Below are 114,257 nucleotides of genomic sequence, written 5' to 3' on the forward strand. Positions count from 1 at the left end.
CATCACTGGCGCAGCATAAGCCTGTTGCATGACCGGATAGCCAGCGTTCGCAGGTGAACGGCTGATACGAACTGACTCTTCGCCTTCAGAGATTTCCAGCTCGGAGATGCCAGACTCTTCAACCAGTTCGATCAGTTTCTTAATTTTACGAATATCCATGAGTGTGGTTCCGTACTCTGTTTAATTGGAATGTGACAGGCGTTTTACTGCCGTTTGTAAAGCCCATGAGTATCCATCAGCGCCCAGTCCACAAATGACGCCAGCAGATACATCAGAAAGATAGGAGTGATGTCGGAACGGCTCACGTGCATGCACGTTCGAGAGATGCACCTCAATAAAAGGGATGCTAACCGCCAACAGGGCATCACGCAGTGCAACGCTGGTATGCGTGAATGCAGCCGGGTTGATGATGATGTAATCCACATTGCCACGGGCCTCGTGAATACGATCAATCAACTGAAACTCTGCATTCGATTGCAAATGACTCAATTTCACATGATGCTGATCGGCCTGCTGGGTCAAATCGCTGACAATTTCTGCCAACGTGATGTGCCCATACTTCTCAGGCTCGCGCGTTCCCAACAAATTCAGGTTGGGGCCGTTTAAAAGCAGTATGTGAAATTCGTGCGCCATCTTGCTGCTATCTCCTGCAATCAGTAAGGCATCGCGTAAAATACCGCGACATCTGTCGTTTGTCACTCCTGAGAGTGAAAAAGACGACTTCGCTTGCAATAAAGCCGGGCATTATATCCGTTTCGTCGCAATTCGCAGCAAAATACTGGTCTTATCTGCGAAGTTGATCGGATGCGGCCCGAAGGCCACACCTTTTATCAGATTTCACAGCAGGAAGACAACCATGCGGGGATTATCGATGCAGAAGTTTACGCAACTTATTGTAACGCCAACCTAACAGCACTAAAGCCACCAGCGCATAAATCCAGGGCTGCGGGGAGAAGACTTTCACCGACCAAAGATAGTGGATAGGTGCGAGGATCGCGACAAGATAGATGCCGTTGTGCAGGGTTTGCCAGCGACGGCCAAGCTTACGTTGGGCACGTTGAAATGAGGTGATGGCGAGGGCAAACAGCACCAGCCAGCAGATCATACCCAGTAACAGATAAGGACGTGAAACGATCTCACTACCCAGCAGTTGCAGGTGGTTATAACCCAGTTCCAGCAGGTAATAGCTGGTCAAATGCAAACATGCCCAGGCAAAACACCACACGCCGAGCAGGCGGCGGGTGCGAATCAGCAGAGGCTGTTTCAGGTAACGCGTGAGTGGGCTCACCAGCAGCGTCGCCAGAAGCAACTTTAACGCCATTCTGCCGGTAAAATGCTGGATATCTTTCGCCGGATCGGCACTTAACCAGCCCTGGCTGGCTGCCATAAACAGATACACAAACGGCAGGAAAGCCGCGAGATGCAGCACCACTTTTAACAGGGTGATATGGCGTAACGTCAGTCGCACTCAGTAATTCTCCCGTAAATCGAGCCCGCGATACAGTGAAGCCACCTCTTTAGCGTAGCCGTTAAACAGCAGGGTTGGCTGGCGTTCGACATTCAGAATGCCGCCGGAACCAATAAAACGCTCGGTGGCCTGCGACCAGCGCGGGTGATTCACATGGGGGTTAACGTTGGCATAAAATCCATATTCGTTATTGGCGATTTGGTTCCATGTGGTAGGAGGCTGGTCGCGCGTCAGGGTGATTTTAACGATGGATTTGATGCCCTTGAAACCGTATTTCCACGGCACCGTCAGGCGAATCGGGGCGCCATTCTGTGGCGGCAGCGCTTTACCGTACACGCCGGTGCTTAATAGTGTGAGAGGGTGCATCGCTTCATCAAGACGCAACCCTTCCACATACGGATAATCCAGCCCACCGCCAATAAAGCGATCTTTCTGACCTGGCATCTGGTCCGGAGCATATAACGTCTGAAAGGCGACAAAGCGGGCATTGCTGGTGGGTTCAGCCAGTTTGAGTAATTTATTCAGCTCAAAGCCCACCCAGGGGATCACCATCGACCACGCTTCAACACAGCGCATGCGATAAATACGCTGCTCCATGGCAAAACGTTTAAAGATGTCGTCCATATCCAGCGTGATCGGTTTCGCCACTTCACCTTCAATGCGCAACTGCCAGGGCTCAGTTTTCAGCGTGCCGGCGTTGGCAGCTGGATCGGCCTTATCCAGACCAAACTCATAAAAGTTGTTATAGCCAGAAACCTTGTCAAACGGTGTCATCGGCAGATCGGCCTGATACTGCGCGGGTTTGGTAAATTGCAGATCGCGACCTGCGGGGGCAGGTGGACGGTCATTGCCTTTAAACCAGCTCAGCACATCTGCCTGCGCCGCGCCGGGTAAACTTGCCGCAGCGGCGCCTAATCCCAGCGCTTTCAACACCTGACGGCGGCGCATATTAAAGATGCTCTCGGGCGTCACGTCGGATTCGGTAAGGTATTGCTTCAGCTTCATGGCATTCTCCGGCGAAAAAGGTGGTGTTGTACTCAGCATGATCAACTCGCGCTGGACACGCCACTTTGCCCGGAAAAATATGAAATTTCCTGGCAAGCGGGCTCTGTTGAGAATAGGACGAAAAAGTCCGTGTGAAACGCAAGCCATCACACTTTGCGGCTATACTCGCGCCGCAGGTCCGATTAGCATGGCGCACCGCCTAATTTGATGCGCGTCTGGCGCTGATTCAGACGATGTTTTGTGCTATTTTGCTCAGGTTTACGCCAATGAGCAGGTTGGCGCCGTCGGATGGCGACCGTTTAGAACCGCAGTGATACAGGCACAGGGATGCGATTAACAACTAAGTTTTCTGCGTTTATTACATTATTAAGCTTACTGGCAATGTTATTGATGCTGGTCGGCTGCGCTTTTAGTTTTATCTGGCTATCGCAACAGCGCGTTGAAACACGCGTCAATACGCTAGCGACCGAAGTCGATAAAGCGCTGACAACGCAATCGCCACAAGAACTGACGCAGTGGTTGACGCGCATCATGCCGGTGATCAATGCGGAACAGATTGAGATGCATAACGGCAATACCGTGGTGTTTCAACTCGCTCGCCATGAAAATCCTATGCTCGAAGATGAGCCGAATCGTTTTATTCAGTTCGATCTTCCGTTAGTGCACTCTCCCGGCCTTGAGCTGCGTGTAGTGGTACTCGATCCTGCGAAAACCTGGTTCCGTTCCTTTACCGGTGCCTATACGCTGATTGTCCTGCTCAGCGTGGTGGCGATTATGTCGGCTTTACTGGTGATGACGCATCGCTGGATCAATCGTCGCTGGCAGCACATGGAGCGTTTAGAAGCTCGCTCCGAGCGTATTCTGGCGGGTGAGCGCGTGCCCTACGTCGGCCATTATGCCGAATGGCCGCCAAAAGCCAGTCGCGCCATTGACACTTTGCTTAACGATCTTCAGGAAGCGGGCGAGCAGCGCTTGCGCATTGATACGCTTATCCGTACGTTTGCCGCACAGGATTCACGCACCGGCCTGAATAACCGCCTGTTCTTCGATAACCAGTTAGCCACGCTGCTGGAAGATCAGGAAGATGTGGGCACGCATGGCGTGGTGATGATGGTGCGCCTGCCCGATCTCGACACGCTGCATGAAACGCTGGGCCAAACGCTGGTGGATGAATACCTGTTTGACCTGATTAATATGCTGTCGACATTTGTTCTGCGATATCCAGGCGCTTTACTGGCACGCTACTTCCGCAGCGATTTTGCCGTGTTATTGCCGCACCGCACGCTCAAAGAGGCCAACAGTATCGCCGATCAGTTGATCAACGCGGTCGACTCATTGCCGCCGATGCGTATGGTCGATCGCGATGATTTAATCCACATTGGCATCAGCGCCTGGCGCAGCGGAGAAACCGTGCCGCAGGTGATGGAAAATGTCGAGATGGCGACCCGTCGTGCCGCCTTGCAGGGCGGTAACAGTTGGTCAGTCGGTGAAGGCAATACCTTAGACATGGGACGTGGTAGTGTGCGCTGGCGAACGCTGCTGGAAAACACGCTTAATCGCGGCGGCCCACGTCTTTACCAAAAACCGGCTGTGTTGCTGGATGGCAAAGTGCACCACCGTGAAATGCTGGCGCGCGTGTTCGATGGCGACAAAGAAGTGGTGTCGGCCGAGTTTATGCCACTGGTGCTGCAACTGGGTTTGACCGACAGTTGGGATCGCCAACTGGTGACGCGAATTGCGGCCCTCTCTGAAGTGTGGCCTGATGAAACGCTGGCTTTACCCGTCAATATTGACTCCTTATTACAGCGTCCATTCCAGCGCTGGCTGCAAAAGCTTTTGCTGCAATGTACAAAATCGCAAAGAAAACGTTTTTTATTTGAACTTGCTGAGGCTGATGTTTGTCAACACATCAATCGCTTAGTGCCGGTTTTCCAAATGTTGACCGCGTTTGGTTGCCGTGTGGCGGTGGATCAGGCGGGCATGACCGTGGTGAGCAGTGCTTATATCAAGCAGTTCCCAATCGAAGTGATCAAACTCGATCCGGGGCTGGTACGTAATATTGAACGTCGTACTGAAAACCAGTTATTTGTGCAAAGTTTACTGGAAGTGTGCAAATCCACCTCGACACAAGTTTTTGCTGCAGGCGTGCGCACGCGCGCGGAGTGGCAAACGCTGGCGAATCTGGGCGTGGCAGGTGGGCAGGGCGACTTCTTTGCCCCATCATTGCCGGTGAACAGTAACGTGAAAAAACATTCACAACGTTATCGAATTTAGGTCTTCAGCCAGTAAAGTGGCGCTGAGGGGCCTTTTTCTGCCCTTTAGTGGATTACGTCCGCGCTTATGATGGCTGGAAATGTTAGATTTTATGTCGAAATTCGCCCGGTGATTGAGGGGGAATTTACGTTTAATAGGGCGGCTTAGCGCTATTTAACGGCGGCCAGGGATAAGCGAATCGGCCCAAAAAATTATTCAGCGTATTTTTTCACCGAAGCAGAACGTTTTTGCGCCTTGTAGCGGCTTCGCGTGGTTGGTAAAGTAGGCGGATTTTATTTTCCGCCCCCAGCTTGCAGGATTATCCCTTAGTATGTTTAAAAAATTTCGTGGCATGTTTTCCAATGACTTGTCCATTGACCTGGGTACCGCGAATACCCTGATTTACGTAAAAGGACAAGGCATCGTGCTGAACGAGCCTTCCGTGGTTGCCATTCGTCAGGATCGTGCCGGTTCGCCAAAGAGCGTTGCGGCCGTAGGTCATGACGCCAAGCAGATGCTGGGTCGTACTCCAGGCAACATCGCGGCCATCCGTCCTATGAAAGATGGCGTGATCGCCGATTTCTTCGTGACTGAAAAAATGCTCCAGCACTTCATTAAGCAAGTGCACAGCAACAGCTTTATGCGTCCAAGCCCACGTGTGCTGGTCTGTGTACCGGTTGGCGCCACTCAGGTTGAGCGCCGTGCTATCCGTGAATCTGCACAAGGTGCAGGCGCGCGCGAAGTGTTTCTGATTGAAGAGCCGATGGCTGCCGCAATTGGTGCAGGCCTGCCGGTATCTGAAGCAACCGGTTCGATGGTGGTGGATATCGGTGGTGGTACCACTGAAGTGGCCGTTATCTCCCTGAACGGCGTGGTCTACTCTTCTTCTGTACGTATCGGTGGTGATCGCTTCGATGAAGCTATCATTAACTATGTGCGCCGCAACTACGGTTCACTGATTGGTGAAGCCACTGCGGAACGTATCAAGCACGGCATTGGTTCTGCCTATCCGGGTGATGAAGTACACGAAATTGAAGTACGTGGTCGTAACCTGGCTGAAGGTGTACCGCGTGGCTTTACCCTGAACTCCAATGAAATCCTCGAAGCGCTGCAAGAGCCGTTGACCGGTATCGTGAGTGCAGTGATGGTCGCGCTGGAACAGTGCCCACCAGAACTGGCTTCTGATATCTCCGAGCGCGGCATGGTGCTGACCGGTGGTGGCGCATTGCTGCGCAATCTGGATCGTCTGCTGATGGAAGAAACCGGTATTCCGGTTGTCGTTGCAGAGGACCCGCTGACCTGCGTCGCGCGCGGCGGTGGTAAAGCGTTGGAAATGATCGACATGCACGGCGGCGATTTGTTCAGCGAGGAGTAAATCCTCATCGGCTGAGACCGTGGTCAAATTGCGCAGGGAGTCGCGCCTATCGACGCTGCGCACGACGGCGAGATGCGTCCAGCCCTGGAGGCGTTAGTCATAAGACTGGCGCTTCTTCCCTGATGTCGAGGAACACGCAGAATTTATGAAGCCGATTTTTAGCAGGGGGCCTTCCCTGCAGTTGCGTCTCTTTCTGGCAGTCATTGTGGCTATCGCGATTATTATCGCAGACAGCCGCGTGAGCTCCTTCTCCCAGATCCGCAACTACCTGGACACGTCGGTAAGTCCATTTTATTTTCTGGCCAATGGGCCGCGACAGCTTCTTGACGGCGTCTCAGAAACGCTGGCTTCACGCCAGCAGCTCGAGCTGGAAAACAAAGCGCTGCGCCGTGAGCTCTTCCTGAAAAACAGTGACCTGCTGATGCTGGGGCAATACAAGCAGGAAAACGCACGTCTGCGTGAGCTGCTCGGCTCGCCGCTGCGTCAGGATGAGCACAAGATGGTGACCCAGGTGATTTCAACCGGCACCGATCCGTATACCGATCAGGTGGTTATCGATAAAGGCAGCGTAAACGGTGTTTACGAAGGCCAGCCGGTGATCAGTGATAAAGGTGTAGTGGGTCAGGTGGTGGCTGTGGGTCAGGTGACCAGCCGTGTACTGCTGATTTGTGATGCTTCGCATGCGTTGCCGATTCAGGTGTTACGTAATGATATTCGCGTGATTGCGGCGGGTAACGGCTGCAGTGAAGATTTGCAGCTGGAACATCTGCCGGGCAACACCGACATTCGTGTCGGCGATGTGCTGGTGACGTCAGGCCTCGGCGGGCGTTTCCCTGAAGGCTACCCGGTTGGCGTGGTCTCTTCCGTGAAAGTCGATACCCAACGTGCCTACACCGTGATTCAGGCGCATCCGACGGCAGGCCTGCAACGTCTGCGTTACCTGCTGCTGTTGTGGGGCGCGGATAAGAATGGCGACATGCCAATGGCACCAGATGAAGTTCACCGCGTGGCGAATGAGCGTCTGATGCAGATGATGCCGCAGGTCTTGCCGCCAGCAGGCGAAATGGGCCCACCGGCACCGGATATGATGCAGCCTACGCAGCAAATGGGGCCGCCGGCACCCGCTAACAGCAGTCGTTCGCAAGGGATCCCAGCGAACACACGCGGAGGCCAGCCTTGAGTCGATATCGCAGCCAGGGCCGATGGGTTATCTGGCTGTCCTTTCTGATTGCCCTCATTCTGCAAATCATGCCCTGGCCGGAACAAATCTACATGTTCCGGCCTTCATGGCTTTTGTTGATCCTGGTTTACTGGGTTCTGGCATTACCGCACCGGGTTAATGTTGGTACAGGCTTCTTTTTAGGGGCCGTGATGGACCTGGTGGCCGGTTCGACGCTGGGGGTGCGCGCGCTGGCGTTCAGCATCATCGCGTATCTGGTGGCCTTCAAATTTCAGCTATTCCGAAATCTGGCGTTGTGGCAGCAGGCATTAATGGTTATGGTGCTGTCGCTCGCGGTGGATGTCATTGTTTTCTGGGCTGAATTCCTGGTCATCAACGTCTCATTCCGCCCGGAAATCTTCTGGAGCAGTGTGGTCGACGGCATTCTATGGCCCTGGCTATTCTTATTAATGAGAAAGATTCGCCGTCAGTTCGCTGTTCAGTAAGGAAGACTATGATAAGCCTGTATCTCGCATCCGGTTCACCGCGTCGACGTGAACTGCTCACGCAATTGGGTCTGCAGTTTGAACGTCTGATTACCGACGTTGAAGAGCAGCGCCAGCCAGAAGAAGCGGCGGAAGTGTATGTTCGCCGTCTGGCTTTGGACAAAGCGCGAGCTGGCGTGGCGGTCGCGCCGCAGGATTTACCGGTGCTGGGTGCAGATACCATCGTGGTACTCAACAATGACGTGCTGGAAAAGCCGCGCGATGCTGCACACGCAGCGCAGATGTTGAGTCAACTCTCCGGGCAAACGCATCAGGTGATGACCGCCGTCGCGCTGGCTGACAGTGCACGCGAGCTGGATTGCCTTGTCACCACTGACGTGACATTCCGCAATATCACGGCAGAAGAAATCTCGCACTATATTGCCAGCGGCGAGCCGATGGACAAAGCCGGCGCGTACGGAATACAGGGTCTGGGCGGCAATTTTGTCCGCAAGATTAATGGAAGCTATCACGCCGTAGTGGGATTACCGCTGGTTGAAACCAATGAGTTGCTGAGCCACTTTCAGTCACTGCGTGCGTTAAGGGGACAAGATGACGGCTGAGCTGCTGGTTAACGTTACACCTTCTGAAACCCGTGTTGCCTATATTGATGGCGGCATTCTGCAGGAAATTCACATTGAGCGCGAAGCACGGCGCGGTATCGTAGGGAATATCTATAAAGGTCGCATTAGCCGCGTGTTGCCCGGCATGCAGGCCGCGTTTGTTGATATTGGCATGGATAAAGCCGCCTTTCTGCATGCTTCTGACATCATGCCGCACACTGAATGCGTGGCGGGTGATGAGAAGAAAAACTTCGTCGTACGCGATATTAGCGAGTTGGTGCGCCCCGGCCAGGATTTAGTGGTGCAGGTGGTGAAAGATCCGCTCGGCACCAAAGGCGCGCGCCTTACCACCGATATTACGCTGCCTTCACGTTATCTGGTGTTTATGCCAGGCGCATCGCATGTGGGTGTTTCCCAGCGTATTGAAAGCGAAGCGGAGCGTGATCGCCTGAAAGCGGTCGTTTCCGCCTACTGCGACGACCTCGGCGGCTTCATTATTCGTACTGCTGCCGAAGGCATCTGTGAGGAAGATCTGGCGCAGGATGCCGCCTTCCTCAAGCGTCTGTGGACCAAAGTCAGCGAGCGCAAAAAACGTAATCAGACGCGCTGTCTGCTGTACGGTGAATTAGCGCTGGCACAGCGCGTGTTGCGCGACTTTGCCGGCGCAGCGCTGGATCGTATTCGCGTTGATTCACGTCTGACCTGCGATCTGCTGGTGGAATTTACCGGCGAATATATCCCGGAAATGGCCAGCAAGCTGGAGCTGTACAGCGGCAAACAGCCAATCTTCGATCTGTTTGATGTTGAGAATGAAATCCAGCGCTCTCTGGAGCGCAAGGTTGAACTCAAGTCGGGCGGCTATCTGATCATCGATCAAACCGAAGCCATGACCACCGTCGATATCAATACCGGTGCATTTGTTGGGCATCGTAATCTCGACGAAACCATCTTCAACACCAACATTGAAGCCACACAGGCGATTGCTCGCCAACTGCGTCTGCGCAATTTGGGCGGCATTATCATCATCGATTTTATCGACATGAGTAATGACGACCATCGTCGCCGCGTACTGCATTCGCTGGAAAGTGCGCTGAGCAAAGATCGAGTGAAAACCGGTATCAACGGCTTCTCGGCGCTCGGTCTGGTGGAAATGACGCGCAAGCGTACGCGTGAAAGTATTGAACATGTGCTCTGTGCCGATTGCCCGGTATGCAAAGGGCGCGGCACGCTGAAAACGGTCGAAACGGTCTGCTACGAAATCATGCGCGAAATCGTGCGTGTACATCATGCTTATGATTCGGATCGCTTCCTCGTTTACGTTTCCCCGGCGGTGGGTGAAGCATTAAAAAGCGAAGAGTCACATGCGCTGGCTGAAGTGGAAATCTTTGTCGGTAAGCAGGTTAAAGTCCATGTTGAGCCGCTCTATACTCAGGAGCAGTTTGACGTCGTCATGATGTAAGTCGTGAGGTTGAACGCCGTTATTCAACGGGTAGCAAGGAGAGGTGTGTGAGGCGGTTGCCGAGGATTTTGTTACTGCTGCTCGCCGCAATCATCGTTATTGTGGCGCTGCTGGTCAGCGGGTTGCGCCTCGTTATGCCGCATCTCAACAGCTATCGCAGCGACATACTGCAGACGATTTCACGCGTCAGCGGAGTGACGGTGGATGCCAGCGAGCTGCAGGGTAAATGGGAGAACTTCGGCCCAACCCTGCAGGTGCGTAATCTCAACGTTGTGATGCCGGAAGATGGCAAACTCACCATTGGCCGCGTAAATCTGGCGCTTAACGTCTGGCAATCGCTGCTGCACTGGCGCTGGCAGTTCCGTGATCTTACCTTCTGGCAACTGCGTCTCGAAACCAATCATCCACTGCTCACCAGCGATCAACAAAAAAACAGCTTTAAGCCGGCGCAAATCAACGATCTGTTTCTGCGCCAGTTTGACCACTTTGATCTGCGTGATAGCAGCATCCGTTTTCTCACGCCCTCTGGCCAGCACGCTGAGCTGGCGATTCCGCGCCTGACCTGGCTCAACGAAAGCACGCGTCACCGTGCGGAAGGGGAAGTCAATCTCTCCAGCTTTACCGGTCAGCATGGTGTAGTGCAGGTGCGACTCGATCTCAACGATACCAACGGATTACTCAACGATGGCCGCATCTGGATGCAAGCGGATGACGTCGATGTGCGTCCGTGGATCGGTCCGTGGCTGCGCGACAACACCAGCCTCGAAAGTGCCCGTTTCAGCCTGGCGGCATGGGTGAATCTGCGTGATGGCGATGTCTACGCCGGTGACCTGTTGCTCAGTAAAGGCGGTGCACGCTGGCGCGGCGAACAGGGCGATCACCAACTGCAGGTTGATGGCTTAACCGCGCATCTGGCGCGTTTCCAAAATGGCTGGAGTTTGTCCGTCCCGCAAACCCGACTCAGCACCGATGGCATCGCCTGGGCACCGGGACACTTCTCATTGCTGTGGAAGCCGGAAGACCAGCAGATGCTGGGCGCCAACAGTGGTGCGGAGGTGCGTGTGCGTGCCACGCAACTGGATCTGGAGCGTCTGGCACCGTTGGTGCCGCTGTTCAAACCCTTATCCCCTGCGTTACTGGATAACTGGCGTGCATTGCAGCCGCGCGGCAACATCGATGCGCTGGCGCTGGATATTCCGCTCAATCAGCCCGAACAAACCCGCCTGCAAGCCAAATGGCGCAACCTGGCGTGGCAGCATTGGGAGCTGTTGCCAGGGATCAGCAATCTAAACGGTACCGCCAGCGGCAGCGTGAGTAACGGTCGGTTGGATGTGGCGATGGGACAAGCGGAAGTGCCTTATGGCGACATGTTCCAGGCGCCACTGCAAATTCAACAGATCACTGGCAAACTGAACTGGCAGCGCGATGCCAGCGGCCTGACGCTGGACGGTCAGAATCTTGATGTTCAGGCACGTTCCCTGTGGGCGCGCGGTGATTTCCGCTATCAGCAGAATATCGGCAAAGCGCCACAGCTGAATATTCTGGCGGGCATTCGCGTCACCGATGCGGGTGATGCCTGGCGCTACTTCCCGGAACCGCTAATGGGCCATGATCTGACCCATTTCCTCAGCGAGTCGATCAAAGGCGGGAAGGTGGACAATGCCACGCTGTTGTTCGCCGGTAATCCCAGCCTGTTCCCGTTTAAGCACAATGACGGCATGTTTGAAGTATGGGTGCCGCTGCGTCAATCCACCTTCCAGTTCCAGCCCGGTTGGCCCGCGCTGGAAAACCTCGATATCGACCTCGATTTTGTTAACGACGGCCTGTGGATGAAAGCCGAGAAAACCAAATTGGGAGAAGTGGATGCGCGTAACGTCAGCGCGGTGATCCCCGACTATCTCAAAGAGAAGTTGATTATTAATGGCGATCTTAGCGGTCAGGGCAAGCAGATTGCCGATTACTTCGAACAGACGCCTCTGAAATCGACGTTGGGCGCGGCACTGCAGCAGTTGCAAATCGGTGGCAATGTGCGCGGTTCATTGAATCTCGATATTCCGCTGGATGGTGAATTGGTACATGCCAGCGGTAATGTGGTGATGAACAATAACAGCCTGCACATTAAGCCGTTAAACACCACGCTGGAAAACCTCACCGGACGTTTCCGTTACAACAACGGCAATCTCGAAAGTGAAGAGATGCAGGCCAACTGGTTTGGTCAGCCCACTGGCGTCAGTTTTACCACTACCGAAAACCCTGACAACTTCGGTGTCAATGTGAAGCTGCTGGGCGACTGGCAGCCGTCGAAACTGAAAGTGTTGCCGACCAGCGTTAGCAGTCAATTGAGCGGCAGTCTGCCGTGGCAGGGCAATGTCGACATCACGCTGCCACACAAAGGGGGCGCGACCTATAAAGTCGATTTGCAGGGCGATGCAAAAACAGTAAGTAGTCACTTACCTTCGCCACTGGATAAGCAGGCGGGCGAAGCGATGCCGATCGCCATTAACGCCACCGGTGACCTGAAAGGATTTACGCTAAGCGGCAGCGTGCGCGAGCATAACCGTTTTAACAGCCGCTGGATTCTCGAACCTCAGCTGCGCGTGGATCGCGGCATCTGGCTCAACGATGCGAAAAGCACGCCGAAGCTGCCAGAAAAACGCGGGATGGAACTCAATTTACCGCCGCTGGATGGTGAAGCCTGGATGGGGCTATTGGCGGGAAGCAGTGGTTCGCGTAATGCTCAGGGCGAAACGGAAGTCGGCGGCGCGCTGTTACCAGGCGATGTAACTCTGCGGACACCGGCACTTATGCTCGGTGGCCAGCAGTGGCATGACGTTAATGCCACCGTCACGCAAGGGCCGACCGGCAACACACAACTCCAGCTGGAAAGCCGCGAAGCGCTAGGCAGTTTGCAAACCGCACAGCATGCGCCATGGCAAATCGACCTTAGCTATCTTTACTACAATCCAGAATGGGCGAACAGCAGCGACAACAACGCCTCGCCGTTGGGTGACAACAGCAGCACAGTAGACTTCAGTAACTGGCCAGCGATGCAGCTAAACTGTGATGAGTGCTGGCTGCGCGGGCAGAAGTTTGGACATATGCAGGCCAGATTACAGCCGCAGGGAGATACGTTAGCACTTACTAACGGTAGCGTGGATTCCGGCAGTGCGAAGCTGAAGATCAACGGAGAATGGGTCAATAAGCCGGGCAATCAGCGTACCTCATTAAAAGGAAGTCTGAGCGGTAAAAACATCAATGATGCCGTTAACTGGTTTGGGATGAATACCCCACTTCGTGACGCCCCGTTTAACGTGGATTATGACCTGCACTGGCGTTCCGCACCGTGGCAGCCTTCAGCGGAAACGTTGAGCGGCACGCTGAAAACCCATTTTGGCAAAGGCCAGATTGCGGATGTGAACACCGGGCGTGCGGGGCAGTTGTTACGCCTGATGAGTTTTGACGCCTTGCTGCGCAAGCTGCGCTTCGATTTCAGTGACACCTTCAGTGAAGGCTTCTATTTCGATTCAATTAACGGCACGGCGTGGATCGAGAACGGTGTGATGCACACGGATAACCTGCTGGTCGATGGCCTTGAAGCGGATATCGCCATGCAGGGGCAGATCGACCTGGCAAAACGCCAGATTGATATGGAAGCGGTCGTTGCCCCTGAGATCTCCGCTTCGGTGGGGGTGGCGACGGCCTTTGTGGTCAACCCGGTGATCGGGGCCGCCGTATTTGCCGCCAGTAAAGTATTGGGCCCGCTGTGGAATAAGATCTCGCTACTGCGTTATCACATTAGCGGACCGTTGGATAAACCGGAAATCAATGAAGTGCTGCGCAAACCGCGCGAAGACGACAAGAAGTGAATTTGACGCCGTCGGGGAATTGCCGCAGGCTATGACTATCCGAGCACATAATGAGTGAGAAACGATGACTCTGAATCTGGTAAGTGAGCAGTTACTAGCTGCGAACAGCATTAATCAGCAGGACCTTTTTTCCCTGTTAGGGCAGCTTTCAGAACGTCGTCTGGATTATGCCGACCTCTACTTCCAGTCCAGTTTCCATGAATCCTGGGTGCTGGAAGACAAAATCATTAAAGATGGTTCTTACCACATCGACCAGGGTGTCGGTGTGCGTGCTATCAGTGGTGAGAAAACCGGTTTCGCTTACGCAGACCAAATCACCCTGAACGCCCTGCGCCAGTCTTCTGAAGCCGCGCGCAGTATTGTGCGTGAGCAGGGCAATGGCAAAGCGCATACACTTTCAGCTGTGATCAACCGTTCGCTATATGCGCCGGTGAATCCGCTGGACAGCCTGACGCGCGAAGACAAAATTGCACTGCTGCATCGTGTTGATACCGTGGCACGTGCGGCCGATCCGCGCGTGCAGGAAGTCAATGCCAGCCTGACTGGCGTGTACGAGCAGGTGCTGGTGGCGGCGACCGATGGTACGCTGGCTGCGGATATCCGCCCACTGGTGCGTCTGTCGATCAGCGTGCAGGTGGAAGATCAGGGTAAACGTGAACGCGGCTCCAGCGGCGGCGGCGCGCGTACCGGTTATGAGTTCTTCTATGCCGATGAAAACGGTGATGTGCGTGCCGATGCATGGGCGCGTGAAGCGGTGCGTCTGGCGCTGGTGAACCTGTCTGCCGTGGCCGCGCCTGCGGGCACCTTGCCGGTGGTATTGGGCGCTGGCTGGCCGGGCGTGCTGCTGCATGAAGCAGTCGGTCATGGTCTGGAAGGCGATTTCAATCGTCGTGAAACTTCGGTCTTCAGCGGAAAAATGGGGCAACTGGTGGCCTCTGAACTCTGCACCGTGGTTGACGATGGCACCATCGAAGGGCTGCGCGGCTCACTGGCAGTGGATGACGAAGGCGTGCCAGGCCAGTATAACGTCCTGATCGAAAACGGCGTGCTCAAAGGCTACATGCAGGACAAGCTTAACGCGCGTCTGATGGGCGTACCGCCAACCGGTAACGGGCGTCGTGAATCCTATGCGCATCTGCCGATGCCGCGTATGACCAACACCTATATGCTGGCAGGTAAATCCACGCCGCAGGACATCATTTCCAGCGTTGAGTACGGGATTTATGCACCAAACTTTGGTGGCGGTCAGGTAGATATCACCTCCGGCAAGTTTGTGTTCTCAACCTCAGAAGCCTATCTGATTGAAAACGGCAAAGTCACCACGCCGGTGAAAGGTGCCACGCTGATTGGTTCGGGTATTGAAGCAATGCAGCAGATCTCAATGGTTGGTAACGATCTGGCGCTGGATAAAGGCGTTGGCGTGTGCGGTAAAGAGGGGCAGAGTGTGCCGGTCGGCGTCGGCCAGCCAACCCTGAAGCTGGATAAAATCACCGTCGGCGGAACTGCATAATCATTGCTGGTGCGCATCAATGCGCACCTTCCGAATGACAGTAAAGTCTGATGTCCCCATGACGCACCATTTCGAATGGCCGTGGAGTCTGATGATTCCACGGCGGCCTCTACGAATGACCGTAAGTCGATGTTCGCATGGCGGACTCTACAGATTATCGAACCGTCTGAGTTTCCCTATGGCGCACCTTACAAATAGTCGTTTCGCGCATCGTAGGGACACCCTGTATGGCGCCCAGACCGTTAACTCTTACGATGCTGCTGATACTGTTGCGCCACCTGCTTAAAGTACTCGGTCAGATAATCGATACATACCTGCACCTTCAACGGCATCTTGTCTTTCTCGGTATAGAGCGCATACACCGGACGCGGTTCTGAGTGATATTGCGGGAACAGAATATCGATCTCCCCGGCGTTAATCTCATCAATCACCCACATCAGGGGGACATAGGCGATGCCGCAACCGGCTTTCAGCCAGCGAATCAGCGTCTGTGAATCATTAGTCACGAAGCGCCCTTGTGGCGTCAGCCGCGTCACCAACCCTTCCGGCGCGACCAGTTCAAAGGTGTTATCCGGGCGTACGCTGTACTCCAGCCATGAAAAATTATCGATTTCACCCGGTTTGTCTGGCGTACCATGCTGTGCCAGATAACTTTTTGCGGCACAGACCACCATCGGCATCGCGCCCAGTCGGCGTGAGAACAGGTTTGAATCTTGCAACGCGCCTACGCGGACTACGAGATCCAAGCCGTTAGCGATCAAATCTGGCGCGGGAATGCCGGTAACCAGATTGACGCTCAGGCCAGGATATTCGCGCAGCATATCGCTGGTCATTGCAGACAACACGTTTTGCGCCATGGTGGAAGAGCAGCCGATACGCAGAATACCGATCGGCGTATTATTAAAGGCATAAAGCTGTTCGTGCACCTGAGACGCTTCAGCCAGCATGCGGCGGCAGCCCTGATAGTAGATCTTACCTGCTTCGGTCAGACCAATACTGCGGGTGCTGCGATTTAACAATTTGACCTGCAACTCATCTTCCAGTTTGGCGACAATTTGGCTGATTGACGAAACGCTAAGATGAAGCTGACGTGCCGCGGCGGTAAAAGAACCTAATTCAACCACTTTGGCGAAAATGGACATGCCTTTAAGTCGTTCCATTGTTTACTCTGGCTAAAAAGTGATTTAGCTCACAATATGTAGAAAACGTATAGTTATGCGCGTTACTATACGCACGCTGGGTCTGTTCACCGCACCTTAACACGGCTGTGTTTACACGATGATACGCTATCATTAGCTCAACGCGGCCTGAATGTTGCCATCAGTCTCCCAATCATCCCCTGATTCTCAACCCGACGTGCCATGCGGCATGAGGGCAGGTATCGGTGCAATCCGGCAAGGTCGAACTAAGGAACCGTAATGAGTGTGCTTCCGGTATTTGTCGTATTCGGGCTGAGTTTTCCGCCCATCTTCATTGAACTACTGGTTTCTCTGGCGCTGTTCTGGCTGGTGAAACGCGTGCTGACGCCCAGCGGAATTTATGACCTGGTGTGGCATCCGGCACTTTTTAACACAGCGTTGTATTGCTGCGTGTTTTACCTTGTATCCCGTCTATTCGTCTGAGGTTTTTAAGTGAAAGCGCTCATAAGAAAAATCGCGCGTTACGCGATTACTATCCTGCTGGTTATCATCGCAATCGTGATCATCTTCCGCGCCTGGGTGTTCTACACCGAATCGCCCTGGACGCGTGACGCCAAATTCTCCGCTGATGTGGTGGCGATCTCGCCGGACGTGACCGGCCTTATCACTGACGTGCCGGTGCACGACAACCAGCTGGTGAAACAGGGGGATACGCTGTTTGTCGTGGATCGCCCGCGCTACCAGAAAGCGCTGGATGAAGCCCAGGCGGATGTCGAATATTATCAGGCATTAGTCAATGAAAAGCGTCGTGAAGCGGCGCGCCGTAATCAACTCGGCACCAGTGCCATGTCGCGTGAAGCCATCGACCAGGCTAATAACGATCTGCAAACCAGCGAACATCAGCTGGCAAAATCGGTGGCAACGCGCGATCTGGCGGTGATCGACCTGGATCGCACCACCATCAAAGCGCCTTCAGATGGCTGGGTCACTAACCTGAACGTTTATCAGGGCGAGTTCATCACCCGTGGTTCCGTTGCCGTGGCATTGGTACAGCAGCACTCATTCTATGTGCTGGCTTATATGGAAGAGACCAAGCTGGATGGCGTGCGTCCGGGCTTCCGCGCTGAAATCACCCCGCTGGGCAGTAATACCGTTTTGCGCGGCACGGTGGACAGCATCGCGGCGGGCGTGACCAACAGCAGCAGCAGCGTGGACAGCAAAGGTATGGCGACCATCGATTCCAACCTCGAATGGGTACGACTGGCACAGCGCGTACCGGTGCGTATTCGTCTTGACGATCAACCGGGCAACCGCTTCCCGGCGGGCACTACCGCCACGGTGGTGATCACTGGTGATAAAGATCGCCAGACCAAAGTCTCGCCGTTGACGCAGTTCTTTAACCGCCTGCGCGAGTTTGGTTAAGCGAGGGCGTTATGATTGAGTTTTTGCGTTTCCCGGTGAAGCTGACATTTGCGCTGGTTGCGGCGCTGATGATTGGCTTTCACTTTAATCTGGAAACGCCGCGTTGGGCGGTGATGACCGCCGGCATTGTTGCCGGCGGTACCGCCTTTGCTGCGGGGGGCGATCCCTATTCTGGCGCACTGCGCTATCGCGGCATTCTGCGCATCATTGGTACATTTATTGGCTGTATTGCCGCCCTCACTATCATGATCGCCACGGTGCGTGCACCGGTGGTGATGCTGCTGCTGTGCTGTTTATGGGCGGGGATGTGCGTCTGGCTCTCTTCGCTGATTAAGGTCGAGAACTCTTACGCATTGGGACTGGCGGGTTACACTGCACTGATTATCGTGATTACTGCCGATGCCAGTGGCGGTTTAACGCTGGCACCGCAGTTTGCCGTTGAACGTTGCAGTGAAATCGTCATTGGGATTCTGTGTGCGATTCTTGCGGATATGCTGTTTTCGCCGCGCTCGATCAAAAAAGTGATTGATGCTGAAGTCGATTCGCTGCTGGTGGCGCATTACAAACTGCTGCAACTGTGTGTCGCCCACGCGGATAAAGATGAGGTGGATCGCACCTGGAGCGCGCTGGTACGTCGCACCACGGCACTCAACGGCATGCGCAGCCAATTGCTGATGGAATCTTCGCGCTGGAAAAATACCAGCCGCCGGTTACAGATGCTGAATACGCTGTCGCTGACGTTAATTACGCAAGCCGCTGAAACCTTCCTGATTCAAAACGCTCGTCCGGATTATATTCCGACGCAGTATCGCCTGCTGATTGAGAAAGACGTCCATAACGTCGATGACGTGCATAAGCGTATGAAGGTGATGCGTCGTTTGATCAGCGTCAGCAACAAAAATGTGCCGATGACGGTGGCAAGTTGGGTCGGCGCAGCAACAGAGTATTTGCTGCTGATTAATGGTGTGCGCAGCAACAGCCGTATCACTACGCTGGAAGAGAGCATCCTGCAGCGCGAAGTGGTGATTCAGGCACGTTCGGCGGAAACCCATCATGCGATGATCAACGGCGTGCGTACCTTTGTGGCGACCGCGCTCGGCTCCCTGTTTTGGCTCTATACCGGCTGGACTTCGGGCAGTGGCTGTATGGTGATGCTGGCCGTCATCACCGCGCTGGCGATGCGTATGCCGAATCCGTTGATGATGGCGAAAGACTTCTTCTACGGTATGGCCTTCGCCGTACCACTCGGCATGCTCTACTTCATCTATATCCTGCCAGCTACCCAGCAAAGCGCGTTGTTGTTGTGTATCGCGATTGGCGCACTCGGGTTTATCGGCGGTATCTTCGTGCAACGACGCCAGATTGGTACGTTAGGTGCGTTGATTGGCACCATCAACGTGCTGGTGCTGGATAATCCGATGAAGTTTGAGTTCAACGTCTTCCTCGATAATGCGTTGGGCCAGTGGATCGGCAGCTTTGTGGCGATGATGGTGATTCTGCTGATTCGCGATAAATCCAAAGCACGTACCGGCCGTAAATTGTTGAATCGCTTTATGTATGCGGCTGTGGCGGCCTTGACCACCAATCAGGCGCGCCGTCGCGAGAATCATCTGCCCGCGCTCTATCAGCAGCTGTTCCTGCTGCTCAATCTGTTCCCCGGCGATATCGACAAATACCGCATCGCGCTGACGCTGATTATCGGTCATCAGCGACTGCGTAATGCTGAAGTCCCGGTTAACGCGGAGCTTTCGGCTTATCACCGTCAGTTGCGATACACCGCCGATCGCGTGATTTCAGCCACTAGCGATGACAAGCGGCGCTACTACTTTGAGCGTTTGTTGAAGGAACTGGAGATTTATCAGGAAAAGCTCCATCACTATTCGGCACCGGAGAGCGTTACCGAACCGGTGAAACGGCTCTCGTTGATGCTGGATAAATACCAAAACACCCTCATCCAAATCTGAAATCGGCCGCTGCACGTTGCAGCGGCCTTTTTGATCCCACGCTGACACAAAACCCGATGATATTGGCATCTATACTTTCCTGACAGGATGCAAACTAGCAGGAGAAGAATAATGTCCACCTCTCTACAACAACACGCGCTGTTCAAAACCGGCTATTTCGCTGCGGGCCAGTGGCACAACGCCAGTGCCACCTTTGACGTCACTAATCCGGCAACCGGCGAAGTGCTGGCAAAAGTCGCACGCGCGGGTAAGGCGGAAACCGAGCAGGCCATCGCTGCCGCTCAGCAGGCTTTTCCGGCATGGCGTGATAGGACCGCGAAACAGCGCGCGGAGATTCTTAATCGCTGGTATCAACTGATCATTGAGAACAAAAGTTGGCTCGGGCAACTGATGACGGCCGAGCAGGGCAAACCCCTGAAAGAAGCCGAAGGCGAAGTCGAGTACGCCGCCAGCTTTATTCAATGGTTTGCCGAGCAAGCTAAACGTGCCAACGGCGAAATCATCCCGCCAGCGAAACCCGGATCACGCATTTTGGCAACACGTGAACCGATTGGTGTGGTGGCGGCTATCACGCCGTGGAATTTCCCGATGGCGATGCTGACACGCAAGCTTGGCCCGGCGCTGGCAGCAGGCTGCACCGGCATCATCAAACCGGCGAACAACACCCCGCTGTGTGCCTTTGCGTTAGTCGCGCTGGCGCAGGAAGCGGGCGTACCCGACGGCGTATTGAATGCGGTGGCGGGCGATACCCATGCCATCAGCGACGCCATTATGGCCAGCCAGGCGGTGCGTAAAATCTCGTTTACCGGGTCGACCGCCGTGGGCAAAACGCTGATGCGCAACGCCGCGGACACCATGAAGAAAGTCTCGATGGAGCTGGGTGGCAATGCGCCTTATATCGTGTTTGAGGATGCGGATATTGAGGCGGCGGTACAGGGCGCAATAGCCAACAAATTCCGCAATGCGGGCCAGGTCTGTGTCAGCGTGAATCGTTTCTATGTACACAACGCGGTCTACGATCGTTTCGTCAATCAACTGGCCGTTGCCGTGGGCAAGCTGAAAGTGGGTAATGGCGTAGAGGAAGGCGTGATAGTCGGCCCGCTGATCGAGCAGTCGGCGCTGGAAAAAGTAGAAGAGCACGTTAAGGATGCGCTGAGCAAAGGCGGTAAGTTGCTGATTGGCGGCGAGCGTCATCCGCTGGGAGGCAACTTCTGGCAGCCGACGGTGATTGCCGAGGCGCATGAGGGGATGAAGCTGGCCCAGGAAGAGACCTTTGGTCCGGTCGCCGCCTGCTTCCGCTTTGATGATGAAGCCGATGTCATTCAGCGCGCCAATAACACGGAATACGGATTAGCCGCCTATTTCTATACGCAAAATCTGCAACGGGTGTTCCGCGTCTCGGCGGCGCTGGAGGCCGGGATGATTGGCATTAATGAGTGCGCCGTCTCCACTGAACTGGCACCGTTTGGCGGTGTAAAAGAGTCCGGTTTGGGACGTGAAGGATCGGTGCTGGGAATGGAAGATTACCTGGAAGTGAAAGCGCTGCATATTGGTGGGCTTGCCTGACGGGCGGCCCTGCCTGCAAGAGGGAATCACGATGAGAACCGAGCGTTTTGATTTTGACGAAATCGTCGATCAAGCCCATTTCTATCGCCAGTTCAGCGATCGTTTTGCGCTGGCGGATCTCGCCATCAGCGATCTTGACGATCTCTGGGATGCGATCCTGGGAGAGCAGTTGCCGCTTCCGCTGGAAATTGAGTTTGTGAATCTGGGGACAGGGCAGAAACGCCGGTATGGCGCATTAATCCTGCTGTTTGATGAAGCAGAAGAGGAGCTGGAAGGCCAGCTCCGCTTTAATGTGAAGTGACAAGCCGAAAAAGGGCCCCGGCGAGCGGGGCCAAAGGGTTCGTCAGAATTGACGAGGAATTATTTATACAGCTCGGCGGTCACGTGATAGCTATCGCCGGTTTTCGCTTCAATCACTTTATAAGCACTGGCACCTTGTGCATCGGCTTTCTGAGAAAGCTCAGAACGGTAATCCATTGGCGAACCGCCGGTACCGCTGATGGTGATAGTGCTGCCGGTAGGTTGCAGATTTTGCGCCTGCTCATCCGTTACCAGTTGGGCTGCTGATGCACCAAAGGCAAACAAGGAAAGAAGGCTGGCGGCTGCGATGGTTGCTTTGATTTTCATGATTTTTTCTCCTCGTTGTAATCAACAACCTGCGGCAAAAGGTGGGTGAGGCGGGTCGTCGATCAATTGTCTGGCGCCGTTCAGGCGCCCGACGTTCGATGTAGTCTTATTTGTACAGTTCTGCAGTCACGTGGAAGGTGTCGCCACGATTATTCTCAATGATGCGGTAATGGCTGGCACCCTGAGCATCGGCTTTCTGCGACAGTTCCTGACGGACGTTGGTCTGATCACCGTCAACACCGCTTACGCTGATGGTTTGATTCAACGGTTGCAGTTGCTCGGCTTGTTCGTTAGAAACCAGGCTGGCAGCACTGGCACCGAAAGACAACACGGAAGCCAGACCTACGATGGCGATAGCTAATTTGGTTTTCATGATTCACTCTCCTGAAATGGGGTTTGGCAACCTGAGAGGCAAATGCGTCTCAAACGGGTCGCCGTTCACACTGCGTCTTGTTCAGTCAACTTATTTATAAAGCTCAGCGGTGGCGTGATAGCTGTCGCCGGTATTCGCTTCGATCACACGGTAGGCTTTAGCACCTTCCTGATCGGCTTTCGCATTCAGCTGCTCATGGATATCCATCGGAGAACCGCCCACGCCGCTCACACTGATGGTGCCGGCAGGTTGCAGATTCGCTGCTTGTTGGGCATTGATAGAATCTGCTGCAAAAGCACCAAATGACAGGACAGATAGAACACTCAGGGTTGCGATAGTAGTTTTAACGTTCATGGTATTTTTCCTCGTCTTCTGTTTTTATCTTTTTCTTTCGTGTGATTTGCATCACGAAAACAAGTATAGATCTAATCACCCATGAAATTAATATCTGGCTAATAATGTTTGGTTGTTATTCTTTATCCTTATGGCACCTTTTTAGAACTGGAAGTTATTAAAACCGGTTAATTCTTAACCATTGGCTGTTATTTATTCGTAAAAACAATGATCTGCATCAAATTATCTTTTCGTGCGAAAGATCATGGTCGATCCCGCTGGCTGATACGCCATAAGAAGCTATAACCACTGAGCACAATATGTGAAGCAGTGTAAAATAGCGCGAATGGTTAAGAAGGGGAAAAGGTCGTACCAATATTTCGTCGGATGCAGAACCGGCAGCTATATCGATAACTTATTATTAAAAAAGGATTTTGTAACAAGCGTGGCGGGTAACGGATCGTCAGGAAGGATGTTACCGGCAGATGATCTGCCGGTTAAGACCAGGGTTTTATAGTTCCTGTTCGAATAAAACCAGCACGGCATCGTGCAGCTGTTTTACGGAGAAACTACGCGCAGGGGTAATAAAGATGGTGTCATCCCCCGCGATAGTACCGAGAATGCCTTCCGCTTTACCGAGTGAATCCAGCAGGCGTGCAATCAGCTGCGCAGCACCCGGGCTGGTGTGAATCACCACTAAGGCATCGTTGTAATCGATATCCAGCACCAGATTCTTCAATGGGCTGGTGGTGGTCGGCACGCCAAGTTCGGCTGGCAAACAATAAACCATTTCCATTTTGGCATTACGGGTGCGCACGGCACCAAACTTTGTCAGCATACGAGAAACTTTTGACTGGTTGATGTTCTCGAAGCCGTCTTCCTGCAGCGCCTGTACGATTTCGCCCTGAGAGCTGAATTTTTCTTCTTTTAATAACGCTTTGAACGCTTTGATCAAGTCGTCTTGTTTTGATGGGTTTCGCATAAGCTACCAATAAAAGAGGGGTGCAGCAGGCAACAGGCCAGCAGCAGATAAATTATTATGCATTTAGATGAATTTTTATGCAATAAGCGTAGTGAGCGAATCGCGCTAATCAACTGCGGACAGGCATCATAGCAGAGTTTTGTGTTGCGCCAAAATCGCGGGCTGACGCGCAAAGCGAAGGTTGCAATGTTGTTATAGTATTGAAGTGGTAACAACTATATCGATGATCATTGCCGTCCATTGTCTTCTGGCTGCGATTGTATCATTCAGGCGACTTCTGAAGTGGAGATGTCTCGGGAGCCGATTGCGGCGTCATGTTATTGCGCGACAGGTTTGTCGCTATCGCCTGAGAAGTTGATTAAACTCGTAACCTGATGGATTTTCGGCATATCTCTGCCCCACCTTCATAAGGAGTTCAGGATGAAAGTTGCCGTTCTCGGTGCAGCCGGTGGTATTGGCCAGGCGCTCGCACTGCTGCTCAAAACTCAATTACCCGCAGGTTCCGCTCTCTCACTTTATGATATCGCCCCGGTCACGCCCGGGGTGGCGGTTGATCTCAGCCATATTCCTACCTCTGTGAAGGTGGAAGGGTTTAGTGGCGAAGACGCGACACCTGCGCTGCAGGGAGCCGATATTGTGCTGATTTCTGCGGGTGTGGCACGTAAACCCGGCATGGATCGCGCCGACCTGTTTAACGTTAACGCGGGCATTGTACGTAACCTAATCGAGCAGGTTGCCAGCACCGCGCCGAAAGCGCTGATTGGCGTGATCACTAATCCGGTTAACACCACGGTGGCCATTGCGGCTGAAGTGTTGAAGAAAGCCGGCGTGTATGACAAGAACCGTCTGTTTGGTGTCTCAACCCTCGACATTATCCGCGCCAACACCTTTGTTGCAGCGTTGAAAGGCAAGCAGCCCACCGAGATCGAGGTCCCGGTGGTGGGGGGGCACTCAGGCGTGACAATTTTGCCGCTGCTGTCGCAGGTTAAAGGCATCAGCTTCAGCGAACAAGAAGTGGCTGACCTCACTAAGCGTATTCAAAACGCCGGCACCGAAGTGGTGGAAGCGAAAGCCGGTGGTGGATCGGCGACCTTGTCAATGGGGCAGGCTGCTGCGCGCTTTGGTCTCTCACTGGTGCGTGCGCTACAGGGCGAAGCCAATGTAGTCGAATGCGCTTATGTTGAGGGAGATGGCGAATATGCGCGCTTCTTCTCACAACCGCTGCTGATCGGCAAGAACGGTATCGTGGAACGTCGCCCATTGGGTCCTTTGAGTGCGTTTGAACAGCAAGCGCTCAGCGGCATGCTGGATACGCTGAAGAAAGATATCGCGCAGGGCGAAGAGTTTGTGAAGTAACGCTCAGCAGAAAAAACAGCGCCCGGTGATTGCCGGGCGTTGTCATTTATAAGCCGCCAGATTTAAAGGTCTGGCTGGACGGTGAGCCATTGCTGGCCGGCGTTTTACGTCCCAGCGTTTCCATACGCACCTGGAACGGTGGGAACGGCATCTCAATACCGTGCTCTTCAAAGCCACGCAGAATCAACTGATGCAGCTCATGACGCAGTGGCATGCGGTGACCCATCTCGGCAGCGTGCACACGCAGTTCAAACAGCTGAATACCTTGCTGCAAGTCTACCAGGAACACATCCGGTGCGGGCATATCCAGCACGTAGGTACAGCGCTCGGCCGCCTGCTTGAGAATGTTGGTGACTTCATCACTGTTGACGTGTGCCGGAGCCGGGATGGTCAGCACCACGCGCGTGACAGAATCCGACAACGACCAGTTAACGAACTGCTCAGTGATAAAGGCCTTGTTAGGCACGATGATCTCTTTACGGTCCCAATCGGTAATCGTGGTGGCGCGGGTATTGATGCGGGTAATGCTGCCGGTCAGATCGCGAATGGTGACGGTATCGCCGATACGAATTGGCTTTTCGAACAAGATAATCAGACCAGAAATAAAGTTGGCGAAGATCTCCTGCATACCAAAGCCCAACCCCAGACCTAACGCCGCCACCAGCCACTGCAGTTTTGCCCACTCAACGCCAATGATCGAGAAGCCGACTAATCCGCCAATTAGCATCAGCACGTATTTGGTCAGGGTAGTAATGGCATAACCGGTGCCAGGTGACAGGCTGATGTGTTGCAGCAACGCCAGTTCCAGCAGGGCAGGCATGTTACGCACCAGCTGAGTGGTGATAATGAACACCAGGATGGCAATCAGCACCGCGCCCAGCGTAATCGGCTGCACGCTCTCCACGCCCTGCACCGTGGTGCTGGCATCCCACAGTGGGATGTTGTCGAGGAAACTAAAGGCCGAGTGAATTTCTGACCACAGTACAATCACCGATACCAGCGCAATCAACGTGAGAATAGAGCGCACCAGACGCAACGACTGCGCACTGATCTCATCCAGATCCAGGCTCGGTTCATCGATCTCAATCGTATCGGCGTTGGCGGGAGTCTGTTGCTCTTTCTCTTCTTCACTGCGCGCGCGGTTCGCCAGCATATCGGCACGGCGTTGGCGGGCGCGATCAAAGGCGATGCGACGGCGTTGGATCAGCATCCAGCGGCGGATAATGTGGTAAATAACCAGCAGGAAGAACCAAATGCCTACCGAAGTTTCCAGGCGCGCCAGCAGCGCCTGCGCGGTCGCCAGATAGCCGATGCAGGAAGCCAACGCTGCTACCAGCGGGATGGCAATCATCAGGTTCCACAGAATACGGTTAACGAAGTTGTCGCCGTTGCCCTCTTTATCCAGATACAGCGGAATGCCTGCACGTTTGAGGCTGACGGTGACAATACTTAACGCACCGCAAATCAAAATGAAGCACAGGCGACCGAGCGTGCCGGAGAACTGTGGATCGTCGAGATTGGCAAAGGCAATCAGCAGCATGATCAGCGGCACAATCAGGCCAACCGTCAGCGAGTAGTAACGCATAGCACGCGCTACCCGCGCCTGCGGCCAGCGGAAGTGCACCACAAATAGCCCATCATGACGCGCAAAAGCAGCACTGATCATAAAGGCCCACAGCAGCGGCAGCGTGGCAGTGATGCCATCTCCAATCGCAACGGCAAACGGATAAGGCCAGGCATGCTGCAAACCAAAGCCCAGCGCGGCCCACAATACCGGCAGCGGCACGGCGACCAGAATCGACCAGAACACGGTGCGCAACGTCAGGCTAAAGCGGTCCTGAGTCACTTTGCCCACTTTGCTGGCGGAACGCGCCATAAAGGCATTGTAATGACGGCGCGAGCTGATGCTAAAGCCCACCAACAGCACTGCGCAGATGATTGGCATCACGGTTTCTTTGCTGGTAAACATCATCGCCAGCGCTTTGCCGAGTTGCCCTAAGGTATCCAGCGACAGCAGGCGGGTTAAGTCACGCGCCACGTCAATCGGATACTTCAGGTCGATGGCGCTGACATCTGCCGTCCAGAACAGATAACGGTGGGTGGCTTCCTTCACTTCACCCAGGGCGTCCTGCAACTGCGTGTTCGACACCTTCAGCTTGGTGATTTCCAGAATCAGTGTATCGCAGCCGGAGATCAGTGAATTGAGCAGCTCGCGCTGGGTTTTCAACTGGGCATCAAGAATACGGGTTTGCTCGCTGGTGAACGGCGTGCCGTCATCCTGCTTCTCTTTGCGCAGATCCTTTTGCCGCTCCAGCAAATCTTCATAATGCAGCCGTTGCACGCGCAGTTGGCCCATCTCATTGTCTATCTGCTGCGACTTCGGCATATCCGGCAATCGGGCGACTTGCGCACGTAAGGCTTCACCCAGCAGATTCGAGGCGCCCAGCCATTGTGATTGTTCGCGCAGCGTGCTGAGCGCCTGACGTACCTGTAGCGTTTGGTTGGTGGCCAGACGTTGCTGCGAAGCGACCAAATCCATACGTTGGGCTTGCGCATTCAGGTCGGCTGATAGTTCACGGTTGACGCGGAATTGATCGCTGATCGAAGCCGGTAAATCGCCACTGTTTTCCGCCAGCTGTTCAGTGCGTTCGAGCGCCAGTTCCGCTTCTCGCTGACGCTGATTATTCAGCTGATTGCGCAACGATTGCAGATAGTTATCCAGCTGCGTCACTTTACGCTGATGCACTTCCGCCCGCATGCGCGCCAGCTCCTGGCGATTATTGGCGGAGAGCTGTGCCAGTTCTAACTCATCCACACGCGCTTTATTGGCGGCATTCTCGGCCAGGCGGGCATAAATCTGCGCCTGAGCCAGCGGCGTAGCGGCCGCAGAAAAGCCCTGAGCACGGCGATCGCTTTCGGTCATCGCCCGGCGTGCGTCAGTCTGCTGCTGCGGTAACTGTGACAGTGAGTCACTGATTTCACGTGCGCGGTCCTGCTCTTGCTGCGCCTGGCGGCCTTCTTCCAGCAGCTGGCTGCTGATTTGCAGGATTTCCTGATCCAGCTCGGCGCTGCTCATGTTGGTGCGCACCGTTTTACTGCTGTCGGTCAGCGTAGCAATCTGCTGACGCAGTTCACGTGCCAGCCGTGGGAAATCATCAATCACCTGCTGATACTGTTTGGCACGCTCCAGCGATTCATCGCGCTCAGTGAGGAAATTGATGGCCGCTTCAATCGCCTGAACTTGCTCGGCTTGAGCGGGAGAGGCTTTGGCGGATTTGGCCGCATCCAGTTCCTGCTTCAACTGACTCGCGGGGGGAACGGTGGCTGCCAATACAGAACTGCTGAGCACCAGGCTCAGCAGTAGAGAGAGAAGAACGCGCACGGGAGAGGTTCCGGTTATTCAGCGAGCGGGGCGCTGACGCCGGGCTGCGGCAGGGCAATCGCCAGCGGTTGGCCAAGGCGGGTTTTGCTCTCAGCTTCGAGACTTTCCGCCAGCTTGACGCGGCCCGGTGCGAACAGGTTAATCACCGTCGAACCGAGTTTGAAACGTCCCATTTCCTGGCCTTTCAGCAGCACAACGGCACCGTCGTGATCCGCTGAAGGATATCGCCAGCGTTTAATCACGCCTTCACGTGGTGGCGTAATGGTGCCCGCCCACACGGTTTCGATGCTGCCCACAATGGTCGCACCCACCAGAATCTGTACCATCGGGCCATGATCGGTATCGAAGACGCAGATCACACGCTCATTGCGTGCAAACAGGTTCGGGATGTTACGTGCTGTCAGTGGGTTCACAGAATAGAGATCGCCCGGCACATAAATCATTTCGCGCAGAATACCGTTACACGGCATGTGCACACGGTGGTAATCGCGCGGGGCAAGATAGGTAGTGATGAACTCACCATCGACGAACTTCTCTGCCAGATCGTCGTTACCGGCCAGCAGGGCCTGCAGCGAATAGTAATGGCCTTTCGCCTGGAAGATCTGATCGCCTTCGATGCGGCCTAACTGGCTCACCGCGCCATCAGCCGGCAGCGCCAGCAGGGTGGCGTCAGGGTCAATCGGGCGCGCGCCCTCTTTTAATGGACGCACGAAGAAGTCATTGAAGGTGCGATAGCTACCAGTATGGGGTTTGCTGGCTTCGGCCATATCCACTTTGTAGTACCAGACAAACATGTCGATGACCGCTTTGGTCAGCCAGCCACCGCGACGACTGGCGCCCCAGCCGGCAAGTTCGGTCAGCCCTTTTTTAGGCAGAATATGATTCAGGCCGAGTTTAAAACGATCAAACACCGTTGCCTCCTGGCTTAATTACGCTTGGTTTACACAAAAGGGGGCGGATTGTAGCAGCGCCCCGGTCAGTTGGCGAATGTGCCGTTGTACCCGTTAATCTTCGCTGGCGGAAAAGTTTTTACGCGTTTTTACCTGCGCCATACTCTCCAGAATCCGGTGGTAGTTATCGAAGCGCGAGATGTTGATTGTTCCTTCTTCTACCGCTTCGCGAATGGCGCAGCCGGGATCGGTATCATGCTTGCAGTCGCGGAAACGGCAACCGCCGATAAACTCACGAAATTCGACAAATCCACGGGTGATTTGTTCCGGCTCCAGATGCCATAAACCGAATTCACGTACGCCTGGAGAATCTATCACGTCGCCGCCGTGCGGGAAGTGATACAGGCGTGAGGCGGTGGTGGTGTGCTGGCCCAGACCGGAGTTATCAGACACATCGTTGGTCAGAATCTCATCGCCCGCCAATTCCAGTCCCAGCAAATTGTTTAGCAAACTGGATTTACCCACACCAGATTGACCCGCAAAAATACTCACGCGATCGGTTAAGGCCTGTTCCAGCTCCGCCAGGCCATCTTTGGCACGGCTGGATACCATCAACACGCGATAGCCAATTTTGCGATAGATATCCATCTGCTCATCCACAAACGCGCGGGCTTCCGCGTCGAGCAGATCGGTTTTGTTCAGGACCAGCAGTGGCTCAACGCCCAGGGTTTCACTGGCCACCAGATAACGATCGATGATATTGAGCGACAGCTCCGGCAGGATCGCCGACACAATGATGATCTGATCGATGTTGGCCGCGATCGGTTTGACGCCATCATAGAAATCCGGACGCGTCAGCACCGTTTTACGTTCGTGAACTGCTTCTACGATGCCTTTGCCGCCGCCAATCGCCGCACGCCACAGCACACGGTCACCGGTGACCAGTGAGCGAATGGTGCGACGGATATTGCAGCGATGCACTTCGCCCACGCCATCTTCCACATCTGCGTGCATGCCGAAACGGCTGATCACCACGCCTTCGCTCGCTTCTCCAAACAGGTTGTCATCCGGTTCCGGCTTTTCATTCCGTTGCTGCAGACGACGCTGATGGTTAGCGCTTACGCGACGTTGTTGACCCTTCGACAGTTTATTTTTGCTCACGCATCCTCTCACGGCTTTCGCCAGGCTTCGCCCCGCTGGGCAAAACGTCTATGATACACCTGAAACGAGTGTAATGACGACTTTGGCAACAGGCGGGAAACGCATGACAGCTGGAAATGAAAATAATCTGATTTGGATCGACCTGGAAATGACCGGATTGGATCCGGAGCAGGATCGCATTATTGAGATCGCCACGATCGTCACCGATGCCAACCTGAATATCCTGGCAGAAGGCCCGGTGTTTGCGGTGCATCAGTCTGATGAGCAATTGGCATTGATGGATGAGTGGAATGTGCGTACGCACACCAACAGTGGCCTGGTAGAACGTGTGAAAGCCAGCCAATACGACGACCGTGCTGCAGAGCTGGCGACCATCGAATTTCTCAAGCAGTGGGTTCCGGCTAACACTTCTCCGATTTGCGGCAACAGCATTGGCCAGGATCGTCGCTTCCTGTTCAAATACATGCCGGAGCTGGAAGCCTACTTCCACTACCGTTATCTGGATGTCAGCACGCTGAAAGAACTGGCGCGTCGCTGGAAACCCGATATCCTGCCGGGCTTCAAAAAAGCGGGCAGCCACCAGGCGCTGGATGATATCCGCGAGTCCGTTGCCGAGTTGGCGTACTACCGCGAACACTTCTTGCAACTTTAATCGCCTAAGGGTGCGCAGGAAATCATCAGGTTGCTGATTAAATCAGCAAACGCACTGAAAGCGCAAAATTTTGCTTTTAGACTCTTGCGACTGAAAGGATTTCTCGTATAATGCGCACCCCGTACCGGTGAAGAATTTATTACGGTGCGCAGCAGTAACACGAAGTTCCAGAATCAAGTATTTCGGTTTGCGGCAAGGCAGCAACTGAACGAATCACAGAGAGCTTACGTCAGTAAGTGACCTGTGTGAGTGAAGGAAGCTAACGCGGCAGCAAATTGAAAGACGAAGATTATGCGGGAATAGCTCAGTTGGTAGAGCACGACCTTGCCAAGGTCGGGGTCGCGAGTTCGAGTCTCGTTTCCCGCTCCAAACTTCGTTAGCAGTAACCTCTTTGCGGGAATAGCTCAGTTGGTAGAGCACGACCTTGCCAAGGTCGGGGTCGCGAGTTCGAGTCTCGTTTCCCGCTCCAAAATCTGTTTTAGTTAGTAGTAACCTCTTTGCGGGAATAGCTCAGTTGGTAGAGCACGACCTTGCCAAGGTCGGGGTCGCGAGTTCGAGTCTCGTTTCCCGCTCCAGATTTTCATATTCACTAATGTTATTTGCTCTCGGGCGTAATCAGACTTAAAACTGCTGCAGTCTTTATCGATCTTATGCGGCCTGGTTTTCTTTCTGGAAATTTTACGTACCGCATTAGCACCAACGATGCCTGTAGTCTGTTGCAGTTATCTTACAGGTTATCCACAATGCGCCTGCAACGTACCGACGGCGTTTTACTCTATCTGCAAAACTGTTTTGAACAGAGTTATCCACAAGCTCTGGACAAGCCCCTGCGCGCAATATTCTACTTAAATGTTTACAGTAATCATTTAACTCATTGATTATTAATGAATTAAAGGTATTTCAGTCTGTGAATAGTCTTGGTAGACGATATAATGATCCTCGTCACTATTCGGCTCTATAATTTTATTCACAGCATGTGGAAAAGGATTTTATCCTGCGCGATTGCTCAATCACGCATCACGGGCCAGGCCTTTCTCGACGGCACGTACCAGGCGCTGTTTCTTCGCGGGCTGAACATCCACGCTCTGTGCCGCACGTCTCTGTAATTGCTGCGCGATGGCCCAGTCAATATGCTCATCCAGCATGGCGTTTTCACCGCTACGCATTTGCAACGCCGCCAGATTTTCTTCTGCCCAGGGCGCATTGCCCAATGCCACTGCGATATTCCTCAGCCAGCGTAAGTGGCCGATGCGGCGAATCGCAGAGCCTTCAGTGACTCGCAAGAATTTCGCTTCATCCCACTTGAAGAGATCCACCAACGGCGGCGCGTGCAGCACCGCGCGCGGCGAGAAATCATCTTCATCGGTCAACTGACCATAACGATTCCACGGACAGATAAGCTGGCAATCGTCACATCCATAGATGCGATTACCAATCAGCGGACGGAATTCTTCCGGTATCGCACCTTCCAGCTCAATAGTGAGATAGGAAATACAGCGCCGCGCGTCAACCACATAAGGCTCAACGATAGCGGAAGTCGGGCAAATAGTGATGCAGGCGACGCAGCGACCGCACTGTTCTTCCTGTGGCTGATCGACGGGCAACGGCAAATCAATCAGCAACTCGCCGAGAAAGAACCAGGAACCGGCTTCGCGATTGAGAATGAGCGAGTGTTTACCGGTCCAGCCCAGGCCTGCTTTGGCGGCAATCGGCCGTTCAAGGATGGGGGCGGAGTCAACAAACGGGCGGAAATTGAGTTCGCCACAATGCGCCTGAATCATTTCTCCAAGCTTTTTCAGGCGATTGCGCAATACTTTGTGATAATCGCGGCCCAGCGCATAGCGGCTGACATAGCCCAGCTGAGGATTTTTTAAGGTGCTGGCAAACGCCGCTTTGGCCGGAAGGTAGTTCATGCGCACGCTGATCACGCGCAGTGTGCCGGGCAGGAGTTCATGCGGACGCGCGCGCATCATGCCGTGGCGCGCCATCCAGTCCATCTCTCCGTGATACTGCTTCTCCAGCCAATCCTGTAATTTGGGCTCTTCAGCGCTAAGATCGGTATCGCAAATACCAACCTGCTGAAAGCCGAGTTCGCGCCCCCACTGTTTAATTTGGTGGGCAAGCTGTTGAAGATCGAGAGGGTATGACATGAGAAACCAGGCAATTGAAGCAAACCCGCGCAGTTTACCACACTCTGTCTGGCCTGCGCAGGCGATAGGGCAACTGGAGCGCGATGCGGCGGATAGCCTGGGTTTAACCTTGTACGAATTAATGTTGCGCGCCGGGCAGGCGAGCTATGAGCGAGTGCGGGCACAGTGGCCGCAGGCGCAGCACTGGCTGATTCTGTGCGGACAGGGTAATAACGGGGGCGATGGCTATGTGGTGGCGCGACTGGCGCAGGCGGCAGGATTGCGCGTCACATTGCTGGCGTGCAGCGGTAATAAACCCTTGCCGGAAGAAGCGCAGCAGGCGCAAGAAGCCTGGCTGGCGGCGGGCGGGGTGATACATGCCCCGGATGCGTCATGGCCGCAAAACATTGATGTGATCATCGATGCATTGCTCGGCACCGGCATCAATCGTGCGCCAGCCGCGCCTTACGCTGAATTGATTGATCTGGCCAATGCACATGCCGCGCCCATCTTCGCGATAGATATCCCATCGGGATTGAATGCTGCCACTGGCACCACGCCTGGCAATGCTATCAACGCGGATGTCACCCTGAGTATGATTGTGCTGAAACCGGGATTGTTGACTGGCAAAGCTCGCGATCACGTGGGTCGTTTACATTGTGATGCGCTTGGCCTGAACGCATTCCTCGCGGGCGAGACGGCCCCCATTCAACGCTACGATGCAGCTGATCTGGCCCACTGGCTGAAACCACGCAAAGCCACATCACACAAAGGTGACCATGGACGTTTGTTGGTGGTGGGAGGGGATACTGGCACCGCCGGGGCAGTTCGAATGACGGCGGAAGCGGCGCTGCGCAGTGGTGCTGGGCTTGTGCGCGTGCTCACTCATGAAGATAATATCGGCCCGATTCTGACCGCGCGGCCGGAGCTCATGGTCGATGTGCTACGTGAAGAAACGCTGGAACAGGCCCTGCAATGGGCAGACGTGATCGCTATCGGGCCCGGACTGGGACAACGTGAGTGGGCTCAGAAGGCACTGAAAAAAGTCGCGTCTAGTGAAAAGCCGATGCTTTGGGACGCTGATGCGCTTAACCTGCTGGCAATCAAGCCGGATTACCGTCAGAATCGCATCATTACTCCGCATCCTGGCGAGGCCGCACGGCTGTTAGGCGTGAAGACCAGTGAGGTCGAGCGCGACCGCTTACAGGCGGCGCAAACGCTCGCTAAACGTTACGGCGGTGTGGTGGTGCTGAAAGGCGCAGGCACGATCGTGGCCAGCGCGGCAGGTGACATCGCGATTGCGGATGTAGGCAATGCGGGGATGGCATCCGGCGGCATGGGCGATGTCCTGAGCGGTATCATTGCGGCCATGCTGGGCCAGAAACTGACTTTACTTGAGGCAGCCTGCGCGGGCTGTGTCGCACACGGTGCAGCGGCAGATGCGGTTGCCCGGCAGCGCGGTACGCGCGGCATGTTAGCCACTGATTTGTTCGAACTGCTGTGGCAGTTTGTTAATCCAGAGATGATCCAACAATAAAGCATGAAAACCTGTGTTATCCCTTTGCCCGATGAGGCGGCAACCCTAAATCTGGGTGCGCAACTTGCCCGCGTTTGCAGCAGCGCGTTGGTGATCTATCTTTATGGCGATCTCGGCGCCGGTAAAACCACGTTTAGCCGCGGCTTTTTGCAGGCGCTTGGCCATCAGGGTAATGTCAAAAGCCCAACCTATACGCTGGTGGAGCCCTACGAACTCGGCTCACGCACGCTGTATCACTTCGATCTCTATCGCCTGGCCGATCCTGAAGAGCTGGAGTTTATGGGTATCCGCGATTACTTCAGCGGGGATGCATTGTGCCTGGTCGAATGGCCGCAGCAGGGCGCTGGCGTATTACCCGAGCCCGATCTGGCATTGACGCTGCGCTACGTGGACGCGGCGCGAGAAGCGGAGATCAGCGCGGTATCTGCGGTGGGTGAAACGTTGCTGGCCCAGTTCCAGCAAGGCAGGGAGTCGGCATGACTTCATGGATGAAAGGGATTCTGCTGGCTGCGCTCTGCATCGTTTCTGCTTCGGCGTTATCTGCCACCTTGTCAGATATCAAAGTCGAAAACGGCGACAGTCAGGCAACCGTCACGCTGAGTTTTAATGGTCAACCCGTGTATGGTTTCTTCCCGCTGCATAACCCCAATCGTGTGGTGCTGGATATTCGGCAAAGTGGCGCGATTAAGGGCTTGCCGCTGAACTTTAGCGGCGAAAACATCGTACAACGCATTCGCAATAGCCAGCCGAAAGATAAACAGAGTATTCGTTTGGTGTTCGAACTGACCCAGGCGGCACACACGCGTGCCAGCACCCAACGTGACGGCAATCAGTATCGCGTGGTGTTTACCATTCGCGGTACGCAACCGGCAAAACGCAGCACTGCTGCCGCACCGGTGACCACCGCTCGCCAGAGCGAGAGTGCGGCGAATCCCTTTAATGCCAATCCGGTGACCACCGTCACCAGCAGCAACACCACGGTACGTCCGGGTGGCGCCGTTTCACGCAATGACACGGTGATTGTGGCGATTGACGCCGGCCACGGTGGTCAGGATCCCGGCGCATCGGGCCAGCATGGCCTGCACGAGAAGAACGTCACCATTGCCATTGCGCGTAAACTGAAAGCGCTGATGGATCAGGACCCGATGTTTAAGCCGGTGCTGACGCGAAACGGCGATTACTTTATCTCGGTGATGGGTCGTTCCGAGGTAGCGCGAAAAGAGAATGCCAATTTACTGGTATCGATTCACGCCGACGCCGCGCCCAACCATTCGGCGACCGGCGCATCCGTTTGGGTGTTATCAAACCGCCGCGCCAATAACGAAATGGCGAACTGGCTGGAACAGAAAGAGAAGCAGTCCGAATTGCTGGGCGGTGCCGGTGATTTACTGGCAAACAGCCAGGCTGATCCTTACTTAAGCCAGGCGGTACTGGATCTGCAATTCGGGCATTCACAGCGCGTTGGCTATGATGTCGCGGTGAAAGTGCTGCAGCAACTGCGCGGAGTGACGCCGTTGCACAAACGTTTACCGGAGCATGCCAGCTTAGGCGTGTTGCGTTCCCCGGATATCCCTTCTTTACTGGTTGAGACTGGCTTTATCAGTAACGCGGCGGAGGAGCGGCTGCTTGGCAGCAGCGCGTATCAGGAGAAAATTGCTCAGTCGATCTATAAAGGACTGCGTAACTATTTCCTCGCGCATCCGCTGCAATCCATCCCAAAGGAGGAAAACCGGCCGCTGGACAGCGCACCAGCGGTTAGCGTTGCCAGCAACCCGGCAACCGGAACTGTGCAATACACTGGCGCGACGCAGCGCCATACGGTGACGCGTGGTGAGACGTTGTCAGGAATTGCCGCCAAATACGGTGTCAGCATGGCTACTCTGCGTGACCTCAATAGCCTGAAACGCGATGTGGTGTGGGTCGGGCAACGTTTGAAAGTCCCGGCAAAATCGGGCGTGAGCGTGACCGCTGCGAGTCGTCCTACCCGACACAAAGTGGTACGCGGTGATTCACTCACTGGGATCGCCGCTCATTATGGTGTCAGCCCCAAAGCCATCATGCAGGCGAATAATATGAAGTCGAGCAACGTGATGCTGGGGCAAAACTTAAAGATTCCACAATCCTGATTGCTGGCGCTGCGGCGCCAGTCTGCTTAAAGGATCACCACCATGCCAATACAGATTTTACCGCCGCAGCTGGCGAACCAGATTGCCGCCGGCGAAGTGGTTGAGCGCCCGGCATCGGTCGTAAAAGAGCTGGTGGAAAACAGTCTTGATGCCGGCGCGACGCGCATTGACGTTGATATCGAAAAAGGCGGCGCGAAGTTGATTCGCATCCGCGATAACGGTTGTGGCATCGCCAAAGCCGAACTGGCGATGGCATTGGCTCGCCATGCCACCAGTAAAATTGCTTCGCTGGATGATCTTGAGGCGATTATGAGCCTCGGTTTTCGCGGCGAAGCCCTCGCCAGTATCAGTTCGGTTTCACGCCTCACGCTAACCTCTCGCACCGCGGATCAACACGAAGCCTGGCAAGCCTATGCGGAAGGACGTGATATGGATGTCACGGTGAAACCTGCAGCACATCCTGTCGGGACGTCGCTGGAAGTGCTCGATCTGTTTTACAACACCCCGGCGCGGCGCAAGTTCATGCGCACTGAGAAGACCGAATTTACCCATATTGATGAAGTGATTCGCCGTATCGCGCTGGCGCGCTTTGACGTGGCAATTTCGCTGACCCACAACGGCAAGATGATTCGCCAGTATCGTGCGGTGGATCAGGAAGCGCAGCGTGAACGCCGTCTTGGCGCTATCTGTGGCACCCCCTTTATGCAACATGCTCTGCGCATTGACTGGCAGCATGACGATTTGGCGTTGCGTGGATGGGTGGCCGATCCCGCCGGGTCACGTCAGGTGACGGATCTGCAATATTGTTACGTCAATGGCCGCATGATGCGTGACAAGCTGATCAACCATGCGATTCGGCAGGCGTATCAGACGCAGTTGGGGGAAGATCAACAGCCCGCTTATGTGCTGTATCTGGAGATCGATCCCCATCAGGTGGATGTCAATGTTCATCCCGCCAAGCATGAAGTCCGTTTTCACCAGTCACGGCTGGTGCATGATTTCATCTGGCAGGGCGTCATGAGTGCGTTGCAGGCGAGCCGTGCCGCAGAGTTGCCCATCACGCATGCGGAAGAGCCCGCGCCAAAGTGGCAGCCAGAGAACCGACAGGCCGCGGGCGCGAATCACTTTGCGCAACCCGCGAGCCCATCACGCAATAGCACCAGCTCCAGCAGCAGCGGTGCGGCAGCGGGAACGCACACGGGTTGGCAGAATAAAGAGCCGGTGTATCGTGCACGTGAAGGTGCCGCCTACCAGCAGTTAATGAAAACGCCTGTGGCCGAAACCCCTCGCGCCGCCGCGCCGCAACCGGCTCCCGTGCGTCAGCCTGAAGCACGCGAAGCGCCGTTGGCTGCACATGCGCAAAGTTTTGGTCGTGTGCTGAGCGTGATGAATGAGCAATATGCGCTGCTGGAACGGGGTCATCAATTACAGTTGTTGTCACTGAATGTGGCCTCACGCTGGTTGAAACAGGCCCAGTTACAACCGGGAGAAGAAGGCTTGAAACCTCAACCTTTACTGATCCCGGTCCGGCTGAAAATTGCCAAAGAAGAGTTGAATGTGATCGATGTTCAGGGCGCGTTATTGAGGCTGATGGGCATTGATTTACAACGAGAAGGTCAGCACGTCACCTTACGCGCCGTCCCTTTACCGTTACGCACACAAAATTTACAAATCTTGATTCCAGAACTGTTAGGCTACTTGGCCCGGCAGCAAGAGGTTTCTGCATCTGCGTTGGCCCAATGGCTGGCACGTCGTGATGATGCAGAACACGCTCACTGGAATCACTCGCAGGCGATTGCACTGCTGGCAGAGCTGGAAAGGCTATGCCCGCATCTGCTCAAGTCGCCGCCTTCAGGTCTGTTACAGACCATTGAGATTGAGAGCGCGATTAACGCGTTGAAGCATGAGTGAACTAAACCAGGCTAGCCGGCCAAAGGCAATTTTTTTGATGGGGCCTACCGCCTCCGGTAAGACGGCATTAGCGATTTCGCTGCGTCAGCAACTTCCGGTGGAACTTATCAGCGTTGACTCTGCCTTAATCTATCGCGGGATGGATATTGGCACGGCGAAACCGTCGGCAGAAGAGTTAGCACTGGCGCCCCATCGTTTGCTGGACATTCGCGATCCGGCGGAAGCGTATTCCGCCGCTGAGTTTCGTCGCGATGCGCTGGCAGAAATGGCGGAGATTACCCAAAAGGGTAAGATTCCGTTGCTTGTTGGTGGAACCATGCTCTACTTCAAGGCGTTGCTTGAAGGATTGTCGCCGTTGCCCTCGGCCGATCCCGAGGTGCGTCAGCGGATAGAGCAAATGGCGGCGGAGAAAGGGTGGGAAGCCCTGCACCGCCAGCTGTGTGAAATCGATCCGGTCGCCGGTAGTCGTATTCATCCGAATGATCCGCAGAGACTTTCGCGAGCACTGGAAGTTTTTTTTATTTCGGGTAAAACTTTAACGGAACTGACAAAAACGTCCGGCGAAGCGTTACCCTACGACGTGTACCAGTTTGCTATCGCTCCGGCGAGTCGTGAACTGATACATCAACGCATTGCGTTGCGTTACGACCAGATGCTAGCGTCAGGATTTGAAGCGGAGGCTCGTGAACTGTTTGCACGAGGTGATTTGCATACGGATATGCCTTCCATTCGTTGTGTAGGTTATCGCCAGATGTGGTCTTATCTCTCTGGTGAAATCGATTACGACGAAATGGTTTATCGGGGAATTTGCGCCACCCGGCAGCTCGCTAAACGCCAGATGACCTGGTTACGTGGCTGGCCAAACGTCCATTGGTTAGACAGTGACGAGCCAGAATTAGCCCGTAATGCGGTGCTTCAGGTAGTTAGTGCGTAGCAGGGATGATTGTGTACAATTGGTCCGTTATCGTGCGCAAATTTTTACGCAGTTTTTCTGAACCACGGTTCTTAAAGTAACAAACAACAAGCATATAAGGAAAAGATAGAATGGCTAAGGGGCAATCATTACAAGACCCGTTTTTGAACGCATTGCGTCGTGAACGTGTACCGGTTTCGATCTATTTGGTGAATGGTATTAAGCTGCAAGGACAAATTGAATCCTTTGATCAGTTCGTCATTCTGTTGAAAAACACGGTTAGCCAGATGGTGTACAAGCACGCCATCTCTACAGTGGTTCCTTCTCGTCCGGTTTCGCACCATAGCAACAACCCGGGCGGTAGCGGTGGCAGCAGCAATTACCACCATAGCGGAAGCAACCAGGGCGCTCAGTCGCAGCCACAACAAGACGGCGATAACGCAGAATAATTTTGCGCTGCCGTAAAGCCAGGGCTGGGGAGCGAAAGCGTTTTCCCGTCCTGGTTATTTTATTTTAGCGAGGTTATAGCTTGTTTGACCGTTATGATGCCGGTGAGCAGGCCGTACTGGTACACATCTGGTTCTCCCAAGACAAAGAGCTGGAAGATTTGCAGGAGTTCGAAACTCTTGTCTCTTCTGCGGGCGTCGAAGCGCTGCATGTGATTACTGGCAGCCGTAAAGCGCCACATCCCAAATATTTTGTCGGTGAAGGAAAGGCAGTTGAAATTGCCGATGCGGTGAAAGCGAGTGGAGCATCGGTCGTATTATTCGATCATGCCTTATCGCCTGCCCAGGAACGTAATCTCGAGCGAGTGTGTGAATGTCGCGTTGTCGACCGCACTGGCTTAATTCTCGATATTTTTGCTCAGCGCGCCCGTACCCATGAGGGTAAATTACAGGTCGAGCTTGCACAGTTACGCCACATGGCAACCCGTTTGGTGCGTGGATGGACGCACCTTGAGCGCCAAAAAGGCGGTATTGGTTTACGTGGTCCCGGTGAAACGCAGCTGGAAACGGACCGCCGCTTACTGCGTAATCGCATTAGTCTCATCCTTTCTCGCCTTGAGCGTGTGGAGAAGCAGCGCGAACAGGGCCGACAAGCACGCGCCAAAGCCGATGTGCCGACCGTTTCGCTGGTGGGATACACCAACGCCGGCAAATCTACCCTGTTCAATGCGGTGACGTCAGCCAATGTATATGCGGCCGATCAGCTGTTTGCGACCCTCGATCCGACACTGCGTCGCCTGAATGTGGCAGACGTGGGTGAGGTGGTTTTAGCGGATACCGTTGGGTTTATTCGCCACTTACCGCATGACTTAGTGGCGGCCTTTAAAGCCACACTGCAGGAAACACGTCAGGCGACGCTCTTGCTGCACGTGATTGACGCTGCCGATTTGCGCGTCAACGACAACATCGACGCCGTTAATGAAGTATTGGCAGAAATCGAATCGGATGAAATTCCCACGCTGTTGATTATGAATAAAATCGACATGCTGGACGGTTTTGTGCCGCGTATTGATCGTGATGAAGAGAATAAGCCGACACGCGTCTGGCTTTCTGCTCAGAGCGGTGAAGGTCTACCCTTACTTTGGCAGGCGCTGTCTGAACGCTTAGCCGGTGAAATTGCGCAGTATGATTTACGTCTGCCGCCAGAAGCGGGCCGTTTGCGCAGCCGCTTCTACCAACTGCAGGCGATTGAGAAAGAATGGAATGAAGATGATGGTTCTGTAGGTATGCATGTGCGAATGCCAATCGTTGACTGGCGTCGTTTGTGCAAACAGGAACCGTCATTAGCCAGTTATATTGTTTGATATTGCCCTAACGCCTTTACCTAACTTGTTGAAAATTGCTGCAATTATTTCTCTGGGCCGCAATTCGAAAGAGGAAGGGTAAAAAACGTAAATACAATAAATGGAGTAGAAACATGGCGTGGAATCAGCCCGGAAATAACGGACAGGACCGCGACCCGTGGGGAAGCAGCAATAATCAAGGCGGCAACTCTGGGGGAAATAAGGGAGGGCGCGATCAGGGGCCTCCTGATCTGGATGATATCTTCCGTAAGCTGAGTAAAAAACTCGGCGGACTGGGCGGTGGCAAACAGAGTGACAACAATGGCCAGCGCGGCGGCGGTAGCGGTGGCAAACTGGTTGGCATCGTTGCCGTAGCCGCAGTGGTCATCTGGGCTGCCAGCGGTTTCTACACCATCAAAGAAGCAGAACGTGGCGTTGTGACCCGTTTTGGTAAGTTCAGCCATCTGGTTGAGCCGGGCCTGAACTGGAAGCCAACCTTTATCGATCAGGTGCGTGCCGTTAACGTTGAAGCCGTGCGTGAACTGGCCGCCTCTGGCGTGATGCTGACTTCGGACGAAAACGTGGTGCGCGTTGAAATGAACGTGCAGTACCGCGTGACCAATCCTGAGCAATATTTGTATGCGGTCACCAGCGCTGACGACAGTCTGCGTCAGGCCACCGACAGTGCACTGCGCGGGGTGATTGGTCGTTCTACCATGGATCGTATCCTCACTGAAGGTCGTACCGTGGTGCGCAGCGAGACGCAACGTGAGCTGGATGAAACCATCCGTCCTTACAACATGGGTATTACCCTGCTTGACGTCAACTTCCAGGCGGCACGTCCACCGGAAGAAGTGAAGGCCTCGTTTGACGATGCCATCGCCGCACGCGAAAACCGTGAGCAGTACGTGCGTGAAGCAGAAGCCTATTCAAATGAAGTGCAGCCGCGTGCGAACGGTCAGGCGCAGCGTATTCTGGAAGAAGCCCGCGCTTACAAAGAGCGTACGGTGTTAGAAGCTCAGGGTGAAGTGGCACGCTTTGCTTTACTGCTGCCGGAATACAAAGCCGCACCGCAAATCACCAAAGAGCGTCTGTATATCGAAAGCATGGAACGCGTGCTGAGCCATACGCGTAAAGTCCTGGTTAATGACCGTGGTAACAGCCTGATGGTGCTGCCGCTGGATCAACTGATGCGTGGTGGTCAGATTTCTGGCAGCCAGGCAGGCCAGAAAAACACTAATTTGATGAAGCTGCCTTCGTCTGGCAGCAGTGCCAGCAATGATGACTCTTCGTCTTATAGTCCGAGCAGCATCATGGACCAGCGTCGCGCCAATGCGTTACGCAACGATACCCAGCGCGCAGGGAGGGAGTAATCGATGCGTAAGCCAATTATTGCCGTAATTATTGTCGTCCTGGTGGCGCTGTACGCATCGCTGTTTGTGGTGCAAGAAGGTGAGCGCGGTATCGTGCTGCGCTTCGGTAAAGTTCTGCGCGATAGCGAGAACAAGCCGCAGGTTTATGAGCCGGGTCTGCATTTCAAGATCCCATTCATTGAAACTGTGAAGTCGCTGGATGCACGTATCCAGACCATGGACAACCAGGCCGATCGCTTTGTTACCAAAGAGAAGAAAGACCTGATCGTTGATTCCTACATCAAGTGGCGTATCAGTGATTTTAGCCGCTACTACCTGGCAACTGGCGGTGGTGATGTTTCTCAGGCTGAAGTGTTGCTGAAACGTAAGTTTAGTGACCGTCTGCGCTCTGAGATGGGTCGCCTGGATGTGAAAGACATCGTGACGGATTCACGTGGTCGTTTGACCACCGACGTGCGTGATGCGTTGAACACCGGTACCGCAGGCAGTGATGACGAAGTGCAGACGCCAGCCGCAGATGATGCGATTGCCAGCGCGGCAGCCCGCGTAGAGCGTGAAACCAACAGCAGCGAGCCAGCACCGAACCCGAACAGTATGGCTGCCCTGGGTATTCAGGTGGTTGACGTACGCATTAAGCAGATCAACCTGCCAGCTGAAGTGTCTGATGCTATCTACAACCGTATGCGCGCTGAGCGTGAAGCGGTTGCCCGTAGCCAGCGTTCACAAGGTCAGGAAGAGGCTGAAAAACTGCGTGCTCAGGCGGATTACCAGGTCACACGTACTTTGGCTGAAGCCCAGCGTCAGGCATTGATTTCACGTGGTGAAGGTGATGCGCAGGCAGCAAAACTGTTTGCAGATGCTTTCGGTCAGGATCCTGATTTCTATGCCTTTATCCGCAGCCTGCGTGCTTACGAGAACAGCTTCTCTGATAACCAGGATGTGATGGTGTTGAGCCCGGATAGCGATTTCTTCCGCTTTATGAAGGCACCGACTAACACCGCGCGTTAAGAACTGATATAACCTTGAGGCCGACAATGTTGTCGGCCTTTTTTTTGGGAAAAATAGAATGAACACAACCATCTGGATGGCGCTGGCATTAGTTCTGGTGCTGGAAGGGCTGGGTCCGATGTTTCTGCCGCGTATCTGGCGCCGCATGATTCTGTCTATGGCGCAGTTGCCCGATCGCATCCTGCATCGTTTTGGTGGTGGATTAGTGGTAGCGGGCGTGGTGATTTATTACATGCTGAGCGTGCACGCGAGCGCATAGCGTTAAATTTGAGCGATAACGCACGGCTAAATTGTGTCTTGCAGTCGATGTTTCCCCCAACATGTTGTATTGATCAAAACGCGGGCAAAAAACCGCGCAATCGTATGCTAAAAGTGCTGAAAGTGAGCAAAACCGATGGTAGAATCCATTTTTAAGCAATCGGTGATTTTGAAAAAATGGGTAAGAACGTCGTCGTACTGGGCACCCAATGGGGTGACGAAGGTAAAGGTAAGATCGTAGACCTTCTGACTGAACGCGCGAATTTCGTTGTGCGTTACCAGGGTGGCCACAATGCAGGCCATACACTTGTCATCAACGGTGAAAAAACCGTCCTCCACTTAATTCCATCTGGCATCCTGCGTGATAACGTAACCAGCATCATTGGTAATGGTGTTGTATTGTCGCCTGAAGCGCTGATGAAAGAGATGAAAGGTCTGGAAGAGCGCGGTGTGCCGGTACGTGAACGTCTGCTGATCTCTGAAGCATGTCCACTGATTCTGCAATATCACGTCGCGATGGACGTGGCGCGCGAAAAAGCGCGTGGCGCCAAAGCGATTGGTACCACCGGTCGTGGTATCGGTCCAGCTTACGAAGATAAAGTTGCACGTCGCGGTCTGCGCGTGAGCGACCTCTTCAACAAAGAAACCTTCGCCGTTAAGCTGAAAGAAATCGTCGATTTCTACAACTTCCAGCTGGTTAACTACTACAAAACTGATGCGGTTGACTACGAAAAAGTGCTGAGCGATACGTTGGCTGTGGCTGACATTCTGACCAGCATGGTGGTTGACGTTTCTGACCTGTTGGACGGTGCGCGCAAGCGTGGCGATCTGATCATGTTCGAAGGCGCACAGGGTACGCTGCTGGATATCGACCACGGTACTTATCCGTATGTGACCTCGTCTAACACCACCGCAGGTGGCGTGGCAACGGGCTCCGGTATTGGCCCACGTTATGTTGATTACGTGCTGGGTATCGTTAAAGCTTACTCAACGCGTGTTGGTGCGGGTCCATTCCCTACCGAACTGTTTGACGAAACTGGCGAGTTCCTGTGTGCACAGGGCCACGAATTTGGCGCGACCACCGGTCGTCGTCGTCGTACCGGCTGGCTGGATGCGGTTGCCGTTCGTCGCGCAGTACAGATCAACTCCCTGTCAGGTTTCTGCATGACCAAACTGGACGTGCTGGATGGCCTGAAAGAAGTGAAAATCTGTGTGGCTTATCGCATGCCGGATGGCCGCGAGATGACCACCACGCCACTGGCAGCGGAAGGTTGGGAAGGTATTGAGCCAATCTACGAAACCATGCCAGGCTGGAGCGAAACCACCTTTGGTGTGAAAACGCTGGAAGGTCTGCCACAGGCCGCGCGTGACTACATCAAGCGTGTAGAAGAAGTGACCGGTGTGCCGATTGATATTATTTCAACTGGCCCGGACCGTAGTGAGACCATGATTTTGCGCGACCCGTTCGACGCATAATCTGACATGGCCGGACACTGTCCGGCCTTTGTTTATCCGCTCTTTGACTCCGCTCACTCTCTTTTTTCTTGCAATTATCGATACTTGCTTAAGAAAAAACGCACCGGCTTCCACGCTCTGGTTTATCATCATACTTAAATACCACGCCGACCGGCGCATAACCCTAACGCCCGATGATTCACCGAGGTATATGTGCAGCTAACGAGTTTCACCGATTATGGTCTGCGTGCGCTGATTTACATGGCGACGTTGCCGGAAGGTAAGCAGACCAACATTACCGAAGTCACCGATACCTACGGGGTGTCGCGTAACCATATGGTTAAAATCATCAACCAACTCAGCCGGGCTGGCTTTGTCGCCGCGACACGCGGTAAAAACGGCGGAATTCGTTTAGGCATGGACCCGGAAAAAATCGTGATTGGTCAGGTTGTGAGAAAAATGGAGCCTTTGCAGCTGGTGAACTGTGAAGAGTGCGCCATCACACCGGCCTGTCGTCTGCGCAAGGCGCTGCACGATGCGGTCCAGTTATTCCTCAAAGAGCTGGATAACTATACGTTGGCCGATCTGGTCAAAGATAACGATTCACTGTACCAAATTTTATTGTCCGAACCGCCGGTGGCAATCCAAATTAAATGACATCGGAGGAACCGTAATGTCAAAAGATCCTTACCAGGATAGAGAAGCAGAAAAGTACGACAACCCCATTCCAAGCCGCGAATTTATTCTGGCGCTGTTAGAAAAGCGTGAGAAACCCATCAATCGCGATGAAATTGCCCAGGAATTGAATATCACCAGCGAAGAGCAGCTCGAAGCGCTGCGCCGTCGTCTGCGCGCCATGGAGCGTGACGGTCAGCTGGTGTTTACCCGTCGTCAATGTTACGCCCTGCCAGAACGCCTCGACTTACTGCGCGGCAAAGTGATTGGCCATCGTGATGGCTATGGCTTCCTGCGCGTCGAAGGCCAGAAAGATGATTTCTATCTCTCTGCTGAGCAGATGAAATTTTGCCTGCACGGTGATGTGATTCTGGCACAGCCAGGCAGCGCGGATCGAAAAGGTCGTCGCGAGGCACGCGTGGTGCGCGTGCTGGAACCCCGTAACAGCCAGATCGTTGGCCGTTACTTTACCGATGCCGGTACTGGATTTGTGGTGCCGGATGACAGCCGCCTGAGCTTCGACATTCTGATCCCGCAGGAAGAAACCCAGGGCGCGCGTATGGGCTCGGTGGTGGTTGTAGAGATCGTCCAGCGCTCAACCCGTCGCACCAAAGCCATCGGTAAGGTCACCGAGATTCTCGGCGATAACATGGGCACCGGTCTTGCGGTCGATATGGCGCTGCGCACCCACGAGATCCCACACACCTGGCCAGAAGAAGTTGAGAAAGAGATTTCGAAACTGCAAGAGCAGGTGCCTGAAGCCGCTAAAAAAGGTCGCGTCGATCTGCGTGAGTTACCGCTCGTCACCATCGATGGTGAAGATGCGCGTGACTTCGATGATGCCGTTTACTGCGAGAAAAAACGCGGTGGCGGCTGGCGTCTATGGGTGGCGATTGCTGACGTCAGTTATTACGTGCGCCCAGGCACAGCGTTAGATAACGAAGCGCATCAACGCGGCACCTCGGTCTACTTCCCATCGCAAGTGGTGCCGATGCTGCCGGAGATCCTCTCCAACGGACTGTGCTCGCTGAACCCGCAGGTTGATCGCCTCTGCATGGTATGCGAGATGACCATCTCTTCCAGCGGCAAGCTCACCGGCTATAAGCACTACGAGGCGGTGATGAACTCCCATGCGCGTCTGACCTACACCAAGGTGTGGAACATTCTGCAGGGCGATACCGAGCTGCGTGAGCAGTATGCCGCGCAGGTGAAACACCTTGAAGAGCTGCATCACATGTATCAGGAGCTGGAAACCGCACGTGAGCAGCGTGGCGGCATCTCCTTCGAAACTGAAGAGGCCAAATTTATCTTCAATGCGGAGCGTCGTATTGATCGCGTTGAACGTACCGTGCGTAACGATGCGCACAAGCTGATCGAAGAGTGCATGATTCTCGCCAACATCGCCTCGGCGCGTTATGTTGAGAAGCATCAGGAACCGTCACTGTTCCGCGATCACGATCGTCCAACCGAAGATAGTATCAAAAGCTTCCGCACCGTATTGAACGAGCTGGGCTTGAGCCTGCCAGGTGGCGCGAAACCGCAGCCTGTCGACTATGCCGAATTGCTCAAGCAAGTAGCCGATCGCCCCGATGCAGAAATGCTGCAAACCATGTTGCTGCGCTCAATGAAGCAAGCGGTGTACGATCCTGAAAACCGTGGTCACTTTGGCCTGGCGTTGCAGTCCTATGCGCACTTCACCTCACCGATTCGCCGTTACCCTGATCTGCTGCTACACCGCGCGATCAAATACCTGCTGGCGAAAGAGCAGGGCACGCTGAAAGGTAACACCACGCCAAACGGCGGCTATCACTACGATATGCAGCAAATGTTGCAGCTCGGTCAGCACTGTTCGATGACCGAACGCCGTGCTGATGAAGCCACGCGAGATGTCGCGGACTGGCTGAAATGTGACTTCATGCAGGATCAGGTTGGCAACGTGTTTAGCGGCGTGATCTCCAGCGTGACCGGTTTTGGCTTCTTTGTGCGTCTCAACGATCTGTTTATCGATGGCCTGGTGCACGTCTCTTCGCTGGACAACGATTACTACCGTTTCGATCCAATTGGTCAGCGTCTGATTGGCGAATCTGGTGGCCGTACTTATCGTTTAGGCGATACGGTGGAAGTGCGTGTGGAAGCGGTGCACATGGATGAGCGCAAAATCGACTTTGCGCTCATCTCCAGCAAGCGCGTACCGCGCGGCGAGGGTAAAACCGAGCGCGAACGTGAGAAGCGTGGCGGCAAGCCGCCCGCAAGACGTCGTCGTGATGCGGGTAAAAAGGGCACCTTCGAGCCAGATTCAGCGTTCCGCAGCGAGAAGAAGCAGCATGCGCCTGCTGAAAAATCGGCAAAAACTGAGAAAAAAGGCAAAAAAATCTCTGAGAAAACCCGTAAAATCGCCGCCGCCACCAAGGCCAAGCGCGGGTCGAAGAAGAAACCTAACGAAGCCTGAGGGTTGGCTCGCGAAGCCTGAAGACCTGATCGCACTTTGAAGCTGGGGTCGCCTTAAACGGCGCCCCAAAGTTAGGCCAGCGTGCTGTGATGGCGCCCGCGCGACAGATCATGGATAAGTGCGTAGTGATGGCGACGTTAAGTTAGTTCAGCGTGTTTGACGACGAGCGTACGTTAAATCAGCGCGTTTTGTAGGGTGCGCAGTTATGTGCACCGAAATTAATACTCAAATTTTCAAATCGATACATCCAACCTTGAGCAAACAAATGAGTGAAATAATTTTTGGTATTCATGCCGTGCAGGCGCTGCTGGAACGTGATCCTCAGCGTTTCCAGGAAGTCTTTATTCTCAAAGGCCGTGACGATCGTCGCCTGCAGCCGCTGATTGCCGCACTGGAAGCTCAGGGAATTGTGGTTCAGGTGGCTAACCGCCAATGGCTCGACAGCCAGGTGGAAGGCGGTGTGCATCAAGGTATCGTGGCACGCGTCAAACAGGGTAAAAACTATCAGGAAGGCGATCTGCCGGATCTGCTGCAAAGCCTGGAAAAACCGTTTCTGCTGGTACTGGATGGCGTTACCGATCCGCATAATCTCGGTGCCTGCCTGCGTAGCGCCGATGCTGCGGGCGTGCATGCCGTCATCGTGCCGAAAGATCGTGCCGCCCCGCTGAATGCCACCGCGAAAAAAGTCGCCAGTGGTGCAGCTGAGAACGTGCCACTGATCCGTGTCACCAACCTGGCGCGTACTCTGCGTTTACTGCAGGAGTACAACATCTGGGTAGTTGGCACCGCAGGTGAAGCCGATCACACCGTGTACCAGAGCAAAATGACCGGCCCGATGGCGCTGGTGATGGGCGCGGAAGGTGAAGGTATGCGTCGTCTGACCCGTGAGCACTGCGATGAGCTGATCAGCATCCCAATGGCGGGCAGCGTCTCTTCACTGAACGTCTCTGTCGCCACCGGCGTCTGCCTGTTCGAAGCGGTACGTCAGCGTTTGGCGTGATCCCCACCGCAAAAGTGTTTCTGAGCCAGGCATAACTGCACATCCCCCTCATACTTGAACCATGCGTTTTATGAGGGAGATGCCACATTATGACCTGGACGACCCACAGCGTTTTCAATCAGCCCCATCCTCTCAGTAACAGCAATTTATTCACCCGCGATATCGCTTTGTGCGAGGCCGTGGCACGTGAGGGTGCTGGCTGGGACCGCGAATGGCTGGCCTCTGTCGGATTGCAACTGGGCAGCGCCGAATCACTGGAGTTAGGCCGGCTGGCGAATACCCAACCGCCGGAACTGCAGTGCTACGACGCACGCGGTGAGCGGCTGGACGAGGTGCGCTTTCACCCGGCCTGGCATCTGTTAATGCAGGGGTTGTGTGCCAGCCGTTTGCATAATCTCAGCTGGCAGCCCGATGTGCAGCCCAATGCGATGGTGGCGCGTGCAGCGCGATTTATGCTGCATGCTCAGGTCGAAGCGGGTTCGCTCTGTCCGGTGACCATGACCCACGCCGCCATTCCGCTACTGCAAAACCATCTGCCGGAAGCCTACGCGGATTGGCGCGAGGCGCTGCTGAGCGATCGCTACGATGCGCATCACCAGCCGGGCAACAAAAAGCGCGGCCTGTTGATTGGCATGGGTATGACCGAGAAGCAGGGCGGAACCGATGTGCTCAGCAACAGCACGCGCGCGGAGCCGATTGGTGTGCACGGCACAGGCGAGCCTTATCGCATCACCGGTCACAAATGGTTTTTCTCTGTGCCGCAAAGCGATGCGCATCTCATTCTGGCGCAGACTTCGCAAGGGCTGAGCTGTTTCTTTCTGCCGCGTCTACTGCCTGATGGCACGCGCAACGCGATTCGCATCGAGCGCCTGAAGGACAAGCTCGGCAACCGCTCTAATGCCAGCGCCGAAGTGGAATTTCAGGATGCGATTGGCTGGTTGATGGGCGAAGAGGGCGATGGCGTGCGGCTGATCCTGAAAATGGGCGGCATGACGCGCTTTGATTGCGCATTGGGCAGCCATGGCTTAATGCGCCGCGCCTTATCGATTGCCCTGCATCATGCGCAGCAGCGTCAGGTGATGGGCAAAAACCTTAGCGATCAGCCATTAATGCGCACCGTGCTGGCGCAGCAGGCCTTGCAGCTGGAAGGGCAAACCGCGCTACTGATGCGATTATCACGCGCATGGTCCACGCCCGCCAGCGAGCACGAGCGTTTGTACGCACGACTGTTCACCCCCGCCGCCAAGTTTGGCATCTGCAAAGCGGGCATGCCGTTTGTGGCAGAATCGATGGAAGTGTTGGGCGGCATCGGCTACTGCGAAGAGAGTGAACTGCCGCGTCTGTACCGTGAGATGCCGGTTAATAGCATCTGGGAGGGTTCTGGCAACGTGATGTGCCTCGACGTGCTGCGCGTGCTGGGTCGCCAGGCGGACGTCATGACCATGCTCAACGATGAATTTGAAGCGGTAAAAGGCAGCAATCGCCACTTTGATCGTCGCTGGCGCCAGTTAAGGCTGCAGCTCAACCATGTGCGGGAAGGTATGGCACGTGAGGTGACGCAGGAACTGTTACAACTGGCGAGCGCGGCGATTCTGTTAAAAGTGGCAGAACCGCCGTTGGCTGATGGCTGGTGCGATCAACACCTGGATATGCGGGGGCGGCGTTCGTTGAGTGACGACCTCTGCACGCGCTTACTGTTGCGCGCCAGCGCTGGCTGAAGGCGCACCATAGAGAATCGCAGTACCGTACCAAAAACCGGGCAGCGTGGTTTCATCCAGCATCAGGATTTGGTAGTAAACCGCGCCCGCCTGATTCGCGCGTGCGACCAGTGCGCGCTGGGCATCATCCGGTGAACCACGGGTAGAGACCGTAATATTGCCCAGCTTGCGCAAGCCATAGCTTTGCGCGCGGCTGATTTCCTGCGCGTGGCTGGTGGGCGGCGGTGGGGCTTCCGGCGTGGTTTTAAACGCAGCACATCCGGTTAGTAATAGGCTCAACACCAGTAAAAAGCGACGCATAACACGCTCCTGGAAAGGAAGATGGCTCCAGTTTAGGCCATCTTCCTTCTTCACATCAGTCTTTAAGATGAAAAACACTCACCAGCTGCGTCAAATGATGACCTTGCTGGCTTAGCGTCTGCGCGGTGGTTTCCGATTGGGTGATCATATCGCTGCTTTGGTGCGTCGCCTGGCCAATATGATTCATCGCCAGATTAACCTGACCAATGCCCGCTGCCTGCTCTTGTGCGGCGATATTGATCTCGCCCATCAGCGTTTTCACCTGCTCAATATGGCTGACGATATGCTGCATTGCATCGCGCGTTTGCTCGGACAGCGCATGGCCAGCCGCTACTTTATCTATGGAGGTGGCGATCAAGTTATCGATCTCTTTAGCCGCATTGGCACTGCGTTGCGCCAGCGCACGGACTTCCGCTGCGACCACGGCAAAGCCTTTGCCATGCTCACCGGCACGCGCCGCTTCCACCGCCGCGTTCAGCGCCAGAATATTGGTCTGGAAAGCAATGGATTCAATCACATGGGTGATATCAGCAATGCTTTGTGAAGCCACTCGGATCTCCGCCATAGTTTCGACCGAGCGTGCCACCGTACTGCCGCCTTGATCAACGGTGTTGGCCGCTTCACCGACCAGCGCCATCGCCTGACGCACGTTGGCCGCGGTTTGTGCCACGGTGGCACCAAACTGCTCCATGCTGGCAGAGGTCTCTTCCACGCTACTCGCCTGGCGGCTGATCTGTTCACTGATGCTGGAGCTACTGGCAGCGATGGTGTCAGTGCCACGGCTGATATCGCGTGCCGCATAGCGAACCTGACTCACCACTTTTTCCAGCCCATCGCCGATGCCGTTAATCGCCGCTACCAGTTGACCAATTTCATCACGGCGGGTGGAATCAAGATGCGCCTGCAAATTACCGGCCGCATACTGCTCCGCCAGATGAATCACCTGCTGCAACGGGCGCGTAATGGCGCGTCGGCTATACCAGATAAAGCCCACGGCGAAAGCGATCACCAGGGCAAGCCCAATCACGATAAACAGGTTACGGCTCTGGGTTATCGGGGCCAGCAGGCTGGCACGACTCACTTCTCCGGCAATAATCCAGTTCCAGCCCGGCAGTTGCTGCCACGCCAATAACTTAGTCTCGCCATCGAGCTCAATACTCATTAACCCTTTTGGCTGGGTTAACAGTTGCTGCTGGACGGTCTGATCCCAACGCGGCAATTTGCCTTCTGATTGACGATCAAACAGATACTGTCCCTGCGTGCTGCCGGCGGCACCGTTCAACACAAAGAAATTGCCACTGTCGCCGAGATGGCGCGCCAGCACTTTGTCGCGCATCAGGGCGTATTGCGTATCGATCTGTACGCCAACGAACAGAATAGCGATCACCGCGCCGCTCTCATCCTGCACCGGCTGATACTGGGTGATATAACGATGGCCAAATAGCGTGGCCAGTCCGCGATAAACTTCGCCCTGATTGACGCTGCGCCATGCCGCGCTGCTGCGATCCAGTTTGGTGCCGATGGCGCGGTTACCGTCCTGTTTTTTCAGCGAGGTAGCAATACGGACATAGTCTTCACCGTCACGCACAAAGATGGTCGACACCGCACCGGTGCGATCGAGAAAATCATCCACCGCGATTTGATCGAGGTTGAGGGTTTTCAGCCCGGCGCGCAGCGTAGGCGTGCTGAATTCGCCGACCTGAATGCGATCGTTCTCATCACGACTAAAGCGCTTGGGCAGGAAGCTCTGGAAAAGTTTGGTGTAGTTCGCCACTTCTTCAGACAACGTGGCGTTAAACATGGTGGCCATTTCATTGATGCCCAACACCTGATTTTGCATATCGTCAGTCGCCAGCTGCTCCAGTTGACGGGCCGCGTTATGACTCAGGGTTAGGGTCAGGGTAAACAGCACAATCGCCACGCTTAAAGACGTCAATACAGACAGTTTAATGCCGAGACCCATGGCGCTGAGAGAGAGACGCTTCATAAAGTACCTATTTCAAGACTATTGGAGGGGTACAAGATCAACGGCAAATGCGGCAAAAGGTTTAGTACAGAAATTATTCTGATTAAATGTGAAGTCGCTCGCGTTTTGTCGCTCAGCGCTTACACTGTGACGGGTGATAATCATTCTCAACGGAGGCGGTATGATTGAGTTGGCAACGGAGAACCTGGCAGGTATTGAGTGTATTCATGCGGCTCCTGCCGGGCAGCGGCAGGCACGGTTACCCACCATCCTGTTTTATCACGGCTTTACCTCATCCAAAGAAGTGTACAGCTACTTCGCGGTGGCGCTGGCGCAGGCTGGGTTTCGCGTCGTGATGCCGGATGCCGACATGCACGGCGCGCGCTACAACGGCGATACCGAAGCGCGTATGACGCACTTCTGGGAGATCCTCAAACAGAACATCGACGAAGTACCACAGTTAGAAGCGGCGCTGCGTGAGAAAGATTTGATTGCCGATGAGCGCTTTGCAGTGGCTGGTGCTTCGATGGGCGGCATGACCGCGTTGGGCGCGATGGTGCGCTATCCGCAGATTCATAGCGTCGCTTGTATGATGGGCTCCGGTTACTTTATGCAGCTCAGCCATACGCTGTTCCCACCGCTGGTGGCGCGCACGCCAGAACAGAAAGAGGCCTTCGCTGCTCGCCTCGCGCCGCTGGCACCTTACGATCCCAGCCAGCAACTGGATAAGCTGGCCAATCGCCCGCTGCTGTTGTGGCACGGTGAAGCCGATGAAGTGGTGCCGTTCGCTGAAACCGTCCGGCTGGAGAAAGCGCTGCGTGAAGCCGCGTTGAATGAAAAAATGACTTACCTGTCGGAAAAGCACATCGGCCACAAAATCACGCCTTCAGCCCTGACTGCACTGGTGAGTTTTTTCAAACATCAGCTGTAGAAACAACTCGGGCTGGCAAAGTGAGCCAGCCCGTTACGTCATCCGATTTACAGTTGTGAAGACAGACGATCTGCTGCACTGGTATTCGCACTGACTGGGTTACTGCCAGGCGCATCCAGCCGGTTGACATAGACATAGCCTGAAGCCGCATTGCTGCTGTTACTTCTCATCTGCTGCGCGTAGTCAGCGGAGCTGGCGAAAGCGGGTGGAGACAGGAAGAGACCCAGTAAAGTGGCGAAAATGATGGTTTTCATATTCGACTCCTCACTCCAGGGATTACACTCTCAGACGCCGCGAATAAGCCAAACCGTTGCGCCTGTAAATAGTTTAGTTCTTCGCCACATTGATGCCAGATCGCCCTGTTGAACGCCTCCATCAGCAATTTTGAATAAACCCTCGCTAACCTGCTGAATCTTAATCCTTAGCACAAAAGGTGCGCTTAACTGGCACGACCCACGCGATTTGATGAATTGTGCGCTTGAGTTTCCAGGGGGACGCCAGTATGATTACGCGTCAATTTTTCAGCTGCATTCAGAGGTGTGTTTCATTTAAATGATTCACAACCTATAACGTTCCTTGCTTCCATGGGCCGCAGCTGACCCCGACAGGAGGCTGAATAATCCGTAAGGAGCTATCGATGCGTCATTACGAAATCGTATTTATGGTCCATCCTGACCAGAGCGAACAGGTTCCAGGTATGATCGAGCGTTACACTGGTGCTATCACCGGTGCACAGGGCACGATTCACCGTCTGGAAGACTGGGGCCGCCGTCAGCTGGCTTACCCAATCAACAAACTGCACAAAGCTCACTATGTTCTGCTGAACGTAGAAGCACCGCAGGAAGTGATTGACGAGCTGGAAACTAACTTCCGCTTCAACGACGCCGTTATCCGCAGCATGGTTATGCGCGTTAAGCACGCGGTAACTGAAGCATCTCCGATGGTTAAAGCGAAAGATGAGCGTCGTGATCGTCGCGAAGACTTCGCTAACGAATCATCAGATGACTCAGATGCTGGGGATTCTGAAGAGTAATCCGACATGACGGCAAATCGACTGCGCCTGTCAGGCACTGTGTGCAAGACGCCAGTTCGAAAAGTCAGTCCGTCAGGGATTCCTCACTGCCAGTTCGTGCTTGAGCACCGTTCTGTGCAGGAGGAAGCCGGTTTTCACCGGCAAGCCTGGTGTCAGATGCCGGTGATTATCAGCGGCAGCACCCATCAGGTGATTACTCAACATATAACGGTCGGTACGCAACTCGTTCTCGAAGGTTTCATTAGCTGCCATCAGGCACGCAATGGTCAGAGCAGAATGGTGTTACATGCCGAGCAGATTGAATTGATAGATTCTGGAGACTAGCCAAATGGCACGTTATTTCCGTCGTCGCAAATTCTGCCGTTTCACCGCGGAAGGCGTTGTAGAGATTGATTACAAAGACATCGCTACACTGAAAAACTACATTACCGAAAGCGGTAAAATTGTCCCGAGCCGTATCACCGGTACTCGTGCAAAATACCAGCGTCAGCTCGCTCGTTGCATCAAGCGCGCTCGCTACCTGTCCCTGCTGCCATACACTGATCGTCATCAGTAATTGGTAGTTGTCCATTAACGACTTTAAGAGGATAAGGTAATGCAAGTTATTCTGCTTGATAAAGTAGCAAACCTGGGCAGCCTGGGTGATCAGGTTAACGTTAAAGCGGGCTACGCTCGTAACTTCCTGGTTCCACAGGGCAAAGCTGTTCCTGCTACCAAGAAAAACGTTGAGTTCTTCGAAGCGCGTCGCGCTGAACTGGAAGCCAAACTGGCTGACGTTCTGGCTGCTGCTAACGCACGTGCAGAGAAAATCAATGCACTGGGCACCGTTACCATCGCGTCTAAATCAGGCGACGAAGGTAAACTGTTCGGTTCAATCGGTACTCGCGACATCGCTGATGCAGTGACTGCAGCTGGCGTTGAAGTGGCTAAGAGCGAAGTGCGTCTGCCAAACGGCGTTCTGCGTTCTACCGGTGAGCACGAAGTTGACTTCCAGGTTCATAGCGAAGTATTCGCTAAACTGGTTGTGAATGTAGTGGCTGAGTAATTTTTTACTCGGTAACGCGAAAACGCCGGCCATGTGCCGGCGTTTTTGTATCGGCGATTTACTGAGCGCGGATAAAGCTGCCGTCTGGCTGGCGAGTAAATAACACCGGGCCGTTGCTGCCATCCACCGTTAATCCTGTCACCACGCCTTGCGCGTTCTGACGAACCTTCACCTGCTGGCCATTCTTCAATGCGCTAAGCGGCTGATCTTCACCCTCGACGCGTGCCATCGCGAACACATCATTCACCGGCAGATTATTGTCGCGGAACAACTGTGCCAGCGTCTGACCTGATGCCACCGTGTAGTTGTGCCACTCACCCTGAGAATCGGTTTTCGGTTGGGTGTTCTGCGGCTGCTTGTTGTCGTAAATCTCCGCCTGCAACGGCACCTCTTTGCTGCTGTTATCTGCCGGGCGCTCAATCGGATATTGCGGCGTACTGCTTGGCCAGAGAAACGCTAATAGCAGAACCAGCAAGGCAATCACAATGCCACGACGATGGAAGGCCGGCAGTGGGTTCATCCAGCGCACATCATCCAGCAGATGCCAGACGCGCAGCAGCACGGCGGGAACGCGGGAAGGGGTATCAGAAGCCATTCGTGAATCCTCCTCGCTGGCGGCCTTGCGCGGAAATTGCGGCAGCCAACGTTGCAACCTCGATAAAGTAAAAGCACGCGGTGCGCGCGTCCTGCGGCGTCGTGGGGCAATCTGGCCCATGTATTCTCTCTTTCTTAGCGCTGTACGACGAAAACGTTGCCACAGCTATAGTATGGGCAATGCGGGCACGAAGTGCCTGCCAGCATTGAAAAATTTGACCTGTGTATTGTTTCTCTTTCGCTGAGAAATGTCATCTGCGGCGCTGCAGATTTTACGCGAGCCGCCTGCGCTGTTATGCTGCCGTTTCTATTTTCTCCGGGATTAAGGAATCAAGATGACCACCCCTTCATTCGACAGCGTCGAATCACAAGCAAGTTACGGTATCGGTTTACAGGTCGGCCAGCAGCTGCAGGAATCTGGACTGCAGGGTCTGCAGCCGGAAGCACTGCTCGCAGGTCTGCGCGATGCGCTGGAAGGGAACTCACCGGCTGTGCCTGTTGATGTGGTACATCGCGCGCTGCGTGAAGTGCACGAACGTGCAGAAGGCGTTCGCCGTGAGCGTGTGGAAGCCATGGCGGCTGAAGGCCATAAATTCCTGGAGCAGAATGCGCAGCGTGAAGGCGTGAGCAGCACTGAATCTGGTCTGCAGTTCAGCGTAATCGCTCAAGGCGATGGCCCAATCCCATCGCGTCAGGATCGTGTTCGTGTGCACTACACTGGCAAGCTGATCGACGGTACAGTGTTTGATAGCTCAGTGGCACGTGGCGAACCGGCTGAATTCCCGGTAAGCGGCGTGATCGCGGGCTGGATTGAAGCCCTGACCCTGATGCCAGTGGGTTCTAAGTGGGAATTAGTGATTCCACAAAACCTCGCTTACGGCGAGCGCGGTGCTGGCGCATCCATCCCGCCATTCAGCACCCTGGTGTTCGAAGTCGAGCTGCTGGAAATTCTGTAAGCATTCAGCAATTCATTAAAACCGGCGTAAATGCCGGTTTTTTGTTTGTAAATCTGACTGATCTTTACCCAATTGGCTAATACAATGAGCGAATCGAACGATTTAAGCGGAAGGTGCGAAATGTATTTACTCTCTGCCAACGAAGCTAAAACCCAATTTGGGGATATGCTTCTCAAAGCTCAGCGTGAACCGGTACAAATCAGTCGGAACGGAAAACCTGTCGCTGTTGTCATATCTGCTGAAGAGTTTCAGGCAATTGAACTCATGAAGCAGCAGTTTTTGCAGGAAAAAATTGCCCGAGCCAGGGAAGACGTTGCCAACGGACGACTGACCGACGGTGAAACATTTTTCAATCAACTACTGGATTAAATGGCCAAATTTCAGCTCACGGATGAAGCGCGGCAGGATCTTGTCGATATTCGTCAGTTCACCTTGCAGCACTGGGGCGAAGCGCAGTCTCATCAATACTTGAGACGTTTGCAGCGCACATTGCACACGCTGTCTGAACTACCGACGATGGGGATCAGCAGAGCGTCCGATCTCGCCGAAGGTGTACTCAGTTTTCCCTTTGTGAGTCATATGATTTATTACCAGGCAATCCAACAGGGAATTATTGTGCTCGCGGTGATGCATCAAAGCCGGGTGCCCTCCCTTCATTTGGCAGCCCGGCTATAGCCTGTTACTGCTTCTGCAAATCCACCCGCCAAATCGCAAAGCCGATCTCGTCACTGCCCACGGCTTTCATCGGATAATCAGCGTACTTCTCAATAAACTGCGTGGCTTTCTCGCCCGGTGCCGTTTCAAAGCGAATATCCAGCGGCGTATCACTGTGAATCGGCGCTAGACGCCAGTTATGATCGGCCTGCGGTTTCACGTCGCCGTGTACTTTGGTTTCGCTGCTGATATAAGCCGCGACCACTGAACGGTTCTCATCTGGTGAAGCAAACGCCACGTATTTATCGCCGGTGCCGGCAAACTTCCCGCCGTAAGCACGATAGTTGTTAGTGGCGACGAGGAATACCGCATTAGGGTCGATGGGCTTACCCTGCCATGTCAGATCCTTAATGCGTGAAGCGTCTTTATTAATCAACGTACATTCGCCGTCATAGCGTGCAGGCTGCGTGACATCGATTTGGTAATCGACGCCATCAATCACGTCGAAGTTGTAGGTGCGGAAATCCCAGTTAATCAGCGCTTGCGGTTTACTGCTGTGCGGATCGATCTGATTAAACTGCGCGGCTGAGCATTCCAGCCACTCTCTCACCTGTGCACCTGTGACTTTCATCACCACCAGGGTATTCGGATAAAGATACAGGTCGGCGGCATTGCGGAAGGTCAGTTCACCTTTCTCTACTTCGGTGTAGCTGGCGGGATCGTTTTTACGGCCACCGGCTTTAAACGGTGCGGCAGCGGAAAGCACTGGCAGGCGACCAAGATCGGGATCGCCCTGAATAAAGTGCTCAACATAGGCGCGCTGCGCATTATTGACGATCTGCACAGTGGGATCGTCCTGCACCAACGACAGATAGCTGTACATCACATCGGCGGATTTACCGATCGGCTTAGCAACGAACTCACGCGTGGCGCGATGATCCTGCTCCAGCACTTTCACCAGATTAGTGTCTTCTGCCGCCAGTGACTTTTTGGCGACGGGATCATAGATAGGCCGTGCTTCAGCTTTACCCTGGGTGACCTGCCATTTCCCGCCTTCGTTATTCAGCACCAAATCGACCACGCCGAGATGATCGCCCCACATGCCGGGCATCACTGCCGGAACACCGTTCAGCGTGCCTTGAGCAATGTCAGCGCCTTTAATGGCTGCGAACTCTTTGCTGGGGAACACCGCATGCGCGTGACCAAACATAATGGCGTTAATCCCTGGCACCTGGCTGAGGTAGTAGACGGAATTCTCTGCCATGGCGTGATAAGGCTCACTGCTTAAACCTGAGTGCGGGATGGCGATGATTATTTCAGCACCTTTTGCGCGCATTTCCGGCACATAGCGCTTCGCTGTTTCCGTGATGTCATCAACGCGCACTTTGCCCTGCAGATTGTTGCGATCCCACACCATAATCTGCGGTGGAACGAAGCCGATGTAGCCAATTTTTAAGCGATGCGGGTTACCGCTGCGGTCGGTAACGGTGGTTTCTTTGATGAGATAGGGGTTAAACAGCGGGTTTCCGCTCTTTTCATCGATAATGTTGGCATTCACATAGGGAAAGCGTGCCCCGGCAATCGCTTTTTGCAGATAGGGTAAGCCGTAATTGAATTCGTGATTGCCTAAGTTGCCCACGGCGTAATCCAGCGTATTCATCGCTTTATATACTGGGTGCACATCGCCTTTTTTCAGCCCCTTAGCGGCCATGTAATCGCCTAACGGACTGCCCTGAATGATGTCGCCGTTATCGACCAGCACACTGTTTTTTGCTTCTGCGCGTGCCTGTTGAATCAGCGTGGCGGTGCGCACCAGGCCAAATTTCTCAGTTGGTGTGTCTTTGTAGTAATCGAAATCCATCATATTACTGTGCAGATCGGTGGTTTCCAGAATGCGCAGATCCACTGTAGCGGCTTGCACCGTGGCCGCCGTCACACACAGCGCCAGTAACGACATGCTCGCTTTGAACATAATTTGCTCCTTGTCTGATCTAATGGGCCTCTCAAAATAATGTAAAACAATGACGAATTATCATTTCAATTTGTGATGAAGCTCGGACTTTTAAGCCTTGATTGCCACAGTCGCGTGGTGAAAAGGGAATCAGCATCGCGCCATAGCCGTCATCTATGAACTATGGTATTGATAATCATATAGATTGCCGTTTCAGACAGCTCAGCCGCAGAGCATCGGAACACAACTGCTAAAATGTGTAGAGGTGAGCTGTTGATGTCTGACAGGCAGAATCAGCGGAAAAGAGGTGAAGAATGTTAGATAAAATTAGCCAACTGGCGCGTGAAGCAGGTGATGCCATTATGCATGTCTATGCGGGTGAGCAGCCGATGGATGTGACGCGCAAGTCAGATGACTCCCCGGTCACGGCTGCCGATCTCGCGGCGCACAAAGTCATCGTGGAAGGGTTGGCCGTGCTCTCCCCAGAAGTGCCGGTATTATCAGAGGAAGATCCGCCGAGCTGGGCTGTGCGCCAGAACTGGAAAAAATATTGGCTGGTGGATCCGCTGGATGGCACCAAAGAGTTCATCAAGCGCAACGGTGAATTCACCGTCAATATTGCCCTGATTGAAAACGGCAAACCGGTGTTAGGTGTGGTCTATGCGCCCGCGTTGGGTGTGATGTATTCGGCCGCTGAAGGCAAAGCCTGGAAAGAAGAGGGCGGCCATAAAACGCAGATTCAGGTGCGCGAGGCGCGTCCACTGCTGGTGGTTGTCAGCCGTTCGCATGCGGATAAAGATGAAGAGCTGAAAGAGTATCTGACGCAGTTAGGCGAACATCAAACCACGGCAATTGGCTCTTCACTGAAATTCTGTCTGGTGGCGGAAGGTAAAGCGCAGCTCTATCCACGTTTCGGGCCAACCAACATTTGGGATACCGGAGCAGGTCACGCGGTGGCGATTGCGGCGGGAGCCCACGTGCATGACTGGCAAGGCAAAACTCTCGACTACACGCCGCGCGAATCCTTCCTGAATCCGGGTTTCCGCGTCTCGCTTTTTTAGTTCCTGACGCGCACCTTGCGAAAGCAGCCTGTGTTTTCGTTGCTCATTCCGGGATGAACAGAGAAATTCGCAGCCTGTGTTTTCGTTATTCATTCCGGAATGAACACAGAAAACAAGCCGGGCAACACAGGGTCGCCATTGATGGCGACCTCCGTTTTTACTGCAACAACTCACGAATCAACGTCATCGCCTGCTGCACTTCATCCTGCGTGAGTGCCCCTTCTTTGGCATATCGCACATGCCCGGTCTTATCCAGCACCACAATTGCCGAACCCCTTTTCTCCAACTGCCAGACCTTACGCACGTTGCCGTTACTGTCGACGATAAACTGCGACCACGGATATTGCTGCTTGTTGCTCTCAATACTGCTGCGCACAAACATCCCCGTACCGGGAATCGCATCGTCGGTGTTCACAATGGTGGTAGTCTGGTAACGGTCATGCGGGAATTTCGCCGCTTTGATCGCCTCAATCAGCGCGGCATTCTGTTCTTTGGCCGAAGAACGCCCGGCAATATGTAAGATGACACGCACTTTTCCACTCAGCTGCGCGCTATTCCACGGTTGGTAGCTAAACTTATCTTGTTGATAAAGCAGTTCGCCTCTGTCGCTCACGCCCACTGGCGGAACACGATCGCCGATCTTAAAAGCATGGGCTGAGACAAGGCTGGGAACCAGCAGTGCCAGGGCTAACACAGAGTGTGCCAAACGCATGGTGATACTCCTTAGTGATCCGACCAGTTATTCATGTTTTTGCAATATTAGGTGTGGATGATGCGCCTGTCGCGATGAGTTAACAGCTTTGCAACCCACGCCACAATTCCTTAATGAGTGAAGGTTTATACTGGGTTTTGTGAACGGCATAACAGAGTGTTCTGTAATAATGTGTCAATTCAGTAAAAAATTCACCTTTTCGGAACATACGTAACGATTGGTGTTCTATAGTTATGCCTCATTTGCGCTTCATGGGTTCGTACCGGATTTGGCAACGACGAAGCGTAGTACATCTGTTCAGGAGTTAGACAGTATGAAAATCTTCCAGCGCTATAATCCGCTGCAAATTGCGAAATACGTAAAAACGCTTTTTAAAGGAAGGTTGTATATCAAGGATGTTGGCGCGTTTGAGTTCGATAAAGGCAAAGTGATGTTGCCCCGCGTCAAAGATAAACAGCACCTTAGCGTGATGTCCGAGATCAACCGGCAGGTCCTGCGTTTGCAAGCCGAGTACAACTAAGCAGTAAAAAGAAAGGGCGCCATGCAATCAGGCGCCCTCAGTAGCGGCGCGAGAAATCGCGCCTTGTTTTTTTCTGCCGCCCGGTACTATGGCGACTCCAGCTCATCAGTGGCGCTCTTCGTCACACTCAGCACCGGCGGACGATCGTCAATACGCGTCACCAGCAGCTGATCGATGCGATAACTGTCGATATCTACCACTTCAAACTTGTAACCTGAGAACTTGACGAAATCAGTGCGTTTCGGGATTTTGCGCAGCATGTACATCATGAAACCGCCAATGGTTTCATAGTTGCCGGACTGTGGGAAATCATCGATATCCAGCACGCGCATCACGTCATCAATCGGTGTGCCGCCTTCAACCAGCCATGAGTTCTCATCACGCGCCACTATCTGCTCTTCCTGACCCTGGCCGACCAAATCACCCATCAGCGTGGTCATCACGTCGTTGAGGGTAATGATCCCCACCACCAGCGCGTATTCATTCATGATTACCGCGAAGTCTTCGCCAGCAGTTTTAAAGCTTTCCAGCGCTTCAGAGAGCGTTAACGTGTCCGGCACAATCAGCGCAGAGCGAATCTGCACGCCGCTGCTCAGGGTCAGGCTCTGATTGCCCAGCACGCGCAGCAGCAGCTCTTTGGAATCGACATAACCGACGATATGATCGATGTCGCCATCACATACCAGGAATTTAGAGTGCGGATGCTGGGCGATTTTGGTTTTGAGGCTGTTTTCATCTTCGTGCAGATCAAACCACACTACGTTCTCGCGTGACGTCATCGAAGACGGCACGGTACGCGATTCCAGTTCAAACACATTTTCGATCAGTTCGTGTTCCTGTTTACGCAGCACCCCAGCCAGTGCACCGGCTTCCACCACCGCGTAAATATCGTCGGAGGTGATGTCGTCTTTACGCACCATCGGCAGCTTGAAGATGCGGAAAAACACGTTGGCCAGCCCGTTAAACAGCCACACCAGCGGACGCATCACCAGCAAGCAGAAGCGCATCGGGTTGATGATGCGCAGCGCCACCGCTTCCGGCGCGATCATCCCCACACGCTTCGGCGTTAAATCGGCAAACAAAATAAACAGGCTGGTGACCACGGTAAAGGAACAGATAAAGCTGAGCTGATCGGCCAGTTCAGGGGCCATAAAGCGGCTAAATAAACTGCTGAAGGCGGGGGAAAACGCGGCATCGCCGACAATACCACCGAGGATGGCCACGGCATTGAGGCCAATCTGCACCACGGTGAAGAACATGCCAGGCTGTTCCTGCATTTTCAGCACGCGCTGCGCATTAATGTTGCCTTCATCGGCCAGCAGTTTAAGTTTGATCTTACGGGCAGCCGCCAGCGAGATCTCAGAAAGAGAAAAGAATGAACTGATCACAATCAGTAAAAGAATGACAAGTAAGCTATCGAGCATAAAAGATCCGTTGGGTTAATCACTTGTCATTTTTGGCCTGGGCAGCGCAGGAGAACATCCAGTATTCGCCTGTCATACAGGGCTATCCGTGCCAAAAATGTCTGCGCCATTTCGACAAGGAACGTTAACGTCGGGGCAGAAAGGAAAGCAGGTCATGCCTGCTGGGTGCTGATTATAGCAGCAGCGCTTATGCCGCCGCCAGAGGCGCGCACAAGGAGGTCAGAATAATCCGAGTGCGCTCCCCTCAGTCGCAGAAGTGCGGCTTCGGTGTTGTATCGCCACCCCCATTTACCGACAATAGGAAATGATTTGGCTTAGTGACCATTTTTCCTCAGCCATCCGCCGAAAAGAGCGGCTATGCTGATGGGTAAGCGAGTGGTGGTGATAGCCTCCGATGAGAAATAACGCCCCTGCGGAATAAGGGGCAGGCATTATTAACAGGAGTACGCGTGCCGCGATTGCATATTTATTGTTTGGCCAGCCTGTTGCTTGCTGCACCTGCCGTTGAGGCAGCGAAAGTGCGCTTGCAGCTGGAAGGGCTAACCGGGGATTTACAGAAGAACGTCAGGGCGCGCCTGTCCACCATTGGAAGTGACGAAGTGTCGAGTGATGGGCGCTTCCAGGCGCGTGTCTCGCAGGCGATTAAAGAAGGCTTGCGGGCACTCGGTTATTACGAACCCGAAATCGATTTCGAATCACGTCCCGCTCCGCCGCAGGGCGGTCGACCGGTGCTGATCGCCCACGTTAAGCCGGGCGAACCGGTGAAAATCGGTGGCAGCCACATCGTGGTCGAAGGTGCCGCGAAGAACGATGATGATTATAAAGCCTGGGTGAAGCAGGGCACGCCGAAAGTCGGCACCCAACTCAATCACGGCGAATACGACAAATTTAAAAATGGCTTCTCCAGCCTGGCACTGCGTAATGGTTACTTCGACGGTGACTTTAAGCAAAGCCAGCTTGGCGTTTCGGTCGAAAGACGCGAAGCATTCTGGGATATCGATTACGACAGTGGCCCGCGCTACCGTTTTGGCGATGTCAGCTTCCAGGGCTCGCAAATCAACGAAGCCTACCTGCGGAATCTGGTGCCGTTCAAAAAGGGCGACCCTTACAGCTCGCGCGATCTGGCGGAATTAAACCGCCGCTTGTCAGCCACGGGCTGGTTTAACTCGGTGGTCGTTGCCCCGGAATTCGACAAAGGTCGTCAGACCAAAGTGCTGCCGCTGAATGCCGCCGTTTCGCCACGCGTTGAAAACACCATCGAAGCCGGTGTCGGCTATTCCACCGATGTCGGCCCGCGCCTGAAAGGCACGTGGAAAAAGCCGTGGATCAACAGCAGCGGTCATAGCCTCACCGCCAGCTCCTATATTTCCGCACCTGAACAACAGCTCGATCTCAGCTATAAAGTGCCGCTGCTGAAGAGCCCGCTGGAGCAGTATTACACCTTCTCGGGTGGTTTGAAGCGTACCGATCTCAACGACACCAAAGCCGACACCACCACGTTGGGCGTGTCGCGTAACTGGGACAGCAGTTCCGGCTGGCAGCGTGCGGTAAACCTGAAATGGAGTCTGGATCACTTTACCCAGGGTAGCGTCACCAACACCACTATGCTGCTCTATCCGGGCGTGAGCCTGAGCCGCACCCGTTCACGTGGCGGTTTAATGCCGACCTGGGGTGACTCGCAGCGCTACTCGGTGGATGTCTCTGATACCACCTGGGGATCGGATGTCGACTTCCTGATCCTGCAGGCGCAAAACGTCTGGATCCGTATGCTGGGCGACAAAAATCGCTTTGTGGTACGCGGTAACCTGGGCTGGATCGAGACCAACGACTTCGACAAAGTTCCGCCGGATCTGCGCTTCTTCGCCGGGGGCGACCGTAGTATTCGCGGCTATAAATACAAAGATGTCTCGCCGCGCGACAGTGACGGCAAGCTGACCGGTGCCTCCAAAATGGCCACCGGCTCGCTGGAGTATCAATACAACGTAACCGGTAAGTGGTGGGGCGCGGTGTTTATCGATTCCGGTGAAGCAGTGAACGACATCAAACAGAGTGATTTTAAAACCGGTGCCGGTGTCGGGGTGCGCTGGGCTTCTCCGGTGGGGCCGATTAAGTTTGATATCGCGCGGCCGATTGGCGATGACAAGGAACATGGTTTGCAATTCTATGTAGGACTGGGGCCTGAACTATGAAGCTGTGGAAAAAGGTCCTGATTGGATTCGGTATTTTTCTGGTGGTGCTGTTTGGCAGCGTGGCGTTTCTGATTGGCACCACACCCGGATTGCATCTGGTGCTGAAAGGTGCCGATCGCTGGGTGCCCGGTTTATCGATAAACAAAGTCGAAGGTGGCTGGCGTGATCTGACGCTGAGTGGGGTGAAGTATGAGATGCCGGGCGTCAGCGTGGATGCTGGACGCTTCCATTTGGCGCTCAACCTGAACTGCCTGCTGCACTCGTCGGTGTGCGTGAATGACATCGGCTTGCAGGATGTCAGCGTGGTGGTCGACAGCAAGAAAATGGCCCCGGCCGCTGCACCACCGCCGCAGGAAGAGAGCGGTAGCACCAACCTGACCACGCCGTATCCGATAACGCTCAGCAAGGTCGGGCTGCACAACATCAACGTCAAAGTGGATGACACATCCATCTCGCTGCTGGACTTCACCACCGGCCTCAACTGGCAGGGGCGCGCGCTGACGTTAACCCCAACGCATATTCAAAGCCTGCTGATAGCGCTGCCGAAGGCGGCGAAAGTGGTTGATGAGCAAGTGGTGCAGCCGAAAGTGCAACAGCCGCAGCCGGATGAGAAACCCTTGGGTGAAACGCTGCAAGAGATGTTTGCCAAACCGCTGTTACCCGAACTGCCTGACTTCCAGCTGCCGCTGGATATTACCGTTCAGGAGCTGCTCGGCGAACAGCTGCGCCTGACCGGCGATACCGATGTGTCGATTACCCGTCTGTTGCTGAAAGCTAAAACCGCTGACCGCCATCTTCAGTTAGAAACCTTTGACATCGATTCACCGCAAGGGCAGGTGAATGCCAGCGGTGATGCGCAATTGGCGGATAACTGGCCAGTGAATTTCGCGCTCAGCGGATCGTTAAATCTCGATCCCATCAAGGGCGAGAAGATCAAAATGAACCTCAGCGGTGCGATGCGTGAAGAGCTTAAGCTGGGGCTGAATCTCTCTGGCCCGGTCCGCGCACAGCTGGATGCCGCTGCGCAACCGGCGGTGGCGGGTCTGCCACTGTCACTGAAACTCACCAGCCCGGAGTTGCGCTGGCCGCTTGCCGGCCCGGTGCAGTATCAGGCGGATAACCTCGATTATCAGTTCAAAGGCAAAGCCACTGATTATGTGATGTCACTGCGCACCGCTGTGAAAGGCGAAGCCGTGCCGCCGGCGACCATTGCGCTTGATGGCAAAGGCAACGTGCAGCAGTTCAGTCTGGACAAGCTGCGCGTGGCGGCACTGCAGGGTAACGTTGATTTAACCGCGCTGGTGGACTGGAGCAAAGCCATCAGCTGGCGCAGCGAACTGACGCTCTCCGGTATCAACACCGCCAAACAGTACCCGGATTGGCCTGCCAAACTCGACGGCAAAATCGCCACGCGTGGCAGCCTGTACGGCGGAAGCTGGCAGCTCAGCGTGCCGCAGCTGGAGCTGAAAGGGAACGTGAAGCAGAACGCCGTCAGCGCCAATGGCTCACTCACCGGCAACAGCTATAACCAGTGGAAAATCCCGGGCATTAATATCGCGCTGGGCCGCAACCATCTGGACGTGAAAGGTGAACTGGGCGACACGCTCAACCTGGATGCCAATATCGATGCACCGCACCTGGATAACGCACTGCCGGGACTCGGCGGCGTGGCGAAAGGCACGGTAAAAGCACGCGGCACCTTGCAGGCACCGCAGCTGCTGGCCGATCTCACTGCAACCGGCTTGCGCTGGCAGCAACTGCAGATTCGTCGTGTGGCGCTGGAAGGTGATGTGAAATCCAGCGATCAGATCGCCGGTAAGCTGCAACTGCGCGTTGAGCAACTGCAACAGGACGCGCTGAAGATTAACCTGCTGACGCTGAATGCGGACGGCAACGAGAAGCAGCATCAGCTCAAGCTGAACGTCGAGGGCGAACCGGTCTCTGGCCAGTTGGCGCTCAACGGCAGCTTTGATCGCAAAACCGAACGCTGGCAGGGCAATCTCAACAACACGCACTTTGATACCCCGGTCGGCGAATGGCGTCTGACGCGTGCGATGGCGATTGATTACCTCAACAGCAAGCAGACCGCCACTATCGGGCCACACTGCTGGCAGAACCCGAACGCGCAGCTGTGTGTACCGGAGCCGATTGAAGCCGGGGCCAGCGGTCATGCTCATGTGGTGCTGAACCGTTTTGATCTGGCGATGATCAAACCTTTCCTCACGGATGCCACCAAGCTTAATGGCGTATTCAGTGGGGATGCGCGTGTGAACTGGACCGCCGACGGCGCGCTGCCAACCGGTACGGTCTCGCTGAAAGGTAACGGCGTGAAAGTCGAACAAGACGTGCAGGGCAACACGCTGCCGATCGCCTTTGACACGCTTAACCTGAATGCCGCGATGCGCAACGGTCGTGCCCAACTCGATTGGCTGATTCACATCGTCAACAACGGCCAGCTGAGCGGTAATGTGCAGATTGCCGATCCGCAAACCCGTCGCCAGCTGTCAGGTAATATTGGTATCAGCAATCTGTCGCTGGCGATGTTCAATCCGGCGTTGATGCAGGGTGAAAAGATTAAAGGCAACCTCAACAGCAACTTGCGTCTGGGCGGCACACTGCAACAGCCGCAGGTGTTTGGCCAGTTGGGGTTGAGCGATGTCAACGTGCAGGCCAGCTTTATGCCGGTCACACTCACCTCCGCCAATCTGAACATGGTGTTCAATGGCATGAGTTCGACGCTTAACGGCCTGTTACAGACGACGCAGGGCAACCTCAATCTGGGCGGCAATGCCGACTGGAGTCAACTGGATAACTGGCGTGCGCGCATCACCGCGCAGGGCAACAGGATTCGTGTCACCGTGCCACCGATGGTGCGTATGGATGTCTCGCCAGACCTGGTGTTTGAAGCCACGCCAGCCGCGTTTAATCTGGATGGTAAGGTCGATATTCCGTGGGCGCGTATTACGGTGCAGGAAGTGCCAGAAAGCGCCACTGGCGTTTCCTCGGATGAGGTGATGCTGGATAAAGATCTCAAGCCGATTCAACCGAAGACCGCCGCCATTCCGATCAACAGCAACCTGGTGATCCATGTCGGTAACGATGTGCGGCTGTCAGCCTTTGGTCTGAAAGCCAAGCTGAATGGCGATCTTAAACTGGTGCAGGATAAAACCGGTCTGGGCTTAAACGGACAGATCAATATTCCTGATGGCCGCTTCCACGCTTACGGGCAGGATCTGATTGTGCGTAAAGGCGAGTTGCAGTTTGCCGGGCCACCGGATCAGCCGTACGTTAACCTTGAAGCGATACGTAACCCGGAAGCCACCGAAGATGATGTCACCGCCGGTATTCGCGTCACCGGCCTGGCCGATGAGCCGAAAGTCGAGGTGTTCTCTGACCCCGCCATGTCGCAGCAGGAAGCGCTTTCTTACTTATTACGCGGTCAGGGACTCAGCAGTGATGGCGACAGTAATGCATTAACTTCAGCACTTGTGGGGTTAGGGGTTGCACAAAGTGGTCAGGTTATGGGTAAAATCGGCGAGACATTCGGCGTCAGTAACCTCGCGCTTGATACCACCGGTGTGGGCGACAGCCAGCAGGTGCAGGTGAGCGGTTATGTACTGCCGGGTCTACAAGTAAAATACGGTGTTGGCATATTTGATTCACTGGCGACGTTAACCTTGCGTTACCGCCTGATGCCCAAACTCTATTTGGAAGCCGTGTCCGGTCTCGATCAGGCACTGGATTTGCTCTATCAGTTTGAGTTTTAGCAATGCGAATAATTGTCTACGGCAGTTTACGGCGCAAACAGGGAAACAGTCACTGGATGACGAATGCGCAATGGCTCGGCGACCATCAGATTGAAGGGTTTGCGCTCTACAATCTGGGTCACTACCCGGGCGTCGTTGAAGATGAGGGAACCGTCTTCTGCGAAGTGTATCGCATCGATGCCAGCACGCTTGGCGAACTCGATGCCTTGCGCACCAAGAATGGCGAGTACAAACGCCAACTCATCCAGACGCCTTACGGCAGTGCCTGGCTGTATGTCTATCAGCGTTCGATTGCGGGTCGCACCCGCATTGCGAGCGGTGACTGGCTAAAGCGCGACGACGCACCCGAGGCATAAATAAAAACACCGTCCATTGGACGGTGTTTTTTTATGCTTGCGAGGCAGAGAAGATTATTTCTTCTGTGCGCGCTCGTAAGAAGAGATGATTTCAGTTTTGGCCGCTTCAGCGTTGTCCCAGCCGTCAACTTTTACCCATTTGCCTTTTTCCAGATCTTTGTAGTGCTCGAAGAAGTGGGTGATCTGCGCTTTCAGCAGTTCTGGCAGGTCGTTCACATCTTTGATGTGATCGTATTCTTTGCTCAGTTTGGTGTGCGGAACCGCAACCAGTTTGGCATCTTCGCCAGACTCGTCGGTCATTTTCAGCACGCCAACTGGACGGCAGCGAATCACTGAGCCCGGCACCAGCGGATACGGGGTTGGTACCAGCACGTCAACCGGATCACCATCCAGAGACAGGGTGTGGTTGATGTAACCGTAGTTGCACGGATAGAACATGGCGGTAGACATGAAACGGTCTACAAACAGGGCGCCAGACTCTTTGTCCACTTCATATTTGATCGGATCGGCATTCGCTGGGATCTCGATAACGACATAGATATCTTCTGGCAGTTCTTTACCTGCAGGCACCTGGTTCAAACTCATCTGGCTTTCCTTCATTGGTCGTATGTTGAGTGACGGCTATTATAGCCAACTGACTCTGAAAGTATGCCCCCTTTTTGGCGTTTCGGAATGCTCCAACGGCCTACTTCGCGGTGACAAACAGCGAGACAATCCCTGCAGCAATCAGTGGTCCGACCGGCACACCACGGAAAAACGCCACGCCAATCACGGTGCCGATTAACAATCCACCAATCACTGATGGCTGCACGCTCATAAAACTGACGCCGCGCCCGCCCAGCCAGGCAACAAACACCCCGACAATGATCGCCACGATCGATTGCCAGTTAGCAAATGACTTCAGCAAGGATGAAGCGGGCAACGTCCCACTTGCCAGTGGCGCCATCACTGCGACAGTTAGAATAATAATGCCGATCTGAATGCCCTGTTTTTCCACATACGGGAAGAACTGAGACAGCGGTGTCAGCTTGATGGCGAGCAGGATCAGAATGGAAATGGTAACGGCACTGTTATGAACGAAATAGCTCAGGACGGCGAGGCAGACCAGAATGATGGTAGAGGCATAAGCAGCCATGTTTTCTCCCTGAAGATGGATGGATGCGCAGGTCAGTGCCTGCGCTGACGTTTTTTTAACGCCACCATTTATCAACAATCATCGGGATTGGCGCAACTGCCTTTGTTCATTGATTGCAACATTAAAGCCTGATTCCGCACCAGATTAACGCCCTGAGCCCCGATGGAAAGGGCTGCCATGCTGCCCTGGCGACTCACAAAATAGCTGCGGCTGGCCTCGATCCAGCTATCGCGATAGGCCAGCCACGCGCGTTGGGCAGCACGTAATTTGTCTTTAGGTTCGCCAGTTAATTTTTTCATTATCTGGTTGTACTGCGTATTCATCTCTTTATCCCAGGCCTTATTGGCGCTGCCGTAACACTGAGACATGCCCGCGGTGCTGGATTCCTTGTCCAGACACTGCTGCAGCTGCTGGTCGAGCGGATGCGTCTGCGCCATAGCCATACTACTGGCGAACAGACAGGCAATCGGGAGCCACTTTTTCATCATTTCATTCCTTCATTTTTGCGCAGCGGACTTCAGAAAAGCTGAAGGGTAAGCGAACGTCGGCAGATTGACCATCAACATTGGATAAAGTTTCTGCGACCAGCTGCCGATAATCTCTCCGTTTTAGGGCCAGTGGAGTTCTGCCTTTTCATACACACGGGAATGATCATGATCAGACAACTATCAATACGTACCGCTTTACTTGCGTTGTTGGCCATCATGACGGTGATGCTGTTAGCCGTCAGCGCCATGGGCATCTATGCCATTAATGCTGGAAATCAATCTCTGGATGCGCTGAACCGCATTCAGGGGATTGAACTCAATAAGCTCTACCAAAGCCGTTCAGATTTAATGCGCGCCCGCGCCAATGCGGCGCTGGCCGTTCGTAAGATCGAAATTGGTCTGTTGGATGACGGCGCCAAAGTCACGCAGCAGGCGCAAGCCGCAGTGGACAGTTCTCACCAGTTCCTCAAAGCATTTGTCGATGCAGGCACCGTAACAGCGCATGGTAAAACTCTGGCCGATGCGATTGTGGCGACCTACAACGTCTACGATAAAGAAGGCATCACGCCCATGATGGATGCCTTAAAAAAACAGTATACCGATGAGTACTATCAGGTGCTGGAAGGCAAACAATCACAGCTGGCAGCAAACTATTCGAAGGCGGTGAATGATTTTAGTATTTACGCCGATGAAGTCTCTGCGGCACGCCTCAAGCAGGCGGCTGACAACGAAGTCCGGATGAAAGTGATGATTGGCGTGGTGATGGTACTGACACTGCTGCTGATCGTACTGGCCTGGCAGTTGTTGCGTCGCTCGCTGCTGCGTCCTCTGGACAACGCAATCCTACATCTGGAACAGATTGCGGCGGGCGATCTCTCGCAGCCTTTACCTGCCGCAGGAAAAAATGAAATTGGTCGCCTGAATCAGGCCCTTTCCGATATGCAGTTGGCGCTGCGTGATTCGGTGAGCCAGGTGCGTGAAGCCAGCATGCAGATTGATGTGGGCAGCCGTGAACTGGCGGCGGGCACTGTGCATCTGTCGCAGCGCACCGAAGAGTCTGCCGCCTCGCTGGAGCAAACGGCCGCCAGCATGGAGCAGCTGACCGCCACCGTCCGTCTTAACGCCAGTAACGCTCAGCAGGCCAATCAACTGGCCAGCAATGTGTCGACCAGCGCCGATCGTGGCGCAGAGGTAGTGGGTTACGTGATGGAGAAGATGCAGGAGATCACCCAAAGCTCTAACCGCATCGGCGACATCCTCAGCGTGATTGATGGTATCGCCTTCCAGACCAATATCCTCGCGCTGAACGCCTCGGTGGAAGCCGCGCGTGCTGGCGAGCAGGGCCGTGGCTTCGCCGTAGTCGCCAACGAAGTGCGTACGCTGGCTGGCCGTAGTGCGACCGCCGCTAAAGAGATTCGTGAGTTGATCAGCGAATCACAAACGCGCGTTAAAGAGGGAAGCGACATGGCGACACGCGCCGGTGAAACCATGGATGAAATCTCCAGCGAAGTGATGCGTGTGACCTCATTGATGAAAGAGATCTCTATTGCCTCGGAAGAGCAGAGCCGTGGGATTGAGCAGGTGAATCAGGCGGTGACGCAGATGGATGAAGCCGCGCAGCAAAACGCCGCGCTGGTGGAAGAAGCCAGTGCCGCCACGCAGTCGCTGGAAGCGCAGTCACAGCAGTTGCAGGAATCAATGGCGCAGTTCCGCGTGGCGACTAATACTATTTAATAATCTCAATGCCTGTGATTTAACACCCGCCCGCTACTGGTGACTCGTCAGCGCCGGAGCGGGTTTGTTCATGCAGTCTAAACTGCTAAAAAATCATCAAGTCCTTTGGCTTCAATGTGCCTCAAAGCAAGTGCAACAATCCCTTTAGGTTTTGTTGCACCACGCTCCCATTTCTGAAGGCAAGTCGTTGAAACTTCGATGCGTTCCGCAAACTGGCTTTGACTCAATTTCTCGCGTGCACGCATTGCCTTGATGCGCTCGCCAGTGATTGAATCTTTCATCGCCTCTAACTTGGCTTCTGCAAAGATGGCGTCAGCCTCTTGCATCATATCTGCTGAGATCAGACCCGCCTTAAACTGACGTTTCATCATTGCGTGCATTTTTAGTACGCGCCTATTAATCCTCATTTTTTACTCTCCTGATTAATAGAGGGTAACTCTACGTAAATCCGATTTTTCTCTAGCTTTTCGACTTGTTCAGCGCTGTAAGCTTTAGCCGCTTTAGATATTTGCCTGAACACTTTCAAATCAGAGTCATCTATCTCACGCTTATTTTTAGGGATCTCTTTTTTTTCCCAACCGTCGATAAAGTAGAGTTTATCTCCATGATGATAAGCAACAATTGTCCTTGCGCTATCCTCATCACCTAAACGCTTTTTGAAAATTCCACCGCCCAATGCGGCTTTAGTCGATCCATTTTTAATTTCTTCGATAAGCTCGGCTGCAACTGAACGTAAATCATCATCACTGATTTTTGATTTCTTCCGCTTCTTGTTATAGCTCCACTCGACGAAAATTCTTAACTCAATTTCCATTTGATATCGTCCCAGGTGTAGTAAAAAATACTATAGCCAGGATTATTGTAAGATTCAATGCTATAGGCGCAGCAAAACGCCGCGCTGGTGGAAGAAGCCAGTGCCGCCACGCAGTCGCTGGAAGCGCAGTCACAGCAGTTGCAGGAATCAATGGCGCAGTTCCGCGTCGTCGCCGCGTAAAAACAGGTGCAACGTGCTTATGGCGCGTTGCTACTTATCTCTTCAGCAAAGCGCAGGATCATGTCTGCTAATTGGTCATCTTCAGCCAGAAAATAGGCGGCGGGGATCTCCAGCGCTTTCGCCAGCAGTTGCAGCGTCAGTAAATCGGGCTGATGCACACCGACTTCATAACGATTGATGCGCGCACTGGCGGAAAACTCTTCAATGCCAGCGGCAATCCCTAACCCTTTTTGCGAAAAACCCTTCACCAGACGCACCTGTTTCAGGCGTCTACAGAAGGTATTTTGCAGGGAAGAGGTCGGTTTCATGCCTACGAGAATCGTAGATTTGCTGCTTGTCAGATACTACGAGTAACGTAGTATCGTTATGGCAACCTTTAACGAGAACTAAGGAGAGTGACGTGGGTGAAAGCAAGCAGGACTGGCATCAGGCCGATATTATAGCCGCCTTACGCAAGAGAGGGACTTCATTAGCCGCCGTATCACGTGAAGCGGGGTTGTGTTCGACCACTTTGGGCAATGCCTTAATCCGACCCTGGCCCAGGGGCGAATGGCTGATTGCCGAAGCGATTGGCATCGCACCGGATGAAATCTGGCCCAGCCGCTACTACTCCGCGCAGGGTGAATTGATTGATCGGCAAGCAAAGCGGCGAAAATAACCTAATAAAAAGCCCGCTCATTATTGGCGGGCTTTTTCACATCACATCAGCTTATTCGTGGCTGTCCGGGAACTCACGCATAAAGCGCTCAACGTCATCCACCATCGCATCGTTACCGCAGAAGAACGGGCAACGTTGGTGCAGGGTTTCAGGCTGGATGTCGAGGATACGGTTGGCACCATCGCTGGCTTTACCACCGGCTTGTTCCGCCAGGAATGCCATTGGGTTGCACTCATACAGCAGACGCAGCTTACCTTTCGGGTGGCTGGCGGTGCTTGGATAGAGGTAAATACCGCCTTTCAGCAGGTTACGGTGGAAGTCTGCCACCAGTGAACCGATGTAGCGCGAGGTGTATGGGCGCTTGGTGGCGATATCTTCTTCCTGACAGAACTTCAGGTATTTCTTCACGCCCTGCGGGAAGCGAATGTAGTTACCTTCGTTGATGGAGTAGGTGTAGCCTTTCTCCGGGAAGGTCATGCGCTCATGGCTCAGACAGAACACGCCCAGTGACGGATCGTAAGTAAACGCATGCACGCCCACACCGGTGGTGTAAACCATCATGGTGGAAGAACCGTAAACCACGTAACCGGCCGCAACCTGCTTGTTGCCCGGCTGCATAAAGTCAGCTTCGGTGATCGGCGTACCCGGCTCACTGATGCGGTGGTAGATGGAGAAGATGGTGCCGACGGAAACGTTCACGTCGATGTTGGAAGAGCCGTCCAGCGGATCCATTAACACCACGTATTTACCGTCTTCTGAGCCTTCAAAGATGACGAACTCATCTTCTTCTTCGGAAGCGATACCGGCAACCACACCACGCGCTTTCAGGGCAGCTTTCAGTTTTTCATTCGCGAAGAGGTCCAGCTTCATCTGCTGTTCGCCCTGCACGTTTTCCACGCCGCTGGCACCGAGGATATCCACCAGACCCGCTTTGTTGATGTCGCGGTGGATAATCTTGGCTCCGAGCTTAATGGAGGAAATCAGCGCCGTCAGTTCACCTGTGGCGTGTGGAAAGTCGTGTTGCTTCTCGACGATGAATTCGCCTAACGTTTTCATAACACATTCCCTGAATCTACGATGGAGTGGCAGCAGCTTTAACACGCTACCAACGTATGAGCGCAGTTTAGCCGATTGAACTTTAAAAACCATAGTCCTAATCCGTTTCTTCCCACTCTGCTCGGGGTTACACTGTGCGCCGAACTTTTGAGTAATGGATCTCTTTATGCGTATTCACATCCTTGGGATTTGTGGCACTTTCATGGGCGGACTGGCAATGCTGGCCCGTTCGCTAGGGCATGAAGTGACCGGCTCTGACGCCAATGTCTACCCGCCGATGAGCACCTTGCTGGAACAGCAAGGCATTGAATTGACAGAAGGTTATGATGCCAGTCAGCTCGATCCGCAGCCGGATCTGGTGATCATTGGCAACGCCATGACGCGCGGCAATCCGTGTGTGGAAGCGGTACTGGAACGTAACATTCCTTACCTCTCTGGCCCGCAGTGGCTGCATGATTTCGTGCTGCGTGACCGTTGGGTACTGGCCGTGGCCGGAACCCATGGCAAAACCACTACCGCAGGCATGGCAGCGTGGATTCTGGAGGCCTGTGGCCTTGAACCGGGCTTTATCATTGGTGGAGTGCCAGGAAACTTCGAGGTTTCGGCAAAATTAGGAAAAAGTCCATTCTTCGTGATTGAGGCGGATGAATACGACAGCGCGTTCTTCGACAAGCGTTCCAAATTTGTCCATTACTGCCCGCGCACGCTGATCCTCAACAATCTCGAATTCGATCACGCCGATATCTTTGATGACTTGCGCGCGATTCAGAAGCAGTTCCACCATCTGATTCGCATCGTGCCAGGCCAGGGCAAAATCCTGCTGCCGGAGCACGATAACAATCTTAAGCAAGTGATGGCGATGGGCTGCTGGAGCGAGCAGGAAACCGTCGGCGACAACGGCCACTGGCAGGCGAAAAAACTGACGCCAGACTCTTCGCACTGGGAGATCTGGCTGGACGGCGAGAAAGTCGGTGAAGTGAACTGGGCGCTGGTCGGCGAGCACAACATGCACAATGGCCTGATGGCGATTGCGGCCGCGCGTCACGTCGGGGTGAAACCGGTGGATGCCGGTGAAGCATTGAGCAGCTTTATCAATGCGCGCCGTCGTCTTGAGCTGCGTGGTGAAGTGAATGCCATCAAAGTGTATGACGATTTTGCCCATCACCCCACCGCGATTCTGGCCACGCTGGCGGCGCTGCGCAGCAAAGTCGGTGGTACCGCGCGTATTCTGGCGGTACTGGAGCCGCGATCCAACACCATGAAGATGGGCGTGAGCAAAAACGAGCTGGCCCCCTCTCTGGGGCGCGCCGATAGCGTGTTCCTGTTCCAGCCGCACCACATTCCATGGCAGGTGTCTGATGTCGCGGAAGCCTGCATCCAGCCGGCGAAGTGGAGCGCGGATATCGATACGCTGGTGGAAATGGTGGCAAAAGAAGCCCAGCCAGGTGATTCCATTCTGGTGATGAGTAACGGCGGGTTTGGTGGCATTCACCAGAAACTGCTGGAGAGATTGGGACGTTGATGGCGTGGCGACCCTTTAATCGGGGTTGCCACTGGGTTTGATGACGCTCTGTTAACCGCCCAAACTAAAAAGGGTCGCCCACTGGCGACCCTTTTTATGCACGCGGCAAACTTACGCCTCTGCCAGCTCGCGCAGATACTGGAAGATCTGACGGGTGGCTTTCGGTGGTTTGTTAGCGGCTTTCTCTTTCTGCGCATTACGGATCATGGTGCGCAGCTGCTGGCGATCGGCCTGCGGATAGAGATTAATCACTTCTGCGATAGCATCATCGCCTTTCTCGATCATGCGATCGCGCAGTTGCTCGAGTTTATGGAACAGCGCAACCTGCTGGTTATGGCGGTTCTTCAGCTTATCCAGTGCCTGACGAATCGGATCTTCATCGCGCGCGCGCAACATCTTACCGATCAGCTGCAACTGGCGGCGACGGCCTTCCTTTTTAATACGCTGTGCCAGCTCAATGGCGGCACGCAGATCATCGTCGAGTGGAATTTTGTCGAGGGAATTTTTCCCCAGATCAACTAACTCGGCGCCCAGGCGTTTCAGCTCTTCGGCGTCGCGTTTAATTTCGCTTTTGCTGACCCAGATAATCTCTTCGTCTTCATCTTCTTCGTTTTGATTATCTGGCACATCGTCGAGCCAGTCATCGGGCTGCTTGGTCATCTCTTGGCTCCCTAAAAAAAAGAGGCTAATCCTACCAGTTTATCGGGCGACTGCGAAATTGTTCTCTGAGTCTGATAGACTCAATAAATTCATACTTAAGATTAGACGGCAGGTCGATGAACGTATCTACTCAGGTTGCAGAACAACGTAAAGTGTTAGAACAGGCTGTCGCGCAGGCGCTGGAACTGGCGAAAGCCAGCACCGATGGAGCAGAAGTCGCGGTGACCAAAACCACCGGCATCGGCGTCAGTACCCGCTATGGCGAAGTGGAAAACGTCGAATTCAACAGCGATGGTGCACTTGGCATCACCGTCTATCATCAGAACCGCAAAGGCAGTGCTTCTTCAACCGACCTCAGCCCGGATGCCATCAAACGTACCGTGCAGGCGGCGATCGACATTGCGCGTTACACCTCGGTTGATCCTTTTGGTGCCCCGGCCGATCCCGATCTGCTGGCATTTGAAGCGCCGGATCTCGATCTTTACCATCCGTGGGAGATCGATGCCGATCGCGCTATCGAATGGGCTGCACAGGCCGAACAGGCGTCGCTGCAAGCTGACAAGCGCATTACCAATACCGAAGGCGGCAGCTTCAACAGCCACGTCGGCATCAAAGTGTTCGGTAACAGCCACGGTATGCTGCAGAGCTACTGCTCAAGCCGCCATTCGCTCTCCAGCTGTGTGATTGCCGAGCAGGATGGCAACATGGAGCGCGATTACGCCTACACCATCGGCCGTTCCATTGACGATCTGCAAACTGCGGATTGGGTGGGACAAGAGTGCGCACGTCGCGTGTTGTCACGCCTGGCGCCGCGCAAACTGCCAACCATGAAAGCGCCGGTGATCTTCGCGCCGGAAGTGGCGACGGGTCTGTTTGGCCATCTGGTCGGCATGATCAGCGGCGGTAGCGTCTATCGCAAAGCGACCTTCCTGCTGGATTCACTCGGCAAACAGATTTTGCCTGAGTGGCTGACGATTGAAGAGAAGCCGCACCTGCTGAAAGGCCTGGCGTCTACGCCGTTCGACAGCGAAGGTGTCCGCACTCAGGCGCGTGACATCATCAAAGATGGCGTGCTGCAAAACTGGCTGCTGACCAGCTATTCGGCACGTAAGCTTGGCTTGCAGAGCACCGGTCATGCGGGCGGCATTCACAACTGGCGCATTGCGGGTCAGGGGCATAGCTTTGAAGATATGCTGAAGCAGATGGGCCGTGGTTTAGTGGTTACCGAAATGATGGGCTCCAGCGTGAGTGCCATGACCGGTGACTATTCCCGCGGTGCCTCAGGCTTCTGGGTTGAAAACGGTGAAATCCAATATCCTGTGAGCGAGATCACAATTGCGGGCAACCTCAAGGATATGTGGCTCAATATGGTAACGCTCGGTAACGACATTGAAACGCGCAGCAATATACAATGCGGTTCGGTGCTGCTGCCGGAGATTAAAATCGCCGGACAATAAAGACATCGCTTCATGAAAGCAGCCCGCAAGGCTGCTTTTTTTTTAGCCCGACAATAATACCCCTTAATAATTCGCGTGACAGAAAGGCGGCAAGTGAATGAATCCTCAGGACATTACATCAGTAAGTGACTGAGGTGAGTGAGCGTAGCCAACGTGTCTGGAACCTGAAATATGACGGGAAATAAGGAATATTTATGCGTAAGCATGTGATTGCAATGTTGTCTCTCTCGCTGTTGTTCTCCTCGGCTAGCGTATTCGCCGCTGACCTGAAGAGTGATATGGATACCCTGAAAGATGGCCTGAGCGTGGTGAAGAAAACCTCTGATGCTCAGGAAATGCAAACCGCGCTCGGCAAGATGCGCCAGGCGGCGGAGGATGCTAAAAAATCCACGCCGGAAAAACTGGAAGGTCAGGCTGCCGATAGCGCCCAGATTAAGGATTATCACGCCGGTCTTGATTCTCTGATTGCGCAGATTGATGTCGTCGATCAGTTGGCGAAAGCCAACAAGCTCGACGAAGCCAAAACTGAAGCGAAGAAGTTGGAAGATATTCGTAACGCCAACCATAAGAAATTCCGCTGATAACCCGGCCAGCCCTGTGGCTGGCCTTATCTCCTCTCGCATTCCCTCCGTTTAAACGCATCGATTTCCGGCATAACCCGCATTTTTGTGACCTGTTTCGCACACTTCATGCGTAGTGCGATCTGGCGCACACACGCCCGTGGGATTTCCACTTTGAGGTGGAAAAGATGCGTCTCCACAGCCTGAAGCGGAAAGCGTAATTTCTTTCTAACGCGAATTATCTCTAATTATCCGCAGTAAACAGGAGTAGCAAGGTGAGGAGTGAAGCTGTCCCGCTGAAACCGAGTACGCCAGAAGCCATTCAGGCGTTGGCGGATAACACGTTGAAGCAGATTGCGGCGATCTACGCCGCGCACCACATCGAAGCCAATGCCGTGCAGCAGCAAATGCTGGCCTCGCATGTACGGGCGATGGCAGCGCGTTCCCTCACGGGAGAAGCCTTGCCGGAAGTGGAAGCCGAACTGTTTGAAGATATCTCGCCAGAAACCATGGCGCTGGCACAGCAGGTGGTCGATCTGTTTGGCAATCTGCCCAAAGAAGAAGCCTGGTTGTTATCGGTGCATATCGAAGTGGCGAAATCCAACGAAGCATAAATCGAGAGGAATTGAACATGGTAACAGTCGTGATTGGTGATCGTCTGGGTAAAGGTCAGAAAGTCGCAGCCGGTATTGAGAAAGCAGGCGGCCGTGCCGTGGTGGTGCCGGGCGTCGCAGCGGATATGAAGCTGGGCGATGTGATGAAAGCGGAAAACGCCGATTTCGGCATCTCTTTCTGCGGCAGCGGCGGTGCTGGTGCCATCACTGCGCAAAACAAATATGGCTACAAAGCCAAACACGGTATGCGTTCGATTGATGAAGGCGTGACCGCCATCAACGAAGGCGCCACCGTGCTGGGCTTTGGCTTTATGGATAAAGAAGAGCTGGGTGAACGTCTGGTGCAGGCCTGGAATAAAAAACACGGCAGCTAAGCATGAAACAGCAATACGAGACGCAGGTAACGGTGCAGGGCAAAGGCGACAGCAAAGCGAAAGCCTTTTCCGATGCATTGAGCAAGGTGCAGCAGCAAGTGCTGCGCACCAGCCAAAAGATTCTGTTGCGCATTGAACCCATAGATGTGCGGGTGCTGCGCGCGCAGGAGAGCGTACGCACAGAGAAGTTCTTGTTCTTCTTTCTGGCGCGCGAACGACGGAATTACAGCGTCGAGCTGGAGATTACCGTCAGCGTCACCGTGATCGACACCGATAAGGTGGATTTCATCGCGACGAAATAAAAACGACAACAAAGGGTACAACAACATGTTTTTAATCATTTTGTTTAAGTCGTTGATCATTGGTGGATTGGTTGGCGTTGGGGTAGGAGCGGGCGCAGCGCGCATGTTCCACGCACCGACCACCCAGGGTATGGGCGCGTTTCGTACCTTGGGTGAACTCAATTCCTGTGAGGGCGATCCTGCATCGCACTTCTCCTTTGGTCTTGGCTTCTTCTTTAACGCCTGGGCTTCGTCTGTGGCGGCAGGCTCCTTCACACAGGACGTTGACCACCGCATTCTGCCCAACTGGGGCGCGGCTGCGTTGATGGTGAAAAATCGTAACGTCGCGGAAACCCTGCACAACCCGAAACGCATGGCGATTGCCTGCGGCATCATCGGCATGATCGTGGTGGCGTTCCTCAACAGTACCGCTTCTGCGGTGCCGGCGGCATTACAGGTTACGGCGGTTAAAGTGCTGGTACCGGCGGCCAACCTGCTGGTGAACACCGTAATGCCGGTGATCTTCTGGCTGGCAGCGATTGATGCCGGTAAGAAATCCGGTTTCTGGGCGACCATCTTTGGTGGTCTGGCGCAGTTGATCATGGGCAATGCCGTACCGGGTCTGGTGCTGGGTATCCTGATTGGTAAAGGCGTGGAAGAGAGCGGCTGGAACAAAGTCACCAAAGTGATGATGTTCGCGATTGTGCTGCTGTTCGCTCTGAGCGGCTTCTTCCGTGGTTTCGACATGAAACTGCTGCAATCCTTCCAACTTGGCATTCCTGGCTGGCTGGACATGATTCACAACAGCCTGAGCGGCAAATAAGGAGCCTTGAGAATGAACGAGACCGAAAACAAAGGGTTCTGGTACGCCGACTGGTCTTTCCCGATCTTTGTTGGCCTGCTGTCCGCCGGGGTGTTTGCCGGTACGCACATGTACTACCTGTACGGCATTGGCGCGTTTAACGAAGTGGCGTTTGTTTCGATGCTGCGTTCCGGCATGGAAACCGGCGTGTATGGCGCCGTGGCGGCGTTTGGTGCCAGCTTCCTGTTTGCCCGCATCATCGAGGGTTCGCTGGTCGGGATTCTGGATATTGGCGGTGCGATTCAAACCGGTGTCGGGCTGGGCGTTCCGGCTTTGCTGCTCGGTGCAGGCATCGTGTTCCCGGTGGCGAACTTTGCCGCATCACTGGCAACGGGTCTGGTGGTGGGTTTAGCGATCGGTTATCTGATTATCCTGGCGCGTAAGTTCACCATCAATCAGAGCGATTCCACCTACGGTGCGGACGTGATGATGGGCGCAGGTAATGCCTCCGGCCGCTTCCTTGGGCCGTTGATTATCCTGTCGGCGATGGCGGCATCGATTCCGATTGGCATCGGTTCGCTGGTGGGGGCGTTGTTGTTTTATCTGTGGAACAAACCGATCACCGGTGGCGCGATTTTAGGTGCCATGGCGTTAGGCGCGATGTTCCCGGTTTCGCTGTAAAGCTGTTTCCGATTTAACGGTCGCCCATCACGGCGACCCTACGATTGAACAGTGCATTCTGTGTGGGCGTATTGATGCCCCCGCACAGATGTGATGCAGATTCCGAAGGGTGCGTATTCATGCGCACCAGGCTGAATGCAGGTTGTTAAGGAGTGAATATGTTTGATCTGATTCTGCGCCGCGCGCGTTTGTGCGACGAACAGCTGGTGGACATCGCCATCCAGCAGGGCAAAATTGCTGCGGTCGGCGACGTCAGCGGTTCAGCTCAGCAGGAGCGCGATTTAGAGGGGCGCTATTACGTCAGCGCCGGCTGGATCGACAGCCACGTGCACTGCTATCCCAAATCCCCGATTTATCACGATGAAGCCGATGCGATTGGCGTGGCGCAGGGCGTCACTACCGTGGTTGATGCAGGCAGCACTGGCGCGGATCATATCGACGATTTCTATCAACTCACCCGTTCCGCCACCACTGAAGTACGCGCGCTGATCAACATCTCACGCACCGGCATCATCACCCAGAACGAACTGGCGGATATGGCGCAAATCGACGGTGATGCAGTGGTGCAGGCGGTAAAACGTCGCCCGGACTTTATCGTGGGATTAAAAGCACGCATGAGCAGCAGCGTGGTGGGTGAAAATGGCATTCAGCCGCTGATTCGCGCCAAAGCCATTCAGCAGGCGGCGGGAAATCTGCCGCTGATGGTGCACATCGGCAACAACCCGCCGGTGCTGGAAGAGATCGCCGATTTGCTCACCTCCGGTGACATCATCACTCACTGCTTCAACGGCAAACCCAACCGCATTCTGTCGCCGCAGGGCGAACTGAAAGCCGCGGTGAAAAATGCCATCGCGCGCGGCGTGAAGCTGGATATCGGCCATGGTAGTGCCAGCTTCAGCTTTGAAGTGGCCCGTCAGGCCATCGCGCAGGGTATTCTGCCCGACACCATTAGCTCGGACATTTACTGTCGCAACCGCATCAACGGCCCGGTACATAGCCTGGCGCATGTGATGTCGAAATTCTTCAGCATTGGCATGACGCTGCCGCAGGTTATCGACTGCGTCACCGGTAATGCCGCGGCTGGCCTGCGCTTAGCGGGCAAAGGGCGCTTAACCGAAGGTTATGACGCCGACCTGACCATTTTTACCGTCAAAGAGGAAGCCCGCCCGTTCGTTGATGCTGAAGGCGAACGGGTTTTGGGTGAGCAACATTTGCTGCCGCTGGCCGTGGTTATCGCGGGTAAGTGGCATCTGACTGATGAAGGGAAAGCTAATCATGTCTTCGATTTATGAAAAATATGACCTGAAACAGGTCATCAATGCCTCCGGTCGTATGACCATTCTTGGTGTTTCAACGCCTTCTGCCGATGTGGTCGAGACCGTCAGCTACGGTTTGAATCACTATTTCGAGATCAAAGATCTGGTCAATAAAACCGGCGCGTATATCGCTAAACTGCTGGATGTCGAGAGCGCGGTGGTGGTCTCCTGCGCCTCTGCGGGCATCGCACAGAGCGTGGCGGCGGTGATCGTTAAAGATAACGACTGGCTGCTGGACAACCTGCATGCCGCGCCGCTGACCGTGCCGCACGATATCGTGGTGCCGAAAGGCCATAACGTGAACTTCGGTGCGCCGGTGGGTGCGATGGTGGCGCTGGGCGGCGGACGTCTGGTGGAAGCCGGCTACAGCAACGAATGTTCGCCAGAACAGCTGGCTGCGGCCATCACGCCAACCACGGCGGCGCTGCTTTACATCAAATCACACCACTGCGTGCAGAAGAGCCACCTGAGTGTGGAGCAGGCGGCGGTAGTCGCGCGTAAACACGGTATCCCGTTAATCGTGGATGCGGCGGCAGAAGAAGATCTGCAGTGCTACTACCAGATGGGCGCGGACCTGGTGATCTACAGCGGCGCCAAGGCGATCGAAGGGCCGACCAGCGGTCTGGTGATTGGCCGCACTCAGTACGTTGAGTGGGTAAAACGTCAGAGCAACGGCATTGGCCGCGCGATGAAAGTCGGTAAAGAGGGGATTCTCGGTCTGACGCAGGCGATTGAAAACTATCTGGTGCAGCCGAAAACCACCGGCGCTGAGATGGTCGCCAACATGACGCCGTTTATCGACAACCTCAATACGCTGAATGGTGTGTCCGCACGCGTAGTGTGGGATGCGGCGGGCCGCGATATCGCCCGTGCTGAGATCAAGTTCGATGAAGCCGTCACACAATGGCCAACCGGCGAGCTGGTGCAGGCGTTGAAAACCGGCGACATCGCTATCTACTTCCGTGGCTACAAGGCCAATGAAGGCATTATCGAAGCCGACGTGCGCAGCGTCAGTGCCGATCAGTTGCATATTATTTTTAGCCGTATCCAGGCGTTACTCAGCGGAGGAAAACGCGCATGAGTCTGAACCCGAATTTTTATCAGGGCCGTCTGTGCCTCAACGTGCTGGCCGGTTCTAAACAGAACGCCAAAGAGATCTGGCAGGCCGCAGAAGGCCACGTGCTGGTGGGTGTATTATCAAAAAATTACGCCACCAATGAAGAAGCGATTGCCGATATGCGTGAGTACGCGGCACTGATCGACAACGCGCTGTCCGTCGGACTGGGCGCGGGCGATCCGAATCAGTCGGCGATGGTGAGTGAGATCTCAGCGGTGCTGCAACCGCAGCACGTGAACCAGGTGTTTACCGGTGTGGCGACCAGCCGCGCGCTGCTCGGGCAGAATCACACCGTGGTCAACGGTTTGATTTCACCAACCGGCACGCCGGGCCTGGTGAAAATTTCCACCGGACCGCGCAGCTCGCAACTGGAAGATGCGATTGTGCCGATCGACAGCGCTATCGCCATGCTGCAGGACATGGGTGGCAGTTCGGTGAAATACTTCCCGATGGGCGGCTTAAAAGCGGTGAATGAGTACCGTGCCGTTGCTGAAGCCTGTGCGCGTCACGACTTCTGGCTGGAACCGACCGGCGGCATCGATCTCAATAACTTCGAAGCCATTGTGCAGATTGCACTCGATGCGGGCGTCAGCAAAGTGATTCCACACGTCTATAGTTCGATCATCGACAGTGCCACTGGCGACACGCGCATTGACGATGTGCGTCAGCTTCTGGCAACGTGCAAGAAACTGCTGTAACAAACGAGTCACAGGTGAAGCTCCGTGAGATTTCCCAATCAGCGTCTGGCCCAACTTTTCGCTGCGCTGCAGAATGAAACGCTGCCACAGGATGAACTGGCGCGCCGCTTTTCAGTTTCAACGCGCACGGTGCGCACCGATATCACCGCGCTGAATGCGCTGCTGGAGCAGCACGGCGCTCAGTTCGTGCTGGCACGCGGCGCGGGATATCAGCTGAAGATCGACGATGTGGCGCTTTTTGATCGTCTGCAGGAAGAGAGCGCCGCGCCGCTGCGCGTGCCGCGCACTTCTCAGGATCGCGTGCGCTATTTGCTCACGCGTTTTCTCACCGCCGCCTATTCACTCAAGCTGGAAGACCTGTCGGAAGAGTGGTTTGTCAGCCGTGCTACCCTGCAAAGTGATATGGCGGAAGTGCGCGAGTGGCTGGGCCGCTATCACCTGAATATCGAAACCAAGCCGCATTACGGCATGAAGTTGTTCGGCAGCGAAGCGGCGATCCGCACCTGCCTGACGGATTTGCTGTGGCAAATTGATCAGGAGATGCCCGACAGCCCGCTGTTGACGGTGGAAGCGCTGCACAGCGGCATCCTGGCACAGCTGGAACCGCTGTTGCAGCACTGCTTTAATCAGTATGCGATTCGCCTGAGCGATGAGGGCGAGCGCTATCTGCAAATTTACTGTGCGGTGGCGGTGAGACGCATCAGCGAAGGTTTCCCACTTAACGATCCCGGCGCGGAAGATGTCGGTGACGAGGTGCGCGAAGCCGCACATCATCTGGTAAATCTGATACAGCCGCTGGTCGGCAAACCGATTTCGCAGGCGGAAGAGAACTGGCTGCGCGTCAATATCGCCGCCCGGCAGATTCAGGCGCTGTCGCCCAGCACCATTAATGCTGATGACGCCGATGCGTTAGTCGATTACCTGCTGAACTACATCAACACCCATTACAACTACCGCTTGCAGCAGGATGAGCAGCTGCGGGCCGATCTGCTCACCCATATCAAAACTATGATTACCCGGGTGCGCTACCAGATTCACATCCCCAACCCGCTGCTGAGTAACATCAAACAGCACTATCCGATGGCGTATGACGTGACGCTGGCGGCGGTCACCAGCTGGGGAAAGTACACGCCGTACAGCATCAGCGAGAACGAAATCGGTTTTCTGGTGCTGCACATCGGTGTCGGGCTAGAGCGGCATTACGATGTCGGCTATCAACGCCATCCGCAGGTGCTGTTGGTGTGCGACAGCGGCAACTCCACACTGCGCATGATTGAAGCGCTGCTGCTGCGTAAATACCCGCAGTTGGTGGTCACGGCGCGTTTGTCGCAGCGTGATTACGAGATGCGCGAACACATTGACGAAGATTTCGTGATTTCCACCGTGCGTTTGAGTGAGAAGAATAAGCCGATTGCGGTGATGTCGCCGTTCCCGACCGAGTTCCAGCTGGAGCAGTTGGGTAAGCTGGTGCTGGTGGATCGCACACGGCCTTACATGCTGGAAAAATACTTCGATGCACAGCACTTTATGGTGCTGGATAAGCCGATGACGCAATCCGCGCTGTTCCGCGTGTTGTGCGATCAGCTGGAGTCAGAAGGCTATGTGGATGCGGACTTTTATCCCTCCGTCGAAGAGCGAGAAGCGATTGTCAGCACCCTGCTCGGCGAAGGCATTGCACTGCCGCACTCACTGGGATTGCTGGCGAAGAAAACCGTGGTGTATACCGTGCTGGCGCCGCATGGCGTGAGCTGGGGTGATGAAACCGCTTCGGTGATTTTCCTGCTGGCGATCAGTAAAAGCGAATACGAAGAGGCGATGGCGATTTACGATCTGTTCGTCACCTTCCTGCGGGAGAGGGCGATGACCCGATTGCGCGATTGCGCGGATTTCGTCAGCTTTAAAGCGGTGGCGATCGATTGTCTGAGTCGGATGTGATCGTCAATCAGGGCGGCTTGAATATCGCCAAAACAATATCCGGCATGAATTCCGCATTAAAATGTTTGGGATGAATGCCGCCATTACGATGTTCGGCTTTGGGGTGGCATTTATCCCGTCCAGGTCTTAATCAACCGCGCTGCTTAGCCAGCAACCGCGGGATTTCACGCAGGCACCACGCCTTGGCTTCACCCATGCTATCGCGGCGCCACGCCATAATAATATCCACTTCACGGGTGTATTCGGCACTCACCACACGCAGACGGCCTTCGGCGATATCCTGCTCCACCATCGGATAAGGCATGGTGGCGACACCCAATCCTGCCAGCAGCGCTCGGCGTTTATCGTCCATGCTACTCACCGTCAGGCGTTGCTGTTTATCCAGCAGCTGCACCGTTAACACCGGGCGTTCGCGCGCGGTATCCGCCACCGCGATACCGCGATACTTCACGCGCGTCACTTCAGACAGCGGCTCGGCTTCCTGATGAATCGGGTGGTCCGGACTGGCCACGTAGACGCTCATAATGCTGTAGAGCTTACGGGTGTTGATCTCGGTTGATGCACGGAAATGCATATCAGGCGCTATCACGATGTCCGCGCGGCCCTGTTCAAGACGCTCCCAGGCACCGGCCAGCACTTCCGTCACAAGTGAAATCTGCGTGTTGGCTTTCTCCGCCAGCTTTTCAACGACAGGGAACAGCAGGTTGGTGGGGATCAGCGCTTCGGCCACGATGGTGAGATGGGTTTCCCAACCGCGAGCCAGCGCTTCGGCATCGGTGGTGAGTTTATCGGCCGCTTCCAGCAGCACGCGCCCACGCTCCAGTAGCATACGCCCGACATTGGTGAACTTGGTGCGATGGCCGGATCGGTCAAATAGAACCACGTCCAGCTCTTCTTCCAGTTTCTGCATGGTGTAGCTCAATGCAGAGGGAACGCGGCCCAATTCATCGGCTGCCGCAGCAAAGCTACCACGACGGTCGATAGCATCCATCACACGTAAAGCTTCGAGGGTTAACGCGCGGTCTTTTGCCATGCCGGTTCTCTGTCAGTAAATTTGAATATGCCAGGCAGATTAACTGGCTAACAATCCGGCGTCCAGCCTTTTACCATTAACGTATAAAGCCTGTGGTCGAATCTCACCGCAGTGCGTCGGAGGTAAATCATGATGACAACCCGCTGCGCGTCAGCATGTGGCCAGGCCGATTTTGGTTGGTTGCAGGCGCGATACAGCTTCTCTTTTGGCCACTATTTTGACCCGAAATTAATGGGCTACGCTTCATTGCGTGTGCTTAATCAGGAAGTGCTGGCGCCGGGTGCGGCGTTCCAGCCACGCAGCTATCCGCAGGTGGATGTGCTGAACCTGGTGTTGCAGGGCGAAGCAGAGTACCGCGATAGCGAAGGTAACCACCTGATCGCGCGGGAAGGCGAAGCCATGCTGTTGTCGGCGCGGCAGGGCGTGAACTACAGTGAAATCAATATCAGCAAAGATCACCCGCTAACACGCATGCAGCTTTGGCTGGCGGCCTGCCCGGATCGAGAGAATCCGCTGCTGCAGAAAATCGCTGTGCCGCAGCAGACCCGTTTCTTGCTGGCCTCGCCAGACGGCGTGGATGGCAGCCTGCAACTGCGTCAGCAAGTTTGGGTCCATCAGGTGATACTCGCACCCGGTGAGCAGCATACGGTGAAACTGAACGGCCCTCGTGCCTATCTGCAATCTATCCACGGTTCGTTGGATCTGCAGGCAAGTAGCGCCAATCAGGAGTTACTGAGCTGCGGTGACGGCGCGTTCTTGAGTGAAGAACAGCAGATTACGTTGCAGGCGAAAACGCCGCTACGTGCCCTCGTCATCGATTTACCGGCATAAAAAAAGGCAGCCCGCTGAGGCTGCCCTTGTCTGTGGTCGGGGCGCAGCTGACTGCGCCCGTCAGATGCAGATTACTTCAGGATGGTGAACGCGGTCGTTACGTGTTTCACACCGCTTACACGACTGGCCACATCGGCCGCCGCAGTGGCTTCCTGTTGTGTCACCAGACCCAGCAGGAACACTTCACCGTTTTCCGTGGTCACTTTCACGTTCGAGGATTTCACCTGATCGCTACCCAGCAGCTGCGAGCGGATTTTGGTGGTGATCCAGGTATCGGATGATGACGTCCCGAGGCTTACTTTCTGGCCAGTGCGGATTTCATTATACACCTCGGTGGCACCATCCACGCCCATGGCAATCTGCTTGGCGCGGCTCGCCAAATCCGCCGATGGCGATTGACCGGTCAGCAGCACTTTGCCCTGATAAGCGGTGACCACGACGCGTGCCTGGTTTTTGATTTGTTCATCTTTAGCCAGTGCGTTACTGACACGCAGTTCCAGCGTACCATCATCCACTTGCGTACCGACGGTGCGCGGGTCCGTTGCGGTTTTGGTCGCCACAGCGGCGCCGCCTGCCACAACGGCAACACAGCCTTGCAGCATCATGGCAGTTAAAAGAATGGCGACAGCGTTCAATGCTTTCATTTGAGCTCCTTCAGTCATTCCTGGTGTGGGAACAAAGTGTTATCAATCAAATCACACAGGCAGTTCAGCGTCAGCATATGCATCTCCTGAATGCGTGCACTGCGATGTGACGGAATGCGAATTTCCACATCGTGCGGACCCAACAGGCCCGCCAGCTCACCGCCATCATGGCCGGTCAACGCGACGATAGTCATATCGCGAGTCACCGCAGCTTCAACCGCTTTTACGATATCGCGGGTGTTGCCACGGGTTGAAATGGCCAGCAGCACATCACCGGCCTGACCAAGCGCGCGAACCTGCTTGGCATAAACTTCATCGTGGAGACGATCGTTGCCGATCGCCGTCAGCATGACATTGTCGGCGCTCAGTGCCAGCGCAGGCAGGCTGGGGCGCTCGGTCTCAAAACGGTTAATCATACTGGCGGCAAAATGCTGAGCATTGGCCGATGAAGCACCGTTACCACAACTCAGGATTTTGTTACCGTTCAGCAGCGACTGCACCAGCGTCATAGCGGCGCGAGAAATCGCATCCGGCAGTGCCTCCGCAGCGGCGATTTGAGTCTGAATACTTTCGGTAAAACACGCTTTAATTCTGTCCTGCACAAGACCACCTGGTTCTATCCATCGGCATTAAAGGCATCGGGCAGCCATTCCAGCTCACGCCCGGTAATGGCAATGATGTCAAAACGGCAATTCACCGTATCAAAACTGCCGCCGCGTGCCAGCAACCACCATGCGGCGGTACGCAGCAGCTTTTGTTGTTTCTGGCGCGTCACGCTGGCGGCGGCACCGCCGTAGCGCGCATCGCGTCGATAGCGCACTTCGACAAACACCCAGCAATCGGCGTCTCGCATAATGAGGTCAATTTCCCCACTGCGGCAACGCACGTTGCTGGCAATCCATCGCAGCCCGGCGCGCTCCAGATAGCCACGCGCCTGCTGCTCCTGCTCAGCGCCAATGCGCTGGCGGTTTACTGCACCGGAACGATTTGTCCCTGACGATACTGGTTCCATGCCAACTTCCTGTTGATCACGCAATCCGAGTCGGCGCTCAGCTTGCCGGTGTTGCCGTCAATGGCAAAGCCAGGCACCTGACGCATCTGGTTAAAGTGATTCGCCAGCGTCCAGGCATCAATGCCCATCGCGTAGAGGCGAACCAGCGAATAATCGTTGTTAAACGACTTCGCCGCCTGCTGCATCAGACCCGGATTGTTACCGGAGAGCAGCGGAATATCACTGAACTGCAGGCCATCCATTTCCAGACGGAAGTCTGGACCGGCACCCGCCTGCGCACTGCGGGAGCTGGCATACAGTGCGATGTTGTTGCGGCTGCTGGTGCGCATCGCAATCATCGGCTTGATCAGTTGCAGCTCGTCCTGGCTGGCCACGATGTACACTGCATCCACACTGCCGCCGCTGGCATCGGTCGTTGGCGCTGGCGGGGTGGTTTGCGGCGCTGGAATGGTCAGGCCCGCAACAGCCACGCCGGCAGACTGCGGCTGTTCAACCGTCAGCGGCGTGCCACTCAATGCGATACCGGCTCCGCTATTAATACCTTGTTTCAGCTCAGAAACGCCACCGAAACGCTGTTGCAGTACGGTGGAACCGCCGAGTTGCTGCCACTCCTGTGCGAACGCCTTGCTGACGCGATCGCCATAGCTGCTACGTGGTACCAGCAGTAATGGCTGGCGTTTGCCTTGCTCGTAGATATGGTGCGCGGCATCGCGCGCTTCGTCTTCAGGAGAAAGCGCAAAATAACAAATATTCGGATGGTTCTGGATCTGTTCTGGCTCGTTCAGCGCCAGCACGTTGAGTGGCGTCTGGCTGTTCACCACCGATTCCACCTCGTTTTTCAACAGTGGGCCTACCACGATGGTCGCGCCATCCTGCTGCGCCTGCTGCATTACCTGAGCAATCGGCTGGCTGCTGGTGTCATAGACTTTCACTTGCGCGCTGCTGTCCGGTTGAGCCGCCGTTGTCGCCGGTTGTGCTGCGGGCTGCGGCTGTTCGGTCTGTGGCGGCATATTACCTGCCATGGCCGGGCTGACAACTGCGTTAGCGGCAGCGTTAGCATCGGCAGGCTGTTGTGCGTTCGCGTCGCCAGGCTGTTGTGCTGACGGCTGGCCATTGGCATCGGTTGCCGCGGTAGCAGCAGGGGCGGGTTGCGGGGCTGGTGCAGTTAACACGCCATTTTTGGCATCGTTAAAACCTTTCTGAATCGCATTGGCAAAAACCTGTGCCTGGCCATTCAGCGGCAGCAGTAGCGCGATGGTGCTGGTCGAGGCTTTGGTGAAGTTTTGCACCTGGCTAAGCTGCGTTGGTAATGTTTTCGCACCCGGGTTTTGCGGATAACGTGTCTGCCAGTCTTTGATCGCCGCTTTCAGCATCTGCGGATCCTGGCTGTTGGTGTGCCAGGTGTTGAGCAGATCCAGCCAGCCTTGCAGGGTGTTCTCATTGGCGTTAATCACCAGGCTGTTCAGCTGATCCTGCGTCATTTGCGTCAGAGCTTGCCAGGTGGCGTCAATATTGCTCTGGTGGTCGGCGCCTTGCAGCAACGGCTCCTGAGCAATATAGGCGCGTAACAGAGCGAGTGAAGGGCGATTCTGCGCCGCAGCGATTTGCAGTGCGTAGTAGCGCACCTGCTGATCCTGAGACAGGCCATCAGTCTTCACCTGACCCAGCGTCTGCTGAGCGCCGCCGAAATCCTGCTGACCAATCTGCATCTGCGCGCGCAGTAATTGCAGCTCCTGCTGCTGCACTGCAGAGAGCTGCTGTGGCAGTTGCGAGATCTGATCGTTAGCCTGCGGATACTTTCCTTCCTTCAACAGGGCACGGATGGCAAGTAATTGCCAGTCGGTCTTGCTATCATCGCTGCTTTGCTGCACCTGCTGCAGATAATAGTCAGACCGGCCAGTAGCAGGCCCCTGAATATTGACGTTGGAGGTTTGCTGCGGTCCCTGGCCGCTACAGGCGGCTAAAATCAGTCCAGCGAGAAGAACAGGTACAAAGCGTCCTGCTTTATGACGTACGACTTTTGAAGGAAGCATACTGTATCCAGTGATGTTTTTTTCTAGATGCTCAATATTAAATCGGCAATTCGGATGAAACAATGAAACAACTCGATCGGGCAGAGATTTCTGCCAGCACGCTCTATATCGTTCCTACCCCGATCGGTAACCTGGGTGATATCACGCAGCGTGCGCTGACGGTGCTTGCGAGCGTCGATCTGGTCGCAGCGGAAGATACACGTCATACCGGGCTGTTGCTACAACATTTCGCCATCAATGCGCGACTGTTCGCACTTCACGACCACAACGAACAACAGAAAGCAGAAGTGTTGTTAGCCAAGCTGCAAGAAGGCCAGAGCATTGCGCTGGTCTCGGATGCGGGCACGCCATTAATCAACGATCCTGGCTATCATCTGGTACGTCGCTGCCGTGAAGCAGGTGTGCGCGTGGTTCCGTTGCCGGGTGCCTGCGCGGCGATTACAGCATTAAGTGCGGCGGGGTTACCGTCAGATCGTTTCTGTTACGAAGGATTTCTGCCCGCCAAGAGTAAAGGCCGCTGCGATGTGATGCGCTCCCTTGAGAATGAACCACGTACCCTCATTTTTTATGAATCCACTCACCGTTTGATCGATAGCCTGCAAGATATGGTGAGCGTATGGGGTGCAGATCGCTATGTGGTGCTGGCGCGTGAAATCACCAAAACCTGGGAAACCATCCAGGGCGCGCCGGTGGGCGAACTCCTGGCCTGGGTACTGGAAGATGAAAACCGTCGCAAAGGCGAGATGGTGCTGATTGTTGAAGGGCACAAGGCCGATGAAGAAGCGCTGCCTGCCGAAGCGTTGCGAACCCTGGCGTTGCTGCAAACTGAGCTGCCGCTGAAAAAAGCCGCTGCGTTAACGGCGGAAATTCATGGCGTTAAGAAGAACGCCCTGTATAAGTACGCGCTGGAGCAGCAAGAGGCGTGACAAACGCGGGCGGATCGCCTATTATCCCGCGCCGAAGCTGACCAGACAGTCGCCGCTTTGTCGTCGTCCCTTTCGGGGGAGACGGGCAGAGGGGAGGAAAGTCCGGGCTCCATAGGGCAGGGTGCCAGGTAACGCCTGGGGGGCGCAAGCCTACGACCAGTGCAACAGAGAGCAAACCGCCGATGGCCCAGTAATGGGATCAGGTAAGGGTGAAAGGGTGCGGTAAGAGCGCACCGCGCGGCTGGCAACAGTTCGTGGCACGGTAAACTCCACCCGGAGCAAGGCCAAATAGGGGTTCACAAGGTACGGCCCGTACTGAACCCGGGTAGGCTGCTTGAGCCAGTGAGCGATTGCTGGCCTAGATGAATGACTGTCCACGACAGAACCCGGCTTATCGGTCAGTTTCGACTTTTTCATGTGAAAAACCCGCTTCGGCGGGGTTTTTGCTATCTGGCGTACGGCGCAAGATGAATGACTGCCCACTCCCCTCTCTATGAAAAGAACGCGGCATACCAATAATTAAAATAAATTCTCGTTCGCAGAGAATAAAAAATGCCAAAGCGTAAAGAAATGAAAATCCCGCATAACAAAATAAACCTTATGCCAGAATAGGTGCGTGTTTCACTACCGAGGACAATTTTTCATCCACATCGACGAAAAGCAACAGCGTGGATAAGTTGTAAAATTATGGACAAAATGCTCGCCCCAATGATGGCAACCTCTATTTATCTCTCTGAACACTTCCACTGCTCGATCTGCGACCAGCACTGGCGCTTCGCGCTTTAGCACCACACTCTCCTTATTTAAAAATATTCTTAAAATTTCACATGCGTTTATTTCGCGTGATAGTTCTCTATTTCTCTTAAGGAGAGAAAGTATGCGCTATTGGCTTTTATTAGTTTTAGCTATCCTGGCTGAAATAACCGGCACGCTCTCTATGAAATGGGCCAGCGTCAATGACGACAACGCGGGTTTTATTTTTATGCTGGTGATGATTGCGCTCTCTTATATATTCCTGTCTTTCGCCGTAAAACGTATCGCTTTAGGCGTGGCCTATGCGATGTGGGAAGGTATCGGCATTCTGTTTATCACCCTGTTCAGCGTCACGCTGTTCGATGAACCCTTATCGCTGATGAAGGTGGCGGGCTTAATCACGCTGGTGGCGGGAATTGCGCTAATCAAATCTGGCACGCTGACACGCAAGGAGCCGCAACATGGCCACGTTTAATACGGTGCATATTGCCTGGCTTGCACTGGCGATTGGGCTTGAGATCGTCGCGAATATCTTTCTCAAATATTCCGATGGTTTCCGCCGTGTCATTTACGGCCTGCTCTCACTGGTCGCGGTGCTGGGGGCATTCAGTGCGTTGTCACAAGCGGTGAAAGGGATCGATCTCTCAGTGGCTTATGCACTGTGGGGTGGTTTTGGTCTGGTGGCAACGGTAGCGGCTGGTTGGGTACTGTTTGGTCAACGTCTGAATCGCATCGGCTGGTTAGGGGTGGGATTGCTGATTGCTGGGATGGTGCTGATTAAGTTTGCTTAAAAGTGGGCACATCGGCCTGACACTTAGCGGCTAACGCGCATGAAGAAATGGAGTGTCAGGCGGTTCACCTCGTATTCCACCTTTTAAAACCTGCACAACACACTCCTTAAAAAAGGAGTGTGTTGAACGCAATGATCCCCACTAACCTCAACCGCGGCCGTGTGGCTCATCCCAGTCAAACGCCGGGCCTAGCGAAATCACGCCGCTCGGGTTGATGGTCTTGTGGCTACAGTAATAGTGATGGCGAATATGTGGCAGATTCACCGTATCGGCGATGCCCGGCATCTGGTAGATATCACGCAGGAAGCCGCTCAAATTGCGGTAATCACTGATGCGGTGACGGTCGCACTTGAAATGCGTGACATATACCGGGTCGAAGCGGACTAAGGTGGTCCATAAACGCAAATCCGCTTCTGTCAGGCGATCGCCGGCCAGGTAGCGATGCTGCCCGAGGATCTGCTCAAGTCGCGCCAGCGAATGGAACAGCGCGGTGACTGATTCATCATAGGCCGCCTGCGAGGTCGCGAATCCGCTCTTATACACGCCATTGTTCACCGTGTCGTAAATCCAACCGTTCAGCTCATCGATCTTATCGCGCAACGCCGGCGGATAATAATCCCCAGCGCGGGCACCTTGTGCATCGAAGGCCGTGTTGAGCATACGGATGATATCAGCCGATTCATTACTGACGATGGTGTGCTGAGTTTTATCCCACAGCACCGGAACGGTCACGCGGCCTGTATATTGCGGGTCGGCGTGCAGGTAGAGCTGATAGAGGTATTCGTTTTGATACAGAGAGTCGCCGGTTGCGTCCGGGAAATCGTCGTCGAAGGTCCAGCCGTTTTCCAGCATCAATGGATGCACCACTGAGACGGAAATCATCTCTTCCAGCCCTTTAAGCTGGCGCATCAGCAGCGTGCGGTGTGCCCACGGACAGGCAAGAGAAACATAAAGATGATAGCGATCGCGCTCGGCAGCGAAACCCGCCTTGCCGGTGGGGCCAGCACTGCCATCTGCGGTGATCCAGTTGCGCCAGACTGCTTCTGTGCGTTTGAAGCGGCCACCGGTTGACTTCGTATCGTACCAGGTGTCATGCCATACACCGTCAATCAGTTGTCCCATAAGCCCTCCATAAAGAAAAAGGGCGAGGAAAATCCTCGCCCCTGCAAATCAGTATATGTGTTCTGGCAGCGCTTGTGTGCTTAGCGTGCGGCTGCTGGTGCGAAACGAGCACGAATCAGACGGTCGATGCTGTATGCACCCGGACCTACCAGACCAAGCACCAGGAAACCACCGGCGATGGACAGGTTCTTCATGAACATCAGCTGGTTAACGCCTTCAGCAAAGTTGCTGTGGAACAGGAACGCAGTCAGCACAGTGAAGCCCGCAGTGAACAGTGCGGTGAAACGCGTCAGGAAACCGAACAGAATCGCCAGACCGCCGCCGAACTCCAGCAGAATAACCAGCGGCAATAAGAAGCCCGGGACGCCCATCGCCTGCATGTATTGTGCGGTACCTGCATAACCGGTGATTTTGCCCCAGCCCGCAGTGATGAACAGAATGGTCATTAATACGCGTGCCAGCAACAGGCCTGAGTCTTCGAATTTTTTCATCATTTACTCCAACAAGAATTAAGAAGCAGGTTGTTGGCCTGCAAGGTTTTGATCCCGCAGAATCGCTGGTCGCAATTCGTTGGGCTGATGGAGGAAGATGATAGTCGCAGGTTGCAACAGTTGTAAGCGAGTTAAACTGTCAATGTTGTTCAGGGATTTTGATAAAGAAAAACCGAATCTTTTAGATCCGGTTTCAAATGAAGGCGTTAGCGAGGTTCGAGCGTGGACTTAATCATGCGCCAGGTACTCCAAAGCCCAAAACCGCGTTTTGCCCAACGCAAAATACGGTTAGGACTGCGGATTGACCAGATAGCCAGTGCGCTGCTGCCAATCGCCAGATAGCGGCGTAAGCTAAGAAACGTTAGCCAGCCGCGATCGTAGTGAGCGGTGCCATCCAGCCAGTCACGGCGTGCAGCACTGAGATCCAATCGCTGCTGCTGAACCTGATTCAACAGTTCATGAATGCGTGCTTCACGTTCACGACGGCTCATGAGCGATGCTCCTCCAGCAAGCTGCGATCGGTTTCCAGCTCCTTGCGGGTATGACGTAGCAACGTTGACTGGCGTGACTTATATAGCGTCCACACACCGAAGATCAGCGCCAGCGCAAACAGTACGGCGGTAGTAATGGCAATCGCCATCAGCCGATACTGCGCATCTACCGCCCAGATGATCAGCACCATCAGGCTCATTAAACCAAAAGCGGTAAACAGCATCGTCAGTCCAACCATCATCAGCATCTGAATCAGATTGGCTTTCTCCTCCTCCAGCTCGACAATCGCCAGACGGACGCGCGTTTCCACCATCCCGATCAGGGTGGTGACGATGCGCTGACCGATGTTGAAGACCCCTTTGCCTGGGCCGTGGCTCTGACTATCGCTCATATCAACGACGTGAGATCAGGATGCCGATCAGTACACCGACAGCTGCACCGATGCCTACGCCGTGCCACGGATTATCGCGCACATACTCGTCGGCCTTTTCTGCCGCTTCACGCGTGGATTGCGCGATGCGTTCACCGGAATCGCCCAGTCTCTCACGCGAACTTTCAATCGCGCCGCGTGCTTTGCTGCGCAGTTTGTCCAGTTCGGTTTTCGATTTATCCGCCGAGCTGCTCAGTACTTCTTCCAGGGTGTCAGCAAGGTTTTTCAGTTCCGCACGCAGATGTTCAGATGTGGTGTCTTTAGACATGAAGTTCTCCATTACATCATCTATTTAAGTCCGATTAGTAGGGCTCAGCCTCAAGCTTTTTCAGCTCGTGCTGTGCCTCTTCCAGCTTACGTTCGCGCTTCTCAATCTTATCTTTGTCGCCATCCTGACGCTCTTCCTTCAACTCACGCTCACGTTCCGCAATTTTGTGTTTTTGCTCTGCAATGCGTTCGCTGTGGGCTGACTTCAGTCTTTCATCAGTACAGTTCGCACGTACTTCAGTGAGCGCGCGCTCCAGCCCGGTCACCCGGCGCTGGTTATCATGCTGTTTAGCCATGTCGATTTCGCGCTGAATGTCGTGCTCTTTTTGCTGACACAGCGACTCGGCTGCCATCAGAGATCCCGAGAGAGAGAACAGAATAGCACCCAGCAGTAATTGATGTTTCATCAGGTTTTACCTTCCATTGTTGATGACCTGCCGCAAACCGGGCAGGAGAAGCGTCCCAGCTTGTCTTAACTCGCGCTACCTTTAAGCATAGACAGCAGACGAAAAAATTCAACGAAGACGCGGGGATAGCGAGGATTGATTCACCGTCTGGCTTATCACCAGACGGCTAAAATCAGCTGTAAGTTGGGCGGTTGCTGTCAGGTACTTGCTGCGAAGCTTGCGGTCCGCTTGCGACGACAAAGCCCTGTGGCAGTAAGCGTTTCAGCACTTTTTGGGCGGCAAGGCTTTGTTCTTCATTTTCGAAATGAATCACCAGCGCATCGCCCGCAGGTGTAATGCTTTTGATACGCACACCTTGCGCACTAAGCTGCTGATACAGATAAAAGCCATCCGGCAGATTGGTGCCATTGTGGGCAACACGGATTTGCACCACGGTATCGTGCTGCAACATCGACGGCACAAAAATCACCGCCAGCAGCGCCAGCACAGCGCCAAGCGCCCAGGGCACGAAGCGCCTGGGGAATCCACGGAATCTGATCATGGCTGTGAATTCCCATTGCGTGAAGACTGACGTTTACGCCACAGCACCACCAGAGAGCCCACCAGACCAATCACCAGCAACACCAGCGGTAACAGCATCAGGCAGAACATCAGTTCATCTTCATAGCGGCGGAAAATCGGCGTTTTGCCCAGCGCGAAACCGAGCACCGTCAGAATCAGCACCCACAGGAAGCCGCTCATCCAGTTGAAGAACTGAAAGCGTGCATTACTCAGGCCAGAAAGCCCCGCGATGGTCGGCAGCAGGGTGCGCACAAAGGCAATGAACCGACCGATCAGCAAGGCCGAAAGACCATGGCGATGGAATAAGCTGTGCGCGCGTTGATGATATTGCGCCGGAAGGTGCGAGAGCCACTTCTGTACGGTAGGCGTATTCCCCAGCCATCGGCCCTGAATGTAGCTTACCCAGCAGCCCAGACTGGCGCCAGTGGTCAGAATCAGGATGGTCAGCGGGAAACCCATGGTGCCTTTGGCAATCAAAACACCGACTAAAATCAACAGACTATCGCCGGGCAGAAACGCGGCGGGTAGCAGGCCATTCTCAAGAAACAGGATCAAGAACAGCACGCCATAAATGGCCCAAACCAGTGTCGGGTCGGAGAGCATTTCGTAATCCTGCTGCCACAGGGCATGCAGCAATGCTTTCAAAATATCCATCAATCATTCCTGAACATCATTGTTAAACGTGCCCGTAAGGGGCTGAGGCGCAGGCTGGCTTGGTTATACATTTTTGGTATGCAGCCGTTGCGGGATTTCCGGATCCATCCAGAATTGATTGTTAAATCAGCGACTTTTTAAAGCCCTGTCGCAAAGGGTAAGAAAAGGGCGATAACTGTAACAAAAATCACGCAGGTCAGACAGTGTAAAGTGGCGCTCGCACAGGAGTTTTACCTTTTGACGCAGATGCTCAAAAGGAGCTTTACATGAGCTGACACTATTGCAGATTAACTGACTTATTCGCCTGGAAATGCAGCAGAATCAATAAGAATTGTCATTACCTTCCGGCAGGATGACGGGATTTTCCGCAAACATGTAACGGTCGACATTAAATTCAAAATCGTCGGCGGTGGCGTTAAACAGCATCTGTTTAGTATTTTCCAGGTGCTGCCACATTGCCAGCTTACTGGCGGCGGGATCTTTGCGCATAAGTGCTTTCAGAATCTGGTCATGATCGTCGCACCAGCTGGTGATGTTGCGCGCATCAATATGTTCGTGCAGTTTGAGCCAATAAGGGTTGTGCAGGCGATGCAACCACATCTTCTCGACAATCGCGGCGAGCGCGCTATTTTGCGTGGATTGAGCGATGCGGACGTGGAAATGCATATCCCATTCTGAATCACGAGAATGGTCTTCCTGGCGGGCTTTTTCCTGAATCGCCATCAACGCCATGATGTCCTGGCGTGTGACCTGGGTGGCGGCAAACTCGGCCACGTTGCTTTCTATAAGCTGGCGCGCCTGTAACAGCTCAAACGGTCCGAAGCTGGCAAATTCCAGTTGGCTGGGGGTGGCCTCACGGTTTTGCTGTTGATTGCTGATGACGTGGATGCCTGAGCCTTTACGTACTTCAACATACCCTTCCACTTCCAGCATAATGATGGCTTCGCGAACCACAGTGCGGCTGACTTCCATCTCTTCAGCGATCAGGCGTTCAGCAGGCAGCTTATCGCCCACGCGATAATCATCCGCCTCGATACGACGTTTGAGTTCACTGGCGAGTTGTTGGTAAAGACGACGGGATTCGTTCAGATCCATTGCGCGGTTCGCTGTGGCAGGGAAGGATGAGTTGTTATACCACTTTGACCGGGTGGAGGAAATGGGCTGACGTGCGCCAGCCCAAAGCGTGGAGATTAAGTGCGAGCTGTTGCCGGTTGTGCCACGTGCTGAACGTCCAGCTCAGATACCGGCTGATTTTTCAGCACGGTCCAGATTACACAGGCACCGAGCAGGTCAAATACTGCCAGCGCGGCAAACAGCGGACTGAAGCCCAGCGTATCAGCCAATGCACCCACCACCAGCGCAAACAGGGTGCTGGCAGTCCACGCGGCCATGCCGGTCAGGCCATTTGCCGTGGCCACTTCATTACGGCCAAATACATCCGAGGAGAGGGTGATCAATGCACCGGACAGTGCCTGATGGGCGAAGCCACCGACGCACAGCAAACCAATCGCCACGTAAGGGCTGGTAAATAAACCAATGGTGCCCGGTGCAATCATCAGCACCGCGCCCATGGTCACCACCAGTTTGCGCGACACAATCAGGTTCACGCCAAACCAGCGCTGGAACAGCGGTGGCAGGTATCCACCGACGATACAGCCGAGGTCGGCAAACAGCATCGGCATCCAGGCGAACATGGCGATCTCTTTCAGGTTGAAGCCGTAGACCTTAAACATAAACAGCGGGATCCACGCGTTAAAGGTGCCCCATGCCGGTTCCGCGAGGAAACGTGGCAGGGCAATACCCCAGAACTGACGATTACGCAGAATCTGACGGGCTGACATTTTGCTGTTATTGCCGGTCTGATGCTGTACTTCCTGACCGGAAATAATGTAGTGACGCTCTTCATCGCCGAGCTTGGTTTGCTGTTTAGGATGTTTATAAAATATTAACCAGCACAACGCCCACGCCATGCTCAGCACGCCAGTAATGATAAAGGCCAGCTGCCAGCTGTGCGCCAGAATCGCCCATACCACCAGCGGTGGCGCCAGCATCGCACCAATCGATGAACCAACGTTGAAGTAGCCTACCGCGACGGAACGCTCTTTGGCCGGGAACCATTCGCTACTTGCTTTCAGGCCTGCAGGAATCATCGCCGCTTCGGCCGCGCCCACCGCGCCACGTGCCAGCGCAAAACCGCCCCAACTGCCGGCCATGGCGGTGGCGGCACAGAAGATCGCCCAGAGGATGGCAAACACCGCGTAGCCAATTTTGGTGCCCAGCAAATCCAGCACATAACCTGCCACAGGTTGCATCACGGTGTAGCACGCCGAATAGGCGGCGACGATATAGGAATACTGTTGGGTGGTAATACCCAGCTGCGTTTCCAGCGTCGGCGCGGCCACGGCAATGGTATTACGCGTCAGGTAACCGAGTATGGTGCCCACTGTCACCAGCCCAATCATGTACCAGCGTAGCCCTTTGATCTTACGCATCATTAACCTCTTCCAGTCTGTCGTAACACTTGCCATTAAAGGTAGGGGAGCACTTGAGCACTCCCGCTGGCGGCGATGACGAATCAGACCTGCCGCCTTGTTGTTATGAGATGTGCCATGAGGTTCGGCATCAACGAGGCGAGAGATTAACTTGTTATACAACTTTAAAAGTTGAATGCCATCACAAAAACCCTGCATGTGCTGTGTGATCCGCTAAACAGGCGTTATAACAGCAAGTTAGTGCAATGTGGCTGACTATTTTGTCCATATACCCACAGGGAAACTGTCATTATTGTGAGGTCTATCGCAAACAATTTTGCCGATCGTCAAAATTGGTATGATAACTTTGAATCAGAAGCCAATTGGCCCCAAACATGAGGAAGCAGGTATGTCGCGTTTTATGAGTGAGGATTTTCTACTCGATAGCGAGTTCGCCCGTCGTCTGTACCATGACTACGCCAAAGACCAGCCGATTTTCGACTATCACTGCCATTTACCGCCGCAGCAGATTGCCGAAAATTACCGTTTCACCAATCTCTATGACATCTGGCTGAAAGGCGATCATTACAAATGGCGTGCGATGCGTGCTAATGGCGTACCCGAAGCGCTGTGCACCGGCGACGCCAGCGATCGCGAGAAATTCAACGCCTGGGCACGCACGGTGCCGCACACTATCGGCAATCCGCTGTATCACTGGACGCACCTTGAGCTACGCCGTCCGTTTGGCATTACCGATGTATTGCTGAATGAGCAGAGCGCGGATCGCATCTGGCAGCAGTGCAATGAGCTGCTGGCGCAGGATGCCTTTAGCGCACGCGGCATCATGCAGCAGATGAAGGTGAAAATGGTCGGTACCACTGACGATCCGCTTGACGATCTGCAGCACCATCGCACGCTGGCGGACGATGCCAGCTTTAGCGTTAAAGTGCTGCCAAGCTGGCGTCCGGATAAAGCCTTCAACATTGAGCTGGATACCTTCCTGCCGTGGATTCAGCGCCTGGAACAGGTCGCCGATGTCAGCGTGCAACGTTTTGATGATCTGCGCCGCGCGTTGAGCCTGCGTATCGATCATTTTGCCGCACACGGCTGCAAAATCTCCGACCATGCGCTGGACGTAGTGCTGTTTGCCGAGGCCGATGAAAGCACGCTGGATAGTATCCTGGCGCGTCGCCTGCAAGGTGCTGCACCGACGCAAGAAGAAGTGGCGCAGTTCAAAACAGCGGTGCTGGTGTGGCTTGGCAGCGAATATGCGCGTCGCGGCTGGGCGCAGCAATATCACATTGGCGCGCTGCGTAATGCTAATCGTCGGCAGTTCGATATTCTCGGCCCGGATGTAGGCTTTGACTCCATCAATGACGCGCCGATGGCGATCCCGCTGGGCCGTTTACTGGATGCGCAGAACCGCAACAATGCACTGCCGAAAACCATCCTTTATTGCGTTAACCCGCGCGACAACGAAGTGCTGGCGACCATGGCGGGCAATTTCCAGGGCGAAGGTGAACCCGGCAAGATGCAGTTTGGTTCCGCATGGTGGTTTAACGATCAGCTTGATGGCATGCATCGTCAGATGACGCAGCTGGCGCAAATCGGCCTATTGAGTCGCTTCGTCGGTATGCTCACCGACAGCCGTAGTTTCCTCTCCTATACCCGCCACGAGTATTTCCGCCGCCTGCTGTGCCAGATGATCGGCAACTGGGTTGAGCGCGGTGAAGCGCCAGCCGACGAAGCACTGCTGGGACAAATGGTGCAAAACATCTGCTTTAACAACGCGCGCGATTACTTCGGCATTGAGTTGGGAGTCTGATGATGCAGCGGCTAAACCGTCACGATTTCCCCGGCGCAAGCTATAGCGAGCGCGTGATCCAGTTTGGGGAAGGCAACTTCCTGCGGGCGTTTATTGACTGGCAGCTCGACTGGCTCAATGAGCATCAGGGCACCGATGCGGGCGTGGTGGTGGTGCGGCCGCGTAACCGCGTGGTGGAAGACTCACTGAATCAGCAGGACGGTTTGTACACCACGCTGATCCGTGGATTGAACGCGCAGGGCGAGCAGGTGAGTGAAACCCGCCTGATCCGCAGCCTCAATCGCGAGATCCAGCCCTATCAGCAGTTTGAGGATTTCCTCGCACTGGCCCGTGCACCGCAGATGCGCTTTGTGTTTTCCAATACCACCGAAGCAGGCATTGCTTTTGCCGAGCAGGATCAGCTGGAGGATGCGCCTGCCTCTTCCTTCCCCGGCAAGTTGACACAACTGCTGTGGACGCGCTTCCGCCACTTTGCTGGTGCGGCAGAGAAAGGCTGGCTGATCGTGCCGTGTGAGTTAATCGACCATAACGGCGATGCACTGCGTGATTTGGTGCTGCGCTATATCAAGCACTGGCAGCTGCCGCCGGAATTTGCCCGCTGGGTGCTGGATCATTGTGCGTTCTATAACACGCTGGTGGATCGCATCGTTACTGGCTATCCAGCCGATGGTACCGACATCGCTGCACAGTTGGGTTACGAGGATCGCTATCTGGTGGCGGGCGAAGTCTATTACCAGTTTGTGATTCAGGGGCCCGATGCGCTGGCGCAGGAACTGAAGCTCGCCGCGCTGGCGCCGGAAGTGAAGTTTGTCGATGACATCACGCCCTACAAAGCGCAGAAGGTGGCGATCCTCAACGGTGCGCACACTGCGATGGTGCCGGTGGCGTTTCAGGCCGGACTGGAGAGCGTCGGTGCAGCGATGGATGACGCCGACATTGCGAACTATGTTGATGCGCTGCTGCGTGAGGAAGTGATTCCGACGCTGGATCTGCCGCGCGATGAACTGCACGCCTTTGCCGATGCAGTACAGCGTCGCTTCCGCAATCCGTTTATCCGACATGCGCTGCTCTCCATTGCGCTCAACGGCATGACCAAATTCCGTACCCGTTTGCTGCCGCAGCTGTTGTTGTCTCAGCAGCAAACCGGCCAATGGCCACCGCGCCTGACCTTCGCCTTTGCCGCGCTACTGGCGTTTTATCGCGGCAAGCAGGGCGACCAGCAGTGGCCTTTGCAAGACGACGACCACTGGTTGCAGCAGTTCGCAGAACTGTGGCCAGCGGTAAACCAGGACACATTGACCCCTGAACAGTTGGTGCAGGCGGTACTCTGCAACCGCTCACACTGGGGCGAAGATCTCACTCAGCGGCCCGGATTAGTGGCCGCAGTCAGCCAACACCTGCAAAACATCGTTGTCCACGGGATGCGGACAGCGCTGGTACAACTGAGATAACGCTATGCAAGATGCGATAAGAATCCATTCGCGCGACAACGTGGCGGTAGCGCTGCGCGATTTACCTGCCGAAGCCAAAGTCGAAATTGATCGCCAGTTTATTACCTTGCAGCAAGAGGTTGGTCGGGGCCACAAGTTTGCGCTGACGCCGCTGGCAACGGATGCGCTGGTGATCAAATACGGCTTGCCGATTGCCCATGCCACGCGCCCGATCGCCATTGGCGAAATCATTCACTCCAGCAACGCACGCACTAATCTGAGCGATGTGGATGAGTACGACTACCAGCCGGAGTTTCTCGATATCCCCGCTCAGGCCGGCGATCGCGAGGTGCAGATTTACCGCCGCGCCAGTGGTGAAGTCGGTATTCGTAATGAGCTGTGGATTCTGCCAACGGTGGGCTGTGTGAACGGCATCGCCCGGCAGATTCTGTCGCGCTTCCTCAAGGAGACCAACGAGGCAGAAGGGATCGATGGGGTGCACCTGTTCAGCCATCCGTTTGGTTGTTCTCAGCTCGGTCAGGACCATGAAAACACCCGCACCATGCTGCAAAACATGGTGCGCCATCCCAATGCCGGTGCGGTGCTGGTGATTGGTCTGGGCTGTGAGAACAATCAGGTGGATGTGTTCCGCGAAACGCTGGGCGGCTTCGACAGTGACCGCGTGCACTTTATGGAGTGTCAGAAGCAGGACGACGAAGTCGAAGCGGGGTTGGAGCAGCTACATGCGCTGTACAATGTGATGCGCGGCGATCAGCGCCAGCCGGGTAAGCTCAGCGAACTGAAGTTCGGACTGGAGTGCGGCGGTTCTGACGGTTTCTCTGGCATCACCGCCAACCCGATGCTGGGCTGCTTCTCCGATCAAATGATCGCTAACGGCGGCACTACAGTGCTGACCGAAGTGCCGGAAATGTTTGGCGCAGAGCGCATTTTAATGAGCCGCTGCCGGGACGAAGCCACCTTCGATAAAACCGTGGCGATGATCAACGACTTCAAGCGTTACTTTATCGACCATCAGCAGCCGATCTATGAGAACCCTTCTCCGGGTAACAAGGCGGGCGGTATCACCACGCTGGAGGAGAAATCCCTTGGCTGCACGCAGAAAGCGGGGCAGAGCCAGGTGGTGGATGTACTGAAATATGGCGAGCGTCTGGTCACACCTGGCCTCAATCTGCTGAGCGCGCCAGGAAACGATGCGGTGGCCACCAGCGCGCTGGCGGGCGCAGGTTGTCATATGGTGTTGTTCACCACCGGACGCGGCACGCCCTATGGCGGATTCGTGCCTACCGTGAAGATTGCCACCAACTCGCAGCTGGCAGAGAAGAAACCGCACTGGATTGATTTTAATGCCGGGCGTTTGATTGAGGGCATGAGTATGCCGGAGATGCTGGCCGATTTCGTCGATATGATTGTGGCGATTGCTAATGGTCAACCGGCGCGTAACGAAGCCAATGATTTCCGCGAGTTAGCGATATTTAAGAGTGGTGTCACGCTGTAAAGATCAGGTGCGATCGATGTGCATCTGACAACAATCACACCTGCTTATCTTAAGGGCGGCATGAATGCCGCCCTGTGCAATCAATTTATTCTGCTTCAGACACCGTGCGCGGTTCGCGCTCGGCTTCCGCCTGGCACACCGCTGCCGTAAACAGAATATCGGTCGACGAGTTCAGCGCCGTCTCGGCGGAATCCTGCAATACGCTGATGATAAAGCCGATGGCCACCACCTGCATCGCCAGGTCATTCGGAATCCCGAACATGTTACAGGCGACCGGAATCAACAGCAGCGAACCGCCTGCCACACCGGAAGCGCCACAGGCACAAATCGAGGCCACGAAACTCAGCAGAATGGCCGTCGGCACATCCACAGAAATCCCCAAGGTATGCACCGCTGCCAGCGTCAGTATCGTGATGGTGGTAGACGCGCCTGCCATGCTGATGGTCGCACCCAGTGGAATGGAGACGGAGTAAGTGTCTTCGTCAAGATTCAGGCGTTTGGCGATCGCCATGTTCACCGGAATGTTTGCTGCTGAGCTGCGGGTAAAGAACGCGGTCACGCCACTTTCACGGATGCAGGTAAACACCAGCGGATAAGGGTTACGGCGAATCTTTTGGAACACCAGAATCGGATTCACAATCAACGCCATGATGACCATGCATCCCAGCAACAGCGCCAGCAGGGTTGCGTACTCCTCAAGGGCGCCAAAGCCGGTTGAGGCCAGAATCGAGGCCACCAGACCAAAAATCCCCAGCGGCGCACAGCGAATCACGCAGCGCACCACCCATGTCGCGGCATGCGAAGCATCGGTGAGAAACGCCTTGCTGCTCGGGCTGGCATGGCGGAAGGCCAGACCGAGGCCGATGGCCCAAACCAGAATGCCGATGTAGTTGGCGTTGAGTAACGCGTCAATCGGGTTAGCCACCATGCTCATCAACAGACCGTGCAGCACTTCGGTAATGCCAGACGGCGGTGAAATTTCGGTTGCGCCCACGTTCATTGACAGAGTTTGCGGGAACAGATGGCTCAAGGTGACCGCGACCACAGCGGCGAAGAAGGTGCTCAACAGATAGAGCATGATGATGGGACGGATGTTGGTTTTCTGCCCTTGTTGATGATTAGCAATCGAAGAAATCACCAAAACCAACACCAGCAGCGGGGCCACCGCCTTCAGGGCGCGAACGAACAGTTCACCCAGCAGACCTACGGCCAGAGCGGCATCACGTGAGAACCACGCCAGCGCTACGCCGGCAATCAGGCCAATCATGATTTGTTTTACCAGGCTTCCTGCGAACAGCGCACCCAGACGTCCAATAAAGTTATTTAGCATAGTTCGGTCTTTTTATAGCGGTATGAGTGTTGTGCGCGGTTGCTCCGCGCCAAACGGTTTGCCCGGCGGAGTATAAGGAAAAGTCCTGGTGAGGGAAGAGATAATTCTGGACGTGCGGCGCAGATCGGTTTTTTGATCTGCTGACGATGTGAAATGTGACAGAGCTATGAAAGGTGAAATTTGCAGCTGGCGAAACAAAGCAGGGGCGATTACCGCCCCTGCAGAAGATTATGATGAGATGCGTTTCTGGTCGTTTCTGTGGTTAACCCAGGCGTTAATCAGCAGGGTACCGCCCAGAATCACGCCCACCACCGACAATGAGATGCCCACCGGGATATGGTAGAACTCGACGATCAGCATCTTGATACCGATAAACACCAGCACAATCGCCAGGCCATATTTCAGCATCGAGAAGCGCTCAGCCACGTTCGCCAGCAGGAAGTACATGGCGCGCAGACCGAGAATCGCGAAAAGGTTCGAGGTCAGGACGATAAAGGGATCGGTCGTCACTGCGAAGATCGCCGGAATACTATCAACCGCGAAAATCACATCGCTTAGCTCCACCATGATCAGCACCAGCAGTAGCGGGGTGGCAAACAGCACCCCGTTTTTGCGGGTGAAGAACTTCTCGCCTTCGAGATTATCCGTCATGCGCAGATGTTTACGCAGCCAGCGCACCACCGGTTTGTCGCCCACTGCCGCGTCATCGCCTTCTTTGGCAAACGCCATTTTCAGGCCGGTGAACAGCAGGAAAGCGCCGAACACGTAGAGGATCCAGCTGAACTGCGTCACCAGATAGCTGCCGGCGAAGATCATGATGGTACGCAATACGATCGCGCCCAGCACGCCATACACCAACACGCGACGTTGCAGGTTTGCCGGAATAGCAAAGTAGCTGAACAGCATCAGCCAAACGAAGACGTTATCCACCGCCAGCGCTTTTTCCAGCACGTAGCCGGTGAGGAAAGCGAGGGTTTGTGCGGTCGCCACTTCTCGGCCGGCGGTGCCTTCGAGGTACCACCAGAAAGCGGCGCTGAACAGCAGGGAAACGGAGATCCACACCAACGACCAAACGGCGGCCTGCTTAAATGACATGGTTTGTGCGCCGCGACGTCCCTGTAAGAAGAGATCGATCGCCAGCATGATGAGCACAACAACAGCGAAGCTGCCCCAGAGTAACGGTGTGCCTACAGTGTGCATAGTTGTAATCCTGTCCGGAAAATAAAAAAGCGGCTAAGTCAGAAGACGTTAGCCGCTTTGATCAAGCTGCAAGCAAACCTCGCCTTCCGGCAAGGTCTCACTTACAACTCAGAATAGATTCCGGGTTGCCTGACGACCGGATGCGTTTAGCATCGTAATGACGATCAATCAGCTTACAAGTTACTCCCCTTTGCAGCGGTGAAGATACGTCCAACGGCTGAGATATTCAATGGGGAGTTTGAAATATTCTGCAATATTTACACTTAAGTCTGGTCTGCAGGGAACACCACGCCAGTCTGGCGGCGGATTTCCGTCAGCAGTTTGGCTGTGATGCGCGAGGCTTCCAGTGCCGGATGCTCGACCTGGCGCTGCTCAACCCGTTTGGCAAAGGCCTCGGCTTCATACAGCATGGTGTTGATATGCTGCGGTTGCGTCAGATTCTGGCTCTCGCCACCGCGTGGGATAAAGCGCAACTGCTGGCATTCCGAGATTTTCTCAATCACCAGTGAGCCGGCTTCGCCCTGAATTTCGCTCGGAATCAGTGAATCGCTCACCTTGGAGTGCAGCAGCGTGACATCAAAATCGCCGTAGCTCAGCACCACCACACCGTGCGCATCGACGCCACTCTCCAGCAGCGAAGCCTGCGCTTTTACCTGCTGCGGTTCGCCCCACAATGTCACGGCAGCGGCCAGGCAGTAAAAGCCAATATCCATTATCGAGCCGTTCGACCAGCGCGGATTAAAGGTATTGGGATTTTCGCCGTCGAGATAACGCTGGTAACGTGATGAATACTGGCAGTAGTTAATCAACGCTTTACGCAGCTTGCCAAGTTGCGGCAGGGTGTTCTGCAGTTGCAGGAAGGTCGGCAGGCTGGCAGTTTTAAACGCTTCAAACAGCACTACCTGATGCTGGCGCGCGCAGGCGATCATCGCCTCGGCCTCACGCAGATTCGATGCCATCGGCTTTTCGCAAATCACATGTTTGCCGTGCGACATAAACAACATCGCTTGCTCAGCGTGTAACGCATTCGGGCTGGCGATATACACCGCATCGATTTCCGGGCTGGCCGCCAAATCGTCGAGGGAAGTGAAGGTAAGTTTGCAGGGATAGTCAGCGATAAAGGCATCCGCCTGTGACTGCTGGCGCGAATAGACACCGCTTAACTTCATTTTGCCGGTCTCATGCGCGGCGTCGATAAACTGGCGGGTTATCCAGTTGGTTCCCACAATGGCAAAACGAATCACGGCTTTGTACTCCTGCAACAGTAAAGCGGCAGAGTAGCATGTTCAGCGAGTGGTTCGTCAGACGAAATTTGATCATGCGATCCGCATTCCAATATGATGATGCGGCACATTTTTTTAACCAGCTAGTGGGGACGCGCGGGTGAGTGGAAGTAAACATGCATTGAACTGGACCACACTGCTGATTGCTATCCCCGTGGGATTCGTCGCGTCGCTGGTGACCTTAGCCTTTCGCGGCGTCATTGATCTGATTAACCGCCTGCTGTTTAACAGCGATAGCGAAATCACCGTGGCGATGCATGTCTGGCCATGGATCTTCTGGCCGCTGCTGGTGGGCGCGGGCGGTGTGCTGGCGGGGTTCTTCCTGCGCTATGCGGTGGCGATTGAGAAACAGGAAACGGTTAAAACCGACTATCTCGAAGTGATCAACGCGCGCCTGGATGCGGTGCCGACCAAAACCTCGCTGTTTCGTGCACTCTCCTCGATTGCCAGTATCGGCAGCGGTGCTTCGATTGGTAAAGAGGGGCCGATGGTGCAGCTCTCCGCGCTGAGTGGCAGCCTGATGGGCCGCTGGTTCCCGCAGATGCGTAACAGCGATATTGTGGCGATGGCCGCAGCGGCCGGGCTCTCTTCGGTGTACCACGCGCCGCTGGCCTCAGCGATTTTTGTCGCTGAAATTGCCTTTGGTATCTCGGCGCTGCAGCGGCTGATCCCGCTGATTGTCGCCTCGGCGGTGGCGGTGATGACCATGTGGTCACTTGGCTTTCGTAGTGCGCTCTATCCGCTCTCCGAAGCCTTGTTCCAGATGGATATCAGCAGTTTGTTGATGACCATTCTGATTGGCGTGGTGGCCGGTTTTGCCGGTTGGTTGCTGATAAAGTTGATTGCCCGCAGCAAAACGCTATTTGGTCGTATTAAATCATTGCCAGCACGTCTGGGGCTTGGTGGCTTAGCGGTGGGCTTTCTGGCGCTGATCTCCACCGATATTCTGGGCAACGGCTACGAAGTGATCGTGAAGATTATCGATGGTCACTATGTGCTGGCCGGATTGATTGGCCTGCTGGTGCTCAAAACCCTGGCCACCACGCTGTCGGTGGGATCGAACGCGGTGGGCGGTCTGTTTACCCCTTCGCTACTGATTGGTGCGCTGCTCGGTGTGGCGCTGGCGCAGATGGGCGTGGCACTTCATCTGCCGGTTGGCGATACCCTGCTTTACGCGGCGATTGGTATGGCGGCGGTATTAGCGGCCGTGAGTCAGGCGCCGTTAATGGCGATGCTGATGGTGCTGGAGATGACGCTCAACAGCAGCCTGCTATTCCCGATCATGATCGCCTCGGTGCTGGCTTCTATGGTGGTATATCGGCTGCAATCGGCCAGCACCTACCCGGTGGTGAGCAATCACTTTAGCCGTTCAGAGGCCAAATTTGATTTCGATAATATGCGCGTTGACCAACTGATCATCCCCGGCGCCGCGTTGCAGCCTGAAGAGTCGGTAGGTCAGGCGCTGGCTGTCAGTTCACTGAAGCGCGAACGCTATGTGTATGTGATCAACAGTGCGGGGCAGTTTCTGGGGGTAGTATCGATCCATGATATCTCGCGCAAGGTGTTATCGCAGGAGATCACCCTGGATTCCCCGGTCAGCAGCGTGATGGATGATAACTTCCCGTGCATTTATCAGAACCAGAGTATGCGTGAAGGCTGGGAGGCCTTTGCCCGCGTTACGCTGGAGCGTTTACCGGTTCTCAACAACCCGCAGGAGCGCCGTTTTATGGGCGCCTTGACCAAAACCAGTTTGATTCAGAAGGCGCAGGAGTTTCTTTAAGCCGCGTTACCGCGCATCGCCTGATCCGTCATCCACAGACGCG

The 114,257-nt window shown here is 54.6% G+C and carries 111 protein-coding genes, 3 tRNA genes, 1 other RNA gene and 1 pseudogene (1 of these 116 running past the window's edge); 69 read left to right on the top strand and 47 right to left on the bottom strand.

Features of this window, described 5'->3' with window-relative positions; all coding sequences use genetic code 11:
• The 4 genes and pseudogenes from WFP70_RS10875 to msrP all read right to left on the bottom strand — a co-directional run.
• Positions 1-159: pseudogene (locus tag WFP70_RS10875) on the bottom strand (acetyl-CoA carboxylase biotin carboxyl carrier protein); the annotation flags it as partial.
• Positions 160-180: 21 nt separating this feature from the next.
• Entirely contained in the window at positions 181-633 is a 453-nt protein-coding gene (gene aroQ / locus WFP70_RS10880; protein WP_337023450.1) for a type II 3-dehydroquinate dehydratase, read from the bottom strand.
• A 232-nt stretch (positions 634-865) separates the two neighbouring features.
• Positions 866-1,468 carry a protein-methionine-sulfoxide reductase heme-binding subunit MsrQ gene (gene msrQ, locus WFP70_RS10885; RefSeq protein ID WP_034831066.1) on the bottom strand — a complete coding sequence of 201 codons (603 nt, stop codon included), beginning with the start codon at positions 1,466-1,468 and terminating at the stop codon, positions 866-868.
• Positions 1,469-2,473 carry a protein-methionine-sulfoxide reductase catalytic subunit MsrP gene (msrP, locus tag WFP70_RS10890; protein ID WP_034831065.1) on the bottom strand — a complete coding sequence of 335 codons (1,005 nt, stop codon included), beginning with the start codon at positions 2,471-2,473 and terminating at the stop codon, positions 1,469-1,471.
• Between the two features lie 327 nt (positions 2,474-2,800).
• Here msrP and csrD point away from each other — a divergent pair, with 327 nt between their 5' ends.
• The 8 genes from csrD to tldD all read left to right on the top strand — a co-directional run bounded on the left by csrD (position 2,801) and on the right by tldD (position 15,203).
• Positions 2,801-4,747: an RNase E specificity factor CsrD gene (gene csrD / locus WFP70_RS10895; protein ID WP_160834438.1), complete on the top strand. Its 1,947-nt coding sequence runs from the start codon at positions 2,801-2,803 to the stop codon at positions 4,745-4,747.
• Between the two features lie 310 nt (positions 4,748-5,057).
• A complete protein-coding gene (mreB, locus tag WFP70_RS10900) occupies positions 5,058-6,101 on the top strand; it encodes a rod shape-determining protein MreB (protein WP_007891976.1) in 1,044 nt (347 codons plus the stop codon).
• A 145-nt stretch (positions 6,102-6,246) separates the two neighbouring features.
• The gene (mreC, locus tag WFP70_RS10905; protein WP_034830877.1) at positions 6,247-7,281 is read left to right on the top strand and encodes a rod shape-determining protein MreC; all 1,035 of its coding nucleotides are present in this window, start codon (positions 6,247-6,249) and stop codon (positions 7,279-7,281) included.
• A complete protein-coding gene (gene mreD, locus WFP70_RS10910) occupies positions 7,278-7,766 on the top strand; it encodes a rod shape-determining protein MreD (RefSeq protein WP_034830875.1) in 489 nt (162 codons plus the stop codon). The genes mreC and mreD overlap by 4 nt, the downstream gene beginning before the upstream one ends.
• 8 nt (positions 7,767-7,774) lie before the next feature.
• Positions 7,775-8,368, top strand: a complete 594-nt coding sequence (locus WFP70_RS10915) for a Maf family protein (protein ID WP_034830874.1) — start codon at positions 7,775-7,777, stop codon at positions 8,366-8,368.
• Positions 8,358-9,827 (top strand): ribonuclease G, encoded by a 1,470-nt coding sequence (rng, locus tag WFP70_RS10920; RefSeq protein ID WP_038644369.1) that lies wholly within the window; start codon positions 8,358-8,360, stop codon positions 9,825-9,827. Before WFP70_RS10915 ends, rng begins: the two co-directional genes overlap by 11 nt.
• Before the next feature lie 47 nt (positions 9,828-9,874).
• Positions 9,875-13,693, top strand: a complete 3,819-nt coding sequence (gene yhdP, locus WFP70_RS10925) for an AsmA2 domain-containing protein YhdP (RefSeq protein WP_337023449.1) — start codon at positions 9,875-9,877, stop codon at positions 13,691-13,693.
• Between the two features lie 64 nt (positions 13,694-13,757).
• Positions 13,758-15,203, top strand: a complete 1,446-nt coding sequence (gene tldD / locus WFP70_RS10930) for a metalloprotease TldD (protein WP_038644371.1) — start codon at positions 13,758-13,760, stop codon at positions 15,201-15,203.
• 242 nt (positions 15,204-15,445) lie between these two features.
• Here the strand turns inward: tldD and aaeR are convergent, their stop codons facing one another.
• Positions 15,446-16,363: an HTH-type transcriptional activator AaeR gene (gene aaeR / locus WFP70_RS10935; protein WP_038644372.1), complete on the bottom strand. Its 918-nt coding sequence runs from the start codon at positions 16,361-16,363 to the stop codon at positions 15,446-15,448.
• 258 nt (positions 16,364-16,621) lie between these two features.
• Between aaeR and aaeX the strand changes: the two genes are divergently transcribed.
• From aaeX to WFP70_RS10960, 5 genes are all read left to right on the top strand, one after another.
• On the top strand, positions 16,622-16,825 hold the full coding sequence (gene aaeX / locus WFP70_RS10940; protein WP_021508145.1) for a p-hydroxybenzoic acid efflux pump operon protein AaeX: 204 nt from the start codon (positions 16,622-16,624) through the stop codon (positions 16,823-16,825).
• A 9-nt stretch (positions 16,826-16,834) separates the two neighbouring features.
• On the top strand, positions 16,835-17,764 hold the full coding sequence (aaeA, locus tag WFP70_RS10945) for a p-hydroxybenzoic acid efflux pump subunit AaeA (protein WP_058959562.1): 930 nt from the start codon (positions 16,835-16,837) through the stop codon (positions 17,762-17,764).
• Between the two features lie 11 nt (positions 17,765-17,775).
• A complete protein-coding gene (aaeB, locus tag WFP70_RS10950; protein WP_058959561.1) occupies positions 17,776-19,728 on the top strand; it encodes a p-hydroxybenzoic acid efflux pump subunit AaeB in 1,953 nt (650 codons plus the stop codon).
• 111 nt (positions 19,729-19,839) lie between these two features.
• Positions 19,840-21,294: an NAD-dependent succinate-semialdehyde dehydrogenase gene (locus tag WFP70_RS10955; protein WP_337023448.1), complete on the top strand. Its 1,455-nt coding sequence runs from the start codon at positions 19,840-19,842 to the stop codon at positions 21,292-21,294.
• A 31-nt stretch (positions 21,295-21,325) separates the two neighbouring features.
• The gene (locus WFP70_RS10960; protein WP_034831139.1) at positions 21,326-21,595 is read left to right on the top strand and encodes a barstar family protein; all 270 of its coding nucleotides are present in this window, start codon (positions 21,326-21,328) and stop codon (positions 21,593-21,595) included.
• 59 nt (positions 21,596-21,654) lie between these two features.
• Here WFP70_RS10960 and yhcN (WFP70_RS10965) read toward each other — a convergent pair whose 3' ends face one another.
• The 4 genes from yhcN (WFP70_RS10965) to argR all read right to left on the bottom strand — a co-directional run bounded on the left by yhcN (WFP70_RS10965) (position 21,655) and on the right by argR (position 23,609).
• Entirely contained in the window at positions 21,655-21,921 is a 267-nt protein-coding gene (yhcN, locus tag WFP70_RS10965; RefSeq protein ID WP_038644381.1) for a peroxide/acid stress response protein YhcN, read from the bottom strand.
• A gap of 106 nt (positions 21,922-22,027) precedes the next feature.
• Positions 22,028-22,294 carry a YdgH/BhsA/McbA-like domain containing protein gene (locus tag WFP70_RS10970; RefSeq protein ID WP_034831135.1) on the bottom strand — a complete coding sequence of 89 codons (267 nt, stop codon included), beginning with the start codon at positions 22,292-22,294 and terminating at the stop codon, positions 22,028-22,030.
• A 90-nt stretch (positions 22,295-22,384) separates the two neighbouring features.
• A complete protein-coding gene (gene yhcN, locus WFP70_RS10975; RefSeq protein WP_337023447.1) occupies positions 22,385-22,648 on the bottom strand; it encodes a peroxide/acid stress response protein YhcN in 264 nt (87 codons plus the stop codon).
• Positions 22,649-23,138: 490 nt separating this feature from the next.
• Positions 23,139-23,609 (bottom strand): transcriptional regulator ArgR, encoded by a 471-nt coding sequence (argR, locus tag WFP70_RS10980; RefSeq protein WP_034831131.1) that lies wholly within the window; start codon positions 23,607-23,609, stop codon positions 23,139-23,141.
• A 420-nt stretch (positions 23,610-24,029) separates the two neighbouring features.
• On the opposite strand from argR, the gene mdh reads away from it, so the two are divergent.
• Positions 24,030-24,965, top strand: coding sequence for a malate dehydrogenase (gene mdh / locus WFP70_RS10985; protein ID WP_337023446.1), 936 nt, complete (start codon positions 24,030-24,032; stop codon positions 24,963-24,965).
• A 46-nt stretch (positions 24,966-25,011) separates the two neighbouring features.
• Here the strand turns inward: mdh and mscM are convergent, their stop codons facing one another.
• The 3 genes from mscM to rsgA all read right to left on the bottom strand — a co-directional run bounded on the left by mscM (position 25,012) and on the right by rsgA (position 30,398).
• Entirely contained in the window at positions 25,012-28,347 is a 3,336-nt protein-coding gene (mscM, locus tag WFP70_RS10990; protein WP_337023445.1) for a miniconductance mechanosensitive channel MscM, read from the bottom strand.
• Between the two features lie 14 nt (positions 28,348-28,361).
• Positions 28,362-29,258, bottom strand: coding sequence for an archaetidylserine decarboxylase (gene asd / locus WFP70_RS10995; protein ID WP_337023444.1), 897 nt, complete (start codon positions 29,256-29,258; stop codon positions 28,362-28,364).
• Between the two features lie 93 nt (positions 29,259-29,351).
• Entirely contained in the window at positions 29,352-30,398 is a 1,047-nt protein-coding gene (gene rsgA / locus WFP70_RS11000; RefSeq protein WP_034829385.1) for a small ribosomal subunit biogenesis GTPase RsgA, read from the bottom strand.
• Positions 30,399-30,501: 103 nt separating this feature from the next.
• On the opposite strand from rsgA, the gene orn reads away from it, so the two are divergent.
• The 4 genes from orn to WFP70_RS11020 all read left to right on the top strand — a co-directional run bounded on the left by orn (position 30,502) and on the right by WFP70_RS11020 (position 31,625).
• Complete coding sequence (orn, locus tag WFP70_RS11005) at positions 30,502-31,050, top strand: oligoribonuclease (protein WP_034829381.1); 549 nt, start codon at positions 30,502-30,504, stop codon at positions 31,048-31,050.
• A gap of 293 nt (positions 31,051-31,343) precedes the next feature.
• Positions 31,344-31,419 (top strand) — tRNA-Gly (locus WFP70_RS11010).
• A 24-nt stretch (positions 31,420-31,443) separates the two neighbouring features.
• A tRNA-Gly gene (locus tag WFP70_RS11015) sits at positions 31,444-31,519 on the top strand.
• 30 nt (positions 31,520-31,549) lie between these two features.
• Positions 31,550-31,625, top strand: a tRNA-Gly gene (locus tag WFP70_RS11020).
• A gap of 435 nt (positions 31,626-32,060) precedes the next feature.
• Here the strand turns inward: WFP70_RS11020 and queG are convergent.
• Positions 32,061-33,200, bottom strand: a complete 1,140-nt coding sequence (queG, locus tag WFP70_RS11025; protein WP_337023443.1) for a tRNA epoxyqueuosine(34) reductase QueG — start codon at positions 33,198-33,200, stop codon at positions 32,061-32,063.
• Here queG and nnr point away from each other — a divergent pair.
• From nnr to WFP70_RS11100, 15 genes are all read left to right on the top strand, one after another.
• Positions 33,199-34,716: a bifunctional ADP-dependent NAD(P)H-hydrate dehydratase/NAD(P)H-hydrate epimerase gene (gene nnr / locus WFP70_RS11030; protein WP_337023442.1), complete on the top strand. Its 1,518-nt coding sequence runs from the start codon at positions 33,199-33,201 to the stop codon at positions 34,714-34,716. The genes queG and nnr overlap by 2 nt on opposite strands.
• Before the next feature lie 3 nt (positions 34,717-34,719).
• Entirely contained in the window at positions 34,720-35,196 is a 477-nt protein-coding gene (tsaE, locus tag WFP70_RS11035) for a tRNA (adenosine(37)-N6)-threonylcarbamoyltransferase complex ATPase subunit type 1 TsaE (RefSeq protein WP_034829377.1), read from the top strand.
• Complete coding sequence (gene amiB, locus WFP70_RS11040) at positions 35,193-36,842, top strand: N-acetylmuramoyl-L-alanine amidase AmiB (RefSeq protein WP_337023441.1); 1,650 nt, start codon at positions 35,193-35,195, stop codon at positions 36,840-36,842. The genes tsaE and amiB overlap by 4 nt, the downstream gene beginning before the upstream one ends.
• A gap of 42 nt (positions 36,843-36,884) precedes the next feature.
• Positions 36,885-38,753 (top strand): DNA mismatch repair endonuclease MutL, encoded by a 1,869-nt coding sequence (gene mutL, locus WFP70_RS11045; protein WP_337023440.1) that lies wholly within the window; start codon positions 36,885-36,887, stop codon positions 38,751-38,753.
• Positions 38,746-39,687, top strand: a complete 942-nt coding sequence (gene miaA, locus WFP70_RS11050; RefSeq protein WP_166936525.1) for a tRNA (adenosine(37)-N6)-dimethylallyltransferase MiaA — start codon at positions 38,746-38,748, stop codon at positions 39,685-39,687. Before mutL ends, miaA begins: the two co-directional genes overlap by 8 nt.
• A gap of 110 nt (positions 39,688-39,797) precedes the next feature.
• Positions 39,798-40,115 carry an RNA chaperone Hfq gene (gene hfq / locus WFP70_RS11055; protein WP_034829366.1) on the top strand — a complete coding sequence of 106 codons (318 nt, stop codon included), beginning with the start codon at positions 39,798-39,800 and terminating at the stop codon, positions 40,113-40,115.
• A gap of 80 nt (positions 40,116-40,195) precedes the next feature.
• The gene (gene hflX, locus WFP70_RS11060; protein WP_160868577.1) at positions 40,196-41,476 is read left to right on the top strand and encodes a ribosome rescue GTPase HflX; all 1,281 of its coding nucleotides are present in this window, start codon (positions 40,196-40,198) and stop codon (positions 41,474-41,476) included.
• 113 nt (positions 41,477-41,589) lie between these two features.
• Positions 41,590-42,828, top strand: coding sequence for an FtsH protease activity modulator HflK (hflK, locus tag WFP70_RS11065; RefSeq protein ID WP_034829354.1), 1,239 nt, complete (start codon positions 41,590-41,592; stop codon positions 42,826-42,828).
• A gap of 3 nt (positions 42,829-42,831) precedes the next feature.
• Positions 42,832-43,836: a protease modulator HflC gene (gene hflC, locus WFP70_RS11070; RefSeq protein WP_034829352.1), complete on the top strand. Its 1,005-nt coding sequence runs from the start codon at positions 42,832-42,834 to the stop codon at positions 43,834-43,836.
• A 58-nt stretch (positions 43,837-43,894) separates the two neighbouring features.
• A complete protein-coding gene (locus WFP70_RS11075) occupies positions 43,895-44,095 on the top strand; it encodes a DUF2065 domain-containing protein (protein WP_034829350.1) in 201 nt (66 codons plus the stop codon).
• A 176-nt stretch (positions 44,096-44,271) separates the two neighbouring features.
• Positions 44,272-45,570: an adenylosuccinate synthase gene (locus tag WFP70_RS11080; protein WP_034829348.1), complete on the top strand. Its 1,299-nt coding sequence runs from the start codon at positions 44,272-44,274 to the stop codon at positions 45,568-45,570.
• 192 nt (positions 45,571-45,762) lie between these two features.
• Positions 45,763-46,206 carry a nitric oxide-sensing transcriptional repressor NsrR gene (gene nsrR / locus WFP70_RS11085; protein ID WP_034829346.1) on the top strand — a complete coding sequence of 148 codons (444 nt, stop codon included), beginning with the start codon at positions 45,763-45,765 and terminating at the stop codon, positions 46,204-46,206.
• 16 nt (positions 46,207-46,222) lie between these two features.
• Positions 46,223-48,673 (top strand): ribonuclease R, encoded by a 2,451-nt coding sequence (gene rnr, locus WFP70_RS11090; RefSeq protein ID WP_337023439.1) that lies wholly within the window; start codon positions 46,223-46,225, stop codon positions 48,671-48,673.
• 265 nt (positions 48,674-48,938) lie between these two features.
• Positions 48,939-49,673, top strand: a complete 735-nt coding sequence (rlmB, locus tag WFP70_RS11095; protein WP_034829342.1) for a 23S rRNA (guanosine(2251)-2'-O)-methyltransferase RlmB — start codon at positions 48,939-48,941, stop codon at positions 49,671-49,673.
• An 89-nt stretch (positions 49,674-49,762) separates the two neighbouring features.
• On the top strand, positions 49,763-51,391 hold the full coding sequence (locus WFP70_RS11100; RefSeq protein WP_337023438.1) for an isovaleryl-CoA dehydrogenase: 1,629 nt from the start codon (positions 49,763-49,765) through the stop codon (positions 51,389-51,391).
• Here WFP70_RS11100 and bsmA read toward each other — a convergent pair.
• A complete protein-coding gene (gene bsmA, locus WFP70_RS11105) occupies positions 51,365-51,691 on the bottom strand; it encodes a biofilm peroxide resistance protein BsmA (protein WP_337023437.1) in 327 nt (108 codons plus the stop codon). The two genes, WFP70_RS11100 and bsmA, sit on opposite strands and share 27 nt — an antisense overlap.
• A 55-nt stretch (positions 51,692-51,746) precedes the next feature.
• The gene (locus WFP70_RS11110) at positions 51,747-53,678 is read right to left on the bottom strand and encodes a methyl-accepting chemotaxis protein (protein WP_337023436.1); all 1,932 of its coding nucleotides are present in this window, start codon (positions 53,676-53,678) and stop codon (positions 51,747-51,749) included.
• A gap of 160 nt (positions 53,679-53,838) precedes the next feature.
• On the opposite strand from WFP70_RS11110, the gene yjfP reads away from it, so the two are divergent.
• Positions 53,839-54,588: an esterase gene (gene yjfP, locus WFP70_RS11115; RefSeq protein ID WP_097119493.1), complete on the top strand. Its 750-nt coding sequence runs from the start codon at positions 53,839-53,841 to the stop codon at positions 54,586-54,588.
• 47 nt (positions 54,589-54,635) lie between these two features.
• On the opposite strand, the gene WFP70_RS11120 is transcribed toward yjfP, so the two are convergent.
• Positions 54,636-54,842 carry a hypothetical protein gene (locus WFP70_RS11120; protein ID WP_034829327.1) on the bottom strand — a complete coding sequence of 69 codons (207 nt, stop codon included), beginning with the start codon at positions 54,840-54,842 and terminating at the stop codon, positions 54,636-54,638.
• 383 nt (positions 54,843-55,225) lie between these two features.
• Here WFP70_RS11120 and rpsF point away from each other — a divergent pair, with 383 nt between their 5' ends.
• From rpsF to rplI, 4 genes are read left to right on the top strand one after another with little or no spacing between them, the layout of a single operon-like run.
• Complete coding sequence (gene rpsF / locus WFP70_RS11125; protein WP_034829324.1) at positions 55,226-55,621, top strand: 30S ribosomal protein S6; 396 nt, start codon at positions 55,226-55,228, stop codon at positions 55,619-55,621.
• Between the two features lie 6 nt (positions 55,622-55,627).
• Positions 55,628-55,945 carry a primosomal replication protein N gene (gene priB / locus WFP70_RS11130; protein ID WP_034829319.1) on the top strand — a complete coding sequence of 106 codons (318 nt, stop codon included), beginning with the start codon at positions 55,628-55,630 and terminating at the stop codon, positions 55,943-55,945.
• Between the two features lie 4 nt (positions 55,946-55,949).
• Entirely contained in the window at positions 55,950-56,177 is a 228-nt protein-coding gene (gene rpsR, locus WFP70_RS11135) for a 30S ribosomal protein S18 (RefSeq protein ID WP_002210155.1), read from the top strand.
• A gap of 39 nt (positions 56,178-56,216) precedes the next feature.
• Positions 56,217-56,666, top strand: coding sequence for a 50S ribosomal protein L9 (gene rplI, locus WFP70_RS11140; RefSeq protein ID WP_034829315.1), 450 nt, complete (start codon positions 56,217-56,219; stop codon positions 56,664-56,666).
• Positions 56,667-56,724: 58 nt separating this feature from the next.
• On the opposite strand, the gene WFP70_RS11145 is transcribed toward rplI, so the two are convergent.
• Positions 56,725-57,381, bottom strand: a complete 657-nt coding sequence (locus tag WFP70_RS11145; protein WP_337023435.1) for a LysM-like peptidoglycan-binding domain-containing protein — start codon at positions 57,379-57,381, stop codon at positions 56,725-56,727.
• Between the two features lie 214 nt (positions 57,382-57,595).
• On the opposite strand from WFP70_RS11145, the gene fklB reads away from it, so the two are divergent.
• The 3 genes from fklB (at position 57,596) to WFP70_RS11160 (ending at position 58,891) form a co-directional block, all read left to right on the top strand.
• A complete protein-coding gene (fklB, locus tag WFP70_RS11150; protein WP_038644441.1) occupies positions 57,596-58,216 on the top strand; it encodes an FKBP-type peptidyl-prolyl cis-trans isomerase in 621 nt (206 codons plus the stop codon).
• A 120-nt stretch (positions 58,217-58,336) separates the two neighbouring features.
• Entirely contained in the window at positions 58,337-58,585 is a 249-nt protein-coding gene (locus tag WFP70_RS11155) for a type II toxin-antitoxin system Phd/YefM family antitoxin (protein WP_038644444.1), read from the top strand.
• Positions 58,586-58,891 carry a type II toxin-antitoxin system RelE/ParE family toxin gene (locus WFP70_RS11160; protein ID WP_034829305.1) on the top strand — a complete coding sequence of 102 codons (306 nt, stop codon included), beginning with the start codon at positions 58,586-58,588 and terminating at the stop codon, positions 58,889-58,891. It abuts the gene before it with no gap.
• Between the two features lie 4 nt (positions 58,892-58,895).
• Here the strand turns inward: WFP70_RS11160 and WFP70_RS11165 are convergent, their stop codons facing one another.
• The gene (locus WFP70_RS11165; protein ID WP_337023434.1) at positions 58,896-60,842 is read right to left on the bottom strand and encodes a bifunctional 2',3'-cyclic-nucleotide 2'-phosphodiesterase/3'-nucleotidase; all 1,947 of its coding nucleotides are present in this window, start codon (positions 60,840-60,842) and stop codon (positions 58,896-58,898) included.
• A 293-nt stretch (positions 60,843-61,135) separates the two neighbouring features.
• Between WFP70_RS11165 and cysQ the strand changes: the two genes are divergently transcribed.
• The gene (gene cysQ / locus WFP70_RS11170) at positions 61,136-61,882 is read left to right on the top strand and encodes a 3'(2'),5'-bisphosphate nucleotidase CysQ (RefSeq protein WP_337023433.1); all 747 of its coding nucleotides are present in this window, start codon (positions 61,136-61,138) and stop codon (positions 61,880-61,882) included.
• A 157-nt stretch (positions 61,883-62,039) separates the two neighbouring features.
• On the opposite strand, the gene WFP70_RS11175 is transcribed toward cysQ, so the two are convergent.
• Positions 62,040-62,594 carry a YtfJ family protein gene (locus tag WFP70_RS11175; RefSeq protein ID WP_337023432.1) on the bottom strand — a complete coding sequence of 185 codons (555 nt, stop codon included), beginning with the start codon at positions 62,592-62,594 and terminating at the stop codon, positions 62,040-62,042.
• 313 nt (positions 62,595-62,907) lie between these two features.
• Here WFP70_RS11175 and WFP70_RS11180 point away from each other — a divergent pair, with 313 nt between their 5' ends.
• Positions 62,908-63,114 (top strand): DUF1107 domain-containing protein, encoded by a 207-nt coding sequence (locus WFP70_RS11180; RefSeq protein WP_031280153.1) that lies wholly within the window; start codon positions 62,908-62,910, stop codon positions 63,112-63,114.
• A gap of 86 nt (positions 63,115-63,200) precedes the next feature.
• On the opposite strand, the gene WFP70_RS11185 is transcribed toward WFP70_RS11180, so the two are convergent.
• Positions 63,201-64,538, bottom strand: coding sequence for a hemolysin family protein (locus WFP70_RS11185; RefSeq protein ID WP_034829259.1), 1,338 nt, complete (start codon positions 64,536-64,538; stop codon positions 63,201-63,203).
• Positions 64,539-64,987: 449 nt separating this feature from the next.
• Here WFP70_RS11185 and tamA point away from each other — a divergent pair, with 449 nt between their 5' ends.
• The 3 genes from tamA to WFP70_RS11200 are packed head-to-tail and all read left to right on the top strand — an operon-like array spanning position 64,988 to position 70,850.
• Positions 64,988-66,727, top strand: coding sequence for an autotransporter assembly complex protein TamA (gene tamA / locus WFP70_RS11190; RefSeq protein WP_337023431.1), 1,740 nt, complete (start codon positions 64,988-64,990; stop codon positions 66,725-66,727).
• Positions 66,724-70,494 (top strand): autotransporter assembly complex protein TamB, encoded by a 3,771-nt coding sequence (gene tamB / locus WFP70_RS11195; protein ID WP_337023430.1) that lies wholly within the window; start codon positions 66,724-66,726, stop codon positions 70,492-70,494. The genes tamA and tamB overlap by 4 nt, the downstream gene beginning before the upstream one ends.
• Positions 70,495-70,496: 2 nt before the next feature.
• A complete protein-coding gene (locus WFP70_RS11200; protein ID WP_034829253.1) occupies positions 70,497-70,850 on the top strand; it encodes a gamma-glutamylcyclotransferase family protein in 354 nt (117 codons plus the stop codon).
• A 54-nt stretch (positions 70,851-70,904) separates the two neighbouring features.
• On the opposite strand, the gene ppa is transcribed toward WFP70_RS11200, so the two are convergent.
• The 3 genes from ppa to WFP70_RS11215 form a co-directional block, all read right to left on the bottom strand.
• Positions 70,905-71,435, bottom strand: coding sequence for an inorganic diphosphatase (gene ppa, locus WFP70_RS11205; RefSeq protein ID WP_337023429.1), 531 nt, complete (start codon positions 71,433-71,435; stop codon positions 70,905-70,907).
• Positions 71,436-71,535: 100 nt separating this feature from the next.
• Positions 71,536-71,985, bottom strand: coding sequence for a DUF441 domain-containing protein (locus WFP70_RS11210; protein ID WP_038644476.1), 450 nt, complete (start codon positions 71,983-71,985; stop codon positions 71,536-71,538).
• Between the two features lie 71 nt (positions 71,986-72,056).
• Positions 72,057-72,470, bottom strand: a complete 414-nt coding sequence (locus WFP70_RS11215) for a lysozyme inhibitor LprI family protein (RefSeq protein WP_160868589.1) — start codon at positions 72,468-72,470, stop codon at positions 72,057-72,059.
• Positions 72,471-72,638: 168 nt separating this feature from the next.
• On the opposite strand from WFP70_RS11215, the gene WFP70_RS11220 reads away from it, so the two are divergent.
• A complete protein-coding gene (locus WFP70_RS11220; protein ID WP_205299061.1) occupies positions 72,639-74,207 on the top strand; it encodes a methyl-accepting chemotaxis protein in 1,569 nt (522 codons plus the stop codon).
• Between the two features lie 77 nt (positions 74,208-74,284).
• Here the strand turns inward: WFP70_RS11220 and WFP70_RS11225 are convergent, their stop codons facing one another.
• From WFP70_RS11225 to WFP70_RS11235, 3 genes are all read right to left on the bottom strand, one after another.
• Entirely contained in the window at positions 74,285-74,578 is a 294-nt protein-coding gene (locus WFP70_RS11225; protein ID WP_197080210.1) for a helix-turn-helix domain-containing protein, read from the bottom strand.
• 32 nt (positions 74,579-74,610) lie between these two features.
• Positions 74,611-75,021: a type II toxin-antitoxin system RelE/ParE family toxin gene (locus WFP70_RS11230; protein WP_337023428.1), complete on the bottom strand. Its 411-nt coding sequence runs from the start codon at positions 75,019-75,021 to the stop codon at positions 74,611-74,613.
• A 197-nt stretch (positions 75,022-75,218) separates the two neighbouring features.
• The gene (locus tag WFP70_RS11235) at positions 75,219-75,509 is read right to left on the bottom strand and encodes a helix-turn-helix domain-containing protein (protein WP_058959543.1); all 291 of its coding nucleotides are present in this window, start codon (positions 75,507-75,509) and stop codon (positions 75,219-75,221) included.
• Positions 75,510-75,601: 92 nt separating this feature from the next.
• On the opposite strand from WFP70_RS11235, the gene WFP70_RS11240 reads away from it, so the two are divergent.
• On the top strand, positions 75,602-75,859 hold the full coding sequence (locus WFP70_RS11240; protein WP_034829244.1) for a helix-turn-helix domain-containing protein: 258 nt from the start codon (positions 75,602-75,604) through the stop codon (positions 75,857-75,859).
• 51 nt (positions 75,860-75,910) lie between these two features.
• Here the strand turns inward: WFP70_RS11240 and fbp are convergent, their stop codons facing one another.
• Positions 75,911-76,915, bottom strand: coding sequence for a class 1 fructose-bisphosphatase (fbp, locus tag WFP70_RS11245; protein ID WP_034829242.1), 1,005 nt, complete (start codon positions 76,913-76,915; stop codon positions 75,911-75,913).
• Positions 76,916-77,081: 166 nt separating this feature from the next.
• On the opposite strand from fbp, the gene mpl reads away from it, so the two are divergent.
• Positions 77,082-78,437 carry a UDP-N-acetylmuramate:L-alanyl-gamma-D-glutamyl-meso-diaminopimelate ligase gene (gene mpl / locus WFP70_RS11250; protein WP_166936687.1) on the top strand — a complete coding sequence of 452 codons (1,356 nt, stop codon included), beginning with the start codon at positions 77,082-77,084 and terminating at the stop codon, positions 78,435-78,437.
• Between the two features lie 111 nt (positions 78,438-78,548).
• Here the strand turns inward: mpl and yjgA are convergent, their stop codons facing one another.
• A complete protein-coding gene (gene yjgA / locus WFP70_RS11255; RefSeq protein ID WP_034829237.1) occupies positions 78,549-79,097 on the bottom strand; it encodes a ribosome biogenesis factor YjgA in 549 nt (182 codons plus the stop codon).
• A 116-nt stretch (positions 79,098-79,213) separates the two neighbouring features.
• On the opposite strand from yjgA, the gene pmbA reads away from it, so the two are divergent.
• From pmbA to WFP70_RS11310, 11 genes are all read left to right on the top strand, one after another.
• On the top strand, positions 79,214-80,554 hold the full coding sequence (pmbA, locus tag WFP70_RS11260; protein ID WP_337023427.1) for a metalloprotease PmbA: 1,341 nt from the start codon (positions 79,214-79,216) through the stop codon (positions 80,552-80,554).
• A gap of 194 nt (positions 80,555-80,748) precedes the next feature.
• The gene (cybC, locus tag WFP70_RS11265) at positions 80,749-81,135 is read left to right on the top strand and encodes a cytochrome b562 (protein ID WP_038644492.1); all 387 of its coding nucleotides are present in this window, start codon (positions 80,749-80,751) and stop codon (positions 81,133-81,135) included.
• Positions 81,136-81,389: 254 nt separating this feature from the next.
• Positions 81,390-81,728, top strand: coding sequence for a glycine dehydrogenase (locus WFP70_RS11270; protein ID WP_034829231.1), 339 nt, complete (start codon positions 81,390-81,392; stop codon positions 81,726-81,728).
• Between the two features lie 17 nt (positions 81,729-81,745).
• Complete coding sequence (locus tag WFP70_RS11275; protein ID WP_009087404.1) at positions 81,746-82,102, top strand: SFCGS family glycine-rich protein; 357 nt, start codon at positions 81,746-81,748, stop codon at positions 82,100-82,102.
• Between the two features lie 2 nt (positions 82,103-82,104).
• Positions 82,105-82,404, top strand: coding sequence for a DUF4312 family protein (locus WFP70_RS11280; RefSeq protein ID WP_034829228.1), 300 nt, complete (start codon positions 82,105-82,107; stop codon positions 82,402-82,404).
• A 25-nt stretch (positions 82,405-82,429) separates the two neighbouring features.
• On the top strand, positions 82,430-83,206 hold the full coding sequence (locus tag WFP70_RS11285; RefSeq protein WP_034829226.1) for a DUF4311 domain-containing protein: 777 nt from the start codon (positions 82,430-82,432) through the stop codon (positions 83,204-83,206).
• Between the two features lie 12 nt (positions 83,207-83,218).
• Positions 83,219-83,866 carry a DUF4310 family protein gene (locus tag WFP70_RS11290; RefSeq protein WP_034829224.1) on the top strand — a complete coding sequence of 216 codons (648 nt, stop codon included), beginning with the start codon at positions 83,219-83,221 and terminating at the stop codon, positions 83,864-83,866.
• 158 nt (positions 83,867-84,024) lie between these two features.
• Positions 84,025-85,158 carry an amidohydrolase/deacetylase family metallohydrolase gene (locus WFP70_RS11295; RefSeq protein ID WP_337023426.1) on the top strand — a complete coding sequence of 378 codons (1,134 nt, stop codon included), beginning with the start codon at positions 84,025-84,027 and terminating at the stop codon, positions 85,156-85,158.
• Positions 85,142-86,263, top strand: a complete 1,122-nt coding sequence (locus WFP70_RS11300; protein ID WP_182056873.1) for a DgaE family pyridoxal phosphate-dependent ammonia lyase — start codon at positions 85,142-85,144, stop codon at positions 86,261-86,263. Before WFP70_RS11295 ends, WFP70_RS11300 begins: the two co-directional genes overlap by 17 nt.
• Positions 86,260-86,997, top strand: coding sequence for a 2-dehydro-3-deoxy-phosphogluconate aldolase (gene dagF / locus WFP70_RS11305; RefSeq protein ID WP_200576703.1), 738 nt, complete (start codon positions 86,260-86,262; stop codon positions 86,995-86,997). Before WFP70_RS11300 ends, dagF begins: the two co-directional genes overlap by 4 nt.
• Positions 86,998-87,021: 24 nt before the next feature.
• The gene (locus WFP70_RS11310) at positions 87,022-88,932 is read left to right on the top strand and encodes a BglG family transcription antiterminator (protein WP_337023425.1); all 1,911 of its coding nucleotides are present in this window, start codon (positions 87,022-87,024) and stop codon (positions 88,930-88,932) included.
• 130 nt (positions 88,933-89,062) lie between these two features.
• Here WFP70_RS11310 and WFP70_RS11315 read toward each other — a convergent pair whose 3' ends face one another.
• The gene (locus tag WFP70_RS11315) at positions 89,063-89,965 is read right to left on the bottom strand and encodes a LysR family transcriptional regulator (protein ID WP_034829216.1); all 903 of its coding nucleotides are present in this window, start codon (positions 89,963-89,965) and stop codon (positions 89,063-89,065) included.
• A gap of 129 nt (positions 89,966-90,094) precedes the next feature.
• On the opposite strand from WFP70_RS11315, the gene WFP70_RS11320 reads away from it, so the two are divergent.
• Positions 90,095-90,796, top strand: a complete 702-nt coding sequence (locus WFP70_RS11320; protein WP_034829215.1) for a pirin family protein — start codon at positions 90,095-90,097, stop codon at positions 90,794-90,796.
• A gap of 71 nt (positions 90,797-90,867) precedes the next feature.
• On the opposite strand, the gene dolP is transcribed toward WFP70_RS11320, so the two are convergent.
• From dolP to WFP70_RS11340, 4 genes are read right to left on the bottom strand one after another with little or no spacing between them, the layout of a single operon-like run.
• Positions 90,868-91,440, bottom strand: a complete 573-nt coding sequence (gene dolP / locus WFP70_RS11325; protein ID WP_034829213.1) for a division/outer membrane stress-associated lipid-binding lipoprotein — start codon at positions 91,438-91,440, stop codon at positions 90,868-90,870.
• A 14-nt stretch (positions 91,441-91,454) separates the two neighbouring features.
• On the bottom strand, positions 91,455-92,042 hold the full coding sequence (gene diaA, locus WFP70_RS11330) for a DnaA initiator-associating protein DiaA (protein WP_034829211.1): 588 nt from the start codon (positions 92,040-92,042) through the stop codon (positions 91,455-91,457).
• Between the two features lie 14 nt (positions 92,043-92,056).
• Entirely contained in the window at positions 92,057-92,452 is a 396-nt protein-coding gene (locus tag WFP70_RS11335; protein WP_166933401.1) for a YraN family protein, read from the bottom strand.
• Entirely contained in the window at positions 92,410-94,485 is a 2,076-nt protein-coding gene (locus WFP70_RS11340) for a penicillin-binding protein activator (RefSeq protein ID WP_337023424.1), read from the bottom strand. Before WFP70_RS11340 ends, WFP70_RS11335 begins: the two co-directional genes overlap by 43 nt.
• A gap of 62 nt (positions 94,486-94,547) precedes the next feature.
• Between WFP70_RS11340 and rsmI the strand changes: the two genes are divergently transcribed.
• The 4 genes from rsmI to mdtI all read left to right on the top strand — a co-directional run bounded on the left by rsmI (position 94,548) and on the right by mdtI (position 96,955).
• Entirely contained in the window at positions 94,548-95,411 is an 864-nt protein-coding gene (gene rsmI / locus WFP70_RS11345; RefSeq protein ID WP_337023423.1) for a 16S rRNA (cytidine(1402)-2'-O)-methyltransferase, read from the top strand.
• Between the two features lie 33 nt (positions 95,412-95,444).
• An RNA gene (gene rnpB / locus WFP70_RS11350) (RNase P RNA component class A) lies at positions 95,445-95,821 on the top strand.
• Between the two features lie 467 nt (positions 95,822-96,288).
• Positions 96,289-96,639 carry a multidrug/spermidine efflux SMR transporter subunit MdtJ gene (gene mdtJ / locus WFP70_RS11355; protein ID WP_160833724.1) on the top strand — a complete coding sequence of 117 codons (351 nt, stop codon included), beginning with the start codon at positions 96,289-96,291 and terminating at the stop codon, positions 96,637-96,639.
• The gene (gene mdtI / locus WFP70_RS11360) at positions 96,626-96,955 is read left to right on the top strand and encodes a multidrug/spermidine efflux SMR transporter subunit MdtI (RefSeq protein WP_160833723.1); all 330 of its coding nucleotides are present in this window, start codon (positions 96,626-96,628) and stop codon (positions 96,953-96,955) included. Before mdtJ ends, mdtI begins: the two co-directional genes overlap by 14 nt.
• A 147-nt stretch (positions 96,956-97,102) precedes the next feature.
• Here the strand turns inward: mdtI and WFP70_RS11365 are convergent, their stop codons facing one another.
• From WFP70_RS11365 to WFP70_RS11410, 10 genes are all read right to left on the bottom strand, one after another.
• Positions 97,103-98,077: a glutathione S-transferase family protein gene (locus WFP70_RS11365; protein WP_160868601.1), complete on the bottom strand. Its 975-nt coding sequence runs from the start codon at positions 98,075-98,077 to the stop codon at positions 97,103-97,105.
• 80 nt (positions 98,078-98,157) lie between these two features.
• On the bottom strand, positions 98,158-98,568 hold the full coding sequence (locus WFP70_RS11370) for a DoxX family protein (RefSeq protein ID WP_058959530.1): 411 nt from the start codon (positions 98,566-98,568) through the stop codon (positions 98,158-98,160).
• Positions 98,569-98,774: 206 nt separating this feature from the next.
• On the bottom strand, positions 98,775-99,059 hold the full coding sequence (locus WFP70_RS11375) for a YqjK-like family protein (RefSeq protein ID WP_038644523.1): 285 nt from the start codon (positions 99,057-99,059) through the stop codon (positions 98,775-98,777).
• Entirely contained in the window at positions 99,056-99,451 is a 396-nt protein-coding gene (locus WFP70_RS11380) for a phage holin family protein (RefSeq protein ID WP_337023422.1), read from the bottom strand. The genes WFP70_RS11375 and WFP70_RS11380 overlap by 4 nt, the downstream gene beginning before the upstream one ends.
• 1 nt (position 99,452) lies before the next feature.
• Positions 99,453-99,758: a DUF883 family protein gene (locus WFP70_RS11385; RefSeq protein ID WP_034829194.1), complete on the bottom strand. Its 306-nt coding sequence runs from the start codon at positions 99,756-99,758 to the stop codon at positions 99,453-99,455.
• Between the two features lie 34 nt (positions 99,759-99,792).
• A complete protein-coding gene (locus WFP70_RS11390) occupies positions 99,793-100,164 on the bottom strand; it encodes a DUF1090 domain-containing protein (RefSeq protein ID WP_034829192.1) in 372 nt (123 codons plus the stop codon).
• A 172-nt stretch (positions 100,165-100,336) separates the two neighbouring features.
• On the bottom strand, positions 100,337-100,705 hold the full coding sequence (gene mzrA, locus WFP70_RS11395) for an EnvZ/OmpR regulon moderator MzrA (RefSeq protein WP_034829191.1): 369 nt from the start codon (positions 100,703-100,705) through the stop codon (positions 100,337-100,339).
• Positions 100,702-101,379, bottom strand: a complete 678-nt coding sequence (locus WFP70_RS11400; protein WP_034829190.1) for a DedA family protein — start codon at positions 101,377-101,379, stop codon at positions 100,702-100,704. Before WFP70_RS11400 ends, mzrA begins: the two co-directional genes overlap by 4 nt.
• 321 nt (positions 101,380-101,700) lie before the next feature.
• Positions 101,701-102,474: a transcriptional regulator ExuR gene (exuR, locus tag WFP70_RS11405; RefSeq protein WP_166933407.1), complete on the bottom strand. Its 774-nt coding sequence runs from the start codon at positions 102,472-102,474 to the stop codon at positions 101,701-101,703.
• A 95-nt stretch (positions 102,475-102,569) separates the two neighbouring features.
• Complete coding sequence (locus WFP70_RS11410) at positions 102,570-103,871, bottom strand: MFS transporter (protein WP_337023455.1); 1,302 nt, start codon at positions 103,869-103,871, stop codon at positions 102,570-102,572.
• A 388-nt stretch (positions 103,872-104,259) separates the two neighbouring features.
• On the opposite strand from WFP70_RS11410, the gene uxaC reads away from it, so the two are divergent.
• The 3 genes from uxaC to WFP70_RS11425 are packed head-to-tail and all read left to right on the top strand — an operon-like array spanning position 104,260 to position 108,621.
• A complete protein-coding gene (gene uxaC / locus WFP70_RS11415) occupies positions 104,260-105,675 on the top strand; it encodes a glucuronate isomerase (RefSeq protein ID WP_337023421.1) in 1,416 nt (471 codons plus the stop codon).
• Between the two features lie 2 nt (positions 105,676-105,677).
• Positions 105,678-107,126 carry a tagaturonate reductase gene (locus WFP70_RS11420; RefSeq protein WP_337023454.1) on the top strand — a complete coding sequence of 483 codons (1,449 nt, stop codon included), beginning with the start codon at positions 105,678-105,680 and terminating at the stop codon, positions 107,124-107,126.
• Between the two features lie 4 nt (positions 107,127-107,130).
• On the top strand, positions 107,131-108,621 hold the full coding sequence (locus tag WFP70_RS11425) for a UxaA family hydrolase (protein WP_337023420.1): 1,491 nt from the start codon (positions 107,131-107,133) through the stop codon (positions 108,619-108,621).
• A gap of 85 nt (positions 108,622-108,706) precedes the next feature.
• Here the strand turns inward: WFP70_RS11425 and sstT are convergent, their stop codons facing one another.
• The 3 genes from sstT to WFP70_RS11440 form a co-directional block, all read right to left on the bottom strand.
• Complete coding sequence (gene sstT, locus WFP70_RS11430; protein WP_337023419.1) at positions 108,707-109,951, bottom strand: serine/threonine transporter SstT; 1,245 nt, start codon at positions 109,949-109,951, stop codon at positions 108,707-108,709.
• Positions 109,952-110,179: 228 nt separating this feature from the next.
• Positions 110,180-111,151, bottom strand: a complete 972-nt coding sequence (locus tag WFP70_RS11435; RefSeq protein WP_182056892.1) for a TerC family protein — start codon at positions 111,149-111,151, stop codon at positions 110,180-110,182.
• 263 nt (positions 111,152-111,414) lie between these two features.
• The gene (locus tag WFP70_RS11440; protein ID WP_337023418.1) at positions 111,415-112,395 is read right to left on the bottom strand and encodes a Gfo/Idh/MocA family protein; all 981 of its coding nucleotides are present in this window, start codon (positions 112,393-112,395) and stop codon (positions 111,415-111,417) included.
• A gap of 139 nt (positions 112,396-112,534) precedes the next feature.
• Between WFP70_RS11440 and WFP70_RS11445 the strand changes: the two genes are divergently transcribed.
• Entirely contained in the window at positions 112,535-114,214 is a 1,680-nt protein-coding gene (locus tag WFP70_RS11445) for a chloride channel protein (RefSeq protein WP_160868607.1), read from the top strand.
• Here WFP70_RS11445 and WFP70_RS11450 read toward each other — a convergent pair.
• A protein-coding gene (locus WFP70_RS11450) for a M48 family metallopeptidase (protein WP_337023417.1) crosses the window boundary here: on the bottom strand, positions 114,211-114,257 show its 3' end. The gene runs 454 nt beyond the window's last position; the window shows 47 of its 501 coding nt (coding positions 455-501); its start codon lies off the right edge, out of view; its stop codon occupies positions 114,211-114,213. The two genes, WFP70_RS11445 and WFP70_RS11450, sit on opposite strands and share 4 nt — an antisense overlap.

This window comes from Pantoea sp. USMM079 (genome assembly GCF_037153115.1).
Taxonomy (GTDB): Bacteria; Pseudomonadota; Gammaproteobacteria; order Enterobacterales; family Enterobacteriaceae; genus Pantoea; species Pantoea communis.

Excerpts from the sequence above, each read along its gene's own strand:
- mutL (WP_337023440.1), top strand. The coding sequence starts at position 36,885 with ATGCCAATACAGATTTTACCGCCGCAGCTGGCGAACCAGATTGCCGCC.
- mdtJ (WP_160833724.1), top strand. The coding sequence starts at position 96,289 with ATGCGCTATTGGCTTTTATTAGTTTTAGCTATCCTGGCTGAAATAACC.
- mdtI (WP_160833723.1), top strand. The coding sequence starts at position 96,626 with ATGGCCACGTTTAATACGGTGCATATTGCCTGGCTTGCACTGGCGATT.
- tldD (WP_038644371.1), top strand. The coding sequence starts at position 13,758 with ATGACTCTGAATCTGGTAAGTGAGCAGTTACTAGCTGCGAACAGCATT.
- WFP70_RS11075 (WP_034829350.1), top strand. The coding sequence starts at position 43,895 with ATGAACACAACCATCTGGATGGCGCTGGCATTAGTTCTGGTGCTGGAA.
- yjfP (WP_097119493.1), top strand. The coding sequence starts at position 53,839 with ATGATTGAGTTGGCAACGGAGAACCTGGCAGGTATTGAGTGTATTCAT.
- exuR (WP_166933407.1), bottom strand. The coding sequence starts at position 102,474 with ATGGATCTGAACGAATCCCGTCGTCTTTACCAACAACTCGCCAGTGAA.
- aaeB (WP_058959561.1), top strand. The coding sequence starts at position 17,776 with ATGATTGAGTTTTTGCGTTTCCCGGTGAAGCTGACATTTGCGCTGGTT.
- WFP70_RS11165 (WP_337023434.1), bottom strand. The coding sequence starts at position 60,842 with ATGTTCAAAGCGAGCATGTCGTTACTGGCGCTGTGTGTGACGGCGGCC.
- argR (WP_034831131.1), bottom strand. The coding sequence starts at position 23,609 with ATGCGAAACCCATCAAAACAAGACGACTTGATCAAAGCGTTCAAAGCG.
- rsmI (WP_337023423.1), top strand. The coding sequence starts at position 94,548 with ATGAAACAACTCGATCGGGCAGAGATTTCTGCCAGCACGCTCTATATC.
- WFP70_RS11080 (WP_034829348.1), top strand. The coding sequence starts at position 44,272 with ATGGGTAAGAACGTCGTCGTACTGGGCACCCAATGGGGTGACGAAGGT.
- mreC (WP_034830877.1), top strand. The coding sequence starts at position 6,247 with ATGAAGCCGATTTTTAGCAGGGGGCCTTCCCTGCAGTTGCGTCTCTTT.
- uxaC (WP_337023421.1), top strand. The coding sequence starts at position 104,260 with ATGTCGCGTTTTATGAGTGAGGATTTTCTACTCGATAGCGAGTTCGCC.
- WFP70_RS11400 (WP_034829190.1), bottom strand. The coding sequence starts at position 101,379 with ATGGATATTTTGAAAGCATTGCTGCATGCCCTGTGGCAGCAGGATTAC.
- mpl (WP_166936687.1), top strand. The coding sequence starts at position 77,082 with ATGCGTATTCACATCCTTGGGATTTGTGGCACTTTCATGGGCGGACTG.
- WFP70_RS11385 (WP_034829194.1), bottom strand. The coding sequence starts at position 99,758 with ATGTCTAAAGACACCACATCTGAACATCTGCGTGCGGAACTGAAAAAC.
- hflC (WP_034829352.1), top strand. The coding sequence starts at position 42,832 with ATGCGTAAGCCAATTATTGCCGTAATTATTGTCGTCCTGGTGGCGCTG.
- msrP (WP_034831065.1), bottom strand. The coding sequence starts at position 2,473 with ATGAAGCTGAAGCAATACCTTACCGAATCCGACGTGACGCCCGAGAGC.
- WFP70_RS10960 (WP_034831139.1), top strand. The coding sequence starts at position 21,326 with ATGAGAACCGAGCGTTTTGATTTTGACGAAATCGTCGATCAAGCCCAT.
- aaeR (WP_038644372.1), bottom strand. The coding sequence starts at position 16,363 with ATGGAACGACTTAAAGGCATGTCCATTTTCGCCAAAGTGGTTGAATTA.
- rnr (WP_337023439.1), top strand. The coding sequence starts at position 46,223 with ATGTCAAAAGATCCTTACCAGGATAGAGAAGCAGAAAAGTACGACAAC.
- aaeX (WP_021508145.1), top strand. The coding sequence starts at position 16,622 with ATGAGTGTGCTTCCGGTATTTGTCGTATTCGGGCTGAGTTTTCCGCCC.
- WFP70_RS11210 (WP_038644476.1), bottom strand. The coding sequence starts at position 71,985 with ATGGCTGCTTATGCCTCTACCATCATTCTGGTCTGCCTCGCCGTCCTG.
- WFP70_RS11285 (WP_034829226.1), top strand. The coding sequence starts at position 82,430 with ATGTTTTTAATCATTTTGTTTAAGTCGTTGATCATTGGTGGATTGGTT.
- cybC (WP_038644492.1), top strand. The coding sequence starts at position 80,749 with ATGCGTAAGCATGTGATTGCAATGTTGTCTCTCTCGCTGTTGTTCTCC.
- WFP70_RS11420 (WP_337023454.1), top strand. The coding sequence starts at position 105,678 with ATGCAGCGGCTAAACCGTCACGATTTCCCCGGCGCAAGCTATAGCGAG.
- WFP70_RS11155 (WP_038644444.1), top strand. The coding sequence starts at position 58,337 with ATGTATTTACTCTCTGCCAACGAAGCTAAAACCCAATTTGGGGATATG.
- dagF (WP_200576703.1), top strand. The coding sequence starts at position 86,260 with ATGAGTCTGAACCCGAATTTTTATCAGGGCCGTCTGTGCCTCAACGTG.
- yjgA (WP_034829237.1), bottom strand. The coding sequence starts at position 79,097 with ATGACCAAGCAGCCCGATGACTGGCTCGACGATGTGCCAGATAATCAA.
- WFP70_RS11335 (WP_166933401.1), bottom strand. The coding sequence starts at position 92,452 with ATGGAACCAGTATCGTCAGGGACAAATCGTTCCGGTGCAGTAAACCGC.
- WFP70_RS11300 (WP_182056873.1), top strand. The coding sequence starts at position 85,142 with ATGTCTTCGATTTATGAAAAATATGACCTGAAACAGGTCATCAATGCC.
- WFP70_RS11320 (WP_034829215.1), top strand. The coding sequence starts at position 90,095 with ATGATGACAACCCGCTGCGCGTCAGCATGTGGCCAGGCCGATTTTGGT.
- rpsR (WP_002210155.1), top strand. The coding sequence starts at position 55,950 with ATGGCACGTTATTTCCGTCGTCGCAAATTCTGCCGTTTCACCGCGGAA.
- aroQ (WP_337023450.1), bottom strand. The coding sequence starts at position 633 with ATGGCGCACGAATTTCACATACTGCTTTTAAACGGCCCCAACCTGAAT.
- rplI (WP_034829315.1), top strand. The coding sequence starts at position 56,217 with ATGCAAGTTATTCTGCTTGATAAAGTAGCAAACCTGGGCAGCCTGGGT.
- WFP70_RS11315 (WP_034829216.1), bottom strand. The coding sequence starts at position 89,965 with ATGGCAAAAGACCGCGCGTTAACCCTCGAAGCTTTACGTGTGATGGAT.
- tsaE (WP_034829377.1), top strand. The coding sequence starts at position 34,720 with ATGAAAACCTGTGTTATCCCTTTGCCCGATGAGGCGGCAACCCTAAAT.
- hfq (WP_034829366.1), top strand. The coding sequence starts at position 39,798 with ATGGCTAAGGGGCAATCATTACAAGACCCGTTTTTGAACGCATTGCGT.
- WFP70_RS11425 (WP_337023420.1), top strand. The coding sequence starts at position 107,131 with ATGCAAGATGCGATAAGAATCCATTCGCGCGACAACGTGGCGGTAGCG.
- WFP70_RS11215 (WP_160868589.1), bottom strand. The coding sequence starts at position 72,470 with ATGAAAAAGTGGCTCCCGATTGCCTGTCTGTTCGCCAGTAGTATGGCT.
- mzrA (WP_034829191.1), bottom strand. The coding sequence starts at position 100,705 with ATGATCAGATTCCGTGGATTCCCCAGGCGCTTCGTGCCCTGGGCGCTT.
- tamB (WP_337023430.1), top strand. The coding sequence starts at position 66,724 with ATGAAGCTGTGGAAAAAGGTCCTGATTGGATTCGGTATTTTTCTGGTG.
- WFP70_RS10955 (WP_337023448.1), top strand. The coding sequence starts at position 19,840 with ATGTCCACCTCTCTACAACAACACGCGCTGTTCAAAACCGGCTATTTC.
- WFP70_RS11160 (WP_034829305.1), top strand. The coding sequence starts at position 58,586 with ATGGCCAAATTTCAGCTCACGGATGAAGCGCGGCAGGATCTTGTCGAT.
- WFP70_RS11370 (WP_058959530.1), bottom strand. The coding sequence starts at position 98,568 with ATGAAAAAATTCGAAGACTCAGGCCTGTTGCTGGCACGCGTATTAATG.
- WFP70_RS11100 (WP_337023438.1), top strand. The coding sequence starts at position 49,763 with ATGACCTGGACGACCCACAGCGTTTTCAATCAGCCCCATCCTCTCAGT.
- queG (WP_337023443.1), bottom strand. The coding sequence starts at position 33,200 with ATGTCATACCCTCTCGATCTTCAACAGCTTGCCCACCAAATTAAACAG.
- rlmB (WP_034829342.1), top strand. The coding sequence starts at position 48,939 with ATGAGTGAAATAATTTTTGGTATTCATGCCGTGCAGGCGCTGCTGGAA.
- WFP70_RS11120 (WP_034829327.1), bottom strand. The coding sequence starts at position 54,842 with ATGAAAACCATCATTTTCGCCACTTTACTGGGTCTCTTCCTGTCTCCA.
- sstT (WP_337023419.1), bottom strand. The coding sequence starts at position 109,951 with ATGCTAAATAACTTTATTGGACGTCTGGGTGCGCTGTTCGCAGGAAGC.
- WFP70_RS11290 (WP_034829224.1), top strand. The coding sequence starts at position 83,219 with ATGAACGAGACCGAAAACAAAGGGTTCTGGTACGCCGACTGGTCTTTC.
- bsmA (WP_337023437.1), bottom strand. The coding sequence starts at position 51,691 with ATGCGTCGCTTTTTACTGGTGTTGAGCCTATTACTAACCGGATGTGCT.
- hflK (WP_034829354.1), top strand. The coding sequence starts at position 41,590 with ATGGCGTGGAATCAGCCCGGAAATAACGGACAGGACCGCGACCCGTGG.
- WFP70_RS11200 (WP_034829253.1), top strand. The coding sequence starts at position 70,497 with ATGCGAATAATTGTCTACGGCAGTTTACGGCGCAAACAGGGAAACAGT.
- nnr (WP_337023442.1), top strand. The coding sequence starts at position 33,199 with ATGAGAAACCAGGCAATTGAAGCAAACCCGCGCAGTTTACCACACTCT.
- miaA (WP_166936525.1), top strand. The coding sequence starts at position 38,746 with ATGAGTGAACTAAACCAGGCTAGCCGGCCAAAGGCAATTTTTTTGATG.
- amiB (WP_337023441.1), top strand. The coding sequence starts at position 35,193 with ATGACTTCATGGATGAAAGGGATTCTGCTGGCTGCGCTCTGCATCGTT.
- WFP70_RS11275 (WP_009087404.1), top strand. The coding sequence starts at position 81,746 with ATGGTAACAGTCGTGATTGGTGATCGTCTGGGTAAAGGTCAGAAAGTC.
- WFP70_RS11375 (WP_038644523.1), bottom strand. The coding sequence starts at position 99,059 with ATGAGCCGTCGTGAACGTGAAGCACGCATTCATGAACTGTTGAATCAG.
- cysQ (WP_337023433.1), top strand. The coding sequence starts at position 61,136 with ATGTTAGATAAAATTAGCCAACTGGCGCGTGAAGCAGGTGATGCCATT.
- yhcN (WP_038644381.1), bottom strand. The coding sequence starts at position 21,921 with ATGAAAATCAAAGCAACCATCGCAGCCGCCAGCCTTCTTTCCTTGTTT.
- WFP70_RS11280 (WP_034829228.1), top strand. The coding sequence starts at position 82,105 with ATGAAACAGCAATACGAGACGCAGGTAACGGTGCAGGGCAAAGGCGAC.
- WFP70_RS11175 (WP_337023432.1), bottom strand. The coding sequence starts at position 62,594 with ATGCGTTTGGCACACTCTGTGTTAGCCCTGGCACTGCTGGTTCCCAGC.
- WFP70_RS11340 (WP_337023424.1), bottom strand. The coding sequence starts at position 94,485 with ATGCTTCCTTCAAAAGTCGTACGTCATAAAGCAGGACGCTTTGTACCT.
- fklB (WP_038644441.1), top strand. The coding sequence starts at position 57,596 with ATGACCACCCCTTCATTCGACAGCGTCGAATCACAAGCAAGTTACGGT.
- WFP70_RS11295 (WP_337023426.1), top strand. The coding sequence starts at position 84,025 with ATGTTTGATCTGATTCTGCGCCGCGCGCGTTTGTGCGACGAACAGCTG.
- rng (WP_038644369.1), top strand. The coding sequence starts at position 8,358 with ATGACGGCTGAGCTGCTGGTTAACGTTACACCTTCTGAAACCCGTGTT.
- ppa (WP_337023429.1), bottom strand. The coding sequence starts at position 71,435 with ATGAGTTTGAACCAGGTGCCTGCAGGTAAAGAACTGCCAGAAGATATC.
- WFP70_RS11390 (WP_034829192.1), bottom strand. The coding sequence starts at position 100,164 with ATGAAACATCAATTACTGCTGGGTGCTATTCTGTTCTCTCTCTCGGGA.
- WFP70_RS11145 (WP_337023435.1), bottom strand. The coding sequence starts at position 57,381 with ATGGGCCAGATTGCCCCACGACGCCGCAGGACGCGCGCACCGCGTGCT.
- pmbA (WP_337023427.1), top strand. The coding sequence starts at position 79,214 with ATGAACGTATCTACTCAGGTTGCAGAACAACGTAAAGTGTTAGAACAG.
- WFP70_RS11410 (WP_337023455.1), bottom strand. The coding sequence starts at position 103,871 with ATGCGTAAGATCAAAGGGCTACGCTGGTACATGATTGGGCTGGTGACA.
- WFP70_RS11110 (WP_337023436.1), bottom strand. The coding sequence starts at position 53,678 with ATGAAGCGTCTCTCTCTCAGCGCCATGGGTCTCGGCATTAAACTGTCT.
- yhcN (WP_337023447.1), bottom strand. The coding sequence starts at position 22,648 with ATGAACGTTAAAACTACTATCGCAACCCTGAGTGTTCTATCTGTCCTG.
- priB (WP_034829319.1), top strand. The coding sequence starts at position 55,628 with ATGACGGCAAATCGACTGCGCCTGTCAGGCACTGTGTGCAAGACGCCA.
- WFP70_RS11180 (WP_031280153.1), top strand. The coding sequence starts at position 62,908 with ATGAAAATCTTCCAGCGCTATAATCCGCTGCAAATTGCGAAATACGTA.
- WFP70_RS11230 (WP_337023428.1), bottom strand. The coding sequence starts at position 75,021 with ATGGAAATTGAGTTAAGAATTTTCGTCGAGTGGAGCTATAACAAGAAG.
- fbp (WP_034829242.1), bottom strand. The coding sequence starts at position 76,915 with ATGAAAACGTTAGGCGAATTCATCGTCGAGAAGCAACACGACTTTCCA.
- WFP70_RS11435 (WP_182056892.1), bottom strand. The coding sequence starts at position 111,151 with ATGCACACTGTAGGCACACCGTTACTCTGGGGCAGCTTCGCTGTTGTT.
- dolP (WP_034829213.1), bottom strand. The coding sequence starts at position 91,440 with ATGAAAGCATTGAACGCTGTCGCCATTCTTTTAACTGCCATGATGCTG.
- WFP70_RS11225 (WP_197080210.1), bottom strand. The coding sequence starts at position 74,578 with ATGATGAAACGTCAGTTTAAGGCGGGTCTGATCTCAGCAGATATGATG.
- rpsF (WP_034829324.1), top strand. The coding sequence starts at position 55,226 with ATGCGTCATTACGAAATCGTATTTATGGTCCATCCTGACCAGAGCGAA.
- WFP70_RS10915 (WP_034830874.1), top strand. The coding sequence starts at position 7,775 with ATGATAAGCCTGTATCTCGCATCCGGTTCACCGCGTCGACGTGAACTG.
- WFP70_RS10970 (WP_034831135.1), bottom strand. The coding sequence starts at position 22,294 with ATGAAAACCAAATTAGCTATCGCCATCGTAGGTCTGGCTTCCGTGTTG.
- csrD (WP_160834438.1), top strand. The coding sequence starts at position 2,801 with ATGCGATTAACAACTAAGTTTTCTGCGTTTATTACATTATTAAGCTTA.
- WFP70_RS11185 (WP_034829259.1), bottom strand. The coding sequence starts at position 64,538 with ATGCTCGATAGCTTACTTGTCATTCTTTTACTGATTGTGATCAGTTCA.
- WFP70_RS11220 (WP_205299061.1), top strand. The coding sequence starts at position 72,639 with ATGATCAGACAACTATCAATACGTACCGCTTTACTTGCGTTGTTGGCC.
- WFP70_RS11380 (WP_337023422.1), bottom strand. The coding sequence starts at position 99,451 with ATGAGCGATAGTCAGAGCCACGGCCCAGGCAAAGGGGTCTTCAACATC.
- orn (WP_034829381.1), top strand. The coding sequence starts at position 30,502 with ATGACAGCTGGAAATGAAAATAATCTGATTTGGATCGACCTGGAAATG.
- WFP70_RS11365 (WP_160868601.1), bottom strand. The coding sequence starts at position 98,077 with ATGGGACAACTGATTGACGGTGTATGGCATGACACCTGGTACGATACG.
- WFP70_RS11235 (WP_058959543.1), bottom strand. The coding sequence starts at position 75,509 with ATGAAACCGACCTCTTCCCTGCAAAATACCTTCTGTAGACGCCTGAAA.
- mdh (WP_337023446.1), top strand. The coding sequence starts at position 24,030 with ATGAAAGTTGCCGTTCTCGGTGCAGCCGGTGGTATTGGCCAGGCGCTC.
- mreB (WP_007891976.1), top strand. The coding sequence starts at position 5,058 with ATGTTTAAAAAATTTCGTGGCATGTTTTCCAATGACTTGTCCATTGAC.